Genomic DNA, 115,343 nt, shown 5'->3' on the forward strand with positions numbered 1-115,343 from the left:
AAATGCTTTTGCGGTCTTGAAGCCGAGGCTATCCATGAGTATCAATGGCGTCATGTGAAAGAGGCCATGTTGCTCGGTGTTCCTGTCGAACTTTCCGTTCAAACTCGAAGGATTAAGTGTCGTGACTGCGGCATAAAAACAGAGTCTCTATCTTGGTTGGAGCCTTATGCTCGTATAACGAAGCGCCTAAAAAGCTATATAGAACAACTACTGCCTCTTCTTCCCATTAAGCATATCTCCCAGTTAACGRGCGTTCATTGGCACACCATTAAAGAGATAGATAAACGTCGACTTCGCCAAGTTGTACCGTCAGTGAAATGGGAAGGGCTAAGGCAACTCGTCATGGACGAGTTCGCCATCTTTAAAGGGCAYCGATATGCCACAGTCATCGCTGATGCTAAGACTCACCAAGTCATTTGGATAGGGTTAGGCCGTAGCCGCAAGGACATACGACCGTTCTTCGAGCAGTTAGGCAAGTATGGCAACAATATCGAAGCGGTCGCGATGGACATGAATACGGCTTTTGACCTTGAAGTTCAAGCGCACTGCCCGAACGCAAAAATCGTTTACGACTTATTCCACGTTGTTGCTAAGTTCGGTCGTGAGGTGATGGATAGAGTCTCATCGCTGATGCTAAGACTCACCAAGTCATTTGGATAGGGTTAGGCCGTAGCCGCAAGGACATACGACCGTTCTTCGAGCAGTTAGGCAAGTATGGCAACAATATCGAAGCGGTCGCGATGGACATGAATACGGCTTTTGACCTTGAAGTTCAAGCGCACTGCCCGAACGCAAAAATCGTTTACGACTTATTCCACGTTGTTGCTAAGTTCGGTCGTGAGGTGATGGATAGAGTCAGAGTCGACCAAGCAAACAAACTCAAGCAGGATAAAAAAGCGAGGCAATGGGTGAAACGCTCACGCTGGGTACTGCTGAAAAACAGAGGTAATTTAAATGCACGACAAGATAGCTATCTTACTGAAATATTGAATATCAATAAGGATTTAATGACCACTTATATACTCGGCTCACAACTCAAAGAGCTTTGGTATTGTGAATCAGAAGCACATGCTAAGGGGCTCTGGGAGGTATGGTGGGCACAAGTGCAAGAGAGTGGAATTAAGCCATTGAAAGAGTTCGCACGAAAACTGAGGCCTTATCTTCACGGCATTATTGCATCGGCAAGTTACCCSTTAAACACCTGCACACTAGAAGGGATAAACAACAAGATAAAGCTAATCAAGCGAATGGGGTATGGGTATCGAGATACAGATTACTTCTTCTTGAAGATAAAAGCGGCTTTCCCCGGAAAGCCGCGATGAACCTTTTTTNGACCACTTATATACTCGGCTCACAACTCAAAGAGCTTTGGTATTGTGAATCAGAAGCACATGCTAAGGGGCTCTGGGAGGTATGGTGGGCACAAGTGCAAGAGAGTGGAATTAAGCCATTGAAAGAGTTCGCACGAAAACTGAGGCCTTATCTTCACGGCATTATTGCATCGGCAAGTTACCCGTTAAACACCTGCACACTAGAAGGGATAAACAACAAGATAAAGCTAATCAAGCGAATGGGGTATGGGTATCGAGATACAGATTACTTCTTCTTGAAGATAAAAGCGGCTTTCCCCGGAAAGCCGCGATGAACCTTTTTTATTGCTTAGCGTTCATTGTTAACGAACAGAGAGCCGACAAATTAAGACTTGCCGACTCAATTTGCTCTGTATGAGTTTAAAGATTCAATAGGTTTACTGAGGCTGAGCCGAAGAAACCTCACCGTCATCTTCAACTAAGCTGGAAGCTTCTGGAATAAGCGGCTCTTCAACAATGTCATTGCTTGTATCAAGCCAATCACGCAGGCTTTGCCAAACCAACCCCATGGTTTCGTGCCAGTAACGCTCAGTCTGCTCAAGGTAAAGAGCTTTTGGCATGTACTTGTCCCAAGGCTCAACAATACCTTCTTGTGCAAGGTAGTTGGTCGGTGCAGGCAATGGTTTCATGCCAGCAGCATGGAACTCATTCAGCGCACGAGTCATGTGGCTCGCAGATGTCACCAACACCATCTTTTTGTTTTTAACAAACGCGGCAGCTTGGCGAGCTTCTTCCCAAGTGTCTTTTGCTGTTTCAAGCAGAATGATTTCGGGCTTTGCAACACCAAGGGCTAGCGCGACCTTAGCCATCATTCTTGCGTTACTCACTTCAGTGCCAGCGCCGTAGCCTGACAAGATAAGCTTGGCACCAGGGTAAAGACGCAGAATACGAATCCCTTCACTCAAACGCATCAGGCCTGTGCGGCTAAGCTCTGATGTCGGCGGTATTTGGTCGTCTACGACATGACCACTTCCAAGCACCATCACGTAATCGACGGTTTCATCGACAGGTAAAAAAGCTGTGTGTTGCCTTTCCATTGGCATTAAAAGTTGACTAGAAGCTGGCTGGAAAGCGATTAGGAAAATACCACAGAGGGCTGAAAGGGTAATTAGGCAACCAGTCTTCCTTTTGGTAGTAAACATCACTAGGGCTAAGCCCAGAAAAGCGAGAATTAACATTGCTGGCAGTGGCATCAATAGTGAAGACACTACTTTTTTCAGCTCAAACATATCCGAATAGTCCGAAAAAACATCACTTAGTGGTAAAAAGAGACATCGCCTCTTTATTCCTGAAATTCCTGTGACAGAATAGCAGGCACGATAGGACATAATAACTCAAGTAGCCGTGACTGAAGACCGTAATTTCGACGATATTGCCCACAAATTTGCAAAAAATATTTACGGCTCTGACAAAGGAGAGATCCGTCAGATCATCGTATGGGAAGATTTAGAACAAGCTTTGAGCAAATTTGAGCATTCAGCGTCACCGCTGCATGTGCTTGATGCAGGAGGTGGTCTTGCACAGATGTCGCAGAAAATCGCCGCGCTTGGACATCAGGTTTCTTTGTGCGACCTCTCTTCTGAGATGCTTAAGCTTGCAGAAGAAAGTATCAACGAAGCGGGTTTGTTAGAGCAGTATCGATTTATCCATTCTCCAGTGCAAAAAGTGTCAGAACACCTCGATGAAAAAGTCGATGTTGTGATGTTTCATGCCGTAATGGAATGGCTGGCTGACCCGAAAGAGGCGCTTGATTTATTGCTTGAACAAGTTAAACCGGGTGGCGTTGCCTCGATAATGTTTTACAACCACCACGGATTAGTCCTGAAAAATGTGATTTGTGGCAACATTCCTCATGTATTGAATGGGATGCCACATCGAAAACGGTTTAAGCTGCAACCACAAAAAGGCTTGAAGCCAGAAGAGGTTTATCAATGGATAGAAGACGCTGGTCTAGAAATCTGTGGTAAATCAGGCATTCGCTCGTTCAGTGACTACATAGGTAATATGGAGTACATGGGCGATTACCAATTTGAAGATGTATTGGAACTAGAAAAACAGCTATGTCGCCAAGAGCCATATCTGTCGCTAGGCCGTTATATTCACGTTTGGGCTCAAAAACCTGCGCAATAACAGCGGTGAATGTGGTAAAAGAAGCCACAACATGCGCTATGCAATCGTAAGAAGCCCGCGTCATAAAGAAATAGGCGTCATATCTAACATGTTCGATATGACGAAGAACAGTAACAGGAACCACAATGAGTGAAATGACTCAAACTGCCGAAGAGCAGCCAATTGATGAGTTGGTGGGCTGGGTCAAGCAGCATGATTTTTCATTAAACTTGCCGCCAGAGCGCTTAGCATTTTTGATTGCTATCGCAGTACTAAGCAATGAAAGGTTCGATGAAGAGTTGGGCGAAGGTGAACTGCACGATGCATTTACCATCGTCACTCGACTGTTTGAAGATACTGGCGAAGCGTCTGCGTTTCGTGCCAACAACGCCATCAATGAGTTGGTTAAACAGAAGCTGATTAGCCGCTTTACCAGCGAAATCACAGATGGTGCGAGCATTTACCGTTTGTCGCCATTAGCGATTGGTATCTCGGATTATTACTTACGTCACCGTCAGTTCTCAAAATTAAAATTGTCTATCCAACTTTCTATGGTTGCGGACGAGATGGCTAAAGCCATTGAAGCAGCGCAGAAGGGCGGAACTCCAGGACATTGGAGAAAGAACGTTTACGGCGTGCTCAAGTATTCTGTTGGTGAAATTTTCGATCAGATCGATCTTAACCAACGTGTGATGGATGAGCAGCAGCAAACCGTTAAGCAGCAAATTGCCGACCTTTTAAACAAAGATTGGCGAGAAGCGATCAACAACTGTGAAACCTTGCTATCAGAAACCTCGTCCACGCTAAAAGAATTGCAAGACACCTTGCAAGCGGCGGGTGATGAACTGCAAACACAGATCCTCGATATTCAAGAAATTGTTTACGGTGACGATGAACTCGAGTTCGTTGGCGAAACCCTATTCGGCTTGCAGATGAAGCTCGATCGAATTACTAGTTGGGGTCAGCAAGCGATCGATTTGTGGATCGGCTACGACCGCCACGTTCACAAGTTTATCCGTACCGCGATTGATATGGATAAAAACCGTGCCTTTAGCCAACGCTTGCGTCAGTCGGTTACCGACTACTTTGATGCGCCTTGGTTATTGACCTACGCCGATGCTGAGAAGCTCACCGATTTGCGTGATGAAGCCTTGGTACTTCGTGATGACGAAGTAATGGGTCAAGCTCCAATCGACGTAGAATACGAAGAATTTGAGCAAGTGAATGATCTGCTTTCAGACCGAATTGCAGAGATGTTAAAAGCTCACAAACAGCAAGGTGCGCCAATTGATCTTGGCCTTGTGCTACGCGATTACCTCGCTGCACACCCTCGCACACACCATTTTGATTTAGCCAGAATTGTTGTCGACCAAGCTGTGCGCTTAGGTTACTCAGAGTCTGACTATCAGGCGATTCAGCCAGATTGGCAGGCAATCAACGATTTCGGTGCAAAGGTACAAGCAAATGTCATTAACAAGTACTGATGATTACATGCCAGAGAAACTGGTAAAAGCGATAGCGAACCCATTGTTCCCTGCGCTAGACAGCATGCTGCGTTCAGGTAAGCATATTTCAACAGAAGACTTAGATAACCACGCGTTACTTTCTGATTTTGAAGTTGAGCTTCAGCATTTCTACCAACGTTACAATACCGAGCTTGTGAAAGCGCCAGAAGGCTTCTTTTACCTGCGTCCGCGTTCTACGTCGCTAATCGGTCGTAGTGTTTTGTCTGAGCTGGACATGCTTGTTGGTAAGGTATTGTGTTTCTTATACCTAAGCCCAGAGCGCCTTGCTCACGAAGGTATCTTCACTAACCAAGAGCTGTTTGATGAGTTGATGTCGTTAGCGGATGAGAAAAAACTCATGAAGCTAGCAACCAACCGTGCGTCGGGTTCTGACTTAGACAAAGAGAAACTGTTTGAAAAAGTGCGTACTTCTCTACGTCGCTTGCGCCGTATCGGCATGTTGATTGCTATTGGCGAAACGGGCAAGTTCCGTATCAGCGAAGCGGTATTCCGTTTTGGTGCGGACGTACGTGTTGGCGATGACATGAAAGAAGCTCAACTGCGTCTTATCCGTGATGGTGAGGCTGTGGTGCATACTCAAGAACCTAACCAAGGCAGCTTGTTGAATGAAGAGAAATCTGAAGCTGCATCAGATGTAGATGAAAACGGTCAACAAGATATTTTTAACGATCAAGCTGACTTTGACCTTGAGTCAAACGATGGCGAACAAACAAAAGTAGAAGGTGAAGCATGATTGAAAGAGGTAAGTATCAATCATTAACTATGGTCAACTGGAACGGCTTCTTCGCGCGTACTTTTGATATTGATGGGTTGGTTACAACGCTTTCTGGCGGTAACGGTGCAGGTAAGTCGACCACAATGGCGGCATTCATTACAGCACTTATCCCTGACCAAAGCCTTCTGCATTTCCGTAATACTACAGAAGCGGGTAGCTCACAGTCATCTCGTGATAAAGGCCTTTACGGTAAGCTTCAGCCGGGCGCATGTTATGCTGCGCTAGACGTGGTGAACTCTCGTAACCAACGCCTACTGTTTGCAGTAAAACTGCAGCAAGTTGCTGGTCGTGACAAGAAAGTAGACATCAAGCCGTTCGTTATCCAAGGCCTTCCTAGCCATGTGAAACCAACTGACGTGCTTATCCAGAACGTTTCAGACAGCCACGCACGTGTATGCCAGCTAAATGATGTGAAAGCCGCAGTTACACAATATGAAGGCGCACATTTTAAAGCGTTCTCTTCGATTGTGGATTACCACTCACAGATGTTCGAATACGGTGTGGTACCGAAGAAACTGCGTAACAGCAGCGACCGTTCTAAGTTCTACCGTCTGATTGAGGCATCACTTTACGGTGGTATCTCAAGTGCGATTACACGTTCTCTGCGTGATTACCTTCTGCCGCAAAATGGTGGTGTGAAGAAAGCATTCCAAGATATGGAATCGGCACTGCGTGAGAACCGCATGACGTTAGAAGCGATCAAGACAACTCAGTCGGATCGTGACTTGTTCAAGCATTTGATCACTGAATCGACCAACTACGTGGCAGCAGACTACATGCGCCATGCAAACGATCGTCGTAATAAGCTTGATCAAACCATGAAGTTCCGTGGTGAGCTGTTTGGTTCGCGTGAAACTTTACTTGAGCAAAATAACCTGTTGAATCGAGTTCAAGAAGAACTTGAGTTGCTGGTGGATCAAGAATCGTCTCTAGAGCAAGACTACCAAGCGGCATCGGATCATCTTCAATTGGTTCAAACTGCACTTCGTCAACAAGAAAAAATTGCTCGCTACAGCGAAGATCTAGAAGAGCTTAATGAGCGTCTAGAAGAGCAGATGATGGTGGTTGAGGAAGCTCAAGAGCGAGTACTTCTTGCTGAAGAGCAGGCAACCATTACTGAAGAAGAAGTGGATAGCCTAAAAACTCAGCTTGCTGATTACCAACAAGCGTTGGATGTTCAGCAGACTCGCGCACTTCAATACCAGCAAGCGGTTCAAGCATTAGAGAAAACCAAGCAGTTACTAGGTGATGAATCTATTACGGCAGAAAGCGCGTTAACCTTGGTTTCTGAGTTAAAAGCACAAGAAGAGTCAAGCACACAAAAGCTACTGTCTACTAAGCACAAGCTAGACATGTCTTCAGCAGCTTCTGCACAGTTCGATAAAGCGCTGTCTTTGGTTAAGAGCATTGTTGGTGATGTTGAACGTAAAGAAGCGTCTCACAGCGCTAAACAAGCTCTAGAAAAAGGTCGTAACGCAAGACACGTTGTTGAGAACGAACAGCAATGGCGTGCTCAGCATCGCGACATGGCTCGTGATGTGGCGCAGCAGCGTCAAGCAAAAGAGCTGGCGACTGAATACCAAAAGCAACACAACATTTCACTGACTGACGAAGCGGTTTTCGAAGAAGAACGCGAACGTCATGCCATGCAAATCGAAACGCTTGAGTATGCTCAAGAAGAACTGCGTGAAGCCAAGAGTGAGCAACGTCGTGTTCAGCAAAACCACGATCAAGAGATTCAAAAGCTTGAATCCATTGCTCCTGCTTGGATCACAGCAAACGATGCGCTTGAATCGTTAAGAGATCAAACCGAAGCTGAGCTAGAAGATAGCCAAGCGGTGATGACGCAAATGCAACAAGTGCTTGAAGATGAAAAGTCTCAAGCGGTGGCTAAAGATCAACTGGCAACTCGCCGAGCTGAACTTGAGCAAGAAATTGAACGTCTAGCATCACCAGGTGGCTCTAACGATCCTCGCTTGAAAGGCTTAGCGGACACCCTTGGTGGCGTGCTGCTTTCAGAGATCTACGACGACATCACAATTGGCGATGCGCCATATTTCAGTGCGATGTACGGCCCAGCTCGTCATGCGATTGTGGTTTCGGATCTTGATGGCATCAAAGAGAAACTGGTTGATCTTGATGATTGTCCTGAAGACCTTTACATCCTTGAAGGTGATGTTGACGCGTTTGATGACAGCTCGTTCAATGCCGATGAATTAGAAGGCGCGGTGTGTGTTCAACTGAACGATCGCCAAATGCGTTACTCTCGTTTCCCTGAGATCCCACTGTTTGGTCGTGCGGCTCGTGAGCAGCGTTTAGAGAAACTGCGAGAAGAGCGCGATGTGGTTGTTGAGAATCACGCGAAAGCTGCGTTTGACTCTCAAAAACTGAACCGTCTATACCAAGCATTCAACAGCTTTGTAGCGAAACATCTGCACGTTGCGTTTAACGCAGATCCAGAGCAAGCACTTGCAGTCGTTCGTGAGAAACGTAACCAAGTAGTACGTTCACTGGCTGAGCTGGATTCGAAAGAGCAACAGCAACGTAGCCAGCTTCAACAAAGCAAACAGGCGATTGCTGCGCTTGATAAGTTAGCGCCTATGGTTCGTATTCTAGAAGACGAAACATTAGCTGAGCGTTTGACTGAACTAGAAGTACAACTAGAACGTCTGAGTGAAGCTAAGTCTTACCTGAACACTCATGGCAAAGCGCTTGCGTCATTAGAGCAAATCGTTTCTGCACTAGACGCTGACCCAGAGCAATTTGAAGCTTTGGAAGCTGAGTACCGCCAGGCGGACAACGCGCTACAAACGCTAAAAGGCAAAGTATTCGCACTGTCTGATCTGATTGAGCGTCGTCACTACTTTGCTTACGCAGACTCAGTTGACCTGCTTAACAAGAGCAGTGAATTGAGTGAGCAACTGAAAGCGAAACTGGTTCAAGCAGAACAAGCTCGAGCGAAAGGCCGCGATGGCTTGAAGCAAGCTCGCGAACAGATGAACCAGTACAACCAAGTATTGGCAGCACTGAAGAGCTCGCATCAAGCGAAGCAAGAGACTGTTCAAGAGTTCAAACAAGAGCTTCAAGAGTTCGGTGTTAACGCTGATGAAGGCGCTGAAGAACGCGCTGTACGTCGTCGTGACGAGCTTCAAGAGCGTCTGCACACGTCTCGCAGTCGTAAGAGCGAATACGAGCGCACGATTACCTCAACTGAACTTGAGATGAAAGCGCTGGCTAAGCGTCTTAAGAAAGTACAGAAAGAGTACACAGAGCTTCGTACCTTTGTGGTTGCAGCAAAAGCAGGTTGGTGTTCAGTACTTCGTCTAGCTCGTGAGAATGACGTTGAACGTCGTCTACACAAGCGTGAACTTGCTTACCTAACGGCTGGTGAACTTCGCTCAATGTCGGATAAATCACTGGGTGCGCTACGTTTGGCTGTGGCTGACAATGAAGACCTACGTGATTCGCTGCGTCTATCGGAAGATAATGCACATCCAGAGCGTAAGGTTCTGTTCTACATTGCGGTTTACCAACACCTTCGTGAGCGTATTCGCCAAGACATCATTCATACGGATGATCCGGTTGAAGCAATCGAAGAGATGGAAGTTGAGCTAGCTCGATTAACAGAAGAACTGACCCAGCGTGAAAACCGCCTAGCGATCAGCTCTGAGTCGGTAGCAAGCATCATTAAGAAGACGATTCAGCGTGAGCAGAACCGTATTCGTATGCTGAACCAAGGCTTGTCGAACATTTACTTTGGTCAGGTTAAAGGCGTACGTCTGAACGTTAAGATCCGTGAAAGCCATGAAATCTTACTATCGGGCCTAGCGACTCAACAAGAGCAGCACAAAGACTTGTTCGAGACGACTCGTTTCACCTTCTCTGAAGCAATGGCGAAGTTGTTCCAACGTGTGAACCCACATATCGACATGGGTCAACGTTCTCCTCAAGTTCTAGGTGAAGAGCTACTGGATTACCGTAACTACCTAGAGTTAAGTGTTGAAGTTAACCGTGGCTCTGATGGTTGGCTACAAGCGGAATCGGGCGCACTGTCTACCGGTGAGGCGATCGGTACTGGTCAATCTATCCTATTGATGGTTGTTCAGAGCTGGGAAGAAGAGTCTCGTCGACTTCGTAGCAAAGACATCGTTCCATGTCGCTTGTTGTTCCTTGATGAAGCAGCACGTCTGGATGCGAAGTCTATCTCTACGCTGTTTGAACTGTGTGACCGTCTAGGTATGCAGCTTCTGATTGCAGCACCTGAGAACATCAGCCCAGAGAAAGGCACAACCTACAAACTGGTACGTAAGGTCTTCAAAGATCACGAACATGTACACGTTGTTGGCCTGCGAGGTTTTGCACAAAACAAACCTGCATCGCCAGTGCAAGAGCTGATTGAAGAAGCCGAGCAGTAAGCTTTAAGCCGATTTATCGTATCAATTCAAAGCCCTTATTCACTTTATATACAGTGGTAGGGGCTTTTTAATATCTGAAATCTAATCTCCCTGATTACACCAGCCTTCCTCAAATTGTCGTTATCTTCAAATTAACGTTTTTCACATACAGTTAAGACCACTCATACCTTATGGTTATTATCAATGGAATTTGTTTGAGGTCACACGCACAAAACCATAATTAATGTATGGTAATTACATAGATTAAATAATATTAATAATATTGTATTACTTTATTTTTAATTATTGATAACTCGCAGTGTGCGAAAGGTAAAGGTAGGACAAGCTATGATTCAAATCGTCATTGATGGGAAATTTCGAATCGTCGAACAAGGGCAAACCGTTCTTGAGGCGGCAAAAACATGTGGTTTAGAGATTCCATCGTTATGTGGTTTGAACAAAACAGCGGACAAAGTGCCGTGTGATTTGTGTGTGGTTGAAGTGGATGGGATGGGCGTAACACGCTCGTGTGAGCTTGAGGTCGTCAATGGCTTGAACATCACCACTCAATCTAAACAGCTAACGACTCATCGACAAGATGCGTTGAATCGAATCATGGCAGACCACTATGCTGACTGTGAAGCGCCATGCCAAACCGCTTGCCCGGCCGGAGTAGATATCCAGTCTTACCTTCATCACATCGCGCAAAATGATCATACTAAAGCCATTGAAGTAATTAAGAAAACACTGCCAATGCCGTTATCGATTGGTCGCGTGTGTCCGGCCTTCTGTGAAACGGAATGCCGTCGAAACTTAGTCGATGATTCGATTGCGATTCGCCAACTCAAGCGACACGCAGCCGATGCCGATCTGGCAGCGCAAGAGAGCTACATGCCAGCGAAAAAACCAAGCAAAGGCAAGAGTATTGCGATTGTTGGTAGTGGCCCTGGTGGCTTAACGGCAGGCTATTACCTGTCTAATGAAGGTTATGACGTCAGTGTTTATGAATCGATGCCCCAAGCTGGTGGCTGGCTGCGCTATGGTATTCCAGAATATCGTCTACCGAAGTCGATTCTTGATCAAGAAATCGAACTCATGTGTCGTAACGGAATGGTTGTACAGTGCGATAAAAAACTCGGTGTCGATTTTACCTTGTCAGATCTTAGTCGTGATTTCGATGCGGTCTGCTTAGCAGTGGGTGCATCACAAGCCGTTGAAATGAATTATCCTGGTAGCGACCTTGGCGGTTGTTATTTAGGTGTTGATTACCTTAAAGATTATGTCACCGCCAAACAGTTCACTACGGGCAAAAAAGTCGCGGTGATTGGCGGTGGTAATACGGCGATTGACTGCGCTCGAACCGCAGTGCGTGATGGTGCGGACACCACGTTGATTTATCGTCGTACGCGAGATGAAATGCCCGCCGAAGATTACGAAATCGAAGAAGCTGAACACGAAGGTGTTAAGTTCCACTTCTTGACCAATCCGGCTGAGAATATTGCTGATGAAAATGGCCATGTATCTGAGATTCGATTAGAACGTATGGCACTTGGTCCTGCTGATGCTTCTGGTCGTCGAAGCCCGAAACCAACGGGTGAGTTCTTTGTCGAAGCGTTCGATACGGTTATCGCTGCGGTGTCGCAAAAGCCAGACCTAAGCTTCATGGATAATGAAGAGATTGATATCCCACTAACTCGTTGGAACACCGCGGACGCAGATCCACAAACCATGCACACAGGTACGGGCAATATATTTAGTATCGGTGACTTCCGTCGTGGTCCAGCGACAGCGGTTGAAGCGGTAGGAGATGGGCGTATTGCTGCGCAAGCGATCGACCGATTCTTCAATGGTGATATGGAAAATATTCCTGCTAAACCGTTTAACTCGAGAAAACAGAAGCAGCTCAAAGCCGTTGATCCCGAGCAGTACAAGTCGATACAGCGCATGGCACGTAAAATCATGCCAGAGCTAACACCAGAGCAGCGAGAGCAAAGCTTTGAAGAAGTAGAAACGGGCTTTGATAATGCCGACGCAATCGCTGAAGCTGCAAGATGTTTAGAGTGTGGTTGCCAAGCCAATACCGACTGCGATCTGCGTGATTACTCGACTGAATATAAGGCAACCCAAACACATCCAGAATACAAAATTGATGTCGCTTCTAATGAGAGCTGGCAAGCTATTCGCGCAGATGAAGCGAAAGTGGGTTCAACAAGACAGAAGTTTGCTGTCGACAATAGCTCTGAATTTATTATTTTCGATGCCAACCGCTGCATCAGTTGTGGTCAGTGTATCCAGGCGTGTCGTGAACAAAATGTTCATGGCGTTCTAAGCTTCATGAATCAGTCAAACGGTAAGCCAGCTTCAAGACCTGAATGTCGCCCGAATTTTGGGGCTGACAAGACCTTAATGGGCGACTCTAATTGTGTTCAATGTGGCTCTTGTATTCAGGCATGTCCAACCGGTGCCATGGTGGATGCGAGAGATAGAAAACAAGGCGATACCGACATCCTTAAAAAGGTCGATACCATCTGCACATACTGTGGTGTGGGCTGTAAGCTGACCATGCATGTTGACGAAGCGAAGAATAAGATTCGTTACATCGAAGGTGGTGATTCTCCGGTTAACGAAGGCATGTTGTGTGTTAAAGGACGTTTCGGTTTCGACTTCGTCGGCAGTGATGCCCGCCTTACAACGCCGTTAATTCGTAAAGATGGCTGGTTACAACCTGCGAGTTGGGAAGAAGCCATTACGCTGATTGCCGACAAGTTCACGGCGATCAAACAAGGTTTTGGTAGTAATGCTCTAGCGGGTTTCTCGTCGGCTAAAACCACCAATGAAGATAACTATGCGTTCCAAAAATTCATTCGTCGTGAACTTGGCACCAACAACGTCGATCACTGTGCTCGCCTTTGCCATGCTTCAACGGTAACTGGGCTTGAAGCTTCGCTAGGCAGTGGAGCGATGACCAATGATATCCCAAGCATCAAACACTCGGATGTCATTTTTATCATTGGTTCTGACACCACATCCGCGCACCCAATTATCGGCTCACACATCAAACAGGCAGTAAGGCATAACGGCGCTCGCTTGATTGTCGCGGACCCTAAGAGAATCGATATTGCTGACCATGCTGAACTTTACCTAGCACACCGACCGGGTACTGACGTGATGCTGATTAATGGTGTGATGCAGCAGATCATCAAGCACGGTTGGTACGACCAAGAGTATATCGAAGATCGTGTGGACGGCTTTGATACCTTACTGCAAGAGGTGATGTCACCAAGTTATTCGCTAGACAAAGTAGAACTAGTGACTGGCGTTAAGGCAGAAGACATCTTCGCGATGGCGCGCTTGATCGGTACTGCAAAACGCACGGCGGTGTATTACTCCATGGGTATCACGCAACATACTACTGGTCACGACAACGTTCGCTCGATTGCTAACCTGCAGCTTTTATGTGGCAACATCGGTATTGAAGGCGGTGGTATCAACCCGCTGCGTGGTCAATCGAATGTTCAAGGTGCATGCGACATGGGTGCATTGCCAAATAACCTACCGGGTTATCAGAAAGTGTATAACCCAATGGTTCGCCAAAAATTCGCGATGGAGTGGGGCGTTTCTGATTTGCCTGCTGAAACGGGGTTAACGCTGACCGAAATTATTGACGGGGCGTGTCATCGAGATGTGCGTGGTTTATATGTGATGGGTGAAAACCCTGTGCTAAGCGACCCGAATCAAGCACACGTAATTGAAGGGCTTGAAGCGTTAGATTTCCTTGTGGTGCAAGACATCTTCTTAACCGAAACGGCGCAGTATGCCGATGTGGTTCTGCCGTCTTGCTCGTTCGCCGAGAAGTCTGGTCACTTTACCAATACCGAGCGACGCGTTCAGCGTATCAACCCTGCGGTATTGCCTCCAGGTGACGCGAAAGAGGATTGGGTGATTATCCAAATGCTAGCCAACGCGATGGGTGGTGGTTGGAGTTACGATTCGGTTGCGGACATTACCAATGAGATTGCTCGTGTCACGCCACAATATGGTGGTTTACGTTGGGAAAATATCACGGTTAATGGTGTGCAATGGCCAAGCAATAAGAACAACCCTGACGGTACTCGTATTATGCACCAGACTCAGTTCACTCGTGGGCGTGGTCAGATGGAAGCAATTCCGTTTCGATATGCGGCAGAACTGCCAGATGCAGAATACCCGTTAGTATTAACGACAGGGCGTATCCTTGAGCAGTTCCATACCGGGACCATGACACGTAAAACGAAAGGGCTGGATAACTTAGCAGGGCCACGTGTGATGGTCAGTGTCCATGATGCTGAAGCGTTAGGGATCTCGAATGGTCAGATGCTCAAAGTCTCAACACGTCGTGGCGAAATTGAAATCGCAGCGTTTGTAACCAAGCGAATGCAGAAAGGCGTGGTGTTTATTCCATTCCATTTCGTGGAGTCTCCTGTGAACCGTTTGACTACCACAGCGACAGATCCGCATGCCAAGATCCCAGAGTTTAAGGTAGCAGCGGTACGTATTGATCCAATTCGTGAGCCTGAAATTGAAGTCACAGAGGCTTAGCTCAACAAGTTAACTTAATGGCAGAGACTAAAAAGCCGCGTAACTCTCAGAGTTATGCGGCTTTTTTATTGAGCTCTATAGGTATCAAGTGACCTAGTCAGCTAATAGCTTAGTTTGGAACAATCTCGTTACCGTGAACACCGAATTGCTTAGCAGCGTATGCCACGCGCTCAGCAGGTTTCGGGTACTCAGCTGGTGTACCAAGGTTCTCAATATGGTGCAATCGAGGTAGCAGACCAGCACCGTTCGCGATTTGGATTGCCAAACCTGGACGTGCGTTAAGCTCAAGTACCATCGGGCCTTCTTCTTGATCTAGAACCATGTCTGTGCCCATGTAACCAAGACCTGTCATTTCCCAAGCGCTTGATGCCAGTGTTAGCAGCTTTTCCCAGTGTGGCACTTGAAGTAGCGCCAACTCTTTACCCGTATCTGGGTGGTGAGTGACTGGGTGGTCAAACTGAACGGCACGAACGGCTTTACCGGTCGCGATACAAATACCTACGCCTACAGCGCCTTGGTGCAAGTTAGCCTTGCCGTCAGAAGCCGAAGTAGATAAGCGCATCATCGCCATCACAGGGTAGCCTTTGAATACGATGATTCGTACATCTGGCACACCTTCGTAACTGAAACCATCGAAACACTCATCAAACTTGATGAGGTTTTCAACTACTGCCACATCGTTCTTACCACCAAGTGAGAAAAGACCCGCAAGAGCGTTACTGATGTGACGCTCTACATCTTCTTCATTGATAGTTGAACCTGAAGGCTTGGTATAAACACCATCCTTGTGAGAAGTCACAACTAGGATGCCTTTACCACCACTTCCTTGAGCTGGCTTGATTACGAAACCCGGCCACTCTTTTACCATCTTGTGGATTGTTTTTACTTCAGCTTGGTTACCAATAACGCCAATCAGCTTTGGCACCGTAGCGCCAGCCTGTTCAGCGATGATCTTAGTCTTAAGCTTGTCATCAACGAGTGGATACTTGGAACGATCATTGTAGCGACCAATGTAACTGTGGTTACGCTTGTTCATTCCCATTATGCCTTTGTCTTTCAACCTAAACGGTGAAGTAAACTGATCAAACATAACTTAGTCCTCCGCTAGCGGTTTAAAGCGACGAAGCTCAGTTAGACGGTAGCCTGTGTAGTTACCTAGTAGCAAGATGGTCGCTAGAATAACAAGCTGTAAACCAATAAAGTTAAACGTTAAGTGCTGAATGAACGGGTTAGTCATGCCTAAGTAAACAAGAACCGCAGTGAATAGAGAACCACCACCTTGTAGCATTACTTCTTTCGCGCCTTCTTCTTCCCATAGGATAGACATACGTTCGATAGTCCAAGATAGGATGATCATTGGGAAGAATGTAATTGACAGACCTTCAGTCAGACCGACTTTAAACGCGACCACGGTAAACACAGAGATAATCATGATTACCGTAATGATCACGGCGGATATCCTGGCTACCAGTAGCAAGTTGAGTTTGGATAAGTAACTTCGAATAATAAGACCCGTACCGACGATCAGTAGGAAGCCAACAATACCCGTTACCAGTTGTGTTTGAACAAAGGCCACCGCAATCAGAACTGGCATGAAGGTACCAGATGTTTTCAAACCGATGATGACACGCAAGAACACAACAATAAGCGCACCGATAGGAATCAGCATGATGGTTTTAAACATCGCTTGCTCTTCTAACGGTAGGCTGTGAATTGATAGGTTTAACAGCTGATCAGCAGAAACTTTACTGTTGGTTGCTTCAGTTGGTGAAACCTCTTGAGCAATCATAGAGAAGTGAACTTTACTGTTCTGACCGCCCACTACATCAAGCAGAGAAACGTTTGACTCGTCCCAGATAAGTAGGTTTGGTTGAACTTGCTGTTCGCTAGATTCAGGAGAGAAAAGAATCCACTCATCATTATCCCAAACCTGAATCATGTTCTGAATAGATTGACGACGACGGCCATCTTCTAGCTCGATAACACCAACCACTTTGTTGTGTATTTTCGCTGCTGAAAGTAGCTTGTGTGTCGCTTCCACTTTGGTCATGTTGTTCAGAATCAGCGCCGAGTTTTGGCTGTCTGGATCATTCAGCGTTTTAATGAGCTCACGAGTGAACGTTAGATTGTCTGCAGAACGCTTTGTTGCTCTATCAATCAGAGCAAGAGACGCCGCTTCTTCTGGACCGTCGAAGCTTGGTTGAACCACTTCACCTTCTGGTGGTGTGTCGTTCACTTTAGCTTGGTTGTCGACTAAGAATTGTGTCTTGTAGTAGATGGTTTGAGGGCCATCTGCGTAACGAATAGACCACTCAGCACGACGCCCTGACTCAGTATTTAAGTAAGAAATACCGTAACCTGGTGATGAAGCCGATTCGCCGATGAGTGTGTAGTTAGACTGAGTATGAGGAGCCGCTAAGGAAACTTTTGCTTCTTTGCCTACTGCATTGAATTCGATGCGAGCTTCAACGTCCCAAACTTGTCTGGTTTCCCCTGGCGTCCAAGGTACACCGTAGGTCGTATGTCTGAACATACTCAGTGTTATACCTGCTACGATAAGCAGGAATATAGAGATATAAAATGGAATTCTTGACGTCATAGCTTACCCTACTATTGTTATTTAGCTTCCGTTTGTACGTATTTTTTACTTACATCCACTAGCGCGATGTCTTTGATAAATTCGCGCCCTAGTAGTACAGGGTGACTCATTTGAGAGCGATCCGCCAATGTAAATTGCGCTTTTTCATGGATTTTTCCAACTTTAACCCATAATTCAATCACAGCTCGACGTTCTGTCTGATCATTCGTTGATTGACGGATTTTTACATAACGTACAACAGGTGCTTCAATCCATTTTTGGTCTTCTGCCGCTTTTCCTTGGTCTTCTAGGTGGAACTTAACCCAGTTCTTACCATTTCGTTCGAATTCTTTAATATCGACTGCATTTAAAGAAGAGGTTGTTGCGCCAGTATCCACTCGAGCATCAAAGCTTTGTTTGATTGAGTCGATAGACACTTTTTCGATTCCGCCAAGGATAGTCGGTTGTGAGGTAGGAGCGATAGGAGCCGCTGCAACTGCCACGGGTTCTTCTTCCTCTAGCTCTTCAATGACTTTGTGTTCCATGCTCGTCAGATGGACATCTAACTGATTTGAAAGGGTGATGATTTCGTCTTCTAAGCTTTCAATGTAATCACTTTGATTGCTGACTTGCAGTTCAAGATTTTGAACCTTATTTGCGATGTTTGTCTCTGAGCGGGCAATAGCATCGAGAGTTTCTTGGTGGTAGGCAGCACCGTTAGTAAGGGTACAACCAGAGAGCAAACCAACCGCCACAATAGGCGATAATCGCTTAAACATAAAAAAACCTTTGGAAATTAGAGAATAGTTCAGACTATTTAGAAGTTTAGCCCACAAAAAAGGATGCGTGAAGCATCCTATTGTAAGAGTCTGGTCATATTGAATCGCAATGTGAGCGCTACGCCAATTATTGTAATTTGAAATAGCTCACTTATTAAACATAAGTCAGTTTTCGTTCAATTTACGCGCATTTTTGTGAAAGCTCACAGCGAAGTAGAAGGTGGCGTTGTAGCCACCAAAAAGCCATTACTTTGTTATCAACTAAATAATGGCTTTCAGGCATCACATTTATGGCTTGGTCGCCACAAGAATGGCACGTCTCGGTGCTGGGTGACCTTCAACCGTTTTACTTGGATCATTCGGGTCTAAGTAATCTGGTAGAGAGTTGTGTGTCATCCATTCTGTTGTGCGTTGTTCGCCGATTGTGGTGACATTTTCGTCAACGATGCGCACGTCTTCAAAGCCGACCTGTTCAAGCCAGCGTTTTAGTGCTCGAGCAGAAGGGAAGAAGTACACGTTTCTCATCTGCGCGTAACGGTCAACAGGAACCAGAACTGCATTTTCATCGCCTTCAATCACTAAGGTTTCAAGCACTAATTCACCGCCAGACACCAATTGGTCTTTCAGTTGAATCAAGTGATCAAGTGGCGAACGACGATGGTATAGCACACCCATGCTGAATACAGTGTCGTATGCTTCCAGTTTTGGTAGTTGTTCAATACCTAGAGGTAATAGGTGCGCGCGTTGGTCATCGCCCATTAACTTACGGATTGCTTCAAACTGAACCAAGAAAAGGTGGGAAGGGTCGATACCTACGGTTAGACGAGCGCCTTCGCCAAGCATGCGCCACATGTGGTAGCCGTTACCACAGCCAACATCTAACACCGAGCGGTTCTTCAATGGAGAAATATGTGGAAGAACGCGATCCCATTTCCAGTCACTGCGCCATTCCGTATCAATATGAATGTCGTGAACCGTGTAAGGGCCTTTTCTCCAAGGGTGGAAAGTCTTCAGTAAGCTTTCTAACTTTTTAAGTTCACCCGTGTGGAACGGTGTAGAACTGCCAATTGTTACTGAGTTTTTCAGATCAACTTGGTCTGGTACACCTTGTGGAATCTTGTTTAGTGCACGTAACCAACGGTCGAAGTCGCCGTGCTCTGCATTTTGCCAATCCGTCAGCTGTTGTGGAAGTACATTAAGCCACGGCTGAAGGCGAGTATCTTGGGCAATAAGTTGATAAAAATTGGCAAAATTAAACATAGTTTTTCACTGAGTTAATAGGGTCAATAAACCCTAAAATAAAAATTAAATTTGTCATTCCCTACAGTGAGGGACGAACATGATAGGGAATCTCGATTTATCGTACTTGATAGAGATCCCCAACTCGCTCGTTCCTCGCTCTTGAGGATGACGTTTTAGTACGAGCTGACTGGGTATGTGCGCTATTTAATCGCGAACATCGAACCAAAGTTGAAACACTGGAACCACACTTCGCTGCTAGAGAAGCCAATCTTATCAAAGCGCTCTCTGTGTACAGGGATAGAGTCAGGGCGCATCACATTTTCAATCGCGCTACGCTTTTGGCTCACTTCTAGCTCGCTGTATCCGTTAGCACGTTTAAAATTATGGTGCAGATCGATCAGCAGTTCATTTGAGCTTTCGTCTTCGAATACGTATTTTTCTGACAGGATTAAGATGCCACCAGGGCGCAAGCCCGCGTGAATTTTCTCAAGCAAAGCGTATCGGTCGTCTGGAGACAAGAATTGCAGCGTAAAGTTAAGCACCACAACTGACGCGTCTTTGATCTCTACTTCACGAATATCGGCTTCGATCACTTCAACCGGCGTGTCACTGCGGTAAGCGTTAACGTGCAATTTGCAGCGCTCAACCATTGCTTCTGAATTGTCGATAGCGAAAATCGTGCAGCCTTCTTGTTGGATGTGGCGACGCATTGAAAGCGTTGCTGCACCAAGAGAACAACCAAGGTCGTAAATATTTGAATGCGGCTTGACGAAGCGCTCTGCCAGCATGCCGATTGCGGAGATGATGTTGCTATAGCCAGGCACCGAGCGTTGAATCATATCCGGAAATACTTCAGCAACCCTTGCATCAAAGGTGAAGTCTCCAATTTTATCAATAGGAGCGGAAAAGATATTGTCTGTGTTGCTCATGGCATTCTCTCTCGACAGTCAGCGTAATTGGCACAAAATTCGTACCAAATAAAAGGGGACGTATTTTACGTAAAAAAAGGACTGCTGTCACGAAAACTGAGATTACTGGTGAGGATTACAGCCAGATGTTCAAGAAGACTTAAAACATTGAGATTTGATGGTTGCCTTTCTGAGCTGGAAACTGAGCAAGATCGGGCAATATTAATGACGTATTTTCAGACACTTGCTTTTGCAATAGCTCGTAAATAGCAATCGCGAGTTCAGGCGCATGGTTATTGTCTGGGGTGTGAATCATTAAATACGGCTGTTTGCCTTCACTGAGCCAGGTTGGAATTTTGCTAAACCAAGGCTTAAAAAATTCGATGTTAGGTTCTTGGTCGGGGTGGCCAATAAAGCGAATCATCGGATTATTGGCGGTCGCAATCGCATGAACGGGTACACGCGGTTTTTTCTGATGCGCATCGATCACTGCTTCTGTGGTTGGCGGTGCGGAAAAAACGGGGCGGCTATCCATAATAATGCGATTGATGCCTTCTTCGACCAGCCACTGATTAAAGCGTTTTTCAGCATCACCTTTGTCAAAGAAACCCAAGTGGCGGACTTCAACACCAAGCTGCATGTCTTTTGGAAATAACGTGCAAAACTTTTGCAAGGCAGGGAGCATGCTCGGTTCAAAGCTGTGCGGTAGCTGAATCGTCCATTGACCAATGCGATCATGCAGGGGTGACATGGTCATTAAGAACTCTTTGAGTTCGGCTTGGCAGTGTCTCAGTTGTTGCTGGTGGGTGATGAATTTGGGTAGCTTAAAAGTGAACCTGAAATCATCGTGACTGGCGGCTTTCCAGTTATGTACGGTAGACATACTCGGTGTCGCGTAAAAGGTCGTGTTGCCTTCAACGGTATGAAACACTTGGGTGTATTTTTCTAGGCGTTCCGCAGGCTTTGTTCCCTTGCCATAGAACTGACTTTGCCACTCAGAGTGAGACCACATGGTTAATCCAAGTCTTAAAGGTAAACTGTCCATCGTTTTTACACCATTAGTCATCACATTACTGCTTTTAATCGAAACGAAAATCTACTGTACGAGAGTTTTGCTGATTAAGGTACTTTCGAGATATAATTATCGCAATTTTTTCGGTTTTGATGAATCTTTGCGCACTTGATGGGCTAAAAAGCAGCAAAGCCAGATAAAACACAATAAATTCGAATGTGGAAGGTCGATTTTAAGCGAGTTTCCGCGTATAAATGTTTCTTTGCTCTGTTGTGTGGAATGACCACCGACAGCTTGGAAATTAGTAAATAATTAAGAGATTGGGAAATTCATTATGCGTACCCATTACTGTGGTAACCTGAACAAGTCCCTGGCGGGACAAACTGTAGAATTGTGCGGCTGGGTAAACCGTCGCCGTGATTTAGGCGGTCTTATCTTTATTGATATGCGTGATCGTGAAGGCATCGTTCAGGTTGTTGTCGATCCAGATATGAAAGATATCTTCCCGATCGCTAACCAACTGCGTAATGAATTCTGTATCAAATTTACTGGTGAAGTACGTGTTCGTCCTGATAGCCAAGTAAATAAAGACATGGCTACTGGTGAAGTAGAGCTTTACGCGACTGGTCTAGAGATCATCAACCGTTCAGAAGCGCTTCCACTAGACTTTAACCAAACGAACTCTGAAGAGCAGCGTCTTAAGTACCGTTACATCGATCTTCGTCGTCCAGAAATGAGCGACCGTATCAAGCTTCGTGCACGCGCTTCTAGCTTCGTTCGTCGTTTCCTTGATGAGAACCTGTTCCTAGACATCGAAACGCCAGTACTAACGAAAGCGACGCCAGAAGGTGCTCGTGACTACCTAGTACCAAGCCGTGTTCACAAAGGTAGCTTCTACGCGCTTCCTCAATCTCCTCAGCTGTTCAAGCAACTGCTGATGATGTCTGGTTTTGACCGTTACTACCAAATCGTTAAATGTTTCCGTGATGAAGATTTACGTGCTGACCGTCAGCCTGAATTTACTCAGATCGATATCGAAACATCGTTCATGTCTTCTCAAGAAGTACGTAACATCACTGAGAAGCTAGTTCACGATATGTGGAAAGAGCTTCTAGGTGTTGAACTTGGTCAATTCCCAGTAATGCCTTTCTCTGAAGCGATTCATCGTTTCGGTTCTGATAAGCCAGATCTACGTAACCCTCTAGAGCTAGTGGACGTTGCTGACTTAGTTAAAGACGTTGAGTTCAAAGTATTCTCAGGCCCTGCTAACGACGAAAAAGGTCGCGTAGCGGTTATCCGTGTACCAGGTGGTGCTAAGCTAACTCGTAAGCAAATCGACGGTTACGCAGAACACGTAAACATCTACGGCGCGAAAGGCCTAGCTTGGATGAAGGTTAACGACCGTGCTGCAGGCATGGAAGGTATTCAATCTCCAGTTGCTAAATTCCTAAGCGAAGACGTAATCAACGGTATTCTAGATCGCACTCAAGCTGAATCTGGCGATATCATTCTGTTCGGCGCAGACAAAGCGGGCATCGTTGCTGAAGCAATGGGCGCACTTCGTCTTAAACTAGGTACTGATCTAGAGCTAACAGACACATCTGCATGGGCTCCATTGTGGGTTGTTGACTTCCCAATGTTCGAAGAAGACGGCGAAGGTAATCTACACGCAATGCACCACCCATTCACATCGCCACTGGGTGTGAACGCGGAAGAGCTAAAAGCGAACCCAGCAGCAGCAAACTCTGATGCATACGACATGGTAATCAACGGCTACGAAGTAGGCGGCGGTTCTGTACGTATTCACAACGCAGAAATGCAAACGGCTGTATTCGGTATCCTAGGTATCGAAGCACAAGAGCAACAAGAGAAGTTCGGCTTCCTACTAGATGCTCTTCAATACGGTACTCCACCACACGCTGGTCTAGCATTCGGTCTTGACCGTCTAGCAATGCTACTTTGTGGTACAGAGAACATCCGTGACGTTATCGCATTCCCGAAAACAACAGCTGCAGCATGTCTGTTAACAGACGCGCCAAGCCTAGCGAACCCAGCATCACTGGAAGAGCTAGCAATCGCAGTTAAACTAGCGAAGAAAGAAGACTAATCAAACGATTAGCTTAACTTTCTAAAGAACTTAGTTTTTAGAGCTTAGTTTTTTAGAACTTAGTTTCGCAGTAGAACAATAAAATGCCCGTTAATTTGACGGGCATTTTTTTTTGCGTTCGATATACTAAGCTCATAAAGCATGTATAAATAATCAGTATTTGAAGTTATGTCTATTATCTTAGGGATTGACCCTGGCTCACGCATTACCGGTTACGGTGTTATTCGTCAAAATGGCCGCCACCTATATTACTTAGGGAGTGGTTGCATTCGCACCTCCGAAAAAGAGTTACCGGGTCGACTCAAGCAGATCTATGCAGGTGTGAGCGAAATCATCACTCAGTTCCAACCGGATGTGTTTGCGATAGAGCAGGTCTTCATGGCGAAGAATGCGGACTCAGCGCTTAAGCTTGGGCAAGCTAGGGGCAGCGCGATCGTAGCGGCTGTAAATGCGGATCTGCCTGTTCATGAATACGCAGCTCGTTTGATTAAGCAAGCGGTGACGGGTAATGGTGGTGCAGATAAGTCTATGGTCCAGAATATGGTGATGAGCATGCTTAAATTGCCTGCCAAGCCACAGGCCGATGCAGCCGATGCCCTGGGCGTAGCGATCACTCACGCTAACACCAATAAAACCTTGATTGCACTGGCGGGTAAAGCAACGGGTGCTAGAAAAGGGCGTTACCGTTAATTCCTATTCTATTTTTAGCTCCTAACATACAGCTTCTAAACTTATTCCCTCGATGAGCCTTGCGCCCTGTTTGGCTCATATCAAAACACTACGCTGCTAAATCCTTGATGAAATGAGATCTTTCGAACAGAACCCAGATAATAACATTGCGCATCATTTAACATGTTATTAACATTGGTCGGAGGTCTAACAAGCTAATCAAGGATGATCACTGATGAACCCTATCAAGCTGTGGCGCGCGCTGTTTCTACCCAAAAGTAATGGGTGGAGTAACAACGAAGTCAGACAAGCCGATATCTTATTACTCTTTACCTTTATCGCCTTCTTTGTGGGTGTCTACAGCTTAATCAAATGGACCAAGCACGAAGAGCAACTTCTGATCGCCACATCTGTATTCCTTATTGTGTTTGAACTGATCTCCGCACTGCTCTTGCGTGTTACCAGTAAACCGAGCCTTGCACTCAATTTTGGCTTTGTTGGTATGGCAGTGCACGCGCTGAATATCATCTACCAAAGCGGTGGTGTGGTGGCATCAACACAGGCTTATTGGGTTCCTTTGTTAGTGGTCGCTTTTTTCTTGTCAGGAACACGCATTGTCGCCTTGGTATGGAGTGGGTTAGTGATAGGAGTTTCATTAGTGATGACATCGGCTCACCTTAACGGCTTTGAATTTCCGCAGTTAGTACTTACTCCGGAAGCGGTGGTGGTTGAAACCTGGTCTGGTGTGATTATGCCGCTGGTGGTGATTTGCATTGCTCAAGCGTTTACCGCCAAGCAAAAAGAAGTGGCAATCGAAATGGCCGAAGAAGCGATTTCAGACAGTCAGCAGGTTGCCAATCAAGCGACTCAAAGTGAAGGGCGACTCTCGGTGGTGCTTGACCAAGCTAATTCAAATTCAGAAAGCTTGCAGGGTGTCTCTGTGCATTTAGACCAACAGTCGCGAGACTTACATTCTCAAGTTGAAGTGCTGAACGTTAACTGTGAATCTCAAGCGAGTGCCGCAGAACAGATGAGCCAGCAATTGCATCAAATGACTCAAGGCATCGAAGAATCCAACTCGTTTGTCGGTGAGCTGAAAGAACGCAGTGAAGCGGTCGGCGAGAAAGCGCAAAAGAGCTCTGAGTCATTAGAAGCTTCAACCAGTGCTATCACTCAGATCATTCAAAGTAATCAAGAGATCATGAAAGTCGCCGATTTGATTACTTCAGTAGCGGAGCAAACTAACTTGCTGGCATTAAACGCGGCCATAGAAGCGGCTCGCGCAGGTGAGCAGGGAAGAGGATTTGCAGTTGTAGCCGACCAAGTGAGGGAGTTATCGGCGAAAAGCAGTCATTCCGCAATAGAGATTCGAACCCTGTTGGACCGTAGTAAAGACGAAGTGGAACATGGCCGAGCGATTATTGAAACCACGGCGAATGAGATGAATGGCATTATCTCGGAGGTTCAAACGATCTCGACTGACGTGAATCAACTCACCAACATTATGGCGATGCAGATGAATTCCTTGAAAGAGCTCGATCTCGCGAGTTCAGAAGTGGCGCAAAGTGTCGCGGAAACTAAATCTGTCTCAGGCTTAGTGGCCAATTATGGTTCTGAACTCACAGGACATGTTACCTCTGTCAAAGAGCTGGTCGAAAGCTTAGATAACGTGGTTTCACAAGCCAAACAAGCGTAAATAAATCACCTGAATAAACACAAAGAACTGGATAAGCATCCAGTTCTTTTATATTCTGTCCCTCAAATTATATTCCATCAAGAGAGTGAATTGTGATCGGACGTCTACGCGGTACATTAATAGAAAAACAGCCACCAGAGTTATTAATTGAAGTGAGTGGCGTAGGCTATGAAGTTCAAATGCCAATGAGCTGTTTTTATGAATTACCAAACGTCGGCGAAGAGGCAATTATCTATACTCACTTTGTTGTTCGTGAAGATGCACAGCTACTTTACGGCTTCAACACAGTTAAAGAACGTGCGCTGTTCCGTGAAGTCATTAAAGCGAATGGTGTTGGCCCTAAACTTGGCCTTGGTATTCTTTCCGGTATGACGGCGAGTCAGTTTGTTCAGAGTGTTGAACGTGAAGATATTTCTACGCTAGTGAAACTGCCGGGTGTCGGTAAGAAAACGGCTGAGCGTCTGGTTGTCGAAATGAAAGACCGCCTGAAAGGTTGGGGCGCAGGAGATCTGTTTACGCCTGCGACGGACGCTGCACCGATTGACTCTATGCCAACCGTTCACGACGCTGAAGAAGAAGCGGTAAGTGCACTGCTTGCATTAGGCTACAAACCGACTCAAGCATCTAAGGTTGTTTCTCAAGTGGCTAAAGAAGGTATGACGAGCGAACAACTGATTCGCGATGCTTTGAAGTCGATGGTTTAATCAAAACCGACACTGAAACCGCGATGTAAGCTCAATGCTACATCGCGTTAATCTCTAGCGGGTACTATCTCGTTAGAATATGCTTAGTATTCAAGTGCTCCAATATTGGTGAGCGACTAAGCAAGAATTAAAGATAACAGAGTTAACACTCTTAAATTGGAACCCTCTATGATTGAAGCTGATCGCCTCATTGCTCCTGATAATCCGGTCTTTAAAGATGAAGATGTTATTGACCGTGCGATACGACCGAAAGCATTAGCCGACTATCAAGGTCAGGATCACGTCCGTGGTCAGATGGAAATTTTTATCAAAGCAGCTCAACTTCGTAATGAGGCGCTCGATCATCTGTTGATATTTGGTCCTCCCGGCTTGGGTAAAACCACCTTGGCGAATATTGTTGCCAATGAAATGGACGTTAACATTCGTACCACTTCAGGGCCTGTATTAGAGAAAGCAGGTGACTTGGCGGCATTGCTGACTAACCTTGAAGAAAATGATGTGCTGTTCATCGATGAGATCCACCGCTTAAGCCCTGTGGTTGAAGAGGTGTTGTATCCAGCGATGGAAGATTACCAACTGGACATCATGATTGGTGAAGGCCCTGCGGCTCGCTCAATCAAGATCGACCTTCCACCTTTCACTCTGATTGGCGCGACGACTCGTGCTGGTTCTCTGACGTCTCCGCTGCGTGACCGTTTTGGTATTACCCAGCGTCTTGAGTACTACAAAGTTGAAGACCTGCAAAACATCGTTCAGCGCAGTGCCGATTGCTTAGGTTTATCTATGGAGTCTGAAGGCGCATTGGAAGTTGCGCGTCGTGCTCGTGGTACACCTCGTATTGCTAACCGATTACTGCGCCGTGTACGCGACTATGCGGAAGTGAAAGGGGATGGCCATATTTGTCCTGAGGTTGCCGATAAAGCGCTTAACATGTTGGATGTCGATGCTAAAGGTTTTGACTACATGGATAGAAAACTTCTACTCGCAATTATGGAGAAGTTTGGTGGTGGTCCAGTGGGTATCGACAACATGGCTGCCGCGATTGGTGAAGAGAGAGACACCATTGAAGATGTGTTAGAGCCTTACTTGATACAGCAAGGTTATCTACAAAGAACGCCAAGAGGTCGAATCGCGACCGACAGAGCGTATTTACACTTTGGAATAGATAAACCTTCCAATCGTTAAATTATTCATTTTTAAAGATCCCAGTTGCATAAGCGCTGGGATTTTTTGCTTTTTACTGAATAACAACTCTTTGAGCGAGTCGATAAAAAGGTCGAAAAGGGTGCTTCAAAAATGGAAACTTTGATTTCAGGTTTGATTTAGGTAACAGAAAATGAAATAAGTTGTCATATTTTTTGTTAATACTTTATAGGTAGTTGTAATTCTGATGTTGAGGCGGTGATGAGCATTTGTCACAGATATCATGCGCTGTTATTAAGACAAGCATAATTGGTGTGATTTTAATCATAACTGTACAAAAATAACTCTAATTTGCTCGAATAAATTTGATACAAATCAACGCAGGGTTCTCCCATAAACCTTTTGAAACATACTGATTTTACCAGTAATATTAGCGCCAGCTATATTAGCTCATGCTTAACAATAATCTAACTATAACGGTACGTTTTTGCTACAAATTTCAATTTGTAATAACAATTACATAAATTGTTTTAACATGGATTTTTGAGGTGAATAATCACACAAGTGTCATTCAGCCGACACAAAGGAGTTACCATGATTGATGTTGTTGATCTGTCGCGATTGCAGTTTGCATTTACAGCGATGTATCACTTCCTATTTGTTCCACTGACTTTAGGTATGGCATTTCTACTTGCCATTATGGAGTCAGTTTATGTAATGACTGGCAAGCAAATTTACAAGGACATGACCAAGTTCTGGGGTAAATTGTTTGGTATTAACTTTGCTCTTGGTGTAGCGACAGGCTTAACCATGGAGTTCCAGTTTGGTACTAACTGGTCTTACTATTCTCACTATGTTGGCGACATCTTTGGTGCTCCGCTAGCTATCGAAGCGCTTGTTGCATTCTTCCTAGAGTCTACTTTTGTTGGCCTATTCTTCTTCGGTTGGGACAGACTGTCAAAGCGTCAACACTTAGCGGTAACTTGGTTAGTAGCACTTGGCTCTAACTTCTCTGCGCTTTGGATCTTGGTAGCAAACGGCTGGATGCAAAACCCAGTGGGTGCGGAATTTAACTTTGAAACCATGCGTATGGAAATGGTGAGCTTCGCTGAAGTTGTACTAAACCCAGTAGCACAAGTTAAGTTCGTACACACAGTAGCGTCTGGTTACACAACGGGTGCAATGTTCATCCTTGGTATCAGTTCATACTACATTCTTAAAGGTCGTGACCTTGCCTTTGCTCGTCGCTCTTTCGCGATTGCAGCGTCTTTCGGCATGGCGGCGATCTTGTCAGTAATCGTACTAGGTGATGAATCTGGTTACGAGCTTGGTGAAGTTCAAAAAGTGAAGCTCGCAGCTGTAGAAGCAGAGTGGCACACTGAAGAAGCACCAGCGGCATTTACTGTTTTTGGTATTCCAAACCAAGAGACAATGAATACTGACTACGCAATTAAAATTCCTTACGTAATGGGTATCATCGCAACACGTTCTTTCGATAAAGAAGTAACGGGCCTGCGTGACCTACGTGATGACCACGTTGATCGTATCCGCACGGGTATGTACGCGTACGAATTGCTTGAAAAGCTACGTGCAGGCGACAAGTCTGAAGAAAACATGGCTGCTTTCGACGAAGTGAAAGGTGACCTAGGTTACGGTCTACTTCTTAAGCGCTACACAGACGAAGTTGTTGATGCAACAGAAGACCAAATCCAAATGGCTGCGGATGATTCTATCCCAACAGTTTGGCCTCTTTTCTGGTCATTCCGTCTGATGGTTGCTTGTGGCTTCATCATGCTATTTGTCTTCGGTGCGGCGTTTGTTCAAACGTGTCGTCAGAAGATAGAACAGAAACCATGGGTGCTTAAAGCTGCGCTATTCTCAATCCCACTGCCTTGGATTGCGATTGAAGCAGGTTGGTTCGTTGCTGAGTTTGGTCGTCAACCATGGGCGGTTGGTGAAATCCTGCCGGTTAACGTTGCTGCATCAGCACTAACTATCGAACAGCTTTGGACTTCTCTATTTGCTATCCTGGCACTGTACACAGTGTTCTTGATTGCTGAAGTTTACCTAATGCTGAAATTCGCACGTAAAGGTCCAAGTAGCTTGAAGACAGGCCGTTACCACTTCGAACAAAACGATAACTCTGTTGAAGACAAAGTTAGCCGTTCAGTTGAAGTATAAGTGAGGGAATATTATGTTTGATTACGAAAGCTTACGACTTATTTGGTGGGTATTGATCGGTGTTCTACTGGTTGGTTTCGCCGTAACTGATGGCTTTGACATGGGTGTTGCAGCTCTGTCTCCTGTTATCGGTAAGAGCGACACTGAACGTCGTATTATGCTGAATACTATTGCCCCTCACTGGGATGGCAACCAAGTATGGCTAATTACGGCTGGTGGTGCATTGTTCGCTGCATGGCCACTGGTTTACGCGACGTCTTTCTCTGGTTTCTACTTCGCAATGTACGTGACGCTAGCAGCACTTTGGCTACGTCCACTTGCTCTTGATTACCGTTCAAAGATTGAAGAGCCAAAATGGCGTAAGGCTTGGGACTACGCACTTTGCTTCAGTGGCGCAGTTCCGCCAATCATCTTCGGTGTAGCATTTGGTAACCTAATGCAAGGTGTTCCATTTGACCTAAACGACCTGATGATGTCTAAGTACCACGGTACGTTCTTCGCTCTGCTAAATCCGTTTGCATTGCTATGTGGCGTGTTGGCTCTAATGTTGTTCGTGATGCAGGGGGCAACATGGCTTCAAATGAAGACAACAGAAGAACTGCACAGCCGTGCACGTAACGTTGCTCAGATCACTGGCCTAATTGCTATTGCTCTGTTCGTTATTGGTGGTTTCTGGGTTCAGTCTATCGAAGGCTATGTGATTACGAGCACTATCGATACGTTTGCTGATTCAAACCCACTAAACAAAGAAGTATCACTTCAAGTTGGCGCTTGGATGACAAACTTTGAAACTTATCCAGCAATGTGGGCTGCGCCGATTCTAGGTGTAGTAATGCCACTGCTTGCTGTGATTGCATCTCGCTTTGAGCGTGGTGGTTTCGCATTCTTGTTCTCAAGCTTGTCTAACGCTGGTGTTATCTTAACGGCTGGTTTTGCAATGTTCCCATTCGTAATGCCATCAAGCCTGAACCCTAACCATAGTTTGACTATGTGGGATTCAACAGCGAGTGAGCTAACGCTTGGTCTTATGACTGCAGTTGCGGCGGTAATGGTTCCTGTGATTCTTGGCTACACAACTTGGACATACTACAAAATGTTCGGTCGCCTAGATAAGAAACACATCGAAGATAACGACGTTTCAGCTTACTAAGCTAGAAGTGAAATAACTTAGGAGAAATTTTATGTGGTATTTCGCATGGATTTTGGGTGTACTTCTAGCATGTGCATTCGGCATCATCAATGCTCTATGGCTAGAGCATTCAGAAATGATGGACAAAGACAGTGAGTAATCTCGCAGAGCAAGTTGCTAAGCTGCATCAACCAATGGATAAGACCCTGTTAAGAGCTTTATCCCTCGTATTGGGTTTCATGCATGTTGGTTTGGTAATGTGGGATCCTGAAGCGTATGCGACAAGCATCGGTGGCTTTAACGCGATCATCGGGCCAATGTTTATCTGGGCAGTATGCTCAAGCATGGTTTACGGTATCGGATTTAAGCCAAGAGCTTGGATGTGGCAGCTGCTGTTTAGCCCGTACGTTTCGCTCACAATTTTGCTCTACCTAACGGTGCTGCGCCTTATCTAAATAAGGTTGTGAATTAGGTTTATAACAAAGTAAACCTAGGTAACTGTTGGGTTTTTAGTCAAAAAGAGGTCATCTTATACAGATGGCCTTTTTTTTCGTCTCCAAACTCAAAAAATTCACTGCCATATACTATTAATGATAATGAGTTAGGTTATAGTAATCTCATTACCGTTTTAAGGTTGTGGAATCAATTTGCAGGGATTATCGAAGCCGTTTACGTGGCCAGTAACCGTATATTACGAAGACACCGATGCCGGTGGCGTGGTGTACCATTCTAACTATCTCAAATTTTTTGAACGCGCTCGAACTGAGATGTTGCGCTCAATTGGCGTTTCTCAGCAGGTATTATTAGAACAAAACATCGGTTTTGTAGTCCGACATATGGACATAGATTTTATTCAAGGCGCGCGCCTTGATGATTCTTTACAAGTCATTACAAATATTTACGAGTTGAAGCGAGCTACCTTGGTCTTCTGTCAAGAGATCGTAAATCCTGATGGCAAAGCATTGTGTAAAGCAATGGTTAAGGTAGCATGTATCGACAATCAAAAAATGAAACCAAAGGCAATGCCAACATTTATTCTTACGGAGCTAACGAATAGTGACTGCTGAAATCTCAATCTTAGGCCTAATTTTAGAAGCTAGTTTACTAGTTAAGATGGTCATGCTGACTCTTATGGGCATGTCTGTTGTGTCTTGGGCGATGATCATAAAAAGAAGTAAAGTGTTATCTCAAGCTTCTAAACAAACTGAAGTGTTTGAAGATAAGTTCTGGTCTGGTGTTGATCTGGCTAAATTGTATCAAGAGAGCAATAAGCGCAAAGATGAGCTTTCTGGTACCGAAGAGATTTTCTACGCAGGCTTCACTGAATTTGCTCGCCTTCGTAAATCAAACGCAACGTCTCCTGACTTCATCATGGAAGGCACTGGTCGTGCAATGCGCGTTGCCGTAGCCCGCGAAGTAGACGAGCTAGAAACTAACTTACCTTTCTTAGCGACAGTCGGCTCTATCAGCCCTTACATCGGCCTATTTGGTACGGTTTGGGGCATCATGCACTCATTCATCGCTTTAGGTGAAGTGAAGCAAGCGACACTAGCTATGGTTGCTCCTGGTATTGCAGAAGCACTTATTGCAACGGCAATGGGTCTGTTCGCCGCAATTCCTGCAGTAATGGCGTACAACCGCTTCAGCAGTCGAGTAGGTAAGCTAGAACACAACTACGCGACTTTCTCTGAAGAGTTCCACAGCATTCTTCACCGTCAAGCGATGGCTGGCAGGGAATAATAGATGGCTGGATACCAACCTAAAAAACGCAAAATGACAGCGGAGATTAACGTTGTACCTTACATCGACGTTATGCTTGTTTTGCTGATCATTTTTATGGTGACTTCACCGTTTGTGACTCAAGGTGTCGACGTTGAATTGCCTCAGGCTTCAACGGCTAAGTCTGCACAAGATCTTTTGGGTGACGATAACGCGAGCTTTATTATCGTTGAAGTGAACAAAGACGGTGAGCTTGGTTTGAGCGTGAATGACGAAGAAGTACAACGTGGCTTATCTATGGAAGATATTATCGTCCGAGTGAAAGCTGAGTTGTCTTTGAAGCCGAATTCTCCAGTGGCGGTTGGCGGTGATGCCGCAACGCCTTACGCTGAAGTGGTTTTATTACTTGATGAATTAAGCCGTGCAGGTGTGCCAAAGGTTGGCCTTTTAACGGATATAAGGGAATAGCTCCGTAGCATTCATGAAAGCGACTAATAAAAAATCCAATAGTTTCAGAAAACCGCTTCTTATTTCACTTGGGCTGCACGTCATTTTATTCGTTGCGCTCATTTGGGGAGCGGATTTCACGATGTCAGAACCTAAGCCGACTGGCCAAATGGTTCAGGCTGTGGTGATTGATCCTCAGTTGGTTCGCCAGCAAGCCCAACAGATTCGTCAACAGCGAGAAGCGGCGAGCAAGAAAGAGCAAGAGCGTCTAGACAAACTTAGACGTGAAAGTGAACGACTGGAAAAGAATCGTAAAGCGGAAGAAGAAAACATCCGTAAGCTAAAAGAGCAACAAGCGAAGGATGCAAAAGCCGCTCGAGAGGCTGAAAAACGACGTATCGAGAACGAGAAACAACGCAAAGCTGAAGAAGCGCGTTTACAGCAAGAACAAAAGAAAGCCGCTAAAGCCGAAGCTGACCGCAAGTTGAAAGAAGCGGCGTTGGTGAAAGCTGAAAATGAGCGTAAAGCCAAAGAAGCTGCTATCGCGAAAGCTGAACAAGAACGCGTGGCAAAAGAAAAAGCCGCGCAAGAGGCTGCTGAAAAAGCTCGTAAAGAAAAAGAAGCCGCTGAGCGTGCTGAGAAGCAACGTATAGCGAAAGAGAAAGAAGCCGCAGCTGCAGCAGAGGAAGCCCGTAAAGCGAAGGAAGCGGCAGCGAGAGCGGAAAAAGAGCGCAAACAACAAGAAGCGGCATTGAACGACATCTTTGCTGGTCTTGAAACTGAAGCGACTCAAAACTCTTCGGCAAGACAACAATTTATTAGTGATGAAGCACAGCGTTACGGCGCTATTTATACCCAACTGATTCAGCAGAACCTATTGTTAGAAGACAGCTACAGAGGGCGCTCGTGCCGAGTGAACTTGAAGCTTATCCCAACGGGCTCAAACGCGATTTTGGGTAGCTTAAGCATTTTGGATGGCGATAGCCGTTTGTGCGCAGCAACCAAGCGTGCGGTGGCACAAGTGCAATCTTACCCATTGCCTAAAGACCCTGACATTGTGAAATCACTGAAAGACATTAACTTAACTGTATCACCAGAGTAAAAGGACGAACTTGTGTTAAAAAAACTATTACTGAGTTTTGTTTTTGTAATAGCGACAAGCAGCCAGTTTGCACATGCGGCGCTGGAGCTGGTTATTACAGACGGCATTAACTCTGCACGACCTATCGCTATTGTACCTTTCCGCTGGGAAGGCGCAGAGCCACTGCCACACGATGTATCAGCGGTTATCGCTTCTGACTTACAGCGCAGTGGTAAATTCAGCCCAGTTGCGACAAGCAAAATGCCTCAAACGCCTTACAGCGAAACTGAGGTTAACTTTGATGTTTGGACCAACCTAGGTGTTGATTCATTGCTTACCGGTAGCATCACTAAAAATGCCGAAGGGCAGTATGTGGTGAATTACCAATTGATCGACATTGTTCGTGGTCAACTGACTAAAGGGCAAAGCCGTGCACTTAGCGATGAAGGCCAATTGGTTCTTTCTAAAGACCACGTGTTGTTCAATAAGAAGGCTACGGTTCCTGGCAAACGCTTGAGAGAGTACGCGCACCGTATTTCTGACTTAGTGTATGAAGAGCTAACTGGTGAGAAAGGCGCGTTCTTAACTCGCATCTCTTACGTGGTAGTGAACGACAAAGACCAATACCCATACCAACTTCGTGTTGCAGACTACGATGGCTTTAACGAGCGTTTAGTCCTTCGTTCTAAGCAGCCTCTAATGTCACCTGCATGGTCTCCAGACGGTAAAAAGCTGGCTTATGTGAGCTTCCAGAATGGCCAAGCTGAAATATTCATCATGAATATTTACACGGGTGAACGTGAGAAAGTGACGTCATACCCTCGTCACAATGGTGCGCCAAGATTCTCGCCAGATGGTAAAACATTGGCATTGGTATTGTCGAAAACGGGCAGCCTTCAGGTGTACACACTTGACCTTGCTAGCCGTAAGTTGACTCAAATTACCCGCGGCCGTTCGAATAATACTGAACCATTCTGGCACCCAGATGGCAAGTCTCTAATTTTCACATCGGATCGTGGTGGTAAACCACAGATTTATAATGTAAATTTGTCAAATAATTCGACTTCTCGTATTACTTGGCAAGGTAGCCAAAACTTAGGTGGCCAGATCACACCTGATGGACGATTCCTAATCATGGTAAATCGTAGCAACTCAGGTTTTAACTTGGCTAAGCAAGATTTGGAAACAGGTGCGGTTCAGGTACTAACAAAAACATTGTTAGACGAATCCCCAAGTATTGCACCGAATGGAGGTATGGTTATCTATAGCTCTATTTACAACAAGACAAACGTACTATCGATGGTTTCTATCGATGGCCGTTTCAAAGCTAGATTACCGGCAACCAACGGACGTGTAAGAGCGCCTGCATGGTCACCGTTCCTCTAGTTTAAGTGATACATTCTATTAGCTATTGATAGTGTTAACTATTGTGGCGTTTAACTATCTATAGCACTTAGTCGCTGTAGAAACTAAGTTTGATAACGTAAGGAAAAAAAGATGCAACTTAACAAAGTTCTTAAAGGCTTGATGATTGCACTACCAGTGATGGCAGTAACGGCATGTAGCTCAACTGATGAAGCAACATCTGCAACATCTGGTACTGAAAGCAACCAAACAACTTCAGGTTCAGAAGGCAACGTAGACACAACTGTTGTAACGCCAATTGACGCTAACGGTCAACTGTCTGAGCAAGAGCTTAAAGAGCAAGCGCTACGTGAAACTCAAACAATCTACTTCGCATTCGATAACTCTACTATCGCTGGCGATTACGAAGAAATGCTAGCAGCTCACGCAGCTTACCTAGTTAAGAACGTTGACATGAACGTTACTATCGAAGGTCACGCTGATGAGCGCGGTACTCCTGAGTACAACATCGCACTTGGCGAGCGTCGTGCACAAGCTGTAGCGAAATACCTACAAGCTCTAGGTGTTCAAGCAGACCAAATCTCTATCGTAAGCTACGGTGAAGAGAAGCCACTTCTTCTAGGTCAATCTGAAGATGTGTACGCTAAAAACCGTCGCGCAGTACTAGTTTACTAATTTTAGTAGGCTATATAATTGAGGAATTGCCTCATGTTCAGTAACACAAAGCGAGTCATTTTGCTTTCGTTACTGGCAAGTGCAGCGAACACCGCGTTCGCTGCACCAGCTCCAGTATCCGATCTCAATAGCACCGCAACCAATTCATCATCTTCCTCTCGAGCAGCGTCTGCATCTAACGAATCAGATATTGAGCGTTTAGAACGCCTGCTTCAAAATCGCAACCTTGTTCAGCTTCAAATGCAACAGCAAATCGACGACATGGCACTGGAGATCAGTGAACTTCGTGGTGAGCTGGAACGAAACAGCTATGATATGAAGCAAATGCTAGAGCGCCAACGTGAACTGTTCATTGAACTGGATCGTGTAAGAGGCGAGGTGAAAGCAGCAGGAACCGCAACGGTAGCAGTGGCAGCGAGCGAAGGCTCTAAAGATGCTTCTGGTACGTTCAGTACTGATGTCGATGAGCAAACCGCTTATCAAAATGCTGTAGATATGATTCTAAAGCAACGAGACTACACGGGTGCGATTGCTGCATTCCAAAAGTTTCAAAAAGACTTCCCAGATTCAACCTTCACACCTAACTCACATTACTGGTTAGGTCAGCTTTATTTCGCTAAGAAGCAAGATAAAGAAGCCGTGAAGAGCTTTGCCGCTGTTGTGTCGTACAAAGACTCAAACAAGCGAGCAGATGCACTGGTTAAGCTTGGTGACATAGCTGCGCGCAACAATAACGCGACGCAAGCTAAGAAATATTACCAACAAGTCGTGACCGAGTACCCAAATAGTGCTTCGGCTAAAGTGGCGAAAACCCACTTATAAAACAAAATAGGGGTGCTTAGGCGCCTCTTTTTTATACCCCGTACCCTGCTCAATGACTGTTATCAGAATGCACAGGCAGAAAGGAACATGGAATACTGAAGTACCTGTTAAATGAGCCTAATGATTTCGACGAAGCACAGAAAATTGTCGCTGAATCAGTAAAAATCTATAATGAATATAGGCCTCACACGGCCCTAAAATACAAAACGCCCGATGAAGTACATCGAGCGCTTTAGTTAATCAAGTGTCAACCCACATTAGGGCGTGTCATTCGATGTCGAATTAGTTTACCCAGTCACGAATTGTGTACGTTAGTGTGTGTACATCGTTTTTCAGTACTAGCGTATCGTTTGTTAGCGTTACGTCGCTCCATTCGCTTAGAGTAGCTGAAACCGATTGTTCGATTTCCATCGCTGAGCCTTGACACATTTTCATTGTCATGCCCATTTGTTTGATACGGAATTGACCGTCTTTTAGTTCGCCCTGACCAAAGAAGTTGTTACAACCAGCGATGCCGTTCGCAGTCATCTTTTCACCGATTTCCAGACGAGGAGTCGCTTGGTTTTCGCTTTTCTCAATGTCCTTGCCATCAATTTGAGCAAGTTCCCAGTTATGGTGCTGTAGATCGGTTGGTGTTACTTTCATAGCGTTATCACCTGTTGTTGTGCATGCTGCTAGCATCATAGGTAAAGCGGCTACTGCTAGTAATTTTTTTGAACTAAACTTCATATTATAAGGCTCCAAAGGAAAGAACGAAGTTACCCAATAAGTGTAACTTGATGGGTTCAAAGTATAGTTTACAAAACACTATATGTGTCAGTATAAGGTCATAGTTTAGTATGGATTTCATGAGCTAGGCGACAAATTAATCGCTTATTTTTGAGATAGTAAGCGTAATTTTGAATGTGTAAGGAGGCATGGTGGAGCAGTTAGAGTTTTTCCAAGTTCCAAGCCCTTGCGTTGGGGTTTGTTCAAGCGATGACAAAGGCTATTGCAATGGTTGTATGCGCAAAAGAGAAGAGCGCTTTAATTGGATGTCGATGACTCCCGCAGAGCAATTGCACGTGATAAAGCTGTGTCGTCAGCGCTATAGAAGAAAAATAATGAAGCAAAAAAACTTGGTTGGTAAGCAGGTCGACGAAGAGGGAAACACGAGTCCCCAGAAGGATCTTTTCGGCTAAAGAGGAAGTATTAAGATTTTATTTAACCCCGGAGTAACTATTACTTTACATAATGGTTGGGGTGTAATATTAAGGTAGGTACCTTTGTACCTAAAGTAGTGGTGTCGGTATGAATAAAAAGAATGTAAAACTCAAAAAAGAGCCCGTAAAAGCACTGGATCGAAAACCGATCGGGGCAAAAAATGACCCTGAAGAGGCTCCGCGTGATTGGCATTCGATGTCAGAAGAAGAACGAATGGAAATCCTTTCTCACCTTTCAGACATGCCCTTTCAATAACATCACTGGTTCATCAGAGTTTTTTAACAGCTGCACTTTCTTAAACAAACATATGATTCGCTTTCGTTACACCACGATGGTACGTACAAAATGTATCATCGGCTTCGGTGGTCTTACTATGAATCTTAATGTTTGTGATCACTTCAACAGCCCCTGCATCGTAACAAGCTTGTTCAGCCTTTTTGATAATATCGAGTAATTGGTTGAGTTCACCTTTCATCGTGGTTTCCATTGCACCGACTTGGAATGGAACATCGGCCGCTTTTACCACTTCAATGGCCTTATCAACAACTTCGAAATTGTTGCCTTCTTTAACGCGAGGGATCACTTGGAAGGCAACCATCACTTCTTTTTCTCTTTTTAACTCAGACACTTTCTGCTTACTCAATGAAAGGAATTTGTTGCAGATGATAGGTTAATGCGGAGATAAATTCTACAGCGGCTAAGCTAGCGCTTATTAGCTTATTGCCTACTTGCTACCCCAGTGGTCGCTAACCCAACCACCTATGTGTTCATCAAAATGGCTGCCACTGAATCTCTGGTTACGTTCAACCGAAGTATCGCAGTCATCTTTATTATCTATTAGGGTTTGTATGTAGTTTGCCATCGGGTCATTGCAACGTTGACGATCTCGGCGGGTTGCCACTTCCTTAATCAGTTGTAATCGATATGTAGAGCTAGCACGTTTCATTTCAATGACCTCCTGTTTTAGACACTAATAGAAAAATCTAGTTGCCAGATATAGGGGCGTCAACGTGATTTAAGAGTATTTTTTTTGAGCAACCAAGAATCAATACGTTGGCATCATAATTCACAAAAGTGTCATTTAAGTCGGCGTCTTTAGAGCAGTTTCTGGGTGTGATTTTATGTTTTGTTGCATATAAAAAAGCTCAGTGAAAACTGAGCTAATTAGGGCTTCTGGTTATCTTGAGCTGTTTGGTTTGCTCTTAAATTGTTTGATGCTCTTCTTCTTTGCTGTTCGTCGGTTGGCCATTTTGTCTTTTGGCGGACGCTTACGAGCTGTTGATTCTGATGCAGGTTTATCAGTTACAGGGAAACCTTCCAGCGATTGTAACGGAAGTGGCTTATTGGTCAGAGTTCGAATCGCATTGAGGTGCTCGTTTTCACTGTGGCTAACCAGTGATATAGCACAGCCTGCGCTCCCTGCTCTCGCCGTTCTCCCTACACGATGTACATAAGTTGCAGAGTGAGAAGGCAGTTCAAAGTTGATCACAACAGGCAACTGATCAATATGGATGCCTCGAGCCATCACATCGGTTGCGATAAGAACGCGAGTTTCGCCATTTTTGAAACTCTCTAATGCCTGCGCGCGCTCTTCTTGGCTCTTGTTGCCATGTAACGCACTCACGCTGATCTTGGCTTTGTTCAATCGCTTGGTTAATGCGTCTGCATTGTCTTTGGCGCCAATAAACACCAAAACCTGTGACCAATCGTTCTGACTAAGTAGAGCAAGGAGCGCTTGAGCTTTACTGCCTTTGTTCACGAGATAGAGTGTTTCATCAATGGCAGAGACAACGCTATTCTCTTGGTGAGTCGTGATCTTTTCTGGGTTTGATAAAAGCGTTTCAGCTTGATTGACTAATTCTGGAGGAAGTGTCGCTGAGAATAGCAGTGACTGTCGTTTCGCTGGCAGAGCTTCGGTGATCGCTTGAATATCTGGCCAAAAGCCCATGTCGATTAATCGGTCTGCTTCATCAAGAACCAATGACACACATTGAGTTAACTCCAATTCGCCACTCTTGATGACAGCCAGCAAGCGCCCCGGTGTTGCGATAGCAAGCTGTGGTTTGGTTAACAATTGCTGCTGTTGGTCATCCGTGTTCACACCACCCGTCAACGTAATCGTGTTGATGTTAAGAGCCGTTGCGGTGGGCTCTAAAGATTCTGTGACTTGAGACGCAAGTTCACGTGTTGGAACGATAACAAGCGCTTGCAGTTCATTCACATCATGGTTGAGGTTGTTCAGCAAAGGTAAGCCAAACGCCAATGTTTTCCCGCTACCCGTTTGAGCCAACGCCAGCACGTCTTTCCCTGCAATAATTGTAGGAATTACTGCTTGTTGTATCTCTGTCGGTTTATCGAATTGAGATGGTATAGCCGCGACGGTTTTTGCGTTAAGGGTTAGGTTATCGAATGACATAAATGAACCAAGTATCAAAAGGGAGATGGAGTCTAACAGGGCTACAAATGTTAGAGAATCAGTTTTGCAGCCATAATGACAAGCTTATTGAAAACAAAGTAAAAAATGTTGTGAGTATAGTCAACTAACGGTTCAGTTTAGATTTTATGCAGGAGTGAAGTACTCAACGTATATGACTGAAGTCCTTTTTTTGTACGCAATGAGTCAATAATTAGCGCCCGGAGCAAATATCTAAAGTATTATATTCTCAAGTCGATATAATAGTTAGGTATCAACTTGGTGAATGTATTTATTTGAAGCCGAATTGAAGATTAAGAATGGCCATTGCTGATGATTACTGAAATTAACGGTCAGTTCGCTTTACAGAATAACAGAGACAGGGAGTCACTAATGCGTGAAGAGTCATTCACCCAGAAACGCAAATATTACCGTTTAAAGTACCCTCAAAAGGCACGCCCGGTGATGCGAATTAAGGATGAGCTTTTTCATGTCAGTGAAGTGTCTGAAAAGGGCGTACGCCTAATGATGCGTAACATCATTCCTGTTTATCGCGGCTTTTCAATGGCAGGGACCCTAAGGTTGCATGACAACAATAGTATCGATATTAGTGGTGCGGTGTTACGACAAGAAGGGGACGAAGTTATCGTTCAGTTATCACAAGGTCCAAGCTTTAAAGATATGGTGTCTGAACAACGCCACATCAGACAGCGATACCCAGTATTTTTTGCAAGCCTCAGAGTGGCATAGAAAGCTTTTAAAGTTAGATGCCTTAAAGCCCAAGTTACTCATTTAAAAACGATATTAAAAAGCCCAGTACTGAAGTGCTGGGCTTTACTATATATGTAAGCAAACTAACGATACGGACAAACTAAGGCGCTTAGTCTGTCTATAGTTTGTTTTATAGCTCGTCTACTGTTGCCCAAACTGCCGCTAGCATGTCGTGACCAAACGCAACACTACGCTCTGGCGACCAACCGTACAGTTCGTCAGCGTGGCTGATGTGATCTTTAAATGGCATCTCGACTGTGTAAGCCAAACACTTGAACTGCTCACCAATCCAGTTTGTGCCAACTGTCATGTTCGCTTTTCCTGGCTCGTCTTTGTCGTAACCAAACTCATCTTGGAACTCTGGTGTAATCGTGAGTAGTGCTTGCTTGAAGTGATTCTCTAGTTTAGCAATGCGCTCGTTATATGAAGGCGTGCCTTCGCTACCTGCTACAAAGTTATATGGAATCGCTTCATCGCCATGAATGTCTAGACAAAGGTCTACGCCCGTTTCTAGCATGCGCTCGCGAACAAGGAATACTTCTGGGCTACGTTCCATAGAAGGCGACTGCCATTCACGGTTCAGGTTCACGCCAATTGCGTTGGTACGTAGGTGACCACGGATACTGCCATCTGGGTTCATGTTCGGAACAACGCGGAATACGACGCTATCTAGAAGAGAGCGACCTACCGTGTCTGTTTCGTCAAGTAGGCGTTGAAGCAGGCCTTCGATCAACCATTCAGCCATTGTCTCGCCAGGGTGTTGACGGCCAATAACCCAAATATTTTTCTTCTCTTCACTTGGCTCACCAATGGTTAGTAAAGTGATGTCATTGTTGTCTAGTGTGTGACCGAGAGTTTCTAGCTTACAAGCTGGGTGCGTTTGCGCGCTGTGCAGAAGGTCCTGGTGACGATCGTATGAATATGGTGCGAAGTACGCGAAGTACATTGAATCGTGCTCAGGAATGATGTCGAAGCTTAGCGTGTCACCATCGAACTGAGATGGAATGCGGAACCACTCTTCGCGGTCGTACGATGCAACCACATCGTAATCTTTCCAGCCTTCAGGGTATGCAGACGTTGCCAATTGGCCGATTTCAAAGTGGTGTGCTTGTTGAGCATCACTTTCTAAGCGGAAATGGAACCACTGAGATATTTCAGTCTGGTTGTCTGCTGGGATAGTCAGTTGGATGTTTTGTGGTGAATCTGCTGAAACGACGTGAATGTTGCCGCTTTCGAAGTTGCTGAAAATTTTCATTGTAGTTTTTATCTCGTAGTTGAGTTGCCGTAAGACTAACACACTTTTTTTCGAGCAAACCACTAACTAAATCGTAATGAGATGTTATTTCAACTATCTACTTTTTCGTTGTCTATTTTTGAACAACCAACTTTCCAACTATCGGCGCTGGCAAGTGGTACACCCACGACAGGCAGAGCGTGTGTGGCGATCTAACTTACTACGTTGTACCTTGCAGTAAGCGTTTTTCAATGCTCTTCGTCCAGAAAACCAATCGTCAGGTTTCGCAAGAATCAGATAACCATTAAATCGTTTGACGAGTTCGATTCTGTTCTGCTCGATGAACTTGCTATCAAACCCAATTTCAAAGTAATCAAGCGCTTGTTCGATGGAGGTGAAACTCGCTATTTTTTGCTGGAATTCTGTTTGGTTCATGGAGTGAAGAGCTTATGAAAAGAGTTAGTCGATATTGTATTAGATTTACAATTTACTTGTTTGACTTAGAAAGCCGTTTTGTATCGTTGATATTAGATTAATCAATAATAAACATTTAAGTGTAGTCTTGTATTTGGTAGGTGATTAGGTTTTGAGGGGGCTAATTTTTCAAAGTGACCGTGAGTTCTCAGAAAGGTTCAATTTCTGTTCCTCAGGTTGAGATTTATGATCCAAATCAAACAGACCTACCCCTAAAGTACTATTCTGATCTCAATTGTAACCAATTGTTGAAGATGATTAAGAATTATGACAATAAAAAAACGTTATATCGCACTAATAGCGGCGGTTGGTATAGGCATTGGCTGGTTAACCTTAGGGGGAACTGCAGCCGTTATGCACTATACATCGAGCACTGAGTTTTGTGTTTCTTGCCACACGATGGAAGCTCCCCACAAAGAGTATCAAGGTTCAGTTCACTTCAGTAACGCAAAAGGCATTCGAGCTGAATGTGCCGATTGCCACATCCCAACGGATCCGATTGACTATGTGATCACCAAAGTAAGAGCGTCTAAAGACATCTACCACGAATTCATCACAGGTAAGATCGACACGCCTGAGAAATACGAAGCACACCGTGAAGAGATGGCTGAAACAGTATGGGCTCAATTCCGTGAGAATGACTCAGCGACGTGCCGCTCTTGTCACGAATTCGATGCAATGGAAGAGTTCGAGCAATCTCGCGATGCGGCGAAAATGCACGCTTACGGTAAAGAGAACAACCAAACATGTATCGATTGTCATAAAGGCGTAGCGCACTTTGCCCCTGAAGCTAAGCTAGACAGCAAAGCCTTCGATACTCTGATTGCCTTTACCAAAAACACGCCAGTAGATGCAAAGGTGGTTTACCCAGTAACCGATATCGCAATGGGCGAGTTCGGTAGCGTAAACCCAACGGCCGAACTTGAAGTCGTTAAAGCTGAAGGCGACAACCGTACGGTGACTCTGAATGCGTTCCAAATGAAAGGCGCAGAGCAAGTGCTTTACTTCGGTGAAGGTCAACGTGCAATCGTTGCGACACTGACAGACAAAGGTCAAGAAGCACTGACTACTGGTGAATACAAAGCCGATGCTTACGGTAACGAGTGGCGTTCAGTGGCGTTAACGGGTGACATTACTGACCCAGTTGTCGATACCCTAGACCCAATCTGGTCTTATGCAGAAGAGTTGGACAATGTTTACTGTGCAACGTGTCACGCGAAGATTCCTTCAAATCACTTCACTGTGAATGCTTGGGGACCTGTTGCGAAGAGTATGGGCGACCGTACCGACATTTCTGAGCAAAACCTTGAGCTGCTGACTAAGTACTTCCAAAACCACGCGAAAGACGTTGTTGGTCACTAAAGAGAATTAGAAGGATAAAATTATGACTAATATGACCCGTCGTGGATTTATGAAAGGCACAGGTATCACTGCTGGTGCGTTGGCATTCACATCCTTGACGCCGATGAGCGCAATGGCTTCTGATAAGCGTGGTTCTGGTGTTCTAACATCAGGCCGTATGGGACCAATGCTGTGTGAAGTGAAAGATGGCAAGTTAGTGTCGACCACTAATGCACTGGCACAAACCGTTCCAAACAGCCTACAAACCACAGGCCCTGACCAAGTACACACCAAAGCGCGTGTTAAATACCCTATGGTTCGTAAAGGCTACTTGGCAAACCCATCTGCGCCTGAAGGTGTACGTGGTAGCGATGAGTTTGTTCGCATTTCTTGGGATGAAGTGTATAAACTGATTCATCAACAACACTCGCGTATTCGTAAAGAGCACGGTGCAGAGTCGGTATTCGCAGGCTCTTACGGTTGGCGTTCAAGTGGTGTGCTACATAAAGCGCAAACACTTTTACAACGTTACATGAGCATGGCTGGTGGTTACTCTGGTCACTTAGGTGATTATTCAACAGGTGCTGCGCAGGTCATCATGCCGCACGTGGTGGGTTCGATTGAAGTGTATGAACAACAAACGACTTACCCAGTCATCCTTGAGCACAGTGATGTGGTGGTACTTTGGGGTCTAAACCCAATCAATACCTTGAAGATCGCTTGGAGCTCAACGGACTGTGCGGGTCTTGAATTCTTCCACCAGTTGAAGAAATCGGGCAAGACAGTGATCGCGATTGATCCAATGCGTTCTGAGACTATCGAGTTTTTTGGCGACAACGCAGAGTGGATTGCTCCGCACCCAATGACTGACGTAGCCATGATGATGGGTATTGCGCACACATTAGTGAAGCAGGGTAAACACGACAAAGAATTCTTGGGCAAATACACAACAGGTTATGACGTATTCGAAGCTTACCTAATGGGCAAAGAAGACGGCGTTGAAAAATCTTCTGAGTGGGCGTCTGAGATCTGTGGTGTGCCAGTGAAGCAGCTTGAGCTACTTGCTGATATCTTCAGTAAGAACCGTACTATGCTGATGTCTGGCTGGGGTATGCAGCGTCAACAATACGGTGAACAACGTCATTGGATGTTGGTTACGCTAGCGACAATGCTAGGTCAAGTTGGCTTACCTGGTGGTGGTTTCGGTCTTTCTTACCACTACTCAAACGGCGGTAACCCTGCTCGTGATGCAGGTGTACTTCCTGCGATTTCAGCGTCTCTTGGTGGTGGTTCTTCGGCGGGTAACGACTGGGCAGTTTCAGGATCTGTGAACGCATTCCCTGTCGCGCGTATTGTTGAAGCGCTGGAAAATCCGGGTTCAAGCTACCATCACAATGGCCACAACCTAACGTTCCCAGAGATCAAAATGATTTGGTGGGCTGGTGGTGCTAACTTTACTCACCACCAAGATACCAACCGCTTGATCAAAGCGTGGCAAAAACCTGAGCTGATTGTTATCTCAGAACCTTACTGGACAGCAGCTGCTAAACACGCGGATATTGTGTTGCCAATTACTACATCGTTTGAACGTAATGATATGACGATGACAGGTGACTACAGTAACCAACACCTAGTGCCAATGAAGAAAGTCGTTGAGCCTCAAGGTGAAGCGCGTAATGACTTCGATGTGTTTGCGGACATGTCTGAGTTGCTTGCTCCGGGTGGCCGTGATGTGTACACCGAAGGCAAGACCGAAATGGAATGGCTGTATGGTTTCTACAAAACCGCACAGCAAGGTGGTCGTGGTCAGCGCATCGTAATGCCTAACTTCAGCAAGTTCTGGGAAGATAACCAACTCATTGAGATGAAGTGGAACGAGAAGAACGCACAGTTTGTTCGTTACGCTGATTTCCGGGAGAACCCAATCATGAACCCACTAGGTACGCCGAGTGGTAAGTTCGAGATTTTCTCAAGAACGATTGAAGGTTACCAACTAGACGATTGTCCAGCGCACCCTACCTGGTTAGAGCCAACAGAGTACACCGGCAATGCAAAAGATGGCGAACTGCAACTGATGACAGCGCACGCCGCGCACCGTCTACACAGTCAGTTCAACTACGCCAAGATTCGTGAAGAATACGCGATCGCAGACCGCGAGCCGATTTCAATTCACCCTGAAGACGCAAAAGCGCGTGGCATTAAAACGGGTGACTTGGTTCGCGCACACAATGGTCGTGGTCAAGTATTGGTTGGTGCATTAGTAACTGATGGCATCAAACAAGGCTCTGTATGTATTCATGAAGGTGGTTGGCCAGATTTAGATAAAGATACAGGCTTATGTAAAAACGGTGGCTGTAACGTACTTACGTTGGATATTCCGACCTCTCGTTTGGCAAATGGTTGTGCAGCGAACTCTGCGCTTGTGAAAATTGAAAAATACACAGGCCCAGTATTAGAACTGACGGCATTTGATCCACCTAAAAATGGTTAATCTCTAACGAGAAATAGCTAATTGAACGAAGCCAGCCTAACCGCTGGCTTTTTTTATGATCTTTTTTGCGATGGAAAGACTATTACTGTGTGTCGAGTAGACAACTCATAATAATCAACGACATCAAAGCAAGAGAGAAGCCCATGAATCGCATCAACCCAAAGAAGTTATTTCGTAGCAAATGGACAGCCGTTAGCCCTGTGAAGAAAGAAAAGCACTTTATGGTCACAGAAGTAGAATTTGATGAAGGGGAGGTCGTGCGCTGCATGATAGAGGCGGTCATGACCAAACGCGAAGAAGACATCAATTGGCGAGAGCTTACCGATAATCAAAACTGGCTTCCAGGCTGGAAGTAGGGCTAGAAGCCTGTTTGATTAGAATCTGTTGTTAATGGCAAACTGGCGTTTATCGGATATTCGACGCGCGCTTTTGCCAGTATTTGAGCCCCTCTAACACACCCTCGGCATGTGTTGCGGTGCTGGTATACACATTGTCTCTGTCGGACAGGTGCGCCACTTCGGGGTAATGGTTAGCGACTAATATCGAATTTACACCCTTTATCGTTAGCATGGATGTGTCGTTCGCAGAGTCGCCCGCGACACACACCTCTTCTACGCTCAAATCATGCTGCTTGAGCAGGTGATGAATCGCAGTAGCCTTATTGACTCCCTTTGGTGTGATGTCCAAATACCAGTCGTGGGAGTAGGTGAGATGCACATCCAATCCGTGCGACTCCAAACTTGATTCGATCAACTCATGTTGAGGCTTAGACAGCTTCCCTTCAAAAGTAATCTTGTAATCACCTTGATGATTTTTAAAGCGTTCGCCCATAAAGTCGAGTGGTGCGAGTGCTGTCTCTACTTTGGATTTGTTCCACGACGCTTCTAATTGGTTGTGCCAAACATGGTCTGGTTTTTGGGAATGAACATGATGAATTCTAGTGCCAACATCGCTGATAATACTGTGTGGTTTCGGGTAGTTATCAGACGCCAATCCAACTCGAATTGACGGCAGAGTTCTTCCTGTCGCAATGATAAAACGGATATCAGGTTGCTCAGTTAGGTAGTCAAATAACTGATTAACTCCATGAGAGGAGCCTCCATCCAGCGTCCCGTCAAAGTCACACACCAGCATTTTTATCATTCGAATTCCTTGTCTTTTTCTCTCATTCATCGCGGGGAAATGTCTATTTCTTTTATAAAGAATGGCTCAGCTGTGAGCACTCTACAAGTTGTCTTGCGGCTTAGATAATCGATATTGAACAGTTTGCAGCAAGTATCACAGTTGGTGTGATGTTTTGAAATTCTGGGTTGAAAAGGTCGATTTTATCTCGCTGGTTTTAGCAGCTCCCCCTTTGTTTTTTAGGCTAAATAGGAGTAGGGATTTACTCCTTGCAGCAGATAGGATGCTTTCATTTAAAACGTAGTGAAATCTAAATAAATAGTTCGTATTCGAATTGTTTGTGCACGAACTATTCTGGCGCGTCCTTGCTCTGTTTAACCTAACAATCGCCAAAATTTAAAATAAATATTCAATAATCTATCAGTAAGTGATACATAATTTTTAAGAATTCCACCCTTAATTAATTTTCTTTATTATCAATGTTTTGTTTTTTTTGGGTCGGTTTTCTTTCTTAGGTTTACCTGTCGGGTTTGTAGTTTTATTATTTTTTACAGTATGGAGAACCTTGATTTATCTTTGTGAATTAATTAGAGTACTAATCGTTTTTCGAGTTTAAATAAACCATTTTTAAGCTTAAATAACCGTTTTTAAGTTTAAAAACACTAAGAAAGGATTAGATTTCATGGATCCCATACTGGAAGTTAAGGGACTATACAAGGTGTTTGGTGAAGACACCGACCGTGCTTTTACGATGATTAATCAAGGTGCGGACAAAGACAAAGTTTTCGAAGAGACAGGTCTAACGATCGGCGTTAACGATGTTTCTCTTAGTATTCAAGAAGGCGAGATTTTCGTAATAATGGGACTGTCAGGATCTGGCAAATCAACCCTAGTACGCCTTCTAAACCGCTTGATTGAACCTACCAAAGGCAATGTGCTTCTACGAGGCAAAGATATTGCCCACATCTCAGAAGATGAACTCCGCGAAGTCCGCCGCAACAACATCTCCATGGTTTTCCAAAATTTCGCATTGATGCCCCACATGACAGTGATTGAAAACGCAGCGTTTGGCCTTGAGCTTGCGGGTGTCGATGTTGATAAACGAAAAGAGTCAGCTCTGGCCGCACTAGAGCGAGTCGGTCTTGGTGCGCATTCGGAGTCTTACCCAGATGAGTTGTCTGGTGGTATGAAGCAGCGTGTGGGTTTGGCTCGCGCTTTAGCATGTGACCCTGACATTCTGTTGATGGATGAAGCGTTCTCCGCACTCGATCCATTGATTCGTACTGAAATGCAAGACGAGTTAATCCGACTTCAAAATGATGATAAGCGTACGATTGTTTTCATCTCGCATGATTTGGATGAAGCGATGCGTATCGGTGACCGAATTGCGATTATGCAAAATGGTGAAGTGGTTCAAGTTGGTACTCCTGACGATATTCTTAATAACCCTGCTAACGATTATGTCGAAGCCTTCTTCCGCGGTGTGAACGTAGCAAGTGTACTTACTGTGAAAGACATTGCACGTAAGAAGCCAGCTGCGGTATTTAAGAAATCAGAACACGACGGCCCAGCGTCCGCTCTACAAATTTTGATGGATAACGACCGTGAATACGGCATCGTCGTCGAGAAGAGCAGCCTTTACTCCGGCATTGTCTCTATCGACTCGCTTCGCAAAGCCCATAAAGAGAACAAATCACTCGTCAGCGCACAGCTCGATGATGGATTAACTCTCAACCCTGATTTACCAATCAATGATGTTCTTGGCCTTGTTGGTGGTGTGCCTTATTCCGTTCCTGTTGTGGATGAACAAGGTAATTACTTTGGCGTTGTGACTAAGTCACGACTTCTACAAACATTGGATAAGGGGTAGATCATGTCGTCGGAACAAACAAATAATGACCCATGGTCGCAAGCAGCTCCCTCTACTCAGCCAGCGAGTGATCCTTGGGGCCAAACAACTGAGAGCGCACCATCTACGGATTGGTTAAGCAGCGAAACCGTTGAGGTTACTCCTTTTGACCCACTGAACCCTTTCGCTGAAGCCGTACTACCAGTCGATACTTGGGTTGAGTCTGGTCTGAATTGGTTGGTTGAACATGGACGCCCACTGTTTCAAGCAATCCGTGTGCCTATCGATTTCATCCTAAGCTCATTTGAAACAGCATTGGTTTCTACGCCAGCACCATTCATGCTGATCATCTTGTTTTTAGTCGCATGGCAGTTTTCAAATCTTAAGCTTGGTGTTGCTACCGCAGTATCCTTGACGTTCATTGGCTTGATTGGTGCTTGGTCTGAAGCCATGACCACGCTTTCGTTGGTTATGACATCGGTCTTCTTCTGTTTATTGATCGGTTTGCCTATGGGGATATGGCTTGCCCGCAGTAACACAGCGGCTAAATTCGTTCGTCCAATTCTGGATGCGATGCAAACCACGCCAGCCTTCGTTTATCTCGTACCCATCGTAATGTTGTTTGGTATCGGTAACGTTCCGGGTGTTGTTGTGACCATCATATTCGCACTGCCACCAGTGGTACGTTTAACCATTTTGGGTATTCAACAGGTACCGGAAGAGTTGATCGAAGCCGGTCATTCATTCGGCGCGAGCAAAAAGCAGATGCTTTATCGAATTCAACTGCCATTAGCATTGCCAACCATCATGGCGGGCGTAAACCAAACACTGATGCTGTCGCTATCTATGGTGGTTATCGCATCAATGATTGCGGTAGGTGGTCTAGGTCAAATGGTACTGAGAGGTATCGGCCGTTTGGATATGGGACTGGCCGCAGTCGGTGGTTTAGGCATCGTTATTCTCGCCATTTTATTGGATCGCATTACCCAAGTGTTGGGTGTGAATGCGGGCAACACAAAATTACGCTGGTACCGTATGGGGCCTGTTTCCCTTGTACTTAATGCTTTAAATCGCGGTAATAAATCAGAACTTCAATTAAGGAAAAACACCAATGAATAATTCATGGAAGAGCAAACTTGCAGTGAGCATCGTTTCTACACTGGCTGTATCAACGAACGTGTGGGCAGCAAGTCTACCGGGTGAGGGTGTATCTGTTCAGCCTGTTCAATCGTCTGTAGCAGAAGAAACATTCCAAACGTTGATTGTTAACCGTGCTCTAGAAGAACTCGGCTATGACGTAAAAACAACACAAGAAGTGGACTACAACGTAGCTTACACTTCTATTGCAAAAGGTGACGCAACGTTCTTAACCGTAGGTTGGTTCCCGCTTCATGCTGATAAGTACGCTATGGCGGGTGGCGATGACAAATTCTACCGCGAAGGCCAATATGTAAGTGGTGCTGCGCAAGGTTACCTGATTGATAAGAAAACGGCAGAAAAGTACAACATCACTAACATTGGTCAGTTAACTGATCCAAAAATCGCAAAGCTGTTTGATGCAGATGGTGATGGTAAAGCAGACCTAACTGGCTGTAACCCAGGTTGGGGTTGTGAGATGGTTATCGAACATCAACTGTCAGCATTCAAACTGGACGATACAGTAACTCACAACCAAGGTAACTATGCGGCTATCATCGCAGACACGATTTCACGTTACCAAAAGGGTGAATCAATCCTTTACTACACGTGGACACCGTACTGGGTAAGTGGTGTATTGGTTCCTAACGAAGACGTAGTATGGCTAGAAGTGCCATTCTCTTCACTTCCTGGCGAGCGTTCTGATGTCGATACTACTTTATCTAACGGTAAAAACTACGGCTTCCAAATGAACTCAATGCGTATCATCGCGAACAAAGAGTTTGCTAAGAACAACCCATCAGCGGCTAAGCTTTTCGAAATCATCAAACTTAACATCAACGATGTAAGTGCTCAGAACATGATGATGAGTCAAGGTAAGAACAGCTCGGCTGATATCGAAGCGCACGTAAACGGTTGGATTAAAGCAAACCAAAGCACGTTTGATGGTTGGATTACAGAAGCGAAGAAATCAGCACTGTAACTTTGACTTGCATTTGCTCTGTCTTACCAGACATTTTTATTCGAAATGATGAGCGTGTTGAGTGATTGTGTAGAGTCACTGAATCATTTTCAAATGAAGTGAAAAGACGGCAAGAATGATGATTAATAAAGCCAGCAGTCCTATTGGATTGCTGGCTTTTTGTTTGCTGTTTCTATGCACTACACTGCGGTTCTAGCTTCTAGCGTTCGCCTTGAACTTCGAAGTCATCGCTTACTAAGCGAGCACAGCCATCCGCTTCTAATGCCCAGTGTTCACGGTGCACAACACCAAACGCTTTATTCATTGTCCAGCTAGCGGTAAGAATGTAACCACCTTCTGGGTGCTCTTCCCACTTAACATCTGTGTAATCAACGTCTTTGAAGCCTTGGTCAATGATGTTTTGCCAAAATGCTTGAATCGCTTCACGGCCTTCAAAAGTGCCGAATGGGCGAGCTTCCATTACACAAGCCTCAGTGTATTGGTCTGCACAACCTTTTGCATCTTGGCTGTTGAATGCTTTTTGCCATGCGTTAATGCCTTGCTTACATGCTTCTAATACTTTGTTGTTTAACATTGTTATTCTCTCCATAGCAGTCTTCTCTCAAACACTGTTTCTTTGATTTGGTATCTCGATAAGTTGGATTCAGTTTAGACTTGGAAATTGAATCGAAAAACAGAGATAATAGAAAATACTGTATGTAAAAAGAGAACAATAAGATGAGTAAGCTAAAGCAGATGTCGATTTTCGCTCATATCGTAGAGCAGGGCTCAGTCTCGGCTGCGGCTGAAAAGCTAGAGTTGTCTAAATCTGTCGTCAGTCAGCACCTCAAGATTCTGGAACAAGAGATCGGCGCTTCACTCCTTAAACGCACAACACGAAGACAAACTCTGACAAGCATGGGTGAGCGCTTTTATTTGAGTTGCAAAGACATCAATGTGATCGCTGAATCGGCTTGGGATATGGCAAAAGCCGAATTAGAAGAGCCGCAAGGTCGGATTCGAATTACTGCTCCGAATGCATTGATGGACTTGTTGGTTGCGCCTGTTATTGCAGACTTAATGAAGCAGTACCCGAAACTAAAGCCGGAACTGATCAGTGATGATCAGCACTTGGATTTCATGGTGCACGATATTGATCTCGCGGTACGAGTGGGTAGCTCGCGTGACAGTAATCTAAAGCAGAAACGGTTAGGCGAGTTTAAAGACGTGTTGTGTGGCGTAGAAAGCATGCGAGAGCGAGAGCTTGAATCGCTTCCTTACATAGCCAACTCTTGGCAAGGAAAACAGGTGACTCATCACTTTAGTTCTCAAGGTGAGCAAGACTTTGTCTATCAACAACAAGCCAGTTGTACCACTAATTCATTCCATAGCTGCCTTGCCTTAATCAAATCAGGCGTTGGTATTGGTGTGATCCCAGACTTCTACCTTTCTCAGTTATCGAATGAGGTTGTCGACATCATGCCTAGCTTTCAATTGCCGACTAACACCGTTTATGCGCTGAACCCATTCGCTTCCAACACTCCTATCGCCATCCAAATTTGCGTTCAAGCATTAGAAGAGAAGCTCAAATATGGATTTGTTTAAACACTGATAACCTTATTTTGTAATGGTTGGGAATACTGTTGTTAGCTCTTTTGAATCTGGAATTCTAGCCTGTACTTCGTTTCCATGTTACGCATAAGCATCTACGTTATTGTTTGTTCAGCTACGCAGCTTCTGACAGTGGCGTATTAACGATAAAGGCGATAAATTTGTCGACCAGAAGTGGGTTAAATTGCCCCTTCTCGTGGTGGGATAAGCGCAACCGCTCGCTTAATCCGTATCGCATCATGACAATTCCTTGTGTCATAAGCACCATCACCTGATATTTCAATTATTTTACGACGCGTTTGCTTGAGTAAGTTGGGGAGCACTTCGGCATCGGTTACGTTAGATAAACTCAGCTCTGCTGCGACTATTTCGTGAGYGCTTGTATCTACTGCAATATGCAGTTTACGCCAGACTCTGCGCTTCCYATCAGAACCATGCTTCTTGACCTTCCATTCACCCTCGCCATAAACCTTGAGGCCAGTGGCATCAATTGCCAGGTGTTGTATTGCTCCTCTGGTTTTGGTTTTAAATGAAACCTCAACTTCCTTAGCTCGGCGGCTTATACAGGTGTAGTGCGGGCAAACAAGCGGGATGTTAGCCAGCTTAAATACAGAGTCTAGAAAACCTTGTAGCGCTCTCAATGGCATAGAGAAAATGCGTTTCACCATCAGTGCGGTAGTAATGGCTAAGTCGCTGAATCGGCGAGGTCTACCACGCTTGCCTTGTTTGTTTTGTTTCCACTCAGCTATCGTTTCCTCATCAATCCAAAAGGTCAGAGAACCACGGTTGATTAAGGCTTTGTTGTACTGCTTCCAGTTAGTTGTTTTGTAACGAGGTTTAGGCATGAGGCTACGACGATTGATGGGTGTAGCCGNCTTGTAGCGCTCTCAATGGCATAGAGAAAATGCGTTTCACCATCAGTGCGGTAGTAATGGCTAAGTCGCTGAATCGGCGAGGTCTACCACGCTTGCCTTGTTTGTTTTGTTTCCACTCAGCTATCGTTTCCTCATCAATCCAAAAGGTCAGAGAACCACGGTTGATTAAGGCTTTGTTGTACTGCTTCCAGTTAGTTGTTTTGTAACGAGGTTTAGGCATGAGGCTACGACGATTGATGGGTGTAGCCGCTCAGATCGTAGCTTCTAGATTTAGTTCCATCGAATTACGCAACAAAGCCCCCAATAGTTTAAACCGTGGCTTCTTAACCGGAAACGACTACTGTTTTGAACGGTGAAGACCATAGATTGCATGGTCAACGATGCGACCATTTAAGTTCTCATTGCGCGTGATGATGCCTTCTAAGGTGAAATGTAAGCGCTCACATACCTTGCGACTACTGTGGTTGCGCGTTGCGGCAGATATCTCGACCTTTTCCATATCTAACTCATTGAAAGCAATATCAATCAGCTTCGCGACCACGCGAGTAACAATCCCCTTTCCTTGATACGTTTCAGACAGCCAATAGCCTATCGTGACTTTCTGCTTATTGTGGTCAATGGTGTTGAAGCTACAGTTACCGACGATATTGTCTTTATACACAATTGCACAGGTCATGCTTTGGCCTTCTGCGTAATCGTGCAGCGAGCGTTGGATGAAGATCCTAAAATCTTGCTCGGTTTTACAATGCGGTGGCCACACAAGCCATTGGCTTAGGTACTCATTCTGGCTTTGCGAGATTTCTGCGTAATGAGCAGCGAAACCCTCTTCAACCAATGCGATGGATAGTTCGTCATCAATAACTGTTTTAAACATGTCTTTCCTTTTCTTATGGCTGCTGATTTTAGTGGATCTTAGTCGGCAGGATATAATGTCGCATGATTTTTAATATGCAATCATTTGTAGCACGGAATTTTCGTGATACGTTGGTTCTATCACGAAACTCATTAAACCTTACAATAGTTGTGTATATAATCATTAAGTATGCATTAGTATTGGCAGCCTAAATATATAAAAACTATAAAAAATCTAGGCTTAATTAATGAATCAACATTGCCAGGACGTGACCGTAGACCTAAGGAAGGCTCTATTTGGTATTGCTAAGGCGCTTGATAACGTCGGTTTCGAAAGCAAAAATCATGGACAGAGGGTGGGTTACATCGCGTATCGATGTGCTCTGAGTGTAGGATGGGAAGAAGAACAAGCGCAACTTGCGTTCTCATTGGGGTTAATTCACGACTGTGGTGTCTCTCAAGTTGATGAGCAGCGTAGTTTGGTTTCAGGGTTCATTCCTGACTCGAGTTACCATCATTGTCAAAAGGGCTACCAAATACTAAAAGAGTGCCCGGTTCTTTCTATATTCGCTAAGCCAGTGCTTTATCATCACACCCCTTGGGTTGAGTTAAAGGCTATTCATATTAGCGAGTTAGAAAAAGAATTAGCTGCCATCGTGATGCTGGCCGATAGGGTCGACTACTTGTATGGCATCACTTCTTCAGATCGTTATGGAAACCTCACACTCGATGGCAAAGCGAGCATCATTGAACGCTTAACTGAACAAGCGGATGAGATGTTCGAATCCAACCTTGTCCAACACATGTGTGAGTTGGTCGATTTGGATGATTTTTGGTTCTCGATGGAGATCCCTTACATTGAAAACATGAGGGATAACTTTGAACCTGTACCTTTCTTCTCCCAGCAAATGTCGCTGGATGAGACGGTCGCCTTCGCTGAATTCATTGCCAATGTTGTTGATACCAAGAGCTCGTTTACCTTTAAGCATTCGTTGAAGGTAGGGCAGCTTTCAGAGTATTTAGCTAAGCAACTGGGTTACTCATATACAACGCAGCGTAAGCTCTATTTAGCAGGGCTAGTACATGATATCGGTAAGCTGCAAACGCCAAGTGATATCCTCCACAAACCAGACCTACTCGCTGATGAGGAGTATTGCTGTATTAAGCGCCATGCAACGGATACAAGGTTCGCACTGCAAGAGTTGTTTAGTTCACCTCAGATTTGTGAGTGGGCGTCGAATCATCATGAAAGGCTAGACGGTTCGGGTTACCCAACGGGTAAAACGGCTGAACACCTGGATCAACCGAGCCGAATAGTCGCTGTGGTGGATGTGTTCCAAGCGTTGACTCAGTCTCGCCCTTATCGTGCTGGTATGACGCTAGAACAGACGATGGCTATTTTGAGGGACCACGTTGATAACTTTAAGTTGGATCGAGAAGTGTTTGAATGCCTTAATAAGCACGCGCAATATTGCTTTGAATTATCAACAGATAAACGAATGTACGCGTTCTAACGCCATTGATGCTTTCGAGGTATGATGCTTTCACTCATACTCGGTGGAAATGACTGAGCACCAGAAACAGAAAAGCGATAGCCGAGGCTATCGCTTTTTAATGGAGGCTTTCAGGATCTTTAGATCGAGATTAGTATCGCTTTAAGATCTCGATGATTGCTTGCTCAGTTTCCGCTGCGATAATGTCATCATCATTTTGGAACAACTCTGATAGCGCCATAATCGTATGGATGTGGCTATCTGAGTCCATCGCCGCCAGAGTAATCGAAAGGTAAACGTCGCCGTTGTCTTCTGACTCTAAATCAACACCCTTCTTGAATACGGTCACTTGCAGTGATGCTTCATTCACATCATCTTCAGGACGAGCATGAGGCATCGCACAGAAAACTGCTAATAATCACACAGAATTAACCGAGAGGTTACTCAGTGCTCTATATAGCTTGAACATAATTTGTTCATTTCATAACGTTCCGTTACAAGTCCCTGTTATTGAAGGGTTATTGGGTGATGACTCAATAAATTTGACCCGATGTGTGAGCTAATTTATATAAATGAGAATTATATAAAATATTGATTTCTGAATGTTTACTCACTAAGACAATTTTTGTTAGAACAGCTATTCAAAACAATAAGATAGGTAAATCTAATGAAAAAACTCGTCAGTTTGCTGCTTGCTGCAGTATCGCTAGGGCTTTCCGGTTGTGCAACGGTATTAACCGCAGAGCAAAGTGCACCTCAACTCAATGAAGTTCCGCAAGAAAAAGCGCTGACCATCGCTGTGATTGATAAGCGACCATACGTTCTCGATCACGATAAAGAGCCAAAGTTCGAGGGTATTATTCGCAGCTCTTTAGGTATTCCTTATACCTACAACACGGCGACACAGCAGCCCATGTCTCAGTTTTTAACCGACAGATTGGTGGCAGGTTTGAAAAAACAGCAAGTAGCCGTTGAGTCTGTTGAGACGACACCGGAAGAGGATATCACTAAGGTTGCCGAGCAGATGAAAGCGTTCGACAACAAATCAATGATGTTCGTCTTGAATGAATGGAAGTATGACTTTCACGCGTTCACGGACAATTCTTGGTACAACGTTAATGTGATTATTTATGATGAAGCTGGTAAGAAGCTACTCAGCAAAAACTTCCAAGGGGAGAATGATGTGCCTGATGGCGGTGCAATCATCAATGAGATGCAACTGATCTACAAACAGCGCTTTGAAGAGATATTTCGAGATGCTGAAGTGAAAAGTGCACTACTAAACTAGTCATTCCACTTTCTAACATATTTTGAAAAAGCCACTTTATGTGGCTTTTTGTTTTAATGGCGTTTTTATTTCTCTTATTTATTGCTGGTAAAATGGATTATCACGGTAAATAGTTCGATTTTGTGTGTTTTTTGACCGCGCGATCGTTTGCGTTAAAAAATGTGATGAAAGTCTCACTTAACTGTTTATACTTCTCTTCCGGTTTTAAGCCGGTGCTTAGCCAATACAAGCCGTCACATGGATATGTGAATGACCCCACGGACCGGACCAGCTACGTTCCACTGCTTGTATAAGGTGATTTTTACATGAACAACTCGTTGTTACAGTCGCTAACTCTGTTAGCTCCTTCATCGCGTAGCGTTTTGCTTGCGGTTCTTTGTCCTGTTCCTTTGATGTCATTTGCTTGGCTCATGTTCACTCTATAAGGATTACTAGGACACATTATGAATATTCTATTTGGTTTTGTCGGTGTTATTGCACTGATTGCTTGCGCGTACCTGCTATCTGAAAGTCGTTCTTCGATTAACTGGAAAACGGTCTCTCGTGCTCTATTACTTCAGATTGGCTTTGCTGCTTTAGTATTGTATTTCCCATGGGGACAGTTGGCGTTAACAAGTCTAAGTAATGGCGTTTCTAGCCTACTTGGTTTTGCAGACGCTGGTATCGCTTTCCTTTTCGGTGACCTTGCAACTGAAGGCTTCATTTTCGCGGTTCGCGTACTTCCAATCATTATCTTCTTCAGTGCTTTGATCTCTGCGCTTTATTACTTAGGTATCATGCAGAAAGTGATTCAAATCTTGGGCGGGGCGGTGCAAAAACTGCTGGGTACAAGTAAAGCTGAATCTCTTGTTGCGACAGGTAATATCTTCCTTTCTCAGGGTGAGTCTCCTCTTCTTATTCGTCCTTTTTTAAAGTCTATGACTCGTTCTGAACTGTTTGCTGTAATGGCAGGTGGTATGGCGTCGGTAGCTGGTAGTGTCCTTGGTGGTTACGCTGGTTTAGGTGTTGAACTTAAATACCTTATTGCCGCAAGCTTCATGGCTGCACCGGGTAGTCTGTTAATGGCGAAGATCATTGTTCCTGAGCGCAGCACACCAAGTGACTACGACCATATCGAACTAGATAAAGCAGACCAAAGCAACGTGATCGATGCATTGGCAAGTGGTGCAATGAACGGTATGAAAGTCGCTGTGGCTGTTGGTACTATGTTGATTGCATTCGTGAGTGTGATTGCGATGGTGAATACGGGCTTAGAAAGCCTAGGTGAGACGTTCGGTTTTGCGGGTATTACGCTGCAAGCTATTTTCGGTTACCTGTTCTCACCACTAGCGTGGCTGATTGGTATCCCGAGTGATGAAGTATTGATGGCGGGCTCTTACATCGGTCAGAAGATCGTAATGAACGAGTTTGTTGCTTTCATCGACTTTGTTGAGAACAAAGCACTGTTATCTGAACACAGCCAAGTGATTGTGACATTTGCTCTATGTGGCTTTGCTAACATCGGATCTATCGCGATTCAGCTGGGTTCTATCGGTGTGATGGCGCCAGAGCGTCGTGCTGAAGTTGCTAACCTAGGTTTGAAAGCAGTAGCTGCTGGTACGCTAGCAAACCTAATGAGTGCATGTTTAGCGGGTATCTTCATCCTGCTTTAAGCTAGATTTAGAAAGAACAGCTAGATTCAGTAGAAACGGGCACCTTACTTACGGAGTTTACGTAAGAAGGGTGTCCGTTTTTTCATGCCTGCTCGTTAAGTTCATTCGGACTTAGTCATCACTCTTATCGCTTCTATTGCGTTTTACGCTCACTCGGAAGAGTAATAGAGCAAGCCTGTTTTATCCGATATACTTGAATATCATTAGGTTGCGATTAGTAACGTTCGGCTTCGATTAAGAACAATCGGTTTTCACCAGAACAAAAGCAACCAAGTCTAATAAATCAAAGGTCTTCCCATGAACATGCGCGTTCTCATTGGTCTTATCACCGCCTTTATCGGCTTGTTTGCGATGGTTTATCTTATTGCTGGTGGTACTCAGTTTCCTATCTCTCAGTGGCCGCAAGAGGCTTATCTCGGCTTGGTGTTTAGCGTCGTGTGGGGCACTGGCGTAGCAGCATCGGTGGCGTACTTCTTCTCGGCATTGGTGTTTGTGACGATTGCTGTGGTTTGTTATGCGATTGGTTATAAGATCGGTGGACTCTTCTCAAGCAAGTCAGAAGCGTAAATTAGAAGTTTAAACGTACGCTCTATGCATTTTCTTTAGGGTTAACGTTCGTCTTAACCTTCCCTTAACCCCAAGCTCGTTATCTTGTCTCCATTCTTACAGGAGACAAGAAGATGAAATTGAATCTTCCTTTAAAACATTCCGTTATCGCGCTGGCTCTAGTTGGTTTGATCGGTTGTACTTCAACCAGTCAGGCTGATTACGTATCGCTAGCCGAACAAAGCACCAACCAAACGCAGCAAAGCTTGCTCTCAGAGCTGATCCAGAAAACTGCTGATGAACAAGCCTCGAATCAAACGGCTTCTAATGACCAAGATCTGCAAGCTGATAAATTGCAGCTCACCGATTTAGTGAATGCGCCCGAGCTCGATCTTTATATCGAGCGTGCACTGCAGAACAGTCCAAGCCTTCAACAAAGCATCACTGCGCTCAAAATAGCCTATGCACAACAAGGTGTGACCTCTGGCGACCGCTTACCCACCGTAGACGCGAGTTTTTCAGGTAAAGCGGACGAAGGTACCAACGGTTCAAGCACCACTGAAACCTATACCACAGATGTAACGGTTGGTTGGGAACTCGACCTATGGCAGAAGCTTGCAGATACAAACAACGCCGCTTTAAAAGATATAGCGACGTCTCAGGCTAACCTTCAGGGCGCTCAGGATCTGTTGGTCGCGAGTGTGATGAGAGGTTGGCTTGATATCAGTTTGAAGCAGCAGCTAGTAGATATTGAAACGCAGCGCTTAGTGATTCTAGAAAACAACGAAGAGCTTGTTTTAGAACGTTACCGCGCAGGGCTAGGTAGCCTTGAAGATCTGGATAACGCGAAAACAAGCAGTGCATCGACTCAGGCAACTTTAGCTGACTATCGCGAGCAGCTTGCACAAAGCCGACGCGAGTTGGTTCTGTTAACTGGGCAGTGGAGTGGTGAATCTGATGAGCTATCGCTTGCTGAACTTGGTTCATTCCCAACCATCATTAATCCGCTAGACAATATGCCAACGCAAGATTTGGCAGGACGTCCGGATCTTCAAGCTGCTTTCTTCAACATCGAAGCAGAAGCATTGCGCGCAGATGCGGCATACAAAGCGATGCTGCCATCGATCAGCCTATCAGCGAGCCTAACCGATATGGCGGACTCTCCGAGTGAAGCCTTGCTGACTGGACCTTTGTGGAGCGCTCTGGGGCAAGTGTCAGCACCACTGTTTCAAGGTGGCAAGCTGAAAGCACAAGCTGAGATTGCAGGCCTAACCACAGAAACCAGCTACTGGGCTTATCAAGAAACGCTGCTTAGTGCGGTGAATGAAGTGGAAAACGCGATGGGACAAGAGTCGTCACTCACACTTCAACAGCAACATCTCGCCAATGCCTTGGTGAGCGCACAACGCAGCTTCACCAGCTATGAAGAAAAATACCGTCAGGGTTTGGTCGACATTTTTGATCTACTTTCTGTTCAGCAACAAACCTATGACCTTGAAGCGCAGCTAACACAAACCATTTATAACCGTCTCGTAAACCGAATTGATTTAGGCCTAGCTCTGGGCTTGGGAGTATCTTCATGAAACTGAATACCATCACAATTGCCATCACTCTAGTTGCTGGTTTAAGCATCTTTGCAGCCCTCGCTTACAACGGTTCTCAAGTTGCTCCAGCACCTCAGAAGGCGAATGAACTCACGGTTTCCGAGTCTCAAGCTATGTCTGCTGATACTCAGTCTATTGAAACGACAACTTTGGCTGCATCACAGCAGCAACAAGTGTCTGTGGTACTCGCAACATTGGGTGACTACCAAGCCGAAGTGGTGGGTTATGGCGAAGCAAAGTCGCGTTACGAGTTGATGTTCTCAACAGAAGTCGGTGGCCGAGTAGAAACGATCAGCTCGCAGTTTGAAACTGGGCAAGTGATTGGCCAAGGTGAGGTGATCGCCAATATTGATTCGACCAGTTACCAACAAGCGGTAACGCAAGCTAAGGCGAATGTGGCTCAAGCTCAACTGGATTTATTGGAAGAACAAAGACAAGGCGAACAAGCTAAGTCTGAATGGCAACGTTCTGGTTTGTCTGGCGAGCCTGATTCACCTTTGGTATTGCGTGAGCCACAACTGGCACAAGTAACAGCAGCTCTCGAAAACGCTAAGCTTGAATTGGTAAAGGCTGAACAAGACCTCGAAAAAACAACCTTGGTGGCCCCTTTTGATTCGTTGGTCGTGAGTCGTGATGTTCAACCGGGAAGCTACGCACAAACGGGCGCACAGATCGCTACGTTATACAGCATCGACGAGGTTGAAGTTTCTGTGCCTCTTTCAGAAAGCCAATGGTTGAGCCTGCCAAGTAGCGATAACACGCAATTGAAAGAGCAGCCGTGGCCAGTGACTCTGTCGAGTTCTGATGGTCAATTCCAATGGCAAGGCTATGTGGAGCGAGTAGAGCAGCACTTACAGCAAGATACGCGTCAGCGTTCATTGATCGTTAAAGTCGACAACCCTTTGGAGCAAGAGAAAGATCTTTACCCAGGCACATTCGTACAGGCAACGATCTCTGGCAAGCAATTAACTCAATTGTGGGAGCTTCCGGCTTCTGCACTTTCGCAGCAGGGTGACCTGTGGTTTGTCGATGACAACGGTCAGCTTTCTAAATCAAACGCGGATGTTGAGTTTGAAAAGGGCGGTTTGATTTACATCGACCCAACCAAACTGGGTGTGGACATTGACGATAGTGTTCAAGTGGTTAAGCGTCCGTTAAGTAGCTTTAAAGCGGGCATGGTCGTTCTAGCTAAGGCGGAGAGTTAATCATGTCTCATGATTGGAAACCTAATAATCAAGTGAGCAGTAACCAGACGCCAAGCAAGCCACATACTGGCGCTATCGCATGGTTCGCGAACAACTCCGTGGCGGCAAACTTACTGTTAGTGGGCGTGATCATCATTGGTCTGTTATCACTGAACTCATTGCGTAAAGAGGCGTTTCCAAGCCTTGAACCTGATGTGGTGACAGTGTCGGTGACCTATGACAGTGGTGACCCTGTTCAGGCGGAAGAAGGGCTCGCGATTAAGATCGAAGATGCGTTAGAAACCGTGCCGGGCATTAAGCGTATAACGTCGACTTCTGATGCCAACGGTAGCCATGTTTCGATTGAGAAAACGAGCACTTACGATCTTGATACCCTATTAGCCGACGTGAAAACCAAGGTTGATGCAATCAATAACCTGCCTGCAGGCGCTGATAATCCAGTGATTGATAAGGCTCGTATGCAAGATCACGCCTTATGGGTACAGCTTTATGGGGATGCAGACAGAGCAACGCTTCAAAGCTTAGCCGAGCAACTTAAGTCGGATTTACTGAGTCAGTCTTCGATTCGCGATCTGGAAATCAAGGCCAAGGCTGATCCTATGATTTCAGTCGAGGTTGATGAGAACAAGCTACAAGCTTACGGTTTAACTCTGACTGACGTTTCAGAAGCGATCAATGCTGAATCTTCTGCTGCAATCTCTACTAGCCTTCGCAACGGTGAAAAAACGGTTCGTTTGAAGGTGTCGAAACAGGCGTATGAGATCCAAGATTTCAATGCAATTCCGGTGATGACGACCACTGATGGCACTCAAATTACACTGGGTGACATTGCCAACGTCGAAGACATGTTTGCCGACGATACCTTCATGCTGTCTCGTTATAACCAACAGAATGCGATGGCGATTCAGATTGTAATGGATGAATACGGAGACGTCGTCAGCATTGTTGAGCAAGTAGAGAAAGTGGTAGATCGTTGGGAAAACAGCAACATGCTACCTAGCGATGTCGAAATCGAAACTTGGTACGACAAAAGTACTATGATCAAAGACCGTTTGAGCCTGTTGGTGAAGAACGCGCTCACCGGTATCGCTTTGGTATTCATCGTGTTAGCAGTGTTCCTTAACGTGCGTGTCGCTTTCTGGGTAGCAGCGGGCTTACCGTTTGTCTTTTTTGGCACCATGTTCTTCATGACCGACACCTTTATAGGGTTAACCATCAATGAAATGACCACCTTTGGTTTCATTATGGCGCTCGGGATAGTGGTCGATGATGCTGTGGTGGTCGGGGAGAGTATCTACTCCACGCGCAAAGAAGAAGGCGACTCGATAGGCAGTACCATTCGAGGCACTATGAAGGTGGCGTCACCGACCATATTTGGTGTGTTAACGACCGTCGTTGCCTTCTTAGCTCTCGCTAATGTTGAAGGCAAAATGGGGCAGATTTATGCTCAGTTCGGCACGGTCGTGACCATCTGTTTGTTACTCTCTTTGGTTGAGTCTAAATTTATTCTGCCATCGCACCTTGCACACATTAATACCAAGCGCAGTGAGAAGAAGGGGCTGTGGGCTCGTGTTCAACACGCTGCCGATACAGGATTAGGTTGGTTCAATAAGCGCATCTACTGCCCTGTGATTGAATGGGCGCTGAAACTGCGTTACGCCGTGGTGATGGTTTTCGTGTCGCTACTAATCTTAGTAGCAGGATTACCAATGACGGGCGCGGTTCGTGTGGCGTTTTTCCCTGATATGCCGGGTGACACGGTGACTGCTGATATGTCGATGCAAAACGATGCGAGCTTTGGCCAAACACAACAAAACTTATTAGTACTTGAAGCGGCGGCAACACAAACAGATGAAACATTGAGGGCGCAATACGGTGCTCAAGATGAAGCATCGGAACTGTTAAGCCTTCAGGTTATCGCCGATGCCGATGATTCTGGCCAAGTGAAAATTGAATTGGACAGCGACAGTGTTTACACATCGAACGAGTTTGCAAACGCATGGCAAGAGGCTGTTGGCCAAATGGAAGGGGTTAAGAAGCTCAAAATCTTGTCTAAAATGGAGATGGTCGACAACTTCAAAGTAGAACTGAAAGCGTGGAATGAAGAATCAGTGACTGCGGCAGGCAATGAGTTCTTAACCAAGCTGCAATCTATTGACGGCGTGAGTGGCATTGATCATAACTTGGATCTTGGCGAACCTCAGTATCGTTTCGAATTAACACAGCAAGGCCGTGCATTAGGTTTTGATACAGCAAGCCTTTCACAGCAAGTATTACAGGCGTTTGGTGGTGACATCGTTCAGCAATTCCAACGTGGTAAAGATGAGGTTAAAGTTCGAGTTCGTTACCCAGAATCGGATCGCCAAACCATTGCGGATATTAAGCAATCAAGCGTGAGAACCAACGACGGTACCGTGGTGCCTTTGAGTACGGTTGCGGAAGTACATTCAGATTACCAAGTATCAGAGATCACACGCATTGATAGCCAACGCGCGGTATATATCAGTGCAGTATTAGATAAAGACGTGGTGGCACCGGCAGAGCTTGTTCGTCAGCTGCAAGACACATTAGTACCGGATCTAGAAGCACAATACCCGGGGCTAACGGTCGATTTTGCAGGCGAAACGGAAGAGCAAGAAGAGACGGCTAGCTCGATGATGAGTATTTTTGTGCTCGCTATGATCGCCATTTACACGCTGCTTGCTATCCCGCTGAAGTCTTACATTCAGCCAGTGATCATCATGACGGCGATTCCCTTTGGTATTGTTGGCGCAATCTTAGGACACTGGTGGAATGACTTAACAATCAGTATCCTATCGTTAAACGGTATTCTTGCGCTGAGCGGTGTGGTGGTGAATGACAGCTTGTTGTTGGTTTCTCGTTTTAACGAGCTAATCAAAGAAAAAGGTAAGTCAGTTCACGATGCTATTGTTGAAGCGTGTTCAGGTCGACTGAGAGCCGTATTACTTACATCGGTGACAACGTTCGCAGGTTTAACGCCACTATTAAGTGAAACGTCTTTGCAGGCTCAATTCCTGATTCCAGCGGCAGCGGCACTAGGCTACGGTATTTTGTTTGCGACCTTTATTACACTGATTCTGACACCTGCACTATTAATGATTCAGTGTGAGATTAAGTCGCTGATTCTTAAAGTCACAAATCGAGTCAAAGGCGTTGAACAAACAGCTTAACAATGGCTAAGCTAATGATATCTAGGCTGATGGTTGCCGAGTGAGCCTCTGCTACATCGGTCTAGGTTCATTACAGAAGCGCACCTTACCAGCCACAATACAACTAACAATAGAGGTCGTCATGATGGCAGAATCCGTCACTAATAAACTCACAGATAAGCTTCAATTGCTCTTGGTTGAAGACGACCTTGATTTGGCGACGGCTGTCATCGATTACCTCGATTTAGAAGATATTCAATGCGATCACGCAGCGAATGGTCTAGCTGGTCTCAACCTTATCGAAACCAACCGCTATGATGCGGTAATTCTCGATCTTAACTTGCCCAAAATGAATGGCTTGCAGGTGTGTGAGAACTTGCGAGCACAGGGCATTGATACACCCGTATTGATGCTGACGGCGCGTGACACGCTTGATGATAAGTTGACGGGTTTTTCTAAAGGTGCCGATGATTACTTGATCAAACCATTTGCGATGGAAGAGTTGATTGTTCGAGCGCAAGTATTGGCAAAGCGACGCAGCGGCCAGGTGAGCCGCTTATCGGTGAGTGATTTGGAGATCGACCTTAAACAACATCAAGCTTATCGCGCGAATTTACCTCTCAAGCTTTCTCCAACTGCACTCAAAATCTTAGAGGTGTTGATGCGTTCTAGTCCCAATCCTGTTTCACGAGAGACGATCATGCAGGGCGTGTGGGGCGACGATCAGCCCGACAGTAATAGCTTAAAAGTGCATATCTTCAACCTACGTAAACAAGTTGATGCTGAACAAGACAATAAGTTGCTGCATACCATTGCGGGCAAAGGCTTTGCGATTAAGGAGTTACGACAAGAATGAAGATCAGACCAAGTTTAAGGATCTACGTTTTATTGGTGATTCTGGTTACAGGTGTCACGACGATTCTGGTTCTGTCTGCATTGAGCGTAAAATACTTTGTCTCGGGTATGGATATCGCGATGCGTGGTTCTATGATTGCTCAAGCTCAGCAAGACGCGGTGAAACCGGGCAAACCGATGAACAATCAAGAATTTACTGTAGCAACTCAATGGAGCGATCTTCCACAAAGCATCCAGAACAACCTTAAGCAGAATGAACTCCAATTCGACCTCATCACAAAAATGGTCATTGGGAAATCCATATTCTCACCGCCAGAGGAAGGGTACTTCGCCATGAAGGTGATGAAAGGTGATGAGGTTCGTTATGTTTCCGCGGTGTTTAGTCAAAAACACGATCCCTTCAAAAACGAAGAAGGGCTTCCGCACTTTGTGACGATTTTTTTGACCGCATTAGGCACGATTGCGCTGTTCGTTGTTATTCTGATTCTGGTATTACGTAAGGTGGCATCGCCTGTAGAACAGCTAAAGAATTGGGCTAAGTCGTTAGACCAAGATAACCTGAGTGAACCGACTCCCGATTTTCATTTCAGTGAGCTGAACACCTTGGCTAACATCATTCGTGACAGCTTAAGTTCGGTTCAAAGCAGCTTAGAACGAGAGCAGAAGTTCTTAGGTTACGCGAGTCACGAGTTACGCACACCCATCGCGGTAACAAGAACCAACAGTGAACTGTTAGAAAAGCTGATTCAGAAAGGTAAGAGCCCAGAAAAGCAGCTTGAAGTGATAGATCGAATTAAGCGTGCAGGCTTCACCATGACAGACCTGACAGAAACCTTGTTGTGGCTAACGCGACAACAAGACAAAGACCTGCCTGTACAAAACACACATCTTGGCGATATGCTGCAACAGATAAACCATGACCTAACCTATCTATTGAATGGCAAGGCTGTAGTCGTGAACCTTGAGAGCGATGACACACAGTGCCAGTTACCAGTCGGGTTAACCCGAATCGTATTAACTAACTTGATTCGTAATGCCTTCCAACACACAGGAAGCGGTACTGTGGATATGGTTCAAGTCGGTTCAAAAGTCACTATTGTTAACCACAACACCGACGGCACGGTAGAAGATAATAATCTTGGCTTTGGTCTAGGGCTAGAGTTAACCGAAAAACTGCTCGCACAATATCAATGGCAATATCACAACCAAGAGTTGGCTGGTGGTCGTGAAGTGTGGGTAGATTTCTCATAATGCACTGGCGTGATCGTTTTAAGGTGTATTGGTACCACCGAAAGCAAACAAACCGCTCGAACGGCGATAAGGCTAAAGCATTAGGTTGGACTAACGAAGAGAGCCAACTGTGTCGCTTCGAAGTCATTGCGCGCTCGGCCGACTTTGAAAAGAAGAGTGTTTTGGATTTGGGTTGTGGCTATGGAGAGCTGTTTGAATTGCTCGACTGCATCTACCACATTCAATCTTACACCGGTGTTGACCAACACGCAGGCTTTCTAAAGAAGGAGAAGCAAAACTACACAGAAGATCGTTGTCGGTTTTTGTCTGGTGATATGAGCAAAATGAACCTTGAGGCCCACGACATTGTTATCGCTAGTGGTTCACTGAATTATACCTCTCGTGATTCCGACTACCTGACAAACATGATTACTCGCATGTATGAATTGGCGAATCAGACGGTGATTTTTAATCTTCTCAACTCAAGCCAATATCCTTCACGTAATACCTTGATGAGTTATCACCCTCAGGGCGTATATCGCTTCTGTAAATCACTTTGTGAGGATGTCTCTTTAGTAGAAGGCTACGCAGAAGGGGATTTTACGATAGTGATGAACAAAGTCTGCCCCTAAGTTCAAACCTAAACCAGAGCGAAATGATGGTGTGGTAAGAATTAAAAAAGCCGCAGGCCTCGAAAGGTATGCGGCTTTTTGGGTTCTAAGACCAACCTAGGTATCGCTGCTAGTTCTTCTTCGGTTGGTTTTTAATGAGTCCGTAAGGGACGTTAGTAAACACCCTAGGGTTGCCTTCATAAGTCGGCGCTTCATTTACTTGCTGCCAATCGAGTAGCATGATGGCTAACACGTTACGGTGCTCACCATACTCCAGGTCAAAATCGCCAGTAATTGAAGGGATCATGCCCTTTTTCTCATCGATTGAAGCTTGAATTGCGAGTCGAGTTTTCTCTACTACTGGATCATCTTCTAAACCTGCCAATAAGAAGGTTAATCCAACCTCGGCAATCACATCCTCTTTCGCTCGAAGCAGAATCGTATCGATATTTTCTCTGAAGTAATCGTAGATCCATTGATGATCTTGTTCGTTTACTCGATGCTGATAGTATTCGGAATCGCCAAAGATCACGTGTGTCATACCATAGATCTTGTTGCCAAATTGCTGGCTCGAAAGCTTTTTGTCTTTGTCGTCTGGGTATGCTTTTTTGAAGGTATCAACGAACTCATCAACGACATCCTGTTCACCCAGCTGGCGCAGCCAGTAAACTTGATTCGCAAGTTGAGCGGCCCACGCTTTCACCATGTCTTCATTGGTTACATAACGTGAAAAGTCATAACGACGAATGATTTCACGCAGTTTTGCATCGTTTTTGTGTTCCAAGCCGTATTCGTTCGCACGCGCCATAGAACCCAGAAGGTCGACACCTAGGTACAGATACTCAGGCATGTGCTTGGTGATGTTGTAGCGTCGAACACTGCGTTCATCGTCGTCGCCGACATAAGAAGCCACGCGTTTCTCTGAGTACAGTACGATTTGTTCCATGGTGTGAACATCATTCGATAGATGGCTGAGCTTGCTTGATACGCGCGCCATATCACTCCACACCGCGGCAGAATATTTGTCGTCTAATGTTTGTCGATACATACGCAAACCATAGTGACCCTCTTTGAATGCTGGCAGGGTGAAGAGTTGGCTTTCGTAGGTAGTGCGAATCAAATCTGCGGATTGTTTGAAAGATTGTTCTTGAGAGTAGAGAGAATCAGCTTGTGATTGAACATTTGGTACGCTTGTTGCTTGTATGTTAACACGCTCTTGTACGTTAACAGTCTGTTGCTCGTCAGAAGTCGCTTGTACTTGAAACGCTGCTGCGACCGAGGCAGATAACAAAGTGCACAGAGTGAGAGTTTTTAGCTTCATGTTTTTACGGTACCAAGCTGATTAATTGTAAGTATAAAATAACACTGATGAATTCTTTAATGTAAGGTTTGGGTCAATACAATGTAAGCTTTAAAAGGTTCATTAAGGTTTTTTGATTTATTAATCAGTGTAGTTAACTCACAGTGAAGTGATGAATCGCTCAATAATGAAATGATACCCAACGCAAAGTGTGGATTTTTAACTGCTTGTCGGCATACTGAAAGAATTAGCCAGAAATGAGCCGATTGAAGGCAGTAAACAGAACAAAAAGTGTTAGAGGTTCGTGAATGCCAAGAGGTTCCAGCAAGCAATTGCCTGCCAAATTATTATCTTTGTTGTTTTTTCTAGTGGTCGTGAGTGCTATAGAGTTTTTTCACGCCAAGCAATTAACTTTTCTCAAAAACGAATCGTATTCAGAGGCAAAAAATCAACTATCCATTATTCGTTCTCGGATTGAAGTCGCGATCGTGTCAGACATGTATATCCTCAATGATTTCTCGACTCTGGTATCCATCAACCCGAATGGTGACCAAAAAGAATGGGAACAAATTGTTCAAAATATTATTCGTGATGGCTTCAATATTCGATTGATTGGCCTTGCTGAAAACGATGTACTTAATTTCGTTTATCCAATGGAAGGCAATGAGCAGATCCTCGGGATTGATTACCGTGACCACCCAAGCCAATGGGAGTCGATTGAAATCGCACGTAATATTGGCAATACCTTTATTGCGGGACCATTTGATCTGTTTCAAGGTGGTCAAGCCTTGATTACGCGCACGCCTATCTTTAGAGATCCTCCCTTTAATCAAGACTATTGGGGTGTGTCGAGTGCGGTGATTGATCTCGATGCGCTGCTGAAAGATGTGGGCATCGGCAAGATTGAGAAAAAATACGAATTGGCAATACGTGGAACCAACAGCGCCGGCAAAGAGGGCGATGTTTTCTATGGCAAACCAAGCGTCTTCTCGAATGCGTTTACGACAGAGCAGGTGAGCTTCCCTTATGGTGGCTGGTACCTTGCGTTGTCAGGCAATGAACATGTGTTGATGGATGTGCCTTGGTACCGTGTTCATGGGGTGAGGCTAGTGGGTTACACCCTAATGCTGATTCTAGCGGTTGCTTACATTATGATTTACAGGCTCTATCGCATTGCGGATAGCCGTTCAATGCATGATGAACTGACGATGCTACCTAATCGCCGTTACTTCATGTACAGCCTCAAGCAAGCGTTCAAAACGGTACAAAAGCAGAAAACCAAAACCTTTGCAGTGGTCAACATCGACCTAGATGCCTTTAAGGCCATCAATGATACCTATGGTCACGCCGCGGGTGACAAAGTCTTGATTGAGTGTGCTAAACGAATCAAGAGTAAGCTGCGTACCTCAGATATTGTCGCGAGGATGGGCGGGGATGAGTTCCTCGTCCTGTTACCGCGCATTATCGATGAAGAACATGTGGCATCGATTACCAATAAACTGCAAGGCGCGATCTGCGAAACGCCTGTGGTTTATGAAACGCACTCAATTTATCTCAGAATCAGTGTGGGGTGGGTTGTTTATAACGACTGCTTCAACGATGTGGATGGCCTTTTAAAAGCCGCTGATGAAAAAATGTACGAGCAGAAGCGTCAGATAACCTCGACAGAATCTTAGTTGCGATTAGAATTTAGTTGCTGAATGTGGGGAAAAGCCTCAGAATACCGCGCTTTGCTCCGTATCAATCATCTGATCAGCAAAAGCTGTAGCAACGCCATTTTTACGGTGTTGCTCATACTAAATGTTATTCAACTGAGAAAATAATCTATGAGTTTTACCTCCCTTGGCCTTTCTGAACCGATCCTTAAAGCTATTGAAGCACAAGGTTACGATAAGCCATCACCAATCCAAGAGAAAGCCGTACCAGCTGTCCTAACGGGCAAAGATGTAATGGCCGCTGCTCAAACAGGTACAGGTAAAACTGCAGGCTTCACGCTACCTATTCTTGAAATCTTATCGAAAGGTACTCGCGTACGTCAGAATCAAGTTCGTGCACTTGTGTTAACTCCAACTCGTGAGCTTGCTGCGCAAGTGAATGGCAGCGTGGTTAAGTACGGTATTAACTTACCTCTTACTTCTACCGTTGTGTTTGGTGGCGTGAAAATTAACCCTCAGATGCAAAAACTGCGTAAAGGTAGTGATGTGCTGGTGGCAACACCGGGTCGTCTACTTGACCTATACAACCAAAATGCAGTGCGTTTCGATCAACTAGAGATCCTAGTGCTAGATGAAGCGGACCGTATGCTAGACATGGGTTTCATCCGTGACATCCGCAAGATCTTGGCTTTCTTGCCTAAGAAGCGTCAGAACCTACTGTTCTCTGCGACCTTTTCTGACGATATCCGTAGCTTGGCAAAAGGCTTGGTGAATAACCCAGTAGAGATCTCGGTAAGCCCTGCAAACTCTACGGCGAAGACCGTTGAGCAAAGCATCTACCCAGTAGATAAAAAGAAAAAGAGCGCAATGCTAGCGAAGCTAATCAAAGACAATGATTGGCGACAAGTGCTGGTATTCAGCAAAACAAAACACGGTGCTAACAAGCTTGCTCGTTTCCTTGAAGAGCAAGATATTACAGCGGCGCCGATTCACGGTAACAAGAGCCAAGGCGCACGTACCAAAGCCCTAGAGAACTTCAAAACGGGTAAGGTTCGAGTGCTTGTAGCGACAGATATCGCAGCACGTGGTATCGATATCCCACAACTGCCTCAAGTAGTTAACTTCGATCTTCCTCATGTATCAGAAGACTATGTACACCGTATCGGTCGTACAGGCCGTGCAGGTGAAGTGGGTAAAGCTATCTCATTGGTTTGTGCCGATGAAGTGGGTGAGCTGTTCGGTATTGAACGCCTAATTCAACAAGTGCTAGAGCGTCGTGAACTTGAAGGCTTCTCGCCAGTAAACAAGCTGCCAGAGTCTCGTTTGGATACACGTCCAATTAAGCCTAAGAAGCCGAAGAAAGCGAAACAACCACGTGAACATGCAGACGGTCAACGTTCTGGTGACAACGCTCGTGGTCACAAGCCAGCAGGTAAGAACAAGCGTCACGTACCGGGTACTAGGTCTGCGCCAAAGCGTAAGCCGACATCGGGTAAGAAACCTGCCGAAAATAACGCAGCAGCGGGCGAAGACAAGTCTTTAAGAAACAACGGCAGCAACTTCAAGCGCGGCAGTGCAGGCAATAAGCCTTCTGCGAACAAAGCAGGTAACCAAAATACTTTAAGTAAGCCAAGCGGTGCGGGTAAAGCAAACGGTTCTGGCAAGCCAAAGAGTTCTGGTCAGTCAAACAGTACAGGCAAGCCAAACAACGCAGGTAAACCAGCAGGCAAACCCAAGAAGTCAGGTTACGGTGGCAGCTATGGCCCAAGCAAGTCATCGAACAAGCCAGCAGGAAGCAAGCCTTCGACAAACAAGCCGTCTCGAAGCCGTTCTAAACCTGCGCCTCAGAAGTAATCTTTGTTGAGATAGTGAAAGAGCAACGAACGAGAGTCGCTTTATAAAAAAGTGTCTCGTTGGCTAAGTTCTTTCTGTCATAGAAATCAAATACACGCGAATATTGAATCTCAATGTTCGCGTTTTTTTATGCCTGTTATTTTGCAATTTGAGAGAGCCGTTGGAGAGGGTAAAACTGTTGAATCTATTGATAAATTGTACTTTAGAGGAAGGGTAACGAATCTTTAATGATTTTTTAATAACAACATAATCACTAGCGTTTTATGGATTTTTGCAATTTGCAAATTCAGTTTGCAAAACAAACAAGAATTTACGGCTAATACGTGTCCAGATGCGTAGTAAATACGTGTTTTAAAAGTTGGCACGTATGCTGCATTAGTAACGGTGACCCTTCTTAAGCCGAGGGTCACCTAGCCAACTGACGTTGTTAGTGAACCTTTATTGTTCACACAAAATATATGACCAATCACCCTTTTGTGATTGGTTTTTTTTTGCCTGAATTTTAGGTTCTATTTGTTTTATTGCTTTTTACTAATGGTCGTTGCTCGATAAAACCAAGCAGGCCAAACCAAAGCTAACCAGACAAAATAAGTAGAACACAATTATTGCTTATCATGCTCGTACCTCAATTGCTTTAACACTCTCCACACTTTGAGTAACAGCTTGGTTGGCGTGGGCATTCTCCGCCTCTGGAGCAGATAAGCCTCGCCTCTGTCTCTATCCCACGTTCAATCCAATTTATATTTAGAATCTTGGCTATTGTCGTGAGATCTTTCTTGATGTTACGCGGTATTGCTACAGAGCCGCCATTGTTGACGCATGACGCCTTAAGCTGCTCTGCTATCTCTCTTGAATTGCCGCCTTGAGCATCAATCGCAGGGTTGAGATCTATACCAGCACACAAAACGCGATTGTTACCCGCTGGATCCGTCATATTGATGGATTCACAGCAGTAGATTCTTGGCTCATCACCCACATTTAAAATGGAAATTTGAGCAGAGCTACCCGCTCGAGGTTCAGATAATCGACGGAACACAGCCCAATGTTGACATGGGTCAGCGACCGTTCTCATATTCCCCCAAGGCAGTGGAATCCCGTTCCCGCGGTATACCGCCTTGAGTTTCCCCGGTCCATAAGCATCAAAGTAGTGCCAGTGAGGATAGGGCGATACTACCGTCATTCGACGCATCGCAACAGAGGGGGAAACCCCTGCTCTTTTGTGAACGTCGATTTCGTAACCAGTACGATCGAGCAGTTGTCTGAATGGGACTTTAGGGCATAGCAGCGCACCAGCAAAGAAGCTGGATTCAAAGTCTCGCCATGCTTGAAGAATGTCTTGAGAGTTGAGCTGGGAAGAGCCTGATACTTGGTTGTCGTCCCATGTGTTGTTATTGCCGACCGACAACACACTCTTTAATCCTTCTTTGCTATGCAAAATGCAGTGGCCGATATAAACCGACAGGTCGTATTTCAGACGCGTAGGGTACTCTTTAAGAATTTCGTTTAAGAAGATCGTACCTGGAGGTTCAAAAAATGAGGTCACTAACTGCTTGGCGTTGATGCCTAACTCATCGACCACGTCTTGCGGGGTGCGTGTCACCCAGCGGATATTGATTCCAAGCGTTCTAGCGATGTCTATGAGGTCTTCTACGCTGAGGTTGAGACGTTTTAGGCCAACTTCCTCAGCGGCACGCTCAAGGTCAGGGAAGTGGTTTTGATTGCTCTCTTGGTGTGCTCGAATCAATAGGTGTGCAAACTGGCGGCCAGAGATGCCGGTTTGTGACAACATCTCAGGTATCGCAATCTGCAGGATGTCGTTGGAGAAAAGAAAGCTAGGCTCGAGCGCCATACCATTTATCCCGCCGCGATTCCCTTTATCTGGAGCAATAGCCTGCTGTTCAGATTCGTCGTCGAGAAACCACGTAGGGTTTTTCTGAAAGACCTGCGCGATTACTTCCAACATGTCGATGCTTGGCACCCGTTTTCCACGTTCAATCATTGAAAGGTAAGAAACGGAAGGTGCGTATTCTGGGTTGATTCTAATACAACGCGCAGACAGATCTTCCATTGTTAAATGGTTACGCTTCCTAAGGTTACGTATTTTCGTACCTAGGAAATGTGACTGACGAACTAAACTTTTTGACAAGGCCATATTTGTAAAATTCACATTGTAAAATTTTTGTTGTGAAATTGTATGTAAAAAACCGCTAATCTACAAACTAAGCAATTCACAAAATGACAAATAAATTAAACGTTAGTTTGGAATAATTGCTCTAGGACACATTTTTGCGTTACAAATCGGTGGCTTTCACCGGACTGGTCAAGAGGGAAAGACTATGAATATGCTTACATTCGATAAAACAGAAATCCAAAAACAATCAAAGCCATTTATCGCTGAAGCTGTCTTTGCCGTGGAGACAATCAGTGCAAACCAGCAAACTGAAAAGCAAGTGAAAGCAAAGCAATTACTTGACCGTCTGTTTCCACTGGAGCATGGCTCACACCAAGATGTGACGAGCTACATAGTCGATTACCGCCATATCATGGCTTACTTTAAAGATGGCCAACACAGCGGCCTGAAGCACCCTAAGCAGTTTGTGGCTTACATGGGGGAGAAGAGTGACCCAGACTCAATCTTGTTCCGCGATGGCAGCGGAAGCCACCTAGAAGTGATGTTTGGTTGTCATAAAGGGACGGGTTGCATTGAGCTAGTAGAAATTGATGACATTCAGTTAGAGTCGTGCACGACCTTCGGTCAATCGCCAACAGAAACAACGAGCTCTACATTACATCAAGAGACTATCGCAGCAATGCGTCACTGGATCAGCCTGGTAAAAGGTGACGAAAAAGGAAAACCAAAAGCGTGCAGTGAAGATAAAGAGTTTAGAGCTAAGAGTGGTGAAGACTACTGCCTGAATTACTGCTTCCAAATTTAATGGTGACTCCTAGGTAACGAAACCTATTTGTACAGTTAAAGAAAAAGCCCCGAAGATAATGTCTTTGGGGCTTTCTAGTTTCAATACGAGCCGACTAATATGTCGAAAAGAGTATTGATTGCGTCTTACAAAGGCATTACTCGGTTACGTCCTAGTGATTTCGCTTCGTAAAGTAGCTTATCAGTTCGTTCGATCAATGACTGTGCAGGTTCACCAGGTTCAAGTTCAGCCACACCAAACGATGCGGTGATATTACCAACCTGCTCGCCGCTGCGGCGATCTTTGATCGACAGTTTCTCAAGAGAGCGACGGTTGGTGTCAGCAAGCTGACGAGCAATACGCAAAGATTTATTTGGCACAATGAGAGCGAACTCTTCGCCACCGAAGCGATAAGCTGAAATTCCTTCACGACAACTTAGCTTGAGTTTGCGAGCAATTCCTTTCAGAACCATATCGCCAAACAAGTGACCATAGGTGTCGTTGAAATTTTTAAAGTGGTCGATATCGAGAAGAATCAGGCAAAGAGATTGCTGCGCTTCACATAAGGTTTCTATATCACGGTCGAAAGAACGACGGTTATACAGTGTGGTTGTGCTATCAAAAAGCGCGTCTTTCTGAACTTCGACAAGTTGGCTTTTCAGCTTAGTGATTTCTGAGGTAGCTGAGTTCAGCTGCGAGTTTAAAAACTGAGTAGAGTGACGAATATGACGAGATTCAGAAACCAGTTGACGAACCAGAGTCATCACTTCATCGATAGATAAGCTTTCGTTATCAACACGAGCCAAGTCCTCGAAGCTTTTGTCGATCATGTCAGAGAAAGCAGAGGTATCGGTCAGTGTGTCGTTCATCGAGTTCGATACTTCAGAAACTAACAGTTCTAAATTCGCACGAAGGTCATTGATATTGGTTTCGGATTTGCTGGCAACGTAATTGTTGTAAAGCTGTTCACCAACGGCAGGAGGGCAGATACCGTAGTGTTCTAAAATACCATCCATGTCTTGAGTCAGCTGTGGGATAGCATTGTCGACATAGGTGTACCAAAGTGCGTAATTTGCAGGTGTGGTAGACACCCTGTTCTTCATCATAAGAGGCACCGCTTTTTTTAGATTTGCGGTGGATTTCTGAAATTCGTCTTTGTTCATTATTTTTACTGCAGATACCAAAACAACTAAGCCACTTGCGAACAAGGTTAGCGGATTTCGAACGTCTTTGCTTTAAAAATTATATGATTAGTGGATGAGGATTGGATAAATAACTCATTTTTATTATGAATATCGATTGTGTATTCATAAGTGCAATCTAATGGATTGTTCTTTAACCATATTTGGGCTTATCAAACTTTCGGCGTAGCGTGAGTTCGTATCAAAACATTGGCGAGAAATGAGTATTGTTGCCTAGGGGCAGGCATACAAAAAGCGAGGTATATTGACTGTTGAGCTTTAACTGAGAGAGGCTAGATTTAGGAGGCTTAACCAGCGATTTTCAGTTGTTCAGAGTTAACGGGTGAAGCTTATATCAAGAGGGGAAATATTTATAAGTAGGCATAAAAAAGCGCCGATAAAAATCAGCGCTTTAAAATTCTTTTTTAGCTAAAAGCTAATTATTGAGCAACAACGTTTGCTGCTTGTAGGCCTTTTTGACCGTTTTCAACTTCGAAAGAAACCTTTTGGCCTTCTTTCAGAGTTTTGAAGCCTTCAGAAACGATTGCACGGAAGTGTACGAATACGTCAGCGCCGCCGTTGTCTTGAGAAATGAAACCGAAACCTTTCTCTTCGTTAAACCATTTTACAGTGCCAGTATTTGTGTTAGACATAATTTGTCCCTTATTCATAAATTTTCTAAATTGTTGATTGCATTTAATGCAATGCGCTGATAATTGAATTATTTAATATTGCTAAGAAATAAGGAAAAACTACTTACAAAAACGGGTAACGATTTTACATGTCAATTTTTTACTATTCATCTAACTTAAATAACTCCGGCTAACAGAGCGAGAGCATGGTAACACAGTCTTTTGAGATGTACACGCATTGCTTAAGAAATTTGTGCTTTTTTTGTCATACCGTGCGAATGTACAAGGTTTACACTGATTTAGTGGTAGTTTGTCGCTTCGTCCAACATAACAAAAGGAAGCATCTCAGCTTCCTATTGAATATTAGTATAGACGATATTAACGCTTGAAGTTGATATCTTCAGTTTGACCTAAATTTATTTTTGTTTTCGCTGGCTGAGTCTCTGCAATCACCTTACCGTGGCGCACAGAATACTGCACTGGCACTTGGCGACGCACCGCATCAAAGCCATTGTCAGCAGGAAGAATCAGCAGGCTACCTGGCTTACCTTCTTCGATACCGAAGTTGTCTTGGATGTTCAATGTGCGGGCAGAGTTTTTGCTGATCAAATCAAGCGAGTTGTTGATTTGGTCGTAGCCCATAACTTGTGTTACGTGCAGTCCCATGTGCAGAACTTGAAGCATGTTTGCTGTACCTAGTGGGTACCATGGATCAAACACATCGTCGTGGCCAAAACAGACGTTGATGTTCGCTGCTAGCATCTCTTTCACACGAGTTACACCACGTCGTTTCGGGTAATCGTCAAAACGGCCTTGTAAGTGAATGTTCACTAACGGGTTTGCAACGAAGTTGATGCCAGACATCTTTAATAGACGGAACAAGCGAGATGCGTAAGCACCGTTGTAAGAACCCATCGCCGTCGTGTGGCTTGCTGTTACCTTTTCACCCATCTCAAATTTATGAGCAAGGGCTGCCAGTGTTTCAACAAAACGAGACTGCTCGTCGTCGATTTCGTCACAGTGCACGTCGATTAGACAGTCGTACTTGCGTGCAAGTTCGAACACATAATGGAGAGACTCAACACCGTATTCACGAGTGAATTCGAAGTGAGGGATAGCACCAATAACGTCAGCGCCGATCTTCACGGCTTCTTCAAGCAACTCTTTACCGTTAGGGTATGAAAGAATGCCTTCCTGAGGGAATGCAACGATCTGAATGTCGACCCACTCTTTCATCTCTTCACGAACTTCAACCATCGCTCTTAACGCAACTAACGTTGGGTCAGATACATCGACGTGAGTACGCACGTGTTGAACACCGTTAGCGATCTGCCATTTAAGTGTTTGCTTCGCACGCGATTTAACGTCTTCAATTGATAACAGTTCTTTGCGCTCAGCCCAACGCTCAATACCTTCAAACAAAGTGCCAGAGATGTTCCAGTTAGGCTCACCAGCGGTTTGAGTGGTATCTAGGTGGATGTGCGGTTCACAGAACGGTGTAACTGCGATGCCACCTTCAGCATCAAGAATGTCACCTTGATGATTGATTTGTGCGTCGTTATCGAGAATGCGAGAAAATTGACCATTTTCAATCAGAATCTGTTTCAAGCCCTCTTGGTCTTGAAGTTTCGCGTTCTTGATTAATAAGGTTGTCATAGTGTGTCCTTAAGCGGCCTGAGATTTCAGAACTTTTTTGTTCAATAGAGGATTAAGCACGAGGTAACTGATTGCACCACCTAACACTGCGTTCAAAGGAACAACGCCAGGAAGGAAGTGACCAGCGGCTACGCCTGTTGCTACCGCGATAATGCCAGCCCAATTAACGGTTTGGAACTCTGCATTTGCAAAATCTTTGTAACGTTTACGGTTTGCGAAGAAGTCAGCGATGATTACGCCACCGATTGGTGGAATCGCCAACGATAGGAAGGTTAACCAACCTACGAAGTTGTTGTACAACCAAAGCGCGAAAATCGTACCGATGATGCCGTTAATGATAGACATTGTAGTGCTTGAGCGACCAGTGATGTTAGATAAACCAAGGCCAGATGCATAAAGTGCGTTTTCATTGGTTGTCCAGATGTTCAAGCCAAGCACGATGATGGCTGGAAGCAGCAGCCCTTGTGCGATCATCACATCTGAAATGTCTGATTGGCCTGTCGCTGCTGCACCGGCTGCGCCGAAGATAAACATCAGCGAGTTACCGATGAAGAATGCAACCATTGTGATTAATACTGCGCTCGCTGGCTTTTTACCAAAGCGAACAAAATCGGCCGTTAGCGTACCCGCACTAACAAATGAACCTACAACCATTGCTAAGGCCATTGAGAAATCCATTGGAGTTTCTGGCTTAATAAGTTGTAGCTGTTCTAGTCCGCCAACGCTGTCTACCGCAGTCAACACTGAGTAACCACCTAGAATCGCAATCGCTGGAACAGCAATCGCTGAAAGCACCATTAGTGCTTTAATACCGAAGTACACCGTACCTGTCATCAAAAGACCTGACACAATAATCAAGGTGTTGGTATCAATGCCCGTCGCTTTCTGTACCGGAATTGCGAACATCGCTACACCTACGCCAAACCAACCGACTTGTGTACCACCAAGTAGAGCAGAAGGAAGCCATGAGCCTTTTGTACCGAAAGAGAAACGCGCTAGGAGGTGGGTAGAGAGGCCAGTAGATGAGCCGATGTAGCCAAGAAAAGAAGTGTAAATACCAAGAATTAGGTTACCGATGAGAACGGCGAGGAAGAAATCGTTGAATGAGAGGCCTGTCCCGAGTGAACCACCTGTCCACATACTTGCAGAGAAGAAAGTGAGTCCAAGCATTACCATGGTGAGTGAAGCGACTCCTTTCCTAGCCGCTGTAGGAACCGGCCCTAGACTGTAGTTATTATCAGCAGCCATTTTTTACCTCCGCAAATGATCAAAATTAAAATTAACGGTCGCCGTATTGCAGGCAAACGTGCGCATTATGGTGATATAAATCACATAGTCAATGCTAATTTTGTCAATAAAGGCGCCTGAGAATCAATTATCACCTTAAATCTCTTGTAAAACATAAGGTTATTTTCTTCATTTATTTGATGAAAATAAATAGAAAACGTTTTCTATAGCGTATTGAATATCTACTATCGATAGTTGGCTATGAATGTTGATTATTATACGATTGAATGGGTGTCTGTATCGAGAGAGGGGCGGTTAGCCAAACGACAGGCAAAAAAATAGCCAATCGCAATAACCGCAATTGGCTTATATATTTTGTGAACAAGAATAAGGTTCACTAACAACGTCAGTTGGCTAGGTGACCCTCGGCTTAAGAAGGGTCGATATATACATTGCAGGTAACGTGCCAACTTTAAAAACCTCGAATATAGGCTGTTTAATAGCAATTTGGTGCGTATTTGGGCGTTTTATTCGCGTTTTAGAATTACCCTGTCGCATTGTGCAATTGCGATTTGCAATTTAATGCTACTGTAGGGTGATCTAGGTTGTGGTGATCTATTGTCGCGATGAGATGAGATGAGATGAGATGAGATGAGATGAGATGAGATGAGATGAGATAAGAAGAGATGAAAGGTGAGCACAGCGCGTTTCTGAGTTGTTTGTCTTCTATGGACTCTTCTACGCCTAAAAACATGGAATTGTAAGTAACTAAGTAACTAAGCAGCTAAGCAACCGAGCAAAAAAGCCCGTGCGATCTGAGCTCGCACGGGCTTTGCTTTGTCTATCAGGCGTATTAGATAGAGTAGAAGAAGTACAGCTGAGACTTCATTCGAATGATGATCCCGCGTATTACATCTAGAAACGCCATAAAGCTAATCGGCTTCTCACCACTTACCCATGCTAAACCGACAGAGCCGACAGGAATATCGTAACCTTCTGCTTCATCGATCTTTAAACGCACAAAGTGGTGCTTGTTCTGAAGGTTTCGACCTGTGGTGACACGCACCTGTTCATCGATACCGAGCAAGCTCGCCTGTGCTTCACCCGTCGCCTCAACAATGCCTTCTACGGTTGCCGAGAATATCTTGCCAGGGTAAACCGCCGTCGCAAACTCTGCAGGTTGACCAACTTTGATATTACGAATCGCTTGGTGGTTAACTCGCATCAACACGTACTTTTCTTCGGTGTACATTTGAATACGAGGCATCATTGAAACACGCTGACCTTCACGAAGAATAAAGTTAGTCACAAAGCCATCCGTCGGAGCGGTGACCTTGGTGCTGTTCAGGTCCCATTGTGCTTGAGCCAATGTTGCTTTCGCTGAATCCACCTCTGTTTGCTTTTTACTAACGTTAGTTTCGGCTTTGTGAATGTCGAGCTTCGCGTTTTCTGCATCGACCTCTTTCTTGCTCAGTTGAGATTCTAACGTCGTCACATTATGAGTCGCTAGTTCCACCTTCGCCGTTTGTTGGTCGATGTCAGTTTCAGTAATCGTGTGCTGTACGACGCTGTTTTGCTTCTGGTAACGATCAAGCGTTTTCGATTGCAGTACTAAGTCTGTTTTCGCTGACTCAATTTGTGCTATTGAAGCTTTGATGTCTTCTAGCGCTGAGCGATAGCTGACTTTAGCAATGCTGACTTCTTGGCGAGCCGTGTCTAAAGCGACCTCGGCAGACTCAAGCTGAACACTTGCTTTATCTCTTGCAATCACATATTTGGTGTCGTCAATCTCATAAATCAGTTGTCCTTCTGTCACATCCTGGTTTGGATGGATATGGACTTTCGTTGTTTTGCCCGACACATTGGTTGAATCTGGGCGCAACTGAATGTGCGGAGACTGAACAACCGAACCGCCCGATAAATCCATTGGAGTAAAGTTGAGTAGGCCGACCCATACAAACAATAACCAAGATGTACCACCTAGGTAAGCAAATGCTTTGGTGCCTTTATTCCAAGGCATACCAACCAGTCTAAGTAAATAGATGAACAGTGCCCAAATTGCTAAGCCTTCTAACATGCTTGGTGCTCCTCATCTTGCTTGTCGGTCGTTGCCTGTTCCTTAGGTGCTGCGGGAGATTTCCATGTATCTCTTAGGTTGATGATGGCTTTTTCCATATCAACAAATGCCAAAATTACCGCGAGTACCCATACCCAATGCCATACAAAACCAATCCATGTTAATGCGGTAATCAAACCGAGCTGATGATGATCTTTACTGTGAGCTTTATTGATTGGTAATTCATGCACACGCCAGAACCCGTAACATGCTGCCGCGATAGTTGCGACCAACACTACGCCAGCCACTACGTGTAGTGCAGTATCTGCGCCTGTTCCGACAAATGGGACACTAACTAAACTCATTGATAAACCCTAGGTTAAAGTGAGCGCCGAGTGTGATTGGTATCAGATATATAGGTTGCAAATTTACTAATTACTTTAATAATTGGCTTTATATGATTTGATCTGTAATTTAATTTTCGAGGCTTAGTAGCAAATGAATAATTGTAACTTCCTAAGATCATTAGGAATTTTAGGTGTATATCAGTATGCGGCGGCTAATCGTGACTTAGATATGGACTCTTTGGGTATTCCAAAGTCAGTATTTGCTAACGCGATGAACCTGATTCCAGTGAATGAAGTGGACCAATGGTATGGCTTACTCGAGCAGAAAACCCGCGATCCCGACATTATTTTGAAGCTGGCCGATAGGGTAGATATTGAGAAGTTAGGGCCACTGGCTAACTGGTTTTTCTCTGGTCATGACCTTGCTTCAGCGATTCGTCGAGTCAATATAGGGCTGCACTGTTTACAGTCGGGGGCTTTCTTATATGGCGCGCAAGTTGGGACACTCATTAAATGGTGTTATGACAACCCTGAGTATTCTGAGGTTGGTAAAGTGCACGACTCAGTGCGTATCGCGATTTTTATGATGAAGATCCTAAGGCGTTATTTAGGGCCTGATTTCAAACCTGCTGCGGTTTCGATTGCAGGGTATCGTGAGAATACTGAGCTTTATCACGAGTACTTTGGGTGCAATATCCAATGGGGGCAACCACGCACAGAGGTTTGGATTCCGAGCAAACTAAGGCTATCCATTAATCAGTCTCCGGCGGCAGGTAAAATGAGCTTGGCGATGAATTTCCACGATTTAGACAATTATCTCAACATGCCAGATGCAGGTGATGAACATAAGGTGACCTATGAGATGATCAATTACAGTCGTCACTTTGGTTTACCAACCCTTCACAAGGTTTCCAGTTTATTAGGACTCTCTGAGCAGCAGTTTCAACGCCGTTTGCATAAGTTAGGCGTCAACTTTTCCACCATCATGGGTTATGCACTGAGCAATGTCGCCGTGGAACTGTTGAGCTATAAACTCCCGGTCGAAGAGGTTGCGAAACGTTTAGGCTACACCAATGTGGCAAGCTTTAATCGAATGTTTAAAAAGCACCGTGGCTTAACACCGAAGCAATATGTTGAGCGATTTTGGACGGATTTATAGGTCACGTTTTTTACGCCAAGCTTCGTTTTTGCAATAAGCCCGATAAGTAAACCACAGCCCAAGTGCTTAGAATGAAAGGTGCAGTTAACGGCAGCAGTGCTAAAGTGTGAAATCCTAAGGTAATAAGGCAACTCGAGAGGATACCTAAGATGACGAGTGGCCAAGATATTCTTGGGTAAAGCACCAGAGCCAGGGTTGCAAGAATCGCGTTGTAACCATAAAGACCTTGCTTGATCAGTTCGTTGTCAGCGCCAATCAGAGAGCTGAATAGGGTACTGATCAACACCGCAAGCAGTGCCCAAACAGCGTGCTTTATGCTGTTCAATGCGATTGCGACCAAGATAACCAATCCGGAAAATTCGTTATTGATAAAGCTGACTTGGCTGATGCCTTTTAGCATGGTCACCACAAACGCTGGTAAGTAGGTATCCATAGCTGTGCCGATATCAATGAGTGGCATTAACGCTATGCTGGATGTTGAAAATGCCGAAAGTTCAAAGGTTGATTGGACAACATAAATTCCCCACGAAGTAACAACAAAGGCGCTGGTGTAACCGCGGTATTTCTTAAAACTGAATACTATTTTTGCGATTGGTACGGTGAGTAGGGCACCGAAGACCGTCGCAACAGCCAGTATTGGGGTGACTCCAAAGAAGTTACCAATGAACAAACCGATCAGTGCGCCATTTAACGCATACATACCACTATTAAGATCATTAGTTGTTTTGCTGCTGTTAATGCTGCTATGGGTATAGCGAGCTAATGTGAAGCTGCAACTGGCACCAAGTAAAGTAAGACAAGCCAGTGGAATGGATTCAATAGAGATAGCTAACAATAACAGAAGGGATGTTACGACAGATGGTGTGAAATAGACTTGCCCAATACCATTGAGCAAGCCTTGAAGTGGAAGCATGTCCTTATTCGTGTTCATCATCTGGCGACAGAATTTCATTATGTTAAATTTTTGATACGCCAGATTGTATACAACTATTCTTGGTTGACCATCTTCGTGTGTTAATTCTGATACCAACGTTCACCATAGGCTTGTTGGTAATCTGGCTTTTCAATGAGCCCTTCCTGTTCTGGTACGGTTTCTAGTGGCCCAACAACGGTTCGGTAAGGCAATACACCTGCCCAAACGGGAATGTCCATATCAGCTTTGTCATCATTCACACCATGCTTACCAATTTTTACCGATGCTTCGGTTAACGGAATCGCCAGTAGCTCAGTAGCGGTGAGTTCTTTTTCGTTACTCAGCCTAACCTCATCGGTTCTTCCCGGTGCTATCTGCTCAATGAAGATGTTCAATAAGCGAGCCTTTTCTTGGTTGTTATCGATGACTGAAAATGACCCCAATACCACTGCAGAACGATAATGCGCACTGTGATGAAATGCCGAACGAGCCAACACCCAACCATCGAACAGAGTGAACGTTAAACAGGTTGGTTCTCCTCTCTTTAATCCCTTCAGCAAGCGACTGTTTTTGGCGCCATGAATATAGACCATGTCATCCACTCTCCACGCGAGCATCGGGATAACCATCGGGCTGTGTTCTCCTTGCAATGCAATGTGTGCGATTAAGCTTTCATCAATAATCTGATGCAGTTTCTCTTGTTCAAATACGGCTTTGTGAGCCCCTTTCTTAATCGTTGTTCTTTTCGTGTTAGATAACATAATCGCTCCTTAATCATTGCCTTTTGATTAATGTAGCGATTAACTGGTCTACTAAATAGAGCCACTTTAAAACACTACTTGGATCCAGTTATGCAGCCTCTTGATGTCGGTGACCTACAGTTAGATGAACAACACGACACGCGCCAAACCGCCTTGTTTCATGCGATCCGAGAGAAGATTGTTCAAGATTTATGGAGCAAAGGCAGTAAGTTACCCTCAACACGCAAGTTGGCCGTAGAACTGTCGGTAAGTCGAAATACGGTGATCTATGCGTATGAACAGTTAGTGACGGAAGGCTACATCGAGAGCAGGCAGGGCTCGGGCTTTTACGTGACGGTTGAACAGCCAGAGCATTTTCTCAGTTTGTCTCAATCGAGCAGCACTCAGGGGGTACATGATGTGAATGCAGAGGTTGATACACCACGTGGCGCAAGAGTGACACCCAATGATATCAACCGCAGTTTTGCGCCGGGCATCCCTGATCTGGATGCATTCCCGTTTGCTAAATGGCAGAGACTGCTGCAACGTCATGCTACGCGGCAGAACATCGCGGGCAACCAAGACGTTCAAGGCAGTTTGGTTTTGAGGGAAGCACTCAGCGGTTACCTCGCAAGCAGTCGTTCGGTTCGTTGTCATGCTGATCGAATTATTATCACCGCCGGTGCTCAGCAAGCTATTTCGATAGGTTTAATGGCGACGTTAGCGATGGGCGACCAAATCCTTGTTGAAGAGCCGGGTTATCGGCAGGTGCATAAAATTATCGATCTGTTAAAGCTCGAACTTGATGGTGTACGTGTTCGTGAAAAGGTCGGCCTTGATATTGAAAAAGTGCTCTCCAGTAATGCCAAGGCTTTGTATGTCACGCCAAGCAATCAATACCCGATGGGCACAACACTCAATACCGAACAACGCCTCAAACTGATTGATTGGGCCAACAAAAACCAGTCTTGGATTATTGAGGATGACTACGACAGTGAGTTTCAGTTTGCACATCGCCCTTACACCAGTATGCAAGGCTTGGCGGGTAAACTCGGGTTTGATGACCGGATTATCTATGTCGGTTCACTGAGTAAAGTCATGTTCAACGGCCTGCGCTTAGGCTACTTGGTTGTGCCTGAACACTTGGTTGCGAGATGTCTCGAGATTAAAGATGCACTAACTGGAGATACCGCCACACATACACAAGAAGCACTGGCTGACTTTGTTCATGAAGGCGACTTATTAAGACATATAAGAAAGATGCGTCGCTCATACAAACTCAAGTATGAAGCGATGATAGAAGCCATTCAAAGTGAGTTTCACGGTGATCTTGAAGTGATCAGCCAAGCGGCAGGATTGCATGTGACTGTTAAGTGGTCGAACGGAATATCAGAACAGGAATGGAGTCGAAGAGCTGAACTTGAGAACATCATCATTCGACCGTTTGATTTCTATGAATATAGCTCTAGCGTTGAGCGTGATTGGAGTGGAGCGTTATTGGGCTTTGGGAATATTCGTTTGGCAGAAATAAAGCCGAAGATCAAAGCGATCGCTCGGCTTTTTTATCAGTGATATTGGTCGATCTCGTTTACAACTTGTCGATAGAAACGGTGGGTTTACCCAACCACCTTTTCCATGGGAGTGACAATGTCACAAAAATGGTCACCGCATACAACATCGACCAACTTAGGCAGATAAACACCAAAGTACAGATAACCAATGAGACCATTGCTGTGTATCTGGAAATGCCAGTTAGTAATCGGCAAGCCGCTAACATCGCAAGCAGGTAAACCAGAACGAAAATACCGTTGGCGAGTTTAAGAAAGAATTCGAGATCTAAGTTAGATAACTCGCCAATCACACATGAGATAAGCGCGATAAAGCCAATCGCCAAAGTTGGGTAAAGAGGCACACCACGACGGTTCAGTTGCGCCATTTTACTTGTCGGGCTGTGTTGGCGAGCTTGAGCCCAGATCATGCGAGACAAGCTTTGGGTATAAAGGTTTAGGCTGGCAAAACAAGCAAAGAAACCAAGTACACTGATGACCGTTTTGAAGCCATTGCCAAACAGTTGTTCTGTCACCCATGGGATTGATGCGGCGTCAAATTCCGCAGAGCCATACGCGCCTAGCTTTAGGATTACCACTGAACAAGCCCAATACACTAAGCCAGCAACGAAACAACCCGTAATGATAGCGATTGGAAAGTCGCGCTGTGGATTCTTAAATTCCTCTCCCATGTGAGCAAAGGCTTCGATTCCTACAAAGCACCAAAACATTACCGCCAATGCCGCGCCGATAGGCCACATCGAGTCGGACGAGATAGCGGGAATCGCGACATCAGCAACGGTGATGTCAGCCTTCCAAACAAAAGCACTGACTAAGGCAAAGATCGACAATGCGATCACGGTTTGGAGCCGACCAGAAGACTTGCTGCCCATCAAGTTGACGGCAATCAGCAGGACTACAGTAAAGGTCTGAGCACCAAGCGGTGTGTCGAGAGGAGAAGGTAACAGTTGTTGAGCAAAGCCGCCCGCTAATGCAATCGCAGCGGGAATGCCGACAGGAATAACACTCACAAACAACCAAGCAACACTCGTTTCTAAACGCTCGCTGAACGCTTGGCGTACAAAATAGGCGGTGCCACCCGCATTAGGGTAGCGTTTCCCTAATGCAGCAAAGGTAAGGGCGATTGGGCAAATGGCGATAAACAAGATTAACCATGCCAATAGTGACAACTGACCTGCGATACCTGCAGCGATGGCGGGAATCATAAAAAGCCCAGTACCCAGCAAGGTCGTAGAGAGTTGCTCAATTCCGGACATTAGCGTGATTTCTTGTTTGAGTTGTGTCATTCGCTCACCTAGCTTTTGGTGCTTATTCTGGGATGGGTAATACTGAGATTGAAAGCATACATTGTCGACATCAATAATACAGCTAGCGAAACGTCGTAAGACACCGCCATTTTGACGGTATTAATCCGTTTCAGAGTGAAAATGTCGGTTGTCATAATGGCTGTTATAAGTCGGAAAGTTGTGTCAAATTAGGCGTTATAAATAGAACAATAAGTGGAAAGAATCAAAAGCATGGATAAATTTGATCGCCAGATTTTGGATATTCTCAAAACCAATGCACGATGCTCAGTGAGTGATGTCGCCCGAGATGTGAGCCTCTCGCGCTCGGCAGTGAATGCCAGAATCAAGAAGTTGGAAAGCGACAAAGTGATTACGGGTTACTGCGCTCAAGTGACAGAACCCAATCAAACGAAGAATGTGTGCGCTTATATTTTGCTAAAATTCGACATGTCGAGCAGCGACCATAGTTGTGAATCTTACGCGCAACGAATCGAGAGCATTAACGGTGTGCAATGGTGTCACTCGATCAGCGGTGAGACCGATATGATGCTATATGTTGAAGTAGAAAGCATGGAGCGTTTAAATCAAGTTCGCGACCAACTGCAAAGCTATCCAGATCTACGTCATCTAATGACTCATACTGTGTTGACTGAGTTTTTTAACAAACTGAATCCGACGGTACATTCATGTTAGGCAATATCAACTTAAACCTGCTGCGTTCTCTGCATGTACTTCTTGAAGAGTGTCATGTAAGCCGCGCCGCTCAACGTCTGCACATTACACAGTCCGCGGTTAGCCGCCAGCTGAGTCAGCTAAGAGATTTGTGTGGTGATCCTTTGTTGGTTCGCGATGGTAACAAACTGGTTCCTACCAATCGTGCTCTGCAGCTTAAAGACAAGCTCGATGACTTGCTTAGTGAGTTTGACCACCTGTTAGATGATAAGCCATTTGAGCCGCAAGATTGGCACGGTGAGTTGGTATTGGCTTCGAGTGATTATGTCGCTCAGTACATTCTGCCTGTGATTGTGGCTGAGGTATCCGCCGAAGCGCCGAACATCAATTTAGCGTATCGATTGTGGCAACCAAACTACCTTGAAGCGCTCAATGAGTCAGGTATTCACTTAGCTTCTAGTATGTTTCCTCAAAAGCCAGACCACGTGTCGAGCATGAAGCTTGGGGAAGATAAGTCTGTGTGTTTGATGCGTAAATTTCACCCGTTAGCTCAACAATCGACTCTGAGTGCACAAGACATCGTCAATTATTCACACATCAAGGTGACGGGAGGAGGTGACAAAGACAGCTACGCAGATATTGCTCTTAAGAAACAAGCTCTTAAACGTAGAGTCGCATTGCAGGTTCCGTTCTTTTCATCGGCGGGCACTGTGCTGATGCAAGATGATTACCTGATGATTGTGCCGGAACACATCGCCTATAACCTAGGTCGACACCTTGAAACGACCTACTTCTCTTTGCCGTTTGATACGGAAATGCACACCTATTGGTTAATGTGGCACCCTAAGTATGACAACGATTCTGCTCACAAATGGGCGCGAGAAAAGGCATTCCAAGCTATGCAGAAATCGAGCTACAATATAAGTATGACTTGAAATCATAAGTATGATGATAATCTTTGATTTCAAATAATACCTTCGGCGAATTATGGTGGCTAGCAAGTAAAGGCGTTCAGTCAGAACGTATGGTTTATTAGGAATGGAATGATGACAGTAACAATTTGGTTTTCTTTATTAGCTATCTGTTTGTTGGGCGCGATGTCTCCGGGCCCAAGCTTGGCGATGATCGCTAAACACAGTTTGGCTGGTGGCCGTATTAATGGTCTTATCGCGGCTTGGTCACATGCTGCTGGTATTGGTATTTATGCCTTCGCAACCATCGTGGGTTTGGCGGTGTTACTAGAACAATCGCCAATGCTATTTAAAGGGATCAGCTTGGCGGGTGCTGCGTATCTGCTTTACCTTGGTGTGAATGCATTGCGTTCGAAAGGCGGGGTAGCCGCGAAATTAGAAGCAGGTGAACAGATGAGCTACATGCAGTCTGCTCGTGAGGCTTTCTTGATCTCTATCTTGAGCCCGAAGATCGCGTTGTTCTTTATCGCCTTGTTTAGCCAGTTCGTAGCTTTAGGTAATGAACTCAGCAATCAAGTGATCATTGTTTCAACACCGTTGATTGTTGATGGTCTTTGGTACACCTTCATCACCTTGGTGTTATCGAGCCCACTGATCGTTGAACGAATCCGTTCTAAAGCACAGCTGATTGACCGACTTTCTGGTGTGGTTTTGATTCTGCTTGCAGTTCGTGTGGTTTGGACGATCTAGCGGTCGCTCATACTCCGACAAAATACGATACCCATAAAAAAGGCTCATTAGACGTTATCTAGTGAGCCTTTTTAGGTTTTTATCGAGTAGGTTTTTATCGAGTGAGCTTTAGCCTTCCGAGTTAAGAACTTCGTCTAGCTTTTTCATCGAATCTGAAAAGTAAGGGTTGTAGGTTAAACGTGCATGGTTTTTACCTTCTTCGCGATATCCCCATGCCGAGTACCATACTTCACTGGTTGCGTTGCACTGTTCTTCAAAGCCTTCAGCCTGACCATTCGAGCAGATCTTCTCGCTGCCATTGATGCCGTAGTACGGATTGTTTGGTGAGAACAGCAAGCCCATGTGTGAACCGTTTGAGATGCGTTGTTCAGGGATCTTCATGCTGTATTGAACCGCGCGGGGATCGTCGAGTGTGGTTTCCCCTTGCCAAATCAACACGTTGTTTGGGTTTGGCATAGACTCAGTAAACGCCTGCTGAACATAGCTAGTATCAATCACACTGTCGCCTTCACTCATCATAATAAACACTGGCTTGTCGAAATGTTTATCTTGTAAGTCTTCACGAACCACTTCAGATGTTTCGTAGTAAACCGAAGCACCGTTCATTGGCAGTGAGTTGTAACGCAACACATTGTCTTCAGGATCTTGATCGGCCCAAGTGACAAAATAGCTTGCTAACCCAGCATATTGAACCGCGGACGAACTCGGTTGAAATGCAGGAGAGAACAGCAGCAACCCTGAGATTTTAGGATCATTCATCGCTTGTGACGTGACGAGGTTGGCGCCGGTTGAATAGCCACCAAGCCACACAGAGTCATACTCTTGTTCGAGTAACTTAGTATGATGAGCCACCACGCCTTGCCAGTCTTCCAAGCTTGGCTGCATTAAATCGCCCACACGGCTGCCGTGACCTGGTAGCAATACCGTTCTCACTAGGTAACCTTGCTCTGCCAAGTGTGTTGCGATGTCTTTAAACGAATAGGGTGAGTCGCCCAATCCGTGAACCAATAGAACAGCCTTTCCGTTAGGTGTTACAGGCTTGTACTCAGTCGGAGAATTAAGTTGGATCTCCAATTGCTTGTCTTCGGTTATGAACACACGGTTTTTCAGTAACCAATCTTGAGTGTCATTTACGTAGGCGTCAAAGCTGTCTTGCTGATATTCAGGCAAGTCAGGAGAGGTTACGTAAGCTGGAGCGATGGTCTCGTTGGAACAACCAACGAGACTTAAAGTCGTTAGGGCGAGTAGCGTTAGAATGGTCTTGCTATGCATTTTTTAGTGTTGTCTCTGTCGTGTTTTGTCTTGAAGCAAAAGCTTAGACTATTTTCTGTTTGAAAGGTCTTCGTATTCACCTTCAATCACACCTGCATCACTGGTTGATGACTGACGAGTGTTCATATGAGCTGCGAAGCCTTGTTTCTTCATTTGATTTTGAATGCGCTTGCCAGTAATTAAAGCTGCAATAGCTAAAGGAATAGCAAGGATCAAGCTTGTGAATAGCGCTAAAAGGCCAGTAAACAGCGCAACAATCGTAACTAAGATATTTTTCATATTCATTCCTCTTTTTCTATGTTGTTACTTTATCGCTTCTATTCTGAACGAAACATGAACGCCATTAAATAATTACCGAGAGTCACTATGACACGGGTGTGTTGACTTTGGGTGTGTAAATGTAGTCATAAACACGCACTAAAAATATGGAATATATACAAGTTCTTTAAAATCAATGAGTTAAAAGTTGGCACAGTTGATGCTCTATAGGGTTTGGAATAAGTCACTGTAAGCAAAGTACTTACAGCTAATAAAAATTACTGGAGCCCCTATATGTTCTGTATTCAATGTGAACAAACCATTCAAACACCCACTGTAAAAGGCTGTTCTTTCGCACAAGGTATGTGCGGCAAAACCTCGGAAGTGTCAGACCTTCAAGATGTGTTGGTGTATTCTCTTCAAGGTGTTTCTTTTTGGGCAAACTTAGGTCGCACTTGCGATGTTATTGATACTGAAATTGACGAGTGGGCACCAAAAGCGTTCTTCGCAACATTGACCAACGTTAACTTCGACCCTGCGCGTATCATTGAATTTGCACAGCAATCTCACGAATTTAAACAGCGTTTAGAGCAAAAAGTTCGCGCTGCTGCGACTTTAATTGGTTTCGACATTCCAGCGCTTTCTCCTGCTGCGCAGTTCGATCTACCAACGGATTCTTCAGAACTACTGGCACTTGCACCACAAGCAGCAGTTAACCGTGGTCACGACTCTCAACACGAAGATGTGATTGGTCTTCGTCTTCTTTGCCTATACGGCTTGAAAGGCGCTGCGGCTTACATGGAGCACGCACGTGTTCTTGGCCAAACAGATGATGCAATCTTTGCTGAATACCACGAAATCATGGCTTTCTTAGGTACTGATCCAACCGACCTAAAACAGTTACTGGATACATCAATGCAGATTGGCTTGATGAACTACAAAGTAATGGAAATGCTAGACAAGGGCGAGACAGATACATTCGGTCACCCACAACCTACAACGGTGAATGTGAAGACTAAGAAGGGTCACTGTATCCTTGTTTCTGGTCACGACCTTCACGATCTAGAAAAGATCCTTCAACAAACCGAAGGCAAGGGCATTAACGTTTACACCAATGGTGAGATGTTACCTGCGCACGGTTACCCTGAACTGAACAAGTACCCACACCTTGCGGGTAACTACGGTAGCGCTTGGCAGAACCAACAGAAAGAGTTCGCTAACTTCCCTGGCGCAATTGTAATGACGTCTAACTGCCTACTTAACCCAGATGTTGGTGCGTACGCAGATCGTCTATTTACACGTAGCATTGTTGGCTGGCCGGGTGTTGCACACCTTGAAGGCGACGATTTCAGTGCGGTAATCGATTGTGCACTTGCACAAGAAGGCTTCAAGCATGACGAGATCGAGCAAATGATCACTGTCGGCTTTGGTCGCAATGCATTGATGGAAGCAGCACCTGCGGTTGTTGAACAAGTGAAAGAAGGCAACATCAAACACTTCTTCCTTGTGGGTGGTTGTGACGGTGACAAATCTGAGCGTAGCTACTACACAGACTTCACAGCTCAAGCGCCAGAAGATTCAGTTATCCTAACGCTGGCATGTGGTAAATTCCGTTTCAATAAGAACCAATTCGGCGACATTAACGGTATCCCGCGTCTGTTAGATGTTGGTCAATGTAACGATGCTTACTCGGCGATTCAGCTTGCGCTTGCACTGTCTCAAGAGTTTGACTGTGGCATCAACGAACTACCACTAACGCTGGTTCTATCTTGGTTCGAGCAAAAAGCGATTGTTATCCTGCTTACTCTGTTCGCACTGGGTGTGAAAGGTATCTACACAGGTCCAACAGCACCTGCATTCCTAACAGAGAACCTACTAAAGATTATTCAAGACGAGTTCGACATGCGTTCTATTTCAACGCCAGAGCAAGATCTTAAAACAATCTTAGCGGCTTAATGTAAGCCCACTCCCAAGCCCCGTTGTTGCTGTTCTCTTCGAACGTGCAGCGGCGGGGCTTTTTAGATTTAATTCTTTAGTATCAGTAAGGTGTGTGAACTATGTATGCATGGTCGGATAGTGATTCAATTAATTTAGTGTGTTTAAAGAAATGGCACGAGACGCCAGATACGGTCAGCTTTGAGCTTGGCAGTATTCCACAAGACCTACATTTCAATTTTAAGCCAGGCCAGTTCATCACATTGGGCTTGGATATGCCGACAAAAACCGATTACCGCGCTTACTCAGTCGCTTCTTGTCCTGAAGACAATCGTTTGAAGTTGACAGTTAAGCGTGTTGAAGGCGGCTTGGTGTCTAACTTTATTGTCGATGAGCTTGATGAAGGCGATGAGGTTGCGGTTTTAAAACCTGCTGGTGGCTTTAACTGTATTGATTGCATGCCGACTGAGAGCAAGAAGGTAACGCTGGTCAGCGCAGGTTGCGGAATCACGCCAGTAATGGCGATGGTGAAATATTGGTTGTCTCAAGACAGTGAGATGGAGATAGATTTCGTCCATATGGCGCGCAATAAGCTTGAGACTATCTATTTCGAAGAGCTTCACCAGCTCGATGAAGCGTATGACAACTTCAACCTTAAGTTGCTGCTTAAAGATAACCAAGGCACTACAGCGCCTCAAGGTCGACTGGACAAGAACTGGTTGGTGAAACTGAGCCCAGACATCCTAGACAGAACAGTCTACCTTTGTGGCCCTGTTGGCTTTATGCAAGACATAGAAAGCTACCTGAAAGAGCTTGAGTTCAACATGGACAACTTCTATCAAGAAAGTTTTACGCCTGCTACTCAGAATGTTCAGTCAGAAGAGACACAAGTCGAGGCTTCTGGTGATACGAATAGTGCCGTTAAGGTATTTGTCCCGACGTTTGGCAAAGAAGTGGAAGCGGAGACGGGGACGCCATTAGCCGACTCTCTAGAACAAGCAGGTGTGCCAATTATTATTGCGTGTCGCAGCGGCATTTGTGGCTCGTGTAAATGTAAAGTGACCAAAGGTTCTGTGGAATCTAGCAGCCAAGAGACACTGACAGCAGAAGAGATTGAACAAGGATACGTATTGGCGTGTTCAAGTACGATTCAGTCGGATGTTGAGGTTGAGTTGTAACAGATATGAAGGCCGCCTAGTGAGGCTGATGTAAAAAGGCCACCTAGATCAGTTAGAGAGAGCAGATCTAAGTGGCAACCCTATTGTTTATACGGGGGAGTAAAACAGAAGGGGTTGCGAAGCCTGAAACAGGCTTCGCAGATATAGTTATTATGTTGTGGAGCTGATTTTACTCAGAGATCTTAAACCGCTGGGTAAGTCTTGTAGCGAACACCCATCATCTGTTCCATACAGTGAACAACTTGGCAGCTGTAGCCAAACTCGTTGTCGTACCAAATGTAAAGAACAGCGCGGTTGTCTTGCGCGATAGTTGCAACACCGTCAACGACACCAGGGTGGCGAGAACCAACCAAGTCAGTAGATACAATCTCAGTTGAATCAGTGTAATCAATTTGAGCGGACAGAGCAGAAGACAGCGCCATTTCACGTAGGTACGCGTTTAGCTCGTCCTTGTTCGTGCCTTTCTCAAGGTTTAGGTTTGCTACTGCCATTGAAACGTTTGGCGTAGGGACGCGAATCGCATTACCCGTTAGCTTACCTTCCATCTCTGGCATCGCTTTTGATACTGCTTTTGCAGCACCAGTCGACGTCAGTACCATGTTCAATGAAGCAGCACGACCACGACGGTCACCTGAGTGGAAGTTGTCGATTAGGTTTTGGTCATTCGTGAATGAGTGAACCGTTTCGATGTGACCAGACAGAACACCAAACTTGTCGTGAACTGCTTTCAATACTGGTGTGATCGCATTGGTTGTACAGCTTGCTGCAGAGATGATTGTGTCTTCTGGCTGAATCACATTTTCATTCACACCAAATACAACGTTTTTAATGTCGCCTTTGCCTGGTGCAGTAAGAAGTACTTTGCTAGCACCGTTACAAGCAACGTGTTGGCTTAGGCCTTCAGCGTCACGCCACACACCTGTGTTATCAACAACTAATGCGTTATCAATGCCGTAAGCGGTGTAATCTACTTCTTCTGGCTTGTTTGCGTAGATAACTTGGATGAAGTTACCGTTAACGATGATCGCTTTGCGCTCTTGGTCTACCACGATGCTGCCGTTGAATTGGCCATGCACTGAGTCACGACGAAGCAGGCTTGCGCGTTTTTCTAAATCACCATCTTTACCGCCACGAACCACGATTGCACGTAAACGAAGTGGATAACCTGGGCCGCTTTTCTCTACAAGAATACGAGTTAGCAGACGACCGATACGACCGAAACCGTACAATACAACGTCACGAGGTTTTGTCATCGCGTCGCCTTCAAGTGAACCCATTAGAGCCGTTTGAAGGAAATCATCCATCGCACTAAGGTCTTCGTGGTTTTCCCAGTACTGAGCTGCAAGACGACCAACATCAACGCGACATGGAGACAGGCGCATTGATAGTAGATGCTGGATAATTGGTTGAGTTTGTTCTGCGGTTAGCGGTGAGCCAGTGTAACGTTTTGCGATGCGGTGAGCTTTGATGATGTCGATAGTAGTTGCGTTAACCAAGGTCTTACCGAAGAGGATAACTTCTACGCCTTTTTGGCGGTATAACTGACCTAAAGTTGGAGCGATGGATTCAGCAATAGTTTGACTAGTTTGCCAGTCTAGGAGGTGCTTTTCGGGACTCATCTTTACTCGGGACCTTTCACGTTAAGTTCTGCAGTCATGGCGGTTGTAGGGAAGCCAATCAGCATAGGGGGTTGAGCTATCAAGCGGTGGTCTTTAACGCCACTTAATTCTGCTTGATATGCCTTGTGTGTAACTTGTAATTTTTATGTGGCAGGATTGTAAGGTACGACGGGTTATTCTGCTAGGAAAAATAAATGCAGATAAATTATCTGCAAGTTGGCGTGATAGTAGCCATAAATCAAGATTTCAGTATTAAGAAAGACTATTGACTTTAACAATCTGTAGCACTTAATTTTCGCCAAAAAATACTCAAATCAAAATATGATATGTAATGAAAGTCATACCGATCATTCAAGGTGTGATCATTAACTCAAGTTACACGGAATTGGTAAACAATAGATGAGCTGTTCAATGGGTTTTGCTGTTCGACTTTCGAATAAGCCAAGGTTGAATGGAAAAACAGCAAGACGCAAACGATTGGATCTCACAAATTTAACCTAATTTTCGACTTTGTTAGTGTGTAGGGCGGTTATTCGCTACCTCACGGCGTTTAACCTCTTTCTCTTTTACTTGTTATGCGAGTGATAATAACTCGGTAAACCTTTCTACTTTGACCGCACTGATATTGATGCTTGTTCATTTTAAATGTCCGTTCTGGACTCGGAGTATCGTTTGTTCATATCCAATTTGATCAATAACCTCTGTTAATGTCCTATTCTTAACTTGGGCTAGGTAAATTACTTTCGGGAAGGGAGTAGTTATAAAAATGATAAATATGTCAATTAGATGGCGTCTTATTTTTCTTTCCACCGTTTCTGTATTCATTATGTTTGGATTTACAGTTAACGAAGTGCTAAAGAACGATAAGAAGATGAATCACCTTGAAACAACGCGTATTAAGGTCGAAGCGCTTCAATCTTTTAATACCATTTCAAGTAGTGCTTATCGATGGCTGGTTCTGTCTAATGACTCCCCTGAGAAAGGTCAGTTGCTATTAAAGCTGCAATCAGAATTGGATAAGCTCACTCAATATGAGGTTCGACTTCAACAGTTCGACAGTAACTGGAGCGTTGAACCGCAGTTGGTTGAGCTTAAAAGCGTGTTGATGAGGCTTGCTCAAGAGACAGAAGCCACAAACAACACACAATTGACCGAACGTGCATTCGACTTGCTGAAAGATGTATTGATGGAGTTGTCTGAATATCAGATGATTTTAGTCGATGAAGATATCGGTCAGGCTGATGCGGTGTTCGTCCATCTCACTAACTATGTATTCTGGACTCAGAGAGAAGCGTGGTTAAGCTACAGTCTGTACCGTACTCCAGAGCTAAAAAATCAATACCTACTGAGTTATGTTGGTGCATTGGAAAGGCAACAACAGTTGTTAGATTCGTTTTTTCGATCGGGCAGTCGCTCCCCGGAAATTAGAGAACTGCTAAATGCTTTCTCCAAAGATGAACTTCAAAACAGCTTCACATCACGAATCCTCGAAGGGGACTTCTCGTCACCTGAAATCTATGAACACCTCAAAGGCTTGGAACTCAAAAAACGCGCGATTTCAAAAGCGATTGGCGCTTATACCAAGCAATTGCAGTTCGATCTAACAAAGAACATCGCGCTACAAAAAAGACAAACCTTGGTCATGACACTGCTGATTCTGGCTGCTTCAGGTGTTTTGTTGTGGCTCGGTATCGCCACCTCTCTGCGTTTAAATCGTAACCTATCGTTAATTCTTAAAGGGGTAACAGAGTGTGCAGATAGCTATGGCAAACCCAAGGTGATTCATATTCAAGGGAACGATGAGCTTGCTGAATTTACTGAAGCTCTGAACCGTGTGATGGAGCGTAACTATCATCACAACAAAGAGTTAATAAAAGCCAAAGAGGATGCTATTTCAGCGAATAAAGCGAAAAGCGCCTTTCTTGCCAATATGTCCCATGAAATTCGTACGCCGCTCAATGGGATTATCGGCATGGCGGAGATCTTGTCTCAGAGCCAGCTAAGTGCCAACCAACAAGAAGTGCTAGGGGATATTGAATCGTCTTCTCACTCGTTGTTAGTGCTGCTGAATGACATTCTAGACCTGTCTAAAATCGAGTCGGGCAATTTGATGTTATCGCCACACAATGCTGATTTGCGAGAAGCTGTTTATGACTCGGTGAGTGTGATTTTATCTAAAGCGATCAGTAAAGACATCGAACTCGACATCAACATCGACTCCCAAACCCCGCCACAATTGTTCTTTGATGAATACCGAGTTAGGCAAGTGCTGACGAACCTGTTGTCTAACGCCATCAAGTTTACGTCTAAAGGAACGATCACGACGGATATTGCGTACACGCCCATGTCTTTGGGAAGAGGGAAGCTTGAATGCAGTGTGTCGGATTCTGGGATAGGCATTGAGCCAGAGAAGTTAGAATCCATTTTTGAACCCTTCACACAAGAAGATGGCAGCATTACGCGTCAATTTGGTGGTACAGGACTGGGGCTTGCGATTTGTCGACAGCTTGTTGATTTGATGGGTGGCTATATTACCGCGCGCTCAGTGAAAGGAGAGGGCTCGACGTTCACTTTTTGTTTGTATGTCGACATTGTTGAATCTCAGGTTCAGAGCTTCGAGAACTTGAGCTCCGTGACGGTTGTCTCGAACTCTTTCAATTACCTAGATCAATTGGTGAAAGAGTGTGAACGCTTGAATGTTCGTCCTAATGTCGTTTCATCTATTTCGGATCTCGATGACAGTCTCAAAGAGAGCGATTTCATACTGTATTGTCATACGCTGCATCATTCTATGGAGAAGGACTTAGCGGCACTAAAGGCCGTATATCCGCTTTCTCGCGTGATTGTGTGTCAGCATCACCTATTTAAAACCAACCTAATCACAGAGACAGTGCACTCGACTCATACCCTGCCATTTTTGGGTCGACGGTTCTTCAACAGCTTACAATCACTCGATGTCGGCGAAGAGCCAACACCGCAGGTGGAACCAAAGGATGAAGAGGTTCGTTCGCTGAATCGACGTATTTTGATTGTTGAAGACAATCTGATGAACCAGAAAATAGCGAGCTTCTTCCTTGAACAAGCGGGTTATGAGTATTTGATTGCCAGTAACGGACAAGAAGCGGTCGACGTGATCACTCAAGGTGCTCAGTTTGATGCCATCTTAATGGATTGCATGATGCCTGTGATGGATGGCATCGCTGCGACTCGAGCTATTCGACAGTGGGAATGTGAACAAGAAGCCACACCACTGCCGATCATTGCCTTAACTGCCAGTGTATTAGAAGAAAACATTAAAGATTGTTTTGAAGCGGGCATGAACGCTTACTTGCCCAAGCCTTATAAATCTCATCAGTTGTACGATCTTTTCAGTAGCCTTGATATCGCCTAGCGGACTTCTAAGCCAAGGTTGTACTGTGCAAGACAGCGACCTACATAGCTGATTTTCAATAATGCAGCGACTAAGATTGTGCTGATGTGAGCGACGATTTGAATCGGCAGTGAGAAGTGGTCGGCCATAGGATAAGCAACAATAATACTGAGTAGCATAAGTAACGCGGTGATCGCTAAACTGAAGTTCGATACAGAAAGTAGAGTTTGAAAGCGTTGAGTCATAGTTTTCATATTGAATTCTTAATTGCTATTAGTTTCTTTTGATACTTAGTAACGCAAATAGTGTTCCAGTTTTATTCTTTATTAAATATCAATATCTTAATAAAAAACCAAATGCCAAAAGAGTTAAAAAGACATAATTAATAACCGTGTCTTTTTGACTTTACTGTGTCTGTGTGTAATCACCAATTTCTGAAGCCGCAAGTGTCGATGTGGAATCGAACGCCGGCGTACAGGCCCAACCCTACGTTATTTTTCTGCCCGTATTCAACGTGAATTTTTTTGAGTTTAACGTGCAAATCTGCTCGAGAAATACCGTTGGCTGGGACAAGGTCTAAGGCGCAGAACTCTAAGTGCTTACTTTGCAGAGCACCGCCAGCTTGTTGATTGTAGAGTTTTGAACGTTCACCAGAAACAGGAATAACCACACCGATTTCAGGTTCGATGTATTGTTGAATGTACTTCAAGGTGTTGATCATGTTGGGCACATGTTTTTTGTTGGGGAGGGTAAACAAGGTGGTGTTACTCATTGCCCAGTCTGTCCCTTGCAACAACACCAGATGTAAAGGCATGCTTTGTGTGATTCCCGCATCTTTGAGTTGTTGCCCGATCTCTCTTACTTGGTCTTCTGCGTGGTTAAGCAACATCCAACCACGAAATGCCGAGCGAGTCGGAACCTTGTAGCCATGAACGTCCACCACGAGGTCATCGTAGGTGATTTCAGTCTCTTCGGTATACAGCCTTTCAAATTCTTCAGGATAAGGTTGAGTCGTTGATAGCGCTAAGGTAATAAGGATGCTTGAGTACATAAGGTGACTCCATTACTTACGTTGGCTTTGCTAGTGATATTTGAATCAGTAAACGCGTAAGCTTAAGTATAGACACTGGAATTTATGTACAAAAAAACCCACTACAAAGAGTGGGTTACTAACATTATTACAAGTTAATCAACGAGGTGAGATTATTTCTTACCTTGGATTTGCTTGTCTTCTTCTGTTAGTTCACGAATGCGGCGGCTGATGTCGCGACGAGCTTTAGAAATCTCTGCACTCTTGATGATGTGATCATCAACGCGGTCTTCGTAGTCTGCTTTCATGTTTTTGATAATGCCTAGGATCTCATCGTGAGTCATCTCTGGCTTGATGTAATCAAGTAGGTTATCAAGAAGGTCGACACGCTTGCGGTTGTCACGAACTTTCTTTTCGTTGTCTAAAAGTTCACGCTTAAGTTTGTTCTTACGTCGTGCTTGGTTAACAATTTCAAATACGCTGCTCATAGATTCCTTTTCCTATTCGTCAAATACGTTGCCTGGTTCTGATTAAAGCACATCAATTGATGATGTAACAGTCTTTAGATCAAAGCAAAAGTAAGGTTGTTTAATTATTCGTCACTCTCGCTGATGTGTGATTGTTTTTATCTCACCGATCAAGTTAGTATCCCATGTAGATACTGCATTGATACGAAATGTGAAATGAATCAACAACAATTAGAAACCGAAGAATTGGACGACAACGTCACTGAATCTTCAGCAGAACAAAACAAGCTTCGTGATGCGTATGTGCAAGAGCGTACTTATTTGGAAGTCGTGGAAATAGAGCTAAACCGTTCTAAGATCATAATGATTGATGAACAAGGCAGAAAGAAACGAGTACCGATTTTGTCTGAGCACTAGTCCTGAGAGGCTGCATTGTTAGGTGTTGAGATGGAATTATCAAAATAATAAAAAGGAAAAACGATGAACACAGTACTTTCCCCAATTGAAGCGAGAATTATTGGTTGCTTGATCGAGAAAGAAGTCACTACTCCCGATCACTACCCATTAACACTAAATAGCTTAACAACGGCTTGTAATCAAAAGAGTAACCGTGAGCCTGTTCTTTCACTGTCTGAATCAGACGTTTTAGATGCGGTTGATGGTTTGATTTCGCGTCGCATGGTCAGCGACGAAAGCAGTTTCAATAGCCGCGTAAACAAATATCAACATCGTTTCTGCAACACGGAATTTGGTGATCTTCAATTTACTGAGCAAGAACGCGCAATCATCTGTTGTATGTTGCTGCGTGGTGCGCAAACTCCAGGTGAACTTCGTACTCGAACTGGCCGCCTAGCGAATTTCAGCGATGTAAAAGAGGTGGAAGCGACACTTGAGAAGCTAGCTGCAAGAGAAGCGGGCGCATTAGTCGTGAAGCTACCTCGTGAAGCGGGCAAGCGTGAATCACGTTATCAACATCTGTTGAGCGGTGAAGTGGATGTTGAAGCGTTTGCGACGGCATCGGTAAGCGCGGCAGCACCTTCTGCATCGAATGAAAAGTTTGAAGAATTAGAGTCAGAGGTCGCAAGCCTACGAGCAGAAGTGGCAGAGCTTAAGGCTCTGGTTGAATCGCTGCTTTAGATGTCTGAATCTGATAAAAATGCGGATTGGGTCGTGTACTTGATCCGCAATCGTCACAATGCTCTTTATTGTGGAGTGACGAATAATTTAGATCGCCGTTTTGAACAGCATCAGACAGGTAAAGGCGCAAAAGCCTTAAAAGGGAAAGGCCCGCTTAAGTTGGTTTGGAGTTTCGATGTTAGGTCAAAAAGTGAGGCATTGAAAACAGAATACGCGATCAAACAATTACCCAAATCTCGTAAAGAAAAACTGGTATCACTCAAACTAATCATTGAGTGGCAAGAAGACCAAATTCAATATATCGAAGTCTCATAATTCATAGCTAAAATATTCCTTATTGACTAAATCTTAATAATATTTGGTTTCATATGTATTGTAGTTAACTTTTTGAATTTAAATGATAATTCACTTTTGTTTAATCGATCTAATTTCACTATCTAACAAGCTAATCCTAATCTCAATTCCAAATTAACATTTTGCTCATTTAGAATGTCGTTCTAATTAGTGCTAGACGCTATCATTTCTAATCGTTGTCCTACATAATATCGTTCAGCCATACAAAGATATGGTGTCATGCTAGGTTAAAAAATGAGCCAAAGTAGCTCATATAAAACGAGAAAAATATGAAACGTTTACTGATGTTGTTTGGACTTGCCGTATTTTCTGCATCCGCTCTCTCCCATGGTACTCATGTCCTCAATGGGTACTGGGAATACCAAGATTATCTTTCCAAGTTTCCAGAACAAAAAATATTGACCGATAAAATGGTCGAAGCTGTGCAAAATCACCCAGTGCCATTGAGGCGACCTCAAGATCGACCGATCACGATCTCGGTTGTGTATCCAGGCCAGCAGATCTCTGACTATTGGGTTCGTAATATCCAAGCGTTTGAAAAGCGCCTTGATAAGCTGAGAATTAACTATCAAATAAATCAGGTGTTTACCCGTGTTAATGCTGATCTCACTCAGCAGAGTATCTCGCTTCAAGAGGCGATCGAGAACAAAACGGATTACTTGATATTCACCTTAGATACCACGCGACACCGCAAGTTTATCGAACATGTGTTGAGTTCCACTGATACAAAGCTGATCTTGCAGAATATCACCACACCAGTACGTGCGTGGGCAGATAGACAGCCATTTATGTATGTAGGTTTTGACCATGCGACAGGCAGTTTAAAACTGGCAGATTATTTTAAAGAAGTGAGTCAACCAGACAGCAAATACTCTGTGTTGTACCGCTCTGAAGGTTATATCAGTGATGCTCGTGGAGATACCTTTATCCATGAAGTGAACACCGACACCAACTTTGCCCTCAAGTCTTCGTTTTACACAAAGTCAGACAAAGAGACCGGCTACCAAGCGGCTAAAATCAGCATAGCGAACGATAAGGATCTAGACTTTATCTATGCATGTGCAACCGATGTCGCTCTAGGCGCGGCAGAAGCGATTCGTGAATCAGGTCGAGATATCTTAGTTAATGGCTGGGGAGGCGGTTCCGCTGAGCTTGAAGCTCTTGCGAGAGGTGACTTAGATGTGACCGTTATGCGTATGAACGACGACACCGGTATTGCGATGGCAGAGGCGATCAAATGGGATCTTGCTGGGTTGGAAGTTCCTACCGTTTACTCTGGTGAATTTGAAGTCGTGACCAAAGAAGATTCTCCAGAACGTATTTCAGAACTTAAACAGCGAGCATTTAGGTACTCAGGTCAATAATGAAGAAAAGCTACGCCAGTACACCAAGGAACACCTTAGCCAAACTCATTACGCGCATCATTATTTTTGTGATAGGCGTGATGGCACTCGGCGTGCTTATTCACAATTATGAAACCAGCAGCAGCATCGTAAAACAAGAGACCAATCGAACCGTACAGCAGACCTCTAGTCTGATTCAAAACATGTTTGATTACCGCTTGTCGGTGCTGCAAATCCATCAAGACAGTAGCTCACACAGTGAAACGCTAAAAGAGTATTTTGAAACAGGTAATGAAGAGGCTCTGAGCTACTTTTTCTTTGGTGTTGACCAACGTGAACCGAACCATGCGCCGGATTTACGTTTTGTTTCTACTCATGATGGTTTGGCGTGGGAAGATGGCAACGGTCAGTTTTATGGCTTGGATACGTCCAGCTTAAAACATATATCAGATGAGGTGTCGTTCAGCAGCAACTGGCATTTCATTAAACTCATGACAGATATCGGCAAACGCCATTTATTGGCTCGTCGAACCCCGATTGTTGATAATAATACCGGGGAGGTGCTTGGTCAGCTCTATATTGCGATTGTGCTAGATAATAACTTCTCTCTTGCTGAATCTATCCAGCAGGGCAGCAATTGCGAAAATATCGTGATTGAAGCGCATGGCACTCCTGTTACATCGACATTCAGTGGCGATGAAAGCTACACCATAGCCGATATCCTCAATTATCAAATTTACGAGCAGTTGCCTCGTCATTTCGTCACTATTGCAACCATCAAGATCAATGCAGTTGAAACCCCTCTCATCATCCGTGCGGTGCAGAAGAACACAAACTTCATCGCGCTAGAAGAGAACTACGAGCGTGCAATCATTGTTGTGATTGTGGTGATCGTATTCATGTCTTTCTTTGCGCGCGCTTGGATTCAGCGAAGGGTGGCGGCGGAGCTCGACAAATTGATGGACTTCACTCGTTCTGCCAGTGATAGCGAAGAGTACAATAAGTTCGATGGCTCTAATATCTTCGAATTTCATCATATCGGTTGTACGCTTGAAGACACATTTGAACGCTTGTCTGAGCAGAATCAAAAGTTCCAAGATCTATTCAATTTTGCTCACTCGCCGATTTTGGTTTGGTCTGAAAAAGGCGATTTGATTCAGATGAACCCTGCGGCTCGTATGGCGCTGTTCGATGAAGATGACAATTATGGCGCTATGGCTCAAGAGTTTGAGTATCGTATGTTGCCGAACATTCAAATGGTGGTTCAAGGAGCAAAGCTAACGGGTATTAACGTGCCTATTGGTGAAAAGGTATTTCGTTGGAATATGTCGGCCATTCGTGTTGAGCACGGCATCACAGGTGTGGTGGTACAAGGGCAAGACATCACTAAGCTGATTGAAGCTGAGAGACAAGCCGATCGAGCAAGAGAAGAAGCTGAGCACCTTGCTAATGTGCGTGCTGATTTCTTAGCGAAGATGAGCCACGAGATTCGAACACCACTGAACGGTATTTTGGGTGTGTCTCAATTGCTTAAACGCTCGATACACAGTGAAGATAATCGAGAACAAGTCGATGTACTTTGTAATAGTGCGGAACATCTACTGGCTGTACTTAACGATATTTTGGACTTCTCAAAGATCGAGCAGGGGCAGTTCAATATCCAAAAGAAAGATTTCCGCTTGGGGGAGTTGGTCAACACCTTAGACAGCATCTATCGCCCATTGTGTGAAGACAAGTCGGTCACGTTTACCATAGTGAATCACTTGGTTGACGGCATCGAAATCAACACCGACCAAGTACGTCTAAATCAGATCATGTTTAACCTGCTGAGTAACGCGCTTAAGTTTACTCATCAAGGGGACATTTCGGTCAGCTTTGAGCTCGAAAGCATCTTTAATTCCGATCAAGCCAGTTTGATTGTGCGGGTGAAAGACACGGGTATTGGTATCGATGAAAGCAAGATAGACGCAGTGTTTGAACCCTTTGTTCAAGCAGAAGAGGCCACGACTCGTGAATATGGCGGTACTGGCTTGGGGTTAACGATTGTAAAAAACCTTGTTGATATGCTGGAAGGGGACATTCAAGTTCGCAGTCATATCGGTCAAGGTTCGGAGTTCATCATTGAAATTCCAGTGGAAATACACTCTAAACCATTAATCGATGCGAAGCCGCAATCTGATATCGAACCTGAAGCATTGTTTAGTCGATCTTTGAAGGTTCTGCTGGTGGAAGATAACCACACCAATGCCTTTATTGCGCAGGCTTTCTGTAAAAAGTACGGGATGGTGGTCACTTGGGCAAAAGATGGCTTAGAGGCGATCGAGATGGCGAAAATCACGACCTATGACCTTATTTTGATGGATAACCAACTTCCTAACCTCGGTGGTGTTGAAACCACACAACAACTGAGAGAGGAAATTGGTGTCGTCGCTCCTATTTACGCGTGTACCGCCGATGCTCAAGAAACGACACGAGACAGCTTCATGGCTGCTGGGGCGAATTACGTTATAGTAAAACCCATTAAAGAAGAGTCACTACACCAAGCCTTTGTGCACTTCAAAAACTCATATTGGAGTGAGGCTTAGCTAAACAGTTGCATGCTGAAGCACTGGTTTACTGGAGCTAAGGCTTACTGAAACTACGGTTTACTGAAGTCGTGCTTTACTGAGGTAGTGGCTCTAAGCAGAAATTTAGAACCTAAATAGAGCCAGCTACAAAAGCTTGCTCTAAAAGCAGAGTTTTTAGCTCATCACTCATATCTAAGTGCTCGGGGAATTGGATGCCTAATAGCCAACCCTGCCCCTGTCTTTTCTTACTCACTACTTTGTAAACCAGGTCATCATCTAAGTGCTCGTTTAAGAGTGAATTGACCTTTATTTTCCAGCCCACGTCGATATCTGATTGCTGCGTAAGATAAATCCCGCAACCTGATACTGAAAAATCAACCAGAGTGGCATCTAATGACAAGGTATCAAAGGTCACTTCACAGTTGAGGCGTACCTTGTATCTTTCGTGTTCACGGATTGGCTTAGTGGCGAAGTTTGAAGGTGGACGCAGGAAGATAAGATGCGCGGGTGAGGTGATATGAGCCAATACATTGGTCTTAAATGCGACGATGTGACCAAGCTCAGTATCGGTTATAGCGCGAACAATAATATCGACGTTGTTGAGCTTTCTGAGTGTCAGTGCTTCGGTCGCTTTTTGTGATAGCTCAAGGATAAGGTACTGATCTTGTTTGTGTCCGATATAGAGCGTACTGATCTGGATTGAATCGTCTGGGCCAAATTCCAATACACCTGCTGTTTTTGTACCTGGTTTTAGGTATCTGAACAGTTCTAAGTTTTTATCTTTATGCATATTCGTTACTGAACAATGTTAACCATCTGATAAAACAATATAACGTCCTGATAAAACTATGTCATTAGTTTCATTGAAGTAATTATACTAGCAAGGCTAAAAAATGAATCGCTTAGCCAACTAAACAACGGCTTACTCTTATCGAAAAACAAGATACACTGCTGTACGTTACTTACTTGACGGAGAAATAGTAAATGGAACTGGAAACCCTATTAAGCACGTTAGCTGAAACCCCGGAAAGCGTGCAATTTGAAGATACAATGCAAGTGATAGAAGCACACTATGATTTTTCAGAGTCTGAATTTCGCAACGGTGATGTTGTGAATGCGGCTGGTCAGAATAACGGTTCGTGTAAGATTTTTGCTTTTGGTTTAGAGCAAGGCCTTTCAGCGGAGCAGACATTGGCTTGCTTTGGCCAATATTACCGCAATGACGTATTAGGTTTCCCTGAGAATACCGACCATCAAAATATTCGTAACTTCATGACTCACGGTTGGAGTGGCGTAGAGTTTCCTCAGCCTGCATTGGTTTTAAAGGCTAAGTAAATTGTTATTAAAGATTAAGTAAATAGGTTTCGAAAGCTTAATAAATTGGTTTAAAGACGAAGTAAACACTCACTAAGCAAGAAGTATTTTGAAGCGAGAAATTCATATCTCGCTTCTTTAACTGCACGAGAATAGCTGTACAAGAACAGGCATGCGAATTACTGAATCGGCAGTTCAGACAGGCACTTACGACACATGCAAACGCCAGCTTTTGGAATATCGCTCGTATCGCGTTTCTCTAATTTAAAACACCAGCACGTATCTTTACCTGCACTGATATCGCATTGAGCGGGTTCATTACATTGTGGACATTGGTGAGTTGAACTCGCGCCACTGACGTTATCCATAACAGAGTCTCTTTCATTCTCAGATAAGCCTTTCCAACCTATAATTTCATCCATTGTGCGAAAGCAACCGCTACACATACCGCCATTATTTTTACAAGCCGCTCGGCAAGGTGTTTTCATCTATCTGACCCGTGATTTATTTGGGCTGAAATGTAACATATTTGTTTCCTTTTTAAGAGTCGCCAAAGCAAAAAATGACAGAGTTAAATCGACAAATGACCTCGTAATTTCAAGGCTTTTCATGTAGCATCTCGCCCCTTTTGTTGCGTGGGGGATATTATGTTTATTGGATTTGATTATGGAACAGCGAACTGTTCTGTCGCGGCGATGGTTAATGGAGAGCCAAGCCTGTTACCACTAGAAGGTGACAACCACTATATTCCCTCAACTGTCTTTGCTCCTACTCGTGAGAGTGTTTCTGAGCATCTATTTCGCCATTTAAACATCAAGCCAAGTGATGCGGTCGGTGAGCAAGTGTTACGACGTGCGATTGCATTGAACCGAGAAGAGAGTATCGACCTAGTGCCGGAAGATATGGCATTTGGTCAAGCTGCGTTAGACTTATATTTAGAAGATCCTCGTGACGTTTATTACGTTAAGTCTCCTAAGTCTTTCCTTGGTGCAAGTGGTCTGCACGATGTTCAGGTCAGCTTTTTTGAAGATTTGGTGTGTGCCATGATGGCCAATATTAAACACCAAGCCGAGCGCACGACTCAAGAACAGATCAAACAAGCGGTCATTGGACGACCAATTAACTTCCATGGACGAGGTGGTGAAGAGGCAAACAGACAAGCAGAAGACATCCTCACTCGCGCCGCTAAGCGTGCAGGCTTCCTTGATATCGCCTTTCAATTTGAGCCAGTAGCTGCCGGCTTAGATTACGAAAGCACCTTAACTGAAAACCAAACGGTATTGGTGGTCGATATTGGTGGTGGTACGACCGACTGTTCATTGTTAGAAATGGGTCCTAGTTGGTCTAGTCAAGCAGATCGCACTCAGAGCTTACTGGCACACAGCGGGCAAAGGGTTGGGGGTAATGACCTCGATATCTATCTAGCGTTCAAACAATTGATGTCACCTTTCGGGATGGGCAGTAAAGGGATCTCTGGTATTGATATGCCATTGACTCAATTCTGGAATCCTATCGCGATTAACAATGTAGAAGCTCAGAAGAACTTCTATTCTCGTGAGAACCTTGCAGCGTTGAAGTTACTTCGTAAAGAAGCGTCAGAGCCTCAAAAGTTAGATCGTTTGATAAAGGTTTATCACGACACTCTAGGTTACGGCATTGTTCGTCGCGCTGAAGAAACCAAGATTGCTTTAGCGGAATGTTCTCAGTATCGAACAGCAATTAACGTTGCTTCTGAGTTAGTTGAGGTGAATATCTCAGTTGAACAGATGATCGATGCAATCGAAACGCCAAAGTCTAAGATGATTGAGTTGGTGAAAGAAGCGATACAGCAAGGTCAGAAAAAGCCAGATGTCATCTACATGACAGGTGGTTCAGCTCGTTCGCCAATACTGCGCGAAGCCGTACAACAAGCTGTGCCAAATGTTCCTATTGTAAGTGGTAATTACTTTGGTTCTGTAACCGCGGGCCTAGCTCGTTGGGCTGAGGTTTGTTTTAAATAACAACTTAATTCGTGTGGCCCCGTTAGGGCTATTATGCACTTAGAAAAATGATAAATAGGGTAATTGGTCTTCGACTGGTTGCCCTTTTTTGTGTCTAACGCTCCAGCTTGATAGCTGTGGTTTATCCATATATTAGTGAGTTCAGCTTGGGCTTACGCTAGTAAGCTTTAGTTTGAACGTTTTCTAGTAGGCTCTAAATGTTACAGAATGTTTCATTGTCAGATTTCTCCTATTCATCGACGGTTCACTCTTTCTTTTCTTTGATTTTAAATGCTTTTTTAGTGATTTAAAAACCAAAAAATCGCTTTGGCTAATATAAATAAAACACAAAGACTTTCTTGTGATTGTGTTTTATTTTCTTGTTTTTAAAGTGATTTTTGCTTTTTATAGCATTGTTGTTTTTATTTTATATATTTTAATGCAACTTTTTTGTCATTCATCGATTAGTGTTTGCCTACTTGTTAAATGCAGGTAACAACTTCTTCGTAAGCACGAGGTTGTTAGTGAATAACTCACCCAGTTACATAATGGACATGACAAATGAATAAGAAACTTTTAGCGCTAGCAATTTCTGGTGCAGTATTTGGTACACAGGCAGTTGCAGTAGAACTTTACAACGAAGATGGCACAACATTCTCAGTTGGCGGTCACGTTTCAGTTGCAGTTGGTGATGTAAACAGCGCTGATCGTCAAAACAGCGATGATATCGGTGTTGAGACTGTTTCTCCACGTATCAACTTCGGTGCAACACACGAACTAGGCAACGGCTTTACTGCTGACGCTAAAGGTGAATGGGCACTGAACATGCTAGACGGCGGTGAAGAGTCATTCACAACTCGTCTTGGTTACGTTGGTGTTTCTCACGACGATTACGGCCGTGCAGCAGTAGGTACTCAATGGGCACCTTACTACAACGTTGCTGGTGTTGCCGATATGCCAATCGCTTTCGCGAATGACTTCATCTACGAAGATCACGGTAACCTAGGTACTGGTCGTGGTGAAGAGATGGTAAGCTACGCTAATGCTATCGATTTCGGTAACGCGGGCTCTCTAGGTCTTGGTGTTGCATGGCAAGGTCGTAAGGTTGAAAGCACTGGTCTGTTAACTCAAAATGAATATGGCAACCGTGGTCAAATCGCTTTGAACTACTCTATTGCCGACTTCACAGCAAACTACGCGTACAATGGCGGTGATGTAAACTACTCGGGTGTTTCTGGCTCTAAGACTGCTGACTCTCACGTAGTAAGTGCAACTTACGGTTCATACGGTTCAGAAGGTCTTTTCCTTGCTGGTGTTTACGCAATGAACAACTACATGAACACTGGTAACAAGCAGATTCTTGAAGAGTCAGTTGCTATTGAATTACTAGCGTCTTACGCTCTTTCTAACAGCCTGAACCTAAGCGTTAACTACGAAGCAGTAGAAGACGACAAGATGAGCGAAACTGTGTACAGCACAACAGCTCTACAAGCTGAATACAACTTCACATCTCAGTTCGTAGGCTTTGCTGGTTACCAGTTCGACCTACAAGGTTCTGGCGTGTACAAAGAAAAAGCTGACGACCAATGGCTACTTGGTGCTCGTTACTACCTATAAGTCGCAGACTGATTTAGCATAGTGTTTACTCCTTAAGTTTACCTTTTAGGATACTGTCCTAGACACCATGCTAAGCCCTCTCTGATCTTTTGATTAGAGAGGGCTTCTTCCGTTCTATACGCATCTGTTTTAGTTTTTCCTTCATGTTACCTAACCATTCATTTCATCTACGTAGCTATGCTCTTGTCATCAGTTCTTATATGTCGCGATCTTCGGATAAAAGTATTTAAGTCATTAAATTGAGCTCAAGATCAGAATTTAGATGTTGCTAACCATCTTGTCGAAGATTCTCTCTTTATGTTGCGGTAAACTTTGCACTCCAAAAAATAGTTCAGGGACAAACTATGAGCAGCGTTGTAGATCAGGAACAATTGATGAATTCGAAACGAACCGCAGCACCAACTAAGGTCCTGTGTGTTGGGCGTAACTATGTCGATCACATTGAAGAACTTAACAACGCGATCCCTGACTCGATGGTGGTGTTCAATAAACCAAGCACCAGCGTGACTTCCTCTCTTTCTTCGTTTCATCAAGAAGCACTGCACTATGAATCTGAAATCTGCTTTATCGTTGAAAATGGTCAGTACTCGGCTGTAGGTTTAGGGCTCGATCTCACCAAACGTGAGTTACAAAGTAGCTTAAAAGCGAAAGGCTTACCTTGGGAACGCGCCAAAGCGTTTGATGGTTCAGCCGTTTTTAGTCGCTTCGTTCCGACTGATAACTTAGATCTAACGGACTTGAATCTAGAACTGTTTATTAACTGTGTCCGCGTCCAGAAAGGACATGTTGAGCAGATGCTTTACTCCCCCCAAACTATTCTAGAAGAGCTGTCTTCTTATACCACATTGCTAGACGGCGATGTTGTGATGACGGGTACGCCAAAAGGTGTTGGTGCTGTGCACAGAGGCGATATTTTCCTTGGTCGCCTAAAGTGTGGCGATACGACATTGATTGAGATCGAGTGGGTAGCAAGTTAATTAGTCTTTTCTATTTAGTTAAAAAATTGGCCATGCCGCTTGATTTTGGTTTTTAATTCGAACAAATAAACATCGAACAACTAATTGCATCTAGAAGGGTGTTGGTAATTGATATAAAATCCGCCTCCGTTTTTATCAATGCTGACCCTCATGATCGACTTAACCATTTTACCTGTCTACCTGACTGCCGTTGTTGCACTTCTCCTTTTACCTGGCCCTGATATGTTACTGATCGCGAGTTCAAGTATGAGCTATGGCCGCAAGGTTGGTGTGTTTGCAAGCCTAGGCAACGCGACTTCTGGGATCATTCTGACAGTATTAGCGGCTATGGGTGTATCAGCTTTGATCGCAATGAGCCCAATAGCGCTTAAAGCTCTCCATTTGTTAGGCGGCGCGTACTTGTTGAAGATGGGATGGGATTGCCTGCGAACAGAGCAGGGTAATGCGCCGGAGTTAAACGATAATTTTGCTGCAAAAGCCTATTATCAACGAGCGCTGATCAGCAACCTGCTTAACCCTAAAGCCTTAGTGTTCTTTGTGATGTTTTTACCTCAGTTCGTGTCGACAAACATTGAAGCGACTTCGGGCGAGCAGATGTTAGTACTTGGCTTGTTGCTGAATGTTTTAGGTTTAACGTTCAATTTCTTGCTGGTGGCGTTGGTCGGTACGATTGGTAAGTCTTTGGTAGAAAATGCTAAGTTTCGTACTTATCAGCAAAAAGTGATGGGTGGTGTATTCATCGTGTTGGCGGTTTGGATGTTATCTTCTTTCTTTACTTCGTAAAAGTTCCACATCGAACGTATTATCGCGCTGTGAGCCGACGAGGGAAAAATGGACGCTAAGAGCGTCCACTTTTTGTTTTTAGCCGTTATATAACGAATATACCAGTCGTTAAGAATTCAGCTCTTGTTGGTGTTGTTCGATAAGTTTATCCATGTATTCTTCGCCACGTAGACGAGCTTCGTCGTAAGTTTCTGTTCCGTCGAACTTTGTCACTGTCTCATAGTAAACCTTAACTTTAGGTTCAGTGCCGGAAGGTCTTACGATAATGCGTGAGCCGTCTTCGAGATGATAGATGAGTACGTCACTCGCGGGTAGGTTAATCGC

General features: G+C 44.8%; 99 protein-coding genes and 6 pseudogenes (1 of these 105 running past the window's edge). 66 read left to right on the forward strand and 39 right to left on the reverse strand.

Features of this window, described 5'->3' with window-relative positions; genetic code table 11:
- The 3 genes and pseudogenes from L1D22_RS07090 to L1D22_RS07100 form a co-directional block, all read left to right on the forward strand.
- A pseudogene (locus L1D22_RS07090) lies at positions 1-621 on the forward strand (ISL3 family transposase); the annotation flags it as partial.
- A gap of 35 nt (positions 622-656) precedes the next feature.
- The gene (locus tag L1D22_RS07095; protein ID WP_239829365.1) at positions 657-1,322 is read left to right on the forward strand and encodes an ISL3 family transposase; all 666 of its coding nucleotides are present in this window, start codon (positions 657-659) and stop codon (positions 1,320-1,322) included.
- Positions 1,256-1,645 (forward strand): annotated as a pseudogene (locus L1D22_RS07100) (transposase); the annotation flags it as partial. The gene L1D22_RS07095 and the pseudogene L1D22_RS07100, both read left to right, overlap by 67 nt.
- Positions 1,646-1,747: 102 nt before the next feature.
- Here the strand turns inward: L1D22_RS07100 and elyC are convergent.
- Positions 1,748-2,599, reverse strand: a complete 852-nt coding sequence (gene elyC, locus L1D22_RS07105) for an envelope biogenesis factor ElyC (protein WP_239829201.1) — start codon at positions 2,597-2,599, stop codon at positions 1,748-1,750.
- Positions 2,600-2,714: 115 nt separating this feature from the next.
- Here elyC and cmoM point away from each other — a divergent pair, with 115 nt between their 5' ends.
- The 5 genes from cmoM to fdhF all read left to right on the forward strand — a co-directional run bounded on the left by cmoM (position 2,715) and on the right by fdhF (position 14,752).
- A complete protein-coding gene (gene cmoM / locus L1D22_RS07110) occupies positions 2,715-3,500 on the forward strand; it encodes a tRNA uridine 5-oxyacetic acid(34) methyltransferase CmoM (protein WP_239829202.1) in 786 nt (261 codons plus the stop codon).
- Positions 3,501-3,625: 125 nt separating this feature from the next.
- Complete coding sequence (mukF, locus tag L1D22_RS07115) at positions 3,626-4,963, forward strand: chromosome partition protein MukF (RefSeq protein WP_017055049.1); 1,338 nt, start codon at positions 3,626-3,628, stop codon at positions 4,961-4,963.
- Entirely contained in the window at positions 4,944-5,738 is a 795-nt protein-coding gene (gene mukE, locus L1D22_RS07120) for a chromosome partition protein MukE (protein WP_239829203.1), read from the forward strand. Before mukF ends, mukE begins: the two co-directional genes overlap by 20 nt.
- A complete protein-coding gene (mukB, locus tag L1D22_RS07125; protein ID WP_239829204.1) occupies positions 5,735-10,195 on the forward strand; it encodes a chromosome partition protein MukB in 4,461 nt (1,486 codons plus the stop codon). Before mukE ends, mukB begins: the two co-directional genes overlap by 4 nt.
- Positions 10,196-10,522: 327 nt before the next feature.
- The gene (gene fdhF, locus L1D22_RS07130; RefSeq protein WP_239829205.1) at positions 10,523-14,752 is read left to right on the forward strand and encodes a formate dehydrogenase subunit alpha; all 4,230 of its coding nucleotides are present in this window, start codon (positions 10,523-10,525) and stop codon (positions 14,750-14,752) included.
- A gap of 109 nt (positions 14,753-14,861) precedes the next feature.
- On the opposite strand, the gene L1D22_RS07135 is transcribed toward fdhF, so the two are convergent.
- The 6 genes from L1D22_RS07135 to L1D22_RS07160 all read right to left on the reverse strand — a co-directional run bounded on the left by L1D22_RS07135 (position 14,862) and on the right by L1D22_RS07160 (position 21,325).
- Positions 14,862-15,842 (reverse strand): alpha-L-glutamate ligase-like protein, encoded by a 981-nt coding sequence (locus L1D22_RS07135; protein WP_239829206.1) that lies wholly within the window; start codon positions 15,840-15,842, stop codon positions 14,862-14,864.
- 3 nt (positions 15,843-15,845) lie between these two features.
- On the reverse strand, positions 15,846-17,351 hold the full coding sequence (locus tag L1D22_RS07140) for an inactive transglutaminase family protein (RefSeq protein ID WP_239829207.1): 1,506 nt from the start codon (positions 17,349-17,351) through the stop codon (positions 15,846-15,848).
- A gap of 17 nt (positions 17,352-17,368) precedes the next feature.
- Positions 17,369-18,109: an ATP-dependent zinc protease gene (locus L1D22_RS07145; RefSeq protein ID WP_239829208.1), complete on the reverse strand. Its 741-nt coding sequence runs from the start codon at positions 18,107-18,109 to the stop codon at positions 17,369-17,371.
- Positions 18,110-18,397: 288 nt separating this feature from the next.
- Positions 18,398-19,369 carry a tRNA 5-methoxyuridine(34)/uridine 5-oxyacetic acid(34) synthase CmoB gene (gene cmoB, locus L1D22_RS07150; RefSeq protein WP_009846365.1) on the reverse strand — a complete coding sequence of 324 codons (972 nt, stop codon included), beginning with the start codon at positions 19,367-19,369 and terminating at the stop codon, positions 18,398-18,400.
- Positions 19,370-19,551: 182 nt separating this feature from the next.
- Positions 19,552-20,280, reverse strand: a complete 729-nt coding sequence (cmoA, locus tag L1D22_RS07155) for a carboxy-S-adenosyl-L-methionine synthase CmoA (RefSeq protein WP_239829209.1) — start codon at positions 20,278-20,280, stop codon at positions 19,552-19,554.
- A 139-nt stretch (positions 20,281-20,419) separates the two neighbouring features.
- Positions 20,420-21,325, reverse strand: a complete 906-nt coding sequence (locus L1D22_RS07160; protein WP_239829210.1) for a DUF72 domain-containing protein — start codon at positions 21,323-21,325, stop codon at positions 20,420-20,422.
- A 280-nt stretch (positions 21,326-21,605) separates the two neighbouring features.
- Here L1D22_RS07160 and aspS point away from each other — a divergent pair, with 280 nt between their 5' ends.
- The 17 genes and pseudogenes from aspS to L1D22_RS07245 all read left to right on the forward strand — a co-directional run.
- On the forward strand, positions 21,606-23,378 hold the full coding sequence (gene aspS / locus L1D22_RS07165; protein WP_239829211.1) for an aspartate--tRNA ligase: 1,773 nt from the start codon (positions 21,606-21,608) through the stop codon (positions 23,376-23,378).
- 168 nt (positions 23,379-23,546) lie between these two features.
- On the forward strand, positions 23,547-24,068 hold the full coding sequence (gene ruvC, locus L1D22_RS07170; protein WP_008219936.1) for a crossover junction endodeoxyribonuclease RuvC: 522 nt from the start codon (positions 23,547-23,549) through the stop codon (positions 24,066-24,068).
- Between the two features lie 214 nt (positions 24,069-24,282).
- On the forward strand, positions 24,283-25,743 hold the full coding sequence (locus tag L1D22_RS07175) for a methyl-accepting chemotaxis protein (protein WP_239829212.1): 1,461 nt from the start codon (positions 24,283-24,285) through the stop codon (positions 25,741-25,743).
- Positions 25,744-25,835: 92 nt separating this feature from the next.
- On the forward strand, positions 25,836-26,447 hold the full coding sequence (gene ruvA / locus L1D22_RS07180) for a Holliday junction branch migration protein RuvA (protein ID WP_008219934.1): 612 nt from the start codon (positions 25,836-25,838) through the stop codon (positions 26,445-26,447).
- Between the two features lie 168 nt (positions 26,448-26,615).
- Entirely contained in the window at positions 26,616-27,632 is a 1,017-nt protein-coding gene (gene ruvB / locus L1D22_RS07185) for a Holliday junction branch migration DNA helicase RuvB (RefSeq protein ID WP_017062078.1), read from the forward strand.
- Between the two features lie 552 nt (positions 27,633-28,184).
- Positions 28,185-29,771, forward strand: a complete 1,587-nt coding sequence (gene cydA / locus L1D22_RS07190; protein ID WP_029405340.1) for a cytochrome ubiquinol oxidase subunit I — start codon at positions 28,185-28,187, stop codon at positions 29,769-29,771.
- Positions 29,772-29,784: 13 nt separating this feature from the next.
- Entirely contained in the window at positions 29,785-30,921 is a 1,137-nt protein-coding gene (gene cydB / locus L1D22_RS07195; RefSeq protein ID WP_239829213.1) for a cytochrome d ubiquinol oxidase subunit II, read from the forward strand.
- Between the two features lie 31 nt (positions 30,922-30,952).
- A complete protein-coding gene (gene cydX / locus L1D22_RS07200; RefSeq protein ID WP_000270284.1) occupies positions 30,953-31,060 on the forward strand; it encodes a cytochrome bd-I oxidase subunit CydX in 108 nt (35 codons plus the stop codon).
- Complete coding sequence (gene ybgE / locus L1D22_RS07205) at positions 31,053-31,355, forward strand: cyd operon protein YbgE (RefSeq protein ID WP_017630632.1); 303 nt, start codon at positions 31,053-31,055, stop codon at positions 31,353-31,355. The genes cydX and ybgE overlap by 8 nt, the downstream gene beginning before the upstream one ends.
- A 192-nt stretch (positions 31,356-31,547) precedes the next feature.
- Positions 31,548-31,967, forward strand: coding sequence for a tol-pal system-associated acyl-CoA thioesterase (ybgC, locus tag L1D22_RS07210; RefSeq protein WP_009846376.1), 420 nt, complete (start codon positions 31,548-31,550; stop codon positions 31,965-31,967).
- The gene (gene tolQ / locus L1D22_RS07215; protein WP_017062073.1) at positions 31,957-32,640 is read left to right on the forward strand and encodes a protein TolQ; all 684 of its coding nucleotides are present in this window, start codon (positions 31,957-31,959) and stop codon (positions 32,638-32,640) included. The genes ybgC and tolQ overlap by 11 nt, the downstream gene beginning before the upstream one ends.
- Positions 32,641-32,643: 3 nt before the next feature.
- Positions 32,644-33,087 (forward strand): protein TolR, encoded by a 444-nt coding sequence (gene tolR / locus L1D22_RS07220; RefSeq protein ID WP_017062072.1) that lies wholly within the window; start codon positions 32,644-32,646, stop codon positions 33,085-33,087.
- Positions 33,088-33,100: 13 nt separating this feature from the next.
- Positions 33,101-34,168, forward strand: coding sequence for a cell envelope integrity protein TolA (gene tolA / locus L1D22_RS07225; RefSeq protein ID WP_239829214.1), 1,068 nt, complete (start codon positions 33,101-33,103; stop codon positions 34,166-34,168).
- A gap of 12 nt (positions 34,169-34,180) precedes the next feature.
- Complete coding sequence (tolB, locus tag L1D22_RS07230; protein ID WP_239829215.1) at positions 34,181-35,533, forward strand: Tol-Pal system beta propeller repeat protein TolB; 1,353 nt, start codon at positions 34,181-34,183, stop codon at positions 35,531-35,533.
- A 111-nt stretch (positions 35,534-35,644) separates the two neighbouring features.
- Complete coding sequence (gene pal / locus L1D22_RS07235) at positions 35,645-36,187, forward strand: peptidoglycan-associated lipoprotein Pal (protein ID WP_017062069.1); 543 nt, start codon at positions 35,645-35,647, stop codon at positions 36,185-36,187.
- Positions 36,188-36,220: 33 nt separating this feature from the next.
- Complete coding sequence (gene ybgF / locus L1D22_RS07240) at positions 36,221-37,009, forward strand: tol-pal system protein YbgF (RefSeq protein WP_029405341.1); 789 nt, start codon at positions 36,221-36,223, stop codon at positions 37,007-37,009.
- 54 nt (positions 37,010-37,063) lie between these two features.
- Positions 37,064-37,245, forward strand: a pseudogene (locus tag L1D22_RS07245) (integrase core domain-containing protein); the annotation flags it as partial.
- Positions 37,246-37,291: 46 nt separating this feature from the next.
- Here the strand turns inward: L1D22_RS07245 and L1D22_RS07250 are convergent.
- The gene (locus tag L1D22_RS07250) at positions 37,292-37,738 is read right to left on the reverse strand and encodes an META domain-containing protein (protein WP_239829216.1); all 447 of its coding nucleotides are present in this window, start codon (positions 37,736-37,738) and stop codon (positions 37,292-37,294) included.
- A gap of 188 nt (positions 37,739-37,926) precedes the next feature.
- Between L1D22_RS07250 and L1D22_RS07255 the strand changes: the two genes are divergently transcribed.
- Positions 37,927-38,190, forward strand: coding sequence for a DUF1289 domain-containing protein (locus L1D22_RS07255; RefSeq protein ID WP_239829217.1), 264 nt, complete (start codon positions 37,927-37,929; stop codon positions 38,188-38,190).
- Positions 38,191-38,299: 109 nt separating this feature from the next.
- Complete coding sequence (locus L1D22_RS07260) at positions 38,300-38,467, forward strand: hypothetical protein (RefSeq protein ID WP_202601666.1); 168 nt, start codon at positions 38,300-38,302, stop codon at positions 38,465-38,467.
- Between the two features lie 40 nt (positions 38,468-38,507).
- On the opposite strand, the gene L1D22_RS07265 is transcribed toward L1D22_RS07260, so the two are convergent.
- The 3 genes from L1D22_RS07265 to L1D22_RS07275 form a co-directional block, all read right to left on the reverse strand.
- Positions 38,508-38,810, reverse strand: coding sequence for a thiamine-binding protein (locus L1D22_RS07265; protein WP_161679187.1), 303 nt, complete (start codon positions 38,808-38,810; stop codon positions 38,508-38,510).
- 126 nt (positions 38,811-38,936) lie between these two features.
- Positions 38,937-39,158, reverse strand: a complete 222-nt coding sequence (locus tag L1D22_RS07270) for a hypothetical protein (protein WP_048658349.1) — start codon at positions 39,156-39,158, stop codon at positions 38,937-38,939.
- Between the two features lie 231 nt (positions 39,159-39,389).
- A complete protein-coding gene (locus tag L1D22_RS07275; protein ID WP_239829218.1) occupies positions 39,390-40,628 on the reverse strand; it encodes a DEAD/DEAH box helicase in 1,239 nt (412 codons plus the stop codon).
- A gap of 390 nt (positions 40,629-41,018) precedes the next feature.
- Here L1D22_RS07275 and L1D22_RS07280 point away from each other — a divergent pair, with 390 nt between their 5' ends.
- A complete protein-coding gene (locus L1D22_RS07280; protein ID WP_017630073.1) occupies positions 41,019-41,375 on the forward strand; it encodes a hypothetical protein in 357 nt (118 codons plus the stop codon).
- A 151-nt stretch (positions 41,376-41,526) separates the two neighbouring features.
- On the opposite strand, the gene L1D22_RS07285 is transcribed toward L1D22_RS07280, so the two are convergent.
- Together L1D22_RS07285 and L1D22_RS07290 are read right to left on the reverse strand one after the other, a co-directional pair.
- Positions 41,527-42,651, reverse strand: coding sequence for a M14-type cytosolic carboxypeptidase (locus L1D22_RS07285; protein WP_048658353.1), 1,125 nt, complete (start codon positions 42,649-42,651; stop codon positions 41,527-41,529).
- Between the two features lie 138 nt (positions 42,652-42,789).
- The gene (locus L1D22_RS07290) at positions 42,790-43,065 is read right to left on the reverse strand and encodes a nitrogenase-stabilizing/protective protein NifW (protein ID WP_019824239.1); all 276 of its coding nucleotides are present in this window, start codon (positions 43,063-43,065) and stop codon (positions 42,790-42,792) included.
- 306 nt (positions 43,066-43,371) lie between these two features.
- Here L1D22_RS07290 and L1D22_RS07295 point away from each other — a divergent pair, with 306 nt between their 5' ends.
- From L1D22_RS07295 to L1D22_RS07305, 3 genes are all read left to right on the forward strand, one after another.
- Positions 43,372-44,466, forward strand: coding sequence for a NapC/NirT family cytochrome c (locus L1D22_RS07295; protein WP_239829219.1), 1,095 nt, complete (start codon positions 43,372-43,374; stop codon positions 44,464-44,466).
- Between the two features lie 22 nt (positions 44,467-44,488).
- A complete protein-coding gene (locus L1D22_RS07300) occupies positions 44,489-46,936 on the forward strand; it encodes a molybdopterin guanine dinucleotide-containing S/N-oxide reductase (RefSeq protein ID WP_239829220.1) in 2,448 nt (815 codons plus the stop codon).
- 143 nt (positions 46,937-47,079) lie between these two features.
- Positions 47,080-47,292, forward strand: a complete 213-nt coding sequence (locus L1D22_RS07305; RefSeq protein ID WP_026084164.1) for a TIGR02450 family Trp-rich protein — start codon at positions 47,080-47,082, stop codon at positions 47,290-47,292.
- 49 nt (positions 47,293-47,341) lie between these two features.
- Here the strand turns inward: L1D22_RS07305 and L1D22_RS07310 are convergent, their stop codons facing one another.
- Positions 47,342-48,079, reverse strand: coding sequence for an HAD-IIB family hydrolase (locus L1D22_RS07310; protein ID WP_239829221.1), 738 nt, complete (start codon positions 48,077-48,079; stop codon positions 47,342-47,344).
- A 661-nt stretch (positions 48,080-48,740) separates the two neighbouring features.
- Here L1D22_RS07310 and proV point away from each other — a divergent pair.
- From proV to proX, 3 genes are read left to right on the forward strand one after another with little or no spacing between them, the layout of a single operon-like run.
- The gene (gene proV, locus L1D22_RS07315; protein WP_239829222.1) at positions 48,741-49,928 is read left to right on the forward strand and encodes a glycine betaine/L-proline ABC transporter ATP-binding protein ProV; all 1,188 of its coding nucleotides are present in this window, start codon (positions 48,741-48,743) and stop codon (positions 49,926-49,928) included.
- 3 nt (positions 49,929-49,931) lie between these two features.
- Positions 49,932-51,026 (forward strand): glycine betaine/L-proline ABC transporter permease ProW, encoded by a 1,095-nt coding sequence (gene proW / locus L1D22_RS07320; RefSeq protein ID WP_239829223.1) that lies wholly within the window; start codon positions 49,932-49,934, stop codon positions 51,024-51,026.
- The gene (gene proX / locus L1D22_RS07325) at positions 51,019-52,026 is read left to right on the forward strand and encodes a glycine betaine/L-proline ABC transporter substrate-binding protein ProX (RefSeq protein WP_239829224.1); all 1,008 of its coding nucleotides are present in this window, start codon (positions 51,019-51,021) and stop codon (positions 52,024-52,026) included. The genes proW and proX overlap by 8 nt, the downstream gene beginning before the upstream one ends.
- A gap of 199 nt (positions 52,027-52,225) precedes the next feature.
- Here proX and L1D22_RS07330 read toward each other — a convergent pair whose 3' ends face one another.
- Positions 52,226-52,600 (reverse strand): nuclear transport factor 2 family protein, encoded by a 375-nt coding sequence (locus L1D22_RS07330; RefSeq protein WP_239829225.1) that lies wholly within the window; start codon positions 52,598-52,600, stop codon positions 52,226-52,228.
- 143 nt (positions 52,601-52,743) lie between these two features.
- Here L1D22_RS07330 and L1D22_RS07335 point away from each other — a divergent pair, with 143 nt between their 5' ends.
- The gene (locus tag L1D22_RS07335) at positions 52,744-53,610 is read left to right on the forward strand and encodes a LysR family transcriptional regulator (protein ID WP_239829226.1); all 867 of its coding nucleotides are present in this window, start codon (positions 52,744-52,746) and stop codon (positions 53,608-53,610) included.
- A 191-nt stretch (positions 53,611-53,801) separates the two neighbouring features.
- On the opposite strand, the pseudogene L1D22_RS07340 reads toward L1D22_RS07335, so the two are convergent.
- From L1D22_RS07340 to L1D22_RS07350, 3 genes and pseudogenes are all read right to left on the reverse strand, one after another.
- A pseudogene (locus L1D22_RS07340) lies at positions 53,802-54,461 on the reverse strand (IS5 family transposase); the annotation flags it as partial.
- 31 nt (positions 54,462-54,492) lie between these two features.
- A pseudogene (locus L1D22_RS07345) lies at positions 54,493-54,711 on the reverse strand (transposase); the annotation flags it as partial.
- Positions 54,712-54,828: 117 nt separating this feature from the next.
- Positions 54,829-55,365 carry a GNAT family protein gene (locus L1D22_RS07350; protein ID WP_239829227.1) on the reverse strand — a complete coding sequence of 179 codons (537 nt, stop codon included), beginning with the start codon at positions 55,363-55,365 and terminating at the stop codon, positions 54,829-54,831.
- Between the two features lie 226 nt (positions 55,366-55,591).
- Here L1D22_RS07350 and L1D22_RS07355 point away from each other — a divergent pair, with 226 nt between their 5' ends.
- A complete protein-coding gene (locus L1D22_RS07355; protein ID WP_239829228.1) occupies positions 55,592-56,857 on the forward strand; it encodes an HD-GYP domain-containing protein in 1,266 nt (421 codons plus the stop codon).
- A gap of 130 nt (positions 56,858-56,987) precedes the next feature.
- Here L1D22_RS07355 and L1D22_RS07360 read toward each other — a convergent pair.
- Positions 56,988-57,236: pseudogene (locus L1D22_RS07360) on the reverse strand (PTS sugar transporter subunit IIA); the annotation flags it as partial.
- A 267-nt stretch (positions 57,237-57,503) separates the two neighbouring features.
- Here L1D22_RS07360 and L1D22_RS07365 point away from each other — a divergent pair.
- The 9 genes from L1D22_RS07365 to L1D22_RS07405 all read left to right on the forward strand — a co-directional run bounded on the left by L1D22_RS07365 (position 57,504) and on the right by L1D22_RS07405 (position 69,018).
- A complete protein-coding gene (locus tag L1D22_RS07365) occupies positions 57,504-58,124 on the forward strand; it encodes a hypothetical protein (protein ID WP_239829229.1) in 621 nt (206 codons plus the stop codon).
- Between the two features lie 443 nt (positions 58,125-58,567).
- Positions 58,568-59,776 carry a NupC/NupG family nucleoside CNT transporter gene (locus tag L1D22_RS07370; RefSeq protein ID WP_146492737.1) on the forward strand — a complete coding sequence of 403 codons (1,209 nt, stop codon included), beginning with the start codon at positions 58,568-58,570 and terminating at the stop codon, positions 59,774-59,776.
- 297 nt (positions 59,777-60,073) lie between these two features.
- Positions 60,074-60,343 carry a hypothetical protein gene (locus L1D22_RS07375; RefSeq protein WP_055319859.1) on the forward strand — a complete coding sequence of 90 codons (270 nt, stop codon included), beginning with the start codon at positions 60,074-60,076 and terminating at the stop codon, positions 60,341-60,343.
- Positions 60,344-60,456: 113 nt separating this feature from the next.
- Positions 60,457-61,905 carry a TolC family protein gene (locus tag L1D22_RS07380; protein WP_239829230.1) on the forward strand — a complete coding sequence of 483 codons (1,449 nt, stop codon included), beginning with the start codon at positions 60,457-60,459 and terminating at the stop codon, positions 61,903-61,905.
- On the forward strand, positions 61,902-63,131 hold the full coding sequence (locus L1D22_RS07385; RefSeq protein WP_239829231.1) for an efflux RND transporter periplasmic adaptor subunit: 1,230 nt from the start codon (positions 61,902-61,904) through the stop codon (positions 63,129-63,131). Before L1D22_RS07380 ends, L1D22_RS07385 begins: the two co-directional genes overlap by 4 nt.
- A 2-nt stretch (positions 63,132-63,133) precedes the next feature.
- On the forward strand, positions 63,134-66,322 hold the full coding sequence (locus L1D22_RS07390) for an efflux RND transporter permease subunit (protein WP_239829232.1): 3,189 nt from the start codon (positions 63,134-63,136) through the stop codon (positions 66,320-66,322).
- Between the two features lie 124 nt (positions 66,323-66,446).
- Positions 66,447-67,157 carry a response regulator transcription factor gene (locus L1D22_RS07395; RefSeq protein ID WP_239829366.1) on the forward strand — a complete coding sequence of 237 codons (711 nt, stop codon included), beginning with the start codon at positions 66,447-66,449 and terminating at the stop codon, positions 67,155-67,157.
- Positions 67,154-68,407, forward strand: a complete 1,254-nt coding sequence (locus tag L1D22_RS07400) for a HAMP domain-containing sensor histidine kinase (protein WP_239829233.1) — start codon at positions 67,154-67,156, stop codon at positions 68,405-68,407. The genes L1D22_RS07395 and L1D22_RS07400 overlap by 4 nt, the downstream gene beginning before the upstream one ends.
- On the forward strand, positions 68,407-69,018 hold the full coding sequence (locus L1D22_RS07405; RefSeq protein WP_239829234.1) for a class I SAM-dependent methyltransferase: 612 nt from the start codon (positions 68,407-68,409) through the stop codon (positions 69,016-69,018). The genes L1D22_RS07400 and L1D22_RS07405 overlap by 1 nt, the downstream gene beginning before the upstream one ends.
- Before the next feature lie 109 nt (positions 69,019-69,127).
- Here the strand turns inward: L1D22_RS07405 and L1D22_RS07410 are convergent, their stop codons facing one another.
- Entirely contained in the window at positions 69,128-70,318 is a 1,191-nt protein-coding gene (locus tag L1D22_RS07410) for a DUF3541 domain-containing protein (RefSeq protein ID WP_239829235.1), read from the reverse strand.
- Between the two features lie 287 nt (positions 70,319-70,605).
- Between L1D22_RS07410 and L1D22_RS07415 the strand changes: the two genes are divergently transcribed.
- Both L1D22_RS07415 and L1D22_RS07420 read left to right on the forward strand, forming a co-directional pair.
- Positions 70,606-71,973, forward strand: coding sequence for a diguanylate cyclase (locus L1D22_RS07415; RefSeq protein WP_239829236.1), 1,368 nt, complete (start codon positions 70,606-70,608; stop codon positions 71,971-71,973).
- Between the two features lie 150 nt (positions 71,974-72,123).
- Positions 72,124-73,806, forward strand: coding sequence for a DEAD/DEAH box helicase (locus L1D22_RS07420; RefSeq protein WP_239829237.1), 1,683 nt, complete (start codon positions 72,124-72,126; stop codon positions 73,804-73,806).
- 634 nt (positions 73,807-74,440) lie between these two features.
- On the opposite strand, the gene L1D22_RS07425 is transcribed toward L1D22_RS07420, so the two are convergent.
- Positions 74,441-75,973: a DUF3612 domain-containing protein gene (locus tag L1D22_RS07425; protein WP_345772802.1), complete on the reverse strand. Its 1,533-nt coding sequence runs from the start codon at positions 75,971-75,973 to the stop codon at positions 74,441-74,443.
- 169 nt (positions 75,974-76,142) lie between these two features.
- Between L1D22_RS07425 and L1D22_RS07430 the strand changes: the two genes are divergently transcribed.
- Complete coding sequence (locus L1D22_RS07430; protein WP_239829239.1) at positions 76,143-76,742, forward strand: hypothetical protein; 600 nt, start codon at positions 76,143-76,145, stop codon at positions 76,740-76,742.
- A 125-nt stretch (positions 76,743-76,867) separates the two neighbouring features.
- Here the strand turns inward: L1D22_RS07430 and L1D22_RS07435 are convergent, their stop codons facing one another.
- The 6 genes from L1D22_RS07435 to L1D22_RS07460 all read right to left on the reverse strand — a co-directional run bounded on the left by L1D22_RS07435 (position 76,868) and on the right by L1D22_RS07460 (position 83,838).
- On the reverse strand, positions 76,868-77,884 hold the full coding sequence (locus tag L1D22_RS07435) for a GGDEF domain-containing protein (RefSeq protein ID WP_239829240.1): 1,017 nt from the start codon (positions 77,882-77,884) through the stop codon (positions 76,868-76,870).
- Between the two features lie 458 nt (positions 77,885-78,342).
- Positions 78,343-78,555, reverse strand: a complete 213-nt coding sequence (locus L1D22_RS07440) for a cold-shock protein (protein ID WP_004740083.1) — start codon at positions 78,553-78,555, stop codon at positions 78,343-78,345.
- A gap of 357 nt (positions 78,556-78,912) precedes the next feature.
- Entirely contained in the window at positions 78,913-80,190 is a 1,278-nt protein-coding gene (locus L1D22_RS07445) for a cytosine deaminase (RefSeq protein ID WP_239829241.1), read from the reverse strand.
- 9 nt (positions 80,191-80,199) lie between these two features.
- On the reverse strand, positions 80,200-81,438 hold the full coding sequence (gene codB, locus L1D22_RS07450; protein ID WP_239829242.1) for a cytosine permease: 1,239 nt from the start codon (positions 81,436-81,438) through the stop codon (positions 80,200-80,202).
- A gap of 832 nt (positions 81,439-82,270) precedes the next feature.
- On the reverse strand, positions 82,271-83,494 hold the full coding sequence (locus tag L1D22_RS07455; protein ID WP_239829243.1) for a biotin/lipoyl-binding protein: 1,224 nt from the start codon (positions 83,492-83,494) through the stop codon (positions 82,271-82,273).
- Entirely contained in the window at positions 83,488-83,838 is a 351-nt protein-coding gene (locus tag L1D22_RS07460; protein ID WP_239829244.1) for an MFS transporter, read from the reverse strand. The genes L1D22_RS07455 and L1D22_RS07460 overlap by 7 nt, the downstream gene beginning before the upstream one ends.
- Positions 83,839-83,971: 133 nt before the next feature.
- Between L1D22_RS07460 and L1D22_RS07465 the strand changes: the two genes are divergently transcribed.
- Entirely contained in the window at positions 83,972-84,979 is a 1,008-nt protein-coding gene (locus tag L1D22_RS07465) for an AraC family transcriptional regulator (protein ID WP_239829245.1), read from the forward strand.
- 10 nt (positions 84,980-84,989) lie between these two features.
- Here L1D22_RS07465 and L1D22_RS07470 read toward each other — a convergent pair whose 3' ends face one another.
- Both L1D22_RS07470 and L1D22_RS07475 read right to left on the reverse strand, forming a co-directional pair.
- Positions 84,990-85,913: an urea transporter gene (locus L1D22_RS07470; protein ID WP_239829246.1), complete on the reverse strand. Its 924-nt coding sequence runs from the start codon at positions 85,911-85,913 to the stop codon at positions 84,990-84,992.
- Between the two features lie 80 nt (positions 85,914-85,993).
- A complete protein-coding gene (locus L1D22_RS07475) occupies positions 85,994-86,653 on the reverse strand; it encodes a pyridoxamine 5'-phosphate oxidase family protein (protein WP_239829247.1) in 660 nt (219 codons plus the stop codon).
- A gap of 90 nt (positions 86,654-86,743) precedes the next feature.
- Between L1D22_RS07475 and L1D22_RS07480 the strand changes: the two genes are divergently transcribed.
- Positions 86,744-88,204 (forward strand): PLP-dependent aminotransferase family protein, encoded by a 1,461-nt coding sequence (locus tag L1D22_RS07480; RefSeq protein ID WP_239829248.1) that lies wholly within the window; start codon positions 86,744-86,746, stop codon positions 88,202-88,204.
- 16 nt (positions 88,205-88,220) lie between these two features.
- Here the strand turns inward: L1D22_RS07480 and yjeH are convergent, their stop codons facing one another.
- The gene (gene yjeH, locus L1D22_RS07485; protein ID WP_239829249.1) at positions 88,221-89,486 is read right to left on the reverse strand and encodes an L-methionine/branched-chain amino acid transporter; all 1,266 of its coding nucleotides are present in this window, start codon (positions 89,484-89,486) and stop codon (positions 88,221-88,223) included.
- A gap of 231 nt (positions 89,487-89,717) precedes the next feature.
- On the opposite strand from yjeH, the gene L1D22_RS07490 reads away from it, so the two are divergent.
- The 3 genes from L1D22_RS07490 to L1D22_RS07500 all read left to right on the forward strand — a co-directional run bounded on the left by L1D22_RS07490 (position 89,718) and on the right by L1D22_RS07500 (position 91,819).
- The gene (locus L1D22_RS07490) at positions 89,718-90,179 is read left to right on the forward strand and encodes an Lrp/AsnC family transcriptional regulator (protein WP_239829250.1); all 462 of its coding nucleotides are present in this window, start codon (positions 89,718-89,720) and stop codon (positions 90,177-90,179) included.
- Positions 90,173-91,093 (forward strand): LysR family transcriptional regulator, encoded by a 921-nt coding sequence (locus L1D22_RS07495; RefSeq protein WP_239829251.1) that lies wholly within the window; start codon positions 90,173-90,175, stop codon positions 91,091-91,093. The genes L1D22_RS07490 and L1D22_RS07495 overlap by 7 nt, the downstream gene beginning before the upstream one ends.
- Before the next feature lie 111 nt (positions 91,094-91,204).
- Positions 91,205-91,819 (forward strand): LysE family translocator, encoded by a 615-nt coding sequence (locus L1D22_RS07500; RefSeq protein ID WP_017630487.1) that lies wholly within the window; start codon positions 91,205-91,207, stop codon positions 91,817-91,819.
- Between the two features lie 108 nt (positions 91,820-91,927).
- Here the strand turns inward: L1D22_RS07500 and L1D22_RS07505 are convergent, their stop codons facing one another.
- A complete protein-coding gene (locus L1D22_RS07505) occupies positions 91,928-93,091 on the reverse strand; it encodes an alpha/beta fold hydrolase (protein ID WP_239829252.1) in 1,164 nt (387 codons plus the stop codon).
- A 48-nt stretch (positions 93,092-93,139) separates the two neighbouring features.
- On the reverse strand, positions 93,140-93,370 hold the full coding sequence (locus L1D22_RS07510) for a hypothetical protein (protein ID WP_017630489.1): 231 nt from the start codon (positions 93,368-93,370) through the stop codon (positions 93,140-93,142).
- Positions 93,371-93,643: 273 nt separating this feature from the next.
- Between L1D22_RS07510 and hcp the strand changes: the two genes are divergently transcribed.
- Together hcp and L1D22_RS07520 are read left to right on the forward strand one after the other, a co-directional pair.
- Positions 93,644-95,305 (forward strand): hydroxylamine reductase, encoded by a 1,662-nt coding sequence (gene hcp, locus L1D22_RS07515; RefSeq protein ID WP_239829253.1) that lies wholly within the window; start codon positions 93,644-93,646, stop codon positions 95,303-95,305.
- 101 nt (positions 95,306-95,406) lie between these two features.
- Entirely contained in the window at positions 95,407-96,462 is a 1,056-nt protein-coding gene (locus L1D22_RS07520) for a hybrid-cluster NAD(P)-dependent oxidoreductase (protein WP_239829254.1), read from the forward strand.
- Between the two features lie 182 nt (positions 96,463-96,644).
- Here L1D22_RS07520 and L1D22_RS07525 read toward each other — a convergent pair whose 3' ends face one another.
- On the reverse strand, positions 96,645-98,081 hold the full coding sequence (locus tag L1D22_RS07525) for a glyceraldehyde-3-phosphate dehydrogenase (protein ID WP_239829255.1): 1,437 nt from the start codon (positions 98,079-98,081) through the stop codon (positions 96,645-96,647).
- Between the two features lie 826 nt (positions 98,082-98,907).
- On the opposite strand from L1D22_RS07525, the gene L1D22_RS07530 reads away from it, so the two are divergent.
- Positions 98,908-101,472 carry an ATP-binding protein gene (locus L1D22_RS07530; protein ID WP_239829256.1) on the forward strand — a complete coding sequence of 855 codons (2,565 nt, stop codon included), beginning with the start codon at positions 98,908-98,910 and terminating at the stop codon, positions 101,470-101,472.
- Here L1D22_RS07530 and L1D22_RS07535 read toward each other — a convergent pair.
- The 3 genes from L1D22_RS07535 to L1D22_RS07545 all read right to left on the reverse strand — a co-directional run bounded on the left by L1D22_RS07535 (position 101,469) and on the right by L1D22_RS07545 (position 102,969).
- The gene (locus tag L1D22_RS07535; RefSeq protein WP_017075851.1) at positions 101,469-101,705 is read right to left on the reverse strand and encodes a hypothetical protein; all 237 of its coding nucleotides are present in this window, start codon (positions 101,703-101,705) and stop codon (positions 101,469-101,471) included. The genes L1D22_RS07530 and L1D22_RS07535 overlap by 4 nt on opposite strands.
- 170 nt (positions 101,706-101,875) lie before the next feature.
- Positions 101,876-102,502 (reverse strand): D-Ala-D-Ala carboxypeptidase family metallohydrolase, encoded by a 627-nt coding sequence (locus L1D22_RS07540; RefSeq protein WP_239829257.1) that lies wholly within the window; start codon positions 102,500-102,502, stop codon positions 101,876-101,878.
- Between the two features lie 152 nt (positions 102,503-102,654).
- A complete protein-coding gene (locus L1D22_RS07545) occupies positions 102,655-102,969 on the reverse strand; it encodes a DUF496 family protein (RefSeq protein ID WP_004742367.1) in 315 nt (104 codons plus the stop codon).
- A gap of 195 nt (positions 102,970-103,164) precedes the next feature.
- On the opposite strand from L1D22_RS07545, the gene L1D22_RS07550 reads away from it, so the two are divergent.
- From L1D22_RS07550 to luxQ, 5 genes are all read left to right on the forward strand, one after another.
- Positions 103,165-103,365: a hypothetical protein gene (locus L1D22_RS07550; protein WP_017630496.1), complete on the forward strand. Its 201-nt coding sequence runs from the start codon at positions 103,165-103,167 to the stop codon at positions 103,363-103,365.
- A 63-nt stretch (positions 103,366-103,428) separates the two neighbouring features.
- Positions 103,429-104,085, forward strand: coding sequence for a YceH family protein (locus L1D22_RS07555; protein ID WP_146490046.1), 657 nt, complete (start codon positions 103,429-103,431; stop codon positions 104,083-104,085).
- Positions 104,086-104,400 (forward strand): GIY-YIG nuclease family protein, encoded by a 315-nt coding sequence (locus L1D22_RS07560; RefSeq protein ID WP_239829258.1) that lies wholly within the window; start codon positions 104,086-104,088, stop codon positions 104,398-104,400.
- Positions 104,401-104,708: 308 nt separating this feature from the next.
- The gene (locus tag L1D22_RS07565; RefSeq protein WP_239829259.1) at positions 104,709-105,803 is read left to right on the forward strand and encodes an autoinducer 2-binding periplasmic protein LuxP; all 1,095 of its coding nucleotides are present in this window, start codon (positions 104,709-104,711) and stop codon (positions 105,801-105,803) included.
- On the forward strand, positions 105,803-108,367 hold the full coding sequence (gene luxQ / locus L1D22_RS07570; RefSeq protein WP_239829260.1) for a quorum-sensing autoinducer 2 sensor kinase/phosphatase LuxQ: 2,565 nt from the start codon (positions 105,803-105,805) through the stop codon (positions 108,365-108,367). Before L1D22_RS07565 ends, luxQ begins: the two co-directional genes overlap by 1 nt.
- 112 nt (positions 108,368-108,479) lie before the next feature.
- Here luxQ and L1D22_RS07575 read toward each other — a convergent pair whose 3' ends face one another.
- A complete protein-coding gene (locus L1D22_RS07575; RefSeq protein WP_239829261.1) occupies positions 108,480-109,139 on the reverse strand; it encodes a PilZ domain-containing protein in 660 nt (219 codons plus the stop codon).
- A gap of 194 nt (positions 109,140-109,333) precedes the next feature.
- Here L1D22_RS07575 and L1D22_RS07580 point away from each other — a divergent pair, with 194 nt between their 5' ends.
- Entirely contained in the window at positions 109,334-109,684 is a 351-nt protein-coding gene (locus L1D22_RS07580) for a HopJ type III effector protein (RefSeq protein ID WP_239829262.1), read from the forward strand.
- A gap of 158 nt (positions 109,685-109,842) precedes the next feature.
- On the opposite strand, the gene L1D22_RS07585 is transcribed toward L1D22_RS07580, so the two are convergent.
- Positions 109,843-110,151, reverse strand: a complete 309-nt coding sequence (locus L1D22_RS07585; protein WP_239829263.1) for a DUF1289 domain-containing protein — start codon at positions 110,149-110,151, stop codon at positions 109,843-109,845.
- Positions 110,152-110,310: 159 nt separating this feature from the next.
- Between L1D22_RS07585 and yegD the strand changes: the two genes are divergently transcribed.
- The 4 genes from yegD to L1D22_RS07605 all read left to right on the forward strand — a co-directional run bounded on the left by yegD (position 110,311) and on the right by L1D22_RS07605 (position 115,019).
- On the forward strand, positions 110,311-111,663 hold the full coding sequence (yegD, locus tag L1D22_RS07590; RefSeq protein WP_239829264.1) for a molecular chaperone: 1,353 nt from the start codon (positions 110,311-110,313) through the stop codon (positions 111,661-111,663).
- Positions 111,664-112,203: 540 nt separating this feature from the next.
- On the forward strand, positions 112,204-113,259 hold the full coding sequence (locus tag L1D22_RS07595; RefSeq protein WP_239829265.1) for a porin: 1,056 nt from the start codon (positions 112,204-112,206) through the stop codon (positions 113,257-113,259).
- A 344-nt stretch (positions 113,260-113,603) separates the two neighbouring features.
- Positions 113,604-114,236, forward strand: a complete 633-nt coding sequence (locus L1D22_RS07600; RefSeq protein ID WP_239829266.1) for a fumarylacetoacetate hydrolase family protein — start codon at positions 113,604-113,606, stop codon at positions 114,234-114,236.
- Positions 114,237-114,386: 150 nt separating this feature from the next.
- Positions 114,387-115,019 (forward strand): LysE family translocator, encoded by a 633-nt coding sequence (locus L1D22_RS07605; RefSeq protein WP_132762461.1) that lies wholly within the window; start codon positions 114,387-114,389, stop codon positions 115,017-115,019.
- A gap of 108 nt (positions 115,020-115,127) precedes the next feature.
- Here L1D22_RS07605 and L1D22_RS07610 read toward each other — a convergent pair whose 3' ends face one another.
- Positions 115,128-115,343, reverse strand: the final stretch of a protein-coding gene (locus tag L1D22_RS07610) for a phospho-sugar mutase (protein ID WP_239829267.1). The gene runs 1,509 nt beyond the window's last position; 216 of the gene's 1,725 nt are visible here — the last part of the coding sequence; the start codon falls outside the window, past its right edge — the gene reads right to left on this strand; its stop codon occupies positions 115,128-115,130.

This window comes from Vibrio sp. Isolate34, assembly GCF_022397915.1.
Taxonomy (GTDB): domain Bacteria; phylum Pseudomonadota; class Gammaproteobacteria; order Enterobacterales; family Vibrionaceae; genus Vibrio.

What these genes read in the sequence shown, in the direction of transcription:
- elyC (WP_239829201.1), bottom strand. Translation starts at nt 2,599, where the DNA reads ATGTTTGAGCTGAAAAAAGTAGTGTCTTCACTATTGATGCCACTGCCA.
- mukF (WP_017055049.1), top strand. Translation starts at nt 3,626, where the DNA reads ATGAGTGAAATGACTCAAACTGCCGAAGAGCAGCCAATTGATGAGTTG.
- mukE (WP_239829203.1), top strand. Translation starts at nt 4,944, where the DNA reads ATGTCATTAACAAGTACTGATGATTACATGCCAGAGAAACTGGTAAAA.
- mukB (WP_239829204.1), top strand. Translation starts at nt 5,735, where the DNA reads ATGATTGAAAGAGGTAAGTATCAATCATTAACTATGGTCAACTGGAAC.
- fdhF (WP_239829205.1), top strand. Translation starts at nt 10,523, where the DNA reads ATGATTCAAATCGTCATTGATGGGAAATTTCGAATCGTCGAACAAGGG.
- L1D22_RS07135 (WP_239829206.1), bottom strand. Translation starts at nt 15,842, where the DNA reads ATGTTTGATCAGTTTACTTCACCGTTTAGGTTGAAAGACAAAGGCATA.
- L1D22_RS07140 (WP_239829207.1), bottom strand. Translation starts at nt 17,351, where the DNA reads ATGACGTCAAGAATTCCATTTTATATCTCTATATTCCTGCTTATCGTA.
- L1D22_RS07145 (WP_239829208.1), bottom strand. Translation starts at nt 18,109, where the DNA reads ATGTTTAAGCGATTATCGCCTATTGTGGCGGTTGGTTTGCTCTCTGGT.
- cmoB (WP_009846365.1), bottom strand. Translation starts at nt 19,369, where the DNA reads ATGTTTAATTTTGCCAATTTTTATCAACTTATTGCCCAAGATACTCGC.
- cmoA (WP_239829209.1), bottom strand. Translation starts at nt 20,280, where the DNA reads ATGAGCAACACAGACAATATCTTTTCCGCTCCTATTGATAAAATTGGA.
- L1D22_RS07160 (WP_239829210.1), bottom strand. Translation starts at nt 21,325, where the DNA reads ATGACTAATGGTGTAAAAACGATGGACAGTTTACCTTTAAGACTTGGA.
- aspS (WP_239829211.1), top strand. Translation starts at nt 21,606, where the DNA reads ATGCGTACCCATTACTGTGGTAACCTGAACAAGTCCCTGGCGGGACAA.
- ruvC (WP_008219936.1), top strand. Translation starts at nt 23,547, where the DNA reads ATGTCTATTATCTTAGGGATTGACCCTGGCTCACGCATTACCGGTTAC.
- L1D22_RS07175 (WP_239829212.1), top strand. Translation starts at nt 24,283, where the DNA reads ATGAACCCTATCAAGCTGTGGCGCGCGCTGTTTCTACCCAAAAGTAAT.
- ruvB (WP_017062078.1), top strand. Translation starts at nt 26,616, where the DNA reads ATGATTGAAGCTGATCGCCTCATTGCTCCTGATAATCCGGTCTTTAAA.
- cydA (WP_029405340.1), top strand. Translation starts at nt 28,185, where the DNA reads ATGATTGATGTTGTTGATCTGTCGCGATTGCAGTTTGCATTTACAGCG.
- cydB (WP_239829213.1), top strand. Translation starts at nt 29,785, where the DNA reads ATGTTTGATTACGAAAGCTTACGACTTATTTGGTGGGTATTGATCGGT.
- cydX (WP_000270284.1), top strand. Translation starts at nt 30,953, where the DNA reads ATGTGGTATTTCGCATGGATTTTGGGTGTACTTCTAGCATGTGCATTC.
- tolR (WP_017062072.1), top strand. Translation starts at nt 32,644, where the DNA reads ATGGCTGGATACCAACCTAAAAAACGCAAAATGACAGCGGAGATTAAC.
- tolA (WP_239829214.1), top strand. Translation starts at nt 33,101, where the DNA reads ATGAAAGCGACTAATAAAAAATCCAATAGTTTCAGAAAACCGCTTCTT.
- pal (WP_017062069.1), top strand. Translation starts at nt 35,645, where the DNA reads ATGCAACTTAACAAAGTTCTTAAAGGCTTGATGATTGCACTACCAGTG.
- ybgF (WP_029405341.1), top strand. Translation starts at nt 36,221, where the DNA reads ATGTTCAGTAACACAAAGCGAGTCATTTTGCTTTCGTTACTGGCAAGT.
- L1D22_RS07250 (WP_239829216.1), bottom strand. Translation starts at nt 37,738, where the DNA reads ATGAAGTTTAGTTCAAAAAAATTACTAGCAGTAGCCGCTTTACCTATG.
- L1D22_RS07255 (WP_239829217.1), top strand. Translation starts at nt 37,927, where the DNA reads ATGGTGGAGCAGTTAGAGTTTTTCCAAGTTCCAAGCCCTTGCGTTGGG.
- L1D22_RS07260 (WP_202601666.1), top strand. Translation starts at nt 38,300, where the DNA reads ATGAATAAAAAGAATGTAAAACTCAAAAAAGAGCCCGTAAAAGCACTG.
- L1D22_RS07265 (WP_161679187.1), bottom strand. Translation starts at nt 38,810, where the DNA reads ATGGTTGCCTTCCAAGTGATCCCTCGCGTTAAAGAAGGCAACAATTTC.
- L1D22_RS07270 (WP_048658349.1), bottom strand. Translation starts at nt 39,158, where the DNA reads ATGAAACGTGCTAGCTCTACATATCGATTACAACTGATTAAGGAAGTG.
- L1D22_RS07275 (WP_239829218.1), bottom strand. Translation starts at nt 40,628, where the DNA reads ATGTCATTCGATAACCTAACCCTTAACGCAAAAACCGTCGCGGCTATA.
- L1D22_RS07280 (WP_017630073.1), top strand. Translation starts at nt 41,019, where the DNA reads ATGCGTGAAGAGTCATTCACCCAGAAACGCAAATATTACCGTTTAAAG.
- L1D22_RS07285 (WP_048658353.1), bottom strand. Translation starts at nt 42,651, where the DNA reads ATGAAAATTTTCAGCAACTTCGAAAGCGGCAACATTCACGTCGTTTCA.
- L1D22_RS07290 (WP_019824239.1), bottom strand. Translation starts at nt 43,065, where the DNA reads ATGAACCAAACAGAATTCCAGCAAAAAATAGCGAGTTTCACCTCCATC.
- L1D22_RS07295 (WP_239829219.1), top strand. Translation starts at nt 43,372, where the DNA reads ATGACAATAAAAAAACGTTATATCGCACTAATAGCGGCGGTTGGTATA.
- L1D22_RS07300 (WP_239829220.1), top strand. Translation starts at nt 44,489, where the DNA reads ATGACTAATATGACCCGTCGTGGATTTATGAAAGGCACAGGTATCACT.
- L1D22_RS07305 (WP_026084164.1), top strand. Translation starts at nt 47,080, where the DNA reads ATGAATCGCATCAACCCAAAGAAGTTATTTCGTAGCAAATGGACAGCC.
- L1D22_RS07310 (WP_239829221.1), bottom strand. Translation starts at nt 48,079, where the DNA reads ATGATAAAAATGCTGGTGTGTGACTTTGACGGGACGCTGGATGGAGGC.
- proV (WP_239829222.1), top strand. Translation starts at nt 48,741, where the DNA reads ATGGATCCCATACTGGAAGTTAAGGGACTATACAAGGTGTTTGGTGAA.
- proW (WP_239829223.1), top strand. Translation starts at nt 49,932, where the DNA reads ATGTCGTCGGAACAAACAAATAATGACCCATGGTCGCAAGCAGCTCCC.
- proX (WP_239829224.1), top strand. Translation starts at nt 51,019, where the DNA reads ATGAATAATTCATGGAAGAGCAAACTTGCAGTGAGCATCGTTTCTACA.
- L1D22_RS07330 (WP_239829225.1), bottom strand. Translation starts at nt 52,600, where the DNA reads ATGTTAAACAACAAAGTATTAGAAGCATGTAAGCAAGGCATTAACGCA.
- L1D22_RS07335 (WP_239829226.1), top strand. Translation starts at nt 52,744, where the DNA reads ATGAGTAAGCTAAAGCAGATGTCGATTTTCGCTCATATCGTAGAGCAG.
- L1D22_RS07350 (WP_239829227.1), bottom strand. Translation starts at nt 55,365, where the DNA reads ATGTTTAAAACAGTTATTGATGACGAACTATCCATCGCATTGGTTGAA.
- L1D22_RS07355 (WP_239829228.1), top strand. Translation starts at nt 55,592, where the DNA reads ATGAATCAACATTGCCAGGACGTGACCGTAGACCTAAGGAAGGCTCTA.
- L1D22_RS07365 (WP_239829229.1), top strand. Translation starts at nt 57,504, where the DNA reads ATGAAAAAACTCGTCAGTTTGCTGCTTGCTGCAGTATCGCTAGGGCTT.
- L1D22_RS07370 (WP_146492737.1), top strand. Translation starts at nt 58,568, where the DNA reads ATGAATATTCTATTTGGTTTTGTCGGTGTTATTGCACTGATTGCTTGC.
- L1D22_RS07375 (WP_055319859.1), top strand. Translation starts at nt 60,074, where the DNA reads ATGAACATGCGCGTTCTCATTGGTCTTATCACCGCCTTTATCGGCTTG.
- L1D22_RS07380 (WP_239829230.1), top strand. Translation starts at nt 60,457, where the DNA reads ATGAAATTGAATCTTCCTTTAAAACATTCCGTTATCGCGCTGGCTCTA.
- L1D22_RS07385 (WP_239829231.1), top strand. Translation starts at nt 61,902, where the DNA reads ATGAAACTGAATACCATCACAATTGCCATCACTCTAGTTGCTGGTTTA.
- L1D22_RS07390 (WP_239829232.1), top strand. Translation starts at nt 63,134, where the DNA reads ATGTCTCATGATTGGAAACCTAATAATCAAGTGAGCAGTAACCAGACG.
- L1D22_RS07395 (WP_239829366.1), top strand. Translation starts at nt 66,447, where the DNA reads ATGGCAGAATCCGTCACTAATAAACTCACAGATAAGCTTCAATTGCTC.
- L1D22_RS07400 (WP_239829233.1), top strand. Translation starts at nt 67,154, where the DNA reads ATGAAGATCAGACCAAGTTTAAGGATCTACGTTTTATTGGTGATTCTG.
- L1D22_RS07405 (WP_239829234.1), top strand. Translation starts at nt 68,407, where the DNA reads ATGCACTGGCGTGATCGTTTTAAGGTGTATTGGTACCACCGAAAGCAA.
- L1D22_RS07410 (WP_239829235.1), bottom strand. Translation starts at nt 70,318, where the DNA reads ATGAAGCTAAAAACTCTCACTCTGTGCACTTTGTTATCTGCCTCGGTC.
- L1D22_RS07415 (WP_239829236.1), top strand. Translation starts at nt 70,606, where the DNA reads ATGCCAAGAGGTTCCAGCAAGCAATTGCCTGCCAAATTATTATCTTTG.
- L1D22_RS07420 (WP_239829237.1), top strand. Translation starts at nt 72,124, where the DNA reads ATGAGTTTTACCTCCCTTGGCCTTTCTGAACCGATCCTTAAAGCTATT.
- L1D22_RS07430 (WP_239829239.1), top strand. Translation starts at nt 76,143, where the DNA reads ATGAATATGCTTACATTCGATAAAACAGAAATCCAAAAACAATCAAAG.
- L1D22_RS07435 (WP_239829240.1), bottom strand. Translation starts at nt 77,884, where the DNA reads ATGAACAAAGACGAATTTCAGAAATCCACCGCAAATCTAAAAAAAGCG.
- L1D22_RS07440 (WP_004740083.1), bottom strand. Translation starts at nt 78,555, where the DNA reads ATGTCTAACACAAATACTGGCACTGTAAAATGGTTTAACGAAGAGAAA.
- L1D22_RS07445 (WP_239829241.1), bottom strand. Translation starts at nt 80,190, where the DNA reads ATGACAACCTTATTAATCAAGAACGCGAAACTTCAAGACCAAGAGGGC.
- codB (WP_239829242.1), bottom strand. Translation starts at nt 81,438, where the DNA reads ATGGCTGCTGATAATAACTACAGTCTAGGGCCGGTTCCTACAGCGGCT.
- L1D22_RS07455 (WP_239829243.1), bottom strand. Translation starts at nt 83,494, where the DNA reads ATGTTAGAAGGCTTAGCAATTTGGGCACTGTTCATCTATTTACTTAGA.
- L1D22_RS07460 (WP_239829244.1), bottom strand. Translation starts at nt 83,838, where the DNA reads ATGAGTTTAGTTAGTGTCCCATTTGTCGGAACAGGCGCAGATACTGCA.
- L1D22_RS07465 (WP_239829245.1), top strand. Translation starts at nt 83,972, where the DNA reads ATGAATAATTGTAACTTCCTAAGATCATTAGGAATTTTAGGTGTATAT.
- L1D22_RS07470 (WP_239829246.1), bottom strand. Translation starts at nt 85,913, where the DNA reads ATGATGAACACGAATAAGGACATGCTTCCACTTCAAGGCTTGCTCAAT.
- L1D22_RS07475 (WP_239829247.1), bottom strand. Translation starts at nt 86,653, where the DNA reads ATGTTATCTAACACGAAAAGAACAACGATTAAGAAAGGGGCTCACAAA.
- L1D22_RS07480 (WP_239829248.1), top strand. Translation starts at nt 86,744, where the DNA reads ATGCAGCCTCTTGATGTCGGTGACCTACAGTTAGATGAACAACACGAC.
- yjeH (WP_239829249.1), bottom strand. Translation starts at nt 89,486, where the DNA reads ATGACACAACTCAAACAAGAAATCACGCTAATGTCCGGAATTGAGCAA.
- L1D22_RS07490 (WP_239829250.1), top strand. Translation starts at nt 89,718, where the DNA reads ATGGATAAATTTGATCGCCAGATTTTGGATATTCTCAAAACCAATGCA.
- L1D22_RS07495 (WP_239829251.1), top strand. Translation starts at nt 90,173, where the DNA reads ATGTTAGGCAATATCAACTTAAACCTGCTGCGTTCTCTGCATGTACTT.
- L1D22_RS07500 (WP_017630487.1), top strand. Translation starts at nt 91,205, where the DNA reads ATGACAGTAACAATTTGGTTTTCTTTATTAGCTATCTGTTTGTTGGGC.
- L1D22_RS07505 (WP_239829252.1), bottom strand. Translation starts at nt 93,091, where the DNA reads ATGCATAGCAAGACCATTCTAACGCTACTCGCCCTAACGACTTTAAGT.
- L1D22_RS07510 (WP_017630489.1), bottom strand. Translation starts at nt 93,370, where the DNA reads ATGAAAAATATCTTAGTTACGATTGTTGCGCTGTTTACTGGCCTTTTA.
- hcp (WP_239829253.1), top strand. Translation starts at nt 93,644, where the DNA reads ATGTTCTGTATTCAATGTGAACAAACCATTCAAACACCCACTGTAAAA.
- L1D22_RS07520 (WP_239829254.1), top strand. Translation starts at nt 95,407, where the DNA reads ATGTATGCATGGTCGGATAGTGATTCAATTAATTTAGTGTGTTTAAAG.
- L1D22_RS07525 (WP_239829255.1), bottom strand. Translation starts at nt 98,081, where the DNA reads ATGAGTCCCGAAAAGCACCTCCTAGACTGGCAAACTAGTCAAACTATT.
- L1D22_RS07530 (WP_239829256.1), top strand. Translation starts at nt 98,908, where the DNA reads ATGTTTGGATTTACAGTTAACGAAGTGCTAAAGAACGATAAGAAGATG.
- L1D22_RS07535 (WP_017075851.1), bottom strand. Translation starts at nt 101,705, where the DNA reads ATGAAAACTATGACTCAACGCTTTCAAACTCTACTTTCTGTATCGAAC.
- L1D22_RS07540 (WP_239829257.1), bottom strand. Translation starts at nt 102,502, where the DNA reads ATGTACTCAAGCATCCTTATTACCTTAGCGCTATCAACGACTCAACCT.
- L1D22_RS07545 (WP_004742367.1), bottom strand. Translation starts at nt 102,969, where the DNA reads ATGAGCAGCGTATTTGAAATTGTTAACCAAGCACGACGTAAGAACAAA.
- L1D22_RS07550 (WP_017630496.1), top strand. Translation starts at nt 103,165, where the DNA reads ATGAATCAACAACAATTAGAAACCGAAGAATTGGACGACAACGTCACT.
- L1D22_RS07555 (WP_146490046.1), top strand. Translation starts at nt 103,429, where the DNA reads ATGAACACAGTACTTTCCCCAATTGAAGCGAGAATTATTGGTTGCTTG.
- L1D22_RS07560 (WP_239829258.1), top strand. Translation starts at nt 104,086, where the DNA reads ATGTCTGAATCTGATAAAAATGCGGATTGGGTCGTGTACTTGATCCGC.
- L1D22_RS07565 (WP_239829259.1), top strand. Translation starts at nt 104,709, where the DNA reads ATGAAACGTTTACTGATGTTGTTTGGACTTGCCGTATTTTCTGCATCC.
- luxQ (WP_239829260.1), top strand. Translation starts at nt 105,803, where the DNA reads ATGAAGAAAAGCTACGCCAGTACACCAAGGAACACCTTAGCCAAACTC.
- L1D22_RS07575 (WP_239829261.1), bottom strand. Translation starts at nt 109,139, where the DNA reads ATGCATAAAGATAAAAACTTAGAACTGTTCAGATACCTAAAACCAGGT.
- L1D22_RS07580 (WP_239829262.1), top strand. Translation starts at nt 109,334, where the DNA reads ATGGAACTGGAAACCCTATTAAGCACGTTAGCTGAAACCCCGGAAAGC.
- L1D22_RS07585 (WP_239829263.1), bottom strand. Translation starts at nt 110,151, where the DNA reads ATGAAAACACCTTGCCGAGCGGCTTGTAAAAATAATGGCGGTATGTGT.
- yegD (WP_239829264.1), top strand. Translation starts at nt 110,311, where the DNA reads ATGTTTATTGGATTTGATTATGGAACAGCGAACTGTTCTGTCGCGGCG.
- L1D22_RS07595 (WP_239829265.1), top strand. Translation starts at nt 112,204, where the DNA reads ATGAATAAGAAACTTTTAGCGCTAGCAATTTCTGGTGCAGTATTTGGT.
- L1D22_RS07600 (WP_239829266.1), top strand. Translation starts at nt 113,604, where the DNA reads ATGAGCAGCGTTGTAGATCAGGAACAATTGATGAATTCGAAACGAACC.
- L1D22_RS07605 (WP_132762461.1), top strand. Translation starts at nt 114,387, where the DNA reads ATGATCGACTTAACCATTTTACCTGTCTACCTGACTGCCGTTGTTGCA.